Below are 112,318 nucleotides of genomic sequence, written 5' to 3'. Positions count from 1 at the left end.
CGACTTCAAGATGTACCCGAAGCCCGTGCGCGGCACCATCCCGATCTGGTTCGCCGGTTACAGCGAGGCGTCCCTCCGGCGGATCGCCGCCATCGGCGACGGCTGGCACCCGCTGGCGGTCGGTCCCGAGGAGTACGCCGGCTACCTCGCCACCCTCCGCGCGTACGTCGAGGAGGCCGGCCGGGACGTGAGCGAGATCACCCTGACGGCACGGCCGTTGCGCAAGGCGCCCTACAACGCCGAGACCATCGAGGCCTACGGGGACCTCGGTGTCACCCACTTCGTCTGCGACACCTCGTTCGAGCACGCCACGCTCGACTCCGCGATGGAGGAGCTCCAGGCCCTCGCCGAGGCGGTCCTGCCGACCGCCCACCGCCTCCCCTGACGCCCGAGCGAAAGCGACATCGATCATGCGTGCCCTGACCTCCAGTGTTCCGCTGGTCATCGGTGACCAGCTCACAGACGCCTCGACCGGGGCGACCTTCGACACCGTCAACCCCGCCGACGGCAGCCGCATCGCGGCCGTCGCCGAGGCCACCGTCGACGACGTCGGCCGTGCCGTCGAGGCCGCGCGCAAGGGTGCCACGGCGTGGCAGCGGCTGCGGCCGTCCCAGCGCGCCCGCCTGATGCTGCGCTTCGCGGCGCTGATCGAGGCGAACAAGGACCGGCTCGCCGAGCTGCAGACCCGGGACATGGGCAAGCCGATCCGCGAGTCCCGCTCGATCGACCTGCCCATCATGATCGAGACCCTGGAGTACTTCGCCGGTCTGGTCACGAAGATCGAGGGGAGGACCACTCCGGCGCCCGGCCGCTTCCTCAACTACACGGTGCGTGAGCCGATCGGCGTGGTGGGGGCCGTCACGCCCTGGAACTTCCCGGCGGTGCAGTCCATCTGGAAGATCGCACCGGCACTGGCGACGGGCAACGCCATCGTCCTGAAGCCGGCCCAGCTGGCGCCCCTGGTGCCGGTGGCCCTGGGCGAACTGGCCCTCGAGGCCGGTATCCCGCCGGGGGTGGTCAATGTGCTACCCGGCCGTGGCACGGTGGCCGGAAACGCCCTCGTCCAGCACCCGGCCGTCGGGAAGATCACCTTCACCGGGTCCACCGAGATCGGCCAGGAGATCGGCCGGATGGCCGCCGAACGGCTCATCACCGCCTCACTGGAGCTCGGCGGGAAGTCGGCGCTGGTCGCCTTCGCCGACGCCTCACCGAAGGCGATCGCCGACGTGGTCTTCCAGGCCATGTACGGCAATCAGGGCGAGACCTGCACCGCTCCCAGCCGGCTGCTGGTCGAGCGGCCGATCCACGACGAGGTCGTCGAACTGGTCAGAGCCCGGGTCGAGTCGGCCAAGGTCGGTGACCCGCTCGACCCGGAGACGGAGATCGGTCCCCTCATCAGCGCCCAGCAGCGCCGCTCGGTCCACTCCTACGTCACCTCCGGGGTCGAGGAGGGCGCGGTCCTGGTGGCGGGGAGCGCGGAACATCCGGGGGACGCTCCCGGCCGGGGCTTCTTCTACCGGCCCGCGTTGTTCGCGGACGTGACGCCGCAGATGCGGATAGCACGCGAGGAGATCTTCGGGCCCGTGCTCGCGGTGCTGCCGTTCGAGGGCGAGGAGCAGGGGCTCGCGATGGCGAACGACACGGTCTACGGCCTCGCCGCCGGGATCTTCACCCGCGACGTCGGACGGGCGCTGCGCTTCGCCGGTTCCCTGGACGCCGGGAACGTGTGGATCAACAGCTGGGGTGTGCTCAACCCGGCCTCGCCCTACCGGGGCTTCCGGGACAGCGGTCACGGCAGCGACCTCGGCCAGAGCGCGATCGAGAGCTTCACGAAGGAGAAGAGCGTATGGGCGCGTCTCGACTAGCGCCGGATTCCGAGGGCGTTCCGACCGTCTCCCGTCTGCGGGAACTGCGGGGCGTACCACGGTGGTCGGCGGCGCCGGACTACTCGATCACGCACGACGCGCTCTTCGCACAGGATCCGGACGCGGTGGCCCTCATCACGGGCGGAGGAGACGCGCCGCCCCGGATCACCTTCGGCGAGGTCCGACGGGCCGCGCTCCGGATCGGCGGGATCCTGCGGGCACACGGCGTTCAGCCGGGCGACCGCGTCGCCCTGTATCTCGACCCCTCGCCGGCCGCCGCGGAGGTGGTCTTCGGAGTGCTGGCCGCGGGCGCCGTACTGCTGCCGATTCCCCGGCTGCTGGCGGGCACTTCCGTGGCGCACCGCCTCGGCGACTCGGCCGCGAAGGTGCTCGTCTCCGACGGGGCGGGGCTCGACCGGCTGCGCGCGACGGGATGCGGGGTCGAGGACCTCGTCGTGCTGACCGTCGACGGCGCCGAGGGCCGGGGAATCGCCGGGCAGAGGGCCGGCGCGGACCTCGACGCCCCCTACCCCGGGGGCCCGTCGCGCCCGGCGCTCCTGCTGTACACCTCCGGGACCAGCGGTCCGCCCAAGGGCGTCGTCCACGGTCATCAGGTGCTGCTCGGCCACGGCGGCGTGGACTGCGCGTTCGAGTTCTTCGAGGCGGGGGACGTCTACTACGGGACGGCGGACTGGGGTTGGATCGGCGGCCTCCTGCTGGGGCTGCTGGTCCCGTGGTCCTTCGGTGTCCCGGTGGTCGCGCACCGGCAGGCGCACTTCGACCCGGATGCGACCCTCGACCTCTTCGCGCGGTGCGGCGTCACCACCGCCTTCCTGCCGCCGTCGGTCCTGCGCCTGCTGCGGGCCAACGACCGGGCGCCGGAACGCAGGCTGCGTGCCGTCGTCACCGGCGGCGAGCCGGCCGGGCGCCCCGAGATGGAGTGGGCCAGGCGGCATCTGGCCCGTGCGGTCAACAAGGCGTACGGGCAGACCGAGGCGAACGCGCTCATCGGTGACTCGGGGGTCCTCGGCTCGGTCGACGACGACACCATGGGCGCTCCGTATCCCGGTCACCGGATCGCGCTGCTCGACGACGCCGGCCAGGAGGTGGGCCACGGCGAGGTCGGTGAGATCGCCGTGGCGCTCCCCGATCCCGTCGCCATGCTGGGCGTGTGGGACGCGGCGTCGGAGCGTCCGCTGCCGCCCGCGGGTCCCTGGCACCGGACGGGCGATCTGGCCCGGCGGGCGCACGGGCGGCGACTGGAGTACCTCGGCCGCGCCGACGACGTCATCAAGAGCCGCGGTTACCGGATCGGACCGTCGGAGATCGAGGACGCCGTCGTCAAGCACGCGCGCGTCGCCGAAGCCGCCGCGGTCGGAGTCCCGGACGACCGGCTCGGCCAGCACGTGAAGGTGTTCCTCCGCCTCGCCGACGGCGAGCCCGGGGAGCCCGCCGAGGTCGGTGACGACTTCCGCGCGGAGCTGTGCGCACTGGTGGCGGCGTCGGTCGGGCCGCATGCCAGACCTCGCGAGTTCGAGGTGGTGCCGGCCCTGCCGAGGTCCGAGACCGGGAAGCTGCTCAGACGCCGGCTCACGTCACCCACGCACCGACACACCACAACCACCGTCAATGAGTCATGAACCAATGGGAGGAACCGTCATGCGCAGGTTCTGGCACGTCGGCATCAACGTCACCGACATGGACCGTTCGATCGACTTCTACCGGCGCATCGGCTTCGAGGTCGTGCAGGACAAGGAGGTCGAGGACGCCAATCTCGCGCGGGCCTTCATGGTCGAGGGCGCCAGCAAGCTGCGCTTCGCGCACCTGCGGCTGAACGACTCGCCCGACGAGGCGCTGCTGGACGTCATCGAGTGGCGCGACGTGCCGTCGGGCGGCCGGGCGACCGCCGACCTCGTCCACCCCGGCCTGTGCCGCTTCTCGATCCTGACCGACGACATCCAGGGCGAGTACGACCGGCTGAGCGCCGAGGGCGTCGAGTTCCTGCACACGCCGCAGACCGTCATGGGTCCAGACGGTGTCAGCGGCTGGAAGCTGCTGTTCGCCCGCGACCCCGACGGCACGCTGTTCCACTTTGTCGAGCTGCTGCGGGATGCCGCTACGGTCGGGTGAAACACCCTGACCGGAAGGTAGGAAGACGTGGCGATCGGCCCTTCCCAGCAGCACGGCGCGGCCCGGGACGACGATGCGGGTGAGCAGGGCGGCGGAGTCCTCGTGCCGGCGGTGTCGCGCACCGTACGTGTGCTGGACACCCTGGCCCAGAACGCCGGCGGAGCCACCCTGACCGAGCTCGCCAACCGCTGCGGGCTCGCCAAGAGCACGGCGTCGAACCTGATCCGGACGATGGTGACCGAGGGCCTGATCAGCTACGACGCCGAAACCCGGCGCTACAACCTCGGGCCGTTGCTGGTGGAGTACGGCATCGCTGCGGTCACCCGCACCACACCGGTCACCGAGGCACGGCCGTACATGGAGGGGCTGGCCGAGCGGACCCGCCTGGCCTGCCTCGCGATCCAGCCGATGCCGGACGGGCACTTCACCGCGATCGCCAAGATGGAGAGCCGCAAGCCCATCAAGACCACGATCGAGATCGGCTCCCGCTTCGGCCGGGACGCGCCGCTGCTCAGGCGGCTGACCGCCGCGTGGCACGACGACACGCAGCCGGTCGAGGTGGACGGTGGCCCGGGGCGCGAGGAGATCCGCGCCCGTGGTTTCGCCGCCGTCTTCGGTGAGTACCGGCCGGAACTCAACGTCGTGGGGTTCCCCGTCTTCGATCGTGACGGGTACCCCTGTCTCCTGATCACCCTGCTCGGCATCGGCGACGATCTCACGCCGCACGACATCGACGAACTGGCGCCGGACCTGGTGACCGCCGCCCGGGCCATCACCGCCCGCAGCGGGGGCCAGGTCCCGGCCGACTACCCCGTCGCCGGTCCGGAGCGGCTCGCCGACTGAACCGTGCTCGACCTCACCTGCCCGGCGCATGGGCGCCGGGCCGTCCGACCCTGCCCTGGTACCGGTCATCCGGTCGTGGGCCGGGTGCCATTCCACCGGAGAGGACCAGCAAACCGTGGAGAACCACACCATCGCCGTCGTGGGAGGGACCGGCCCACAGGGCAAGGGCCTGGCCCTGCGCTTCGCCCGCGCCGGGCACCGGGTCGTCGTCGGATCCCGCTCGGCCGGGCGGGCGGAGGACGCCGCGGCCCTGATCCGGGCCCGCGCCGGCACGACCGTCGACGTACGCGGTCTCGACAACCGCACCGCCGTCGCGGCGGCCGACATCGTCCTGCTCGCCGTGCCGTGGGACGGCCACGGCGAGCTGGTCACGGACCTCGCGCCGGACCTCGACGGGAAGCTGGTGATCAGCTGCGTCAACCCGCTGGGCTTCGACCGGCGCGGCCCGTACGGATTGGCCGTCGAGGAGGGCAGCGCCGCCGAGCAGGCGCAGCGGCTGGTCCCCGACGCGGTCGTCGTGGGCGCCTTCCACCACCTGTCCGCGGTGGCGCTCTGGGAGGAGGACGGGCTCCTCGACCACGAGGACGTCCTGGTCTGCGGTGACGAACGGGCCGCGAAGGACCGGGTGGCCGACCTGGCCGCGACGGTCACCGGACGGCCCGGCATCGACGCCGGCGCCCTCCGCAACGCGCGCCAGCTCGAACCCCTCACCGCGGTGCTCATCGGCATCAACCGCCACTACAAGACACGCTCCGGCGTCGCGATCTCGGGAATCCCCGCGTGATCCTCGAACTGCGCGAGTACGTCGCGCTGCCGGGGCGGGAAGAGGAGCTGCACCGGCGTTTCGCCGAGGAGACCCTCGACCTCTTCGACGAGGTCGGTCTGGATCTGCGGGGGTTCTGGCAGGTCGTCGGCGAGCGGCGGCGGATCGTCTACGCCTGTGCGTTCGACGACGTCGCCGCTGCGGTCGCGCACTGGGAGGCCTTCAGGGCCGATCCGCGGTGGATCGCGCTGAAGGAACGCACCGAAGCGGCGGGGCCGTTGATCGAGGAGATCGTGAGCACCTACCTGGTCGAGCCCGATTACGTGGCTTCCCGCCGTGTGCCTCCGGCGGCTCCCGGCCCCCTCTGATCCCGACCGCGGCCCGTACGACCGGCCGCAGGCAGGGGGGTTGTCGCTCCGAGCAAAGGATGACGCTCATGCACCAGATCGATCTCGCCCACGTGGGGCGCGGCCCGCACGAGGAACTGGTCACCTACATCGCGGACCAGCAGGACTACTACGCCGACGAGGGTGTGCACGTCTCACTGCGGGACGGCTCCCTCTGGGACCCGGAGCGGCTGCGCCGCGGCGCCGTCATCGGGCTCGGACGGACCCTGCTGTCCCGGCTCGTGGGTGGCATCCCCTGGGTCGCGCTCAGTGCCAACACCCGGCACCCCCAGTTCTGGGTCCTGGCCCGCCCCGGCTTGAACTCCCTGGCCGACCTGGCCGGCCGACGGCTGGCGGTGCATCCCCCGCACACCGGACCCGGCTGCTTCACCCGGATCGTCCTGCGGCAGGCCGGCCTGGACCCGGACGGCGACGTCCGCACCGTCGTCCGTGCCCCGGGCGACTACAGCATGGACCTGCGCCGGCTGCGGGACGGCACGATCGACGCCGCCGTGGTCGGCGACACCATCGCTCCGGAGGCGGTGGCCGCCGAGAACCGCTGGCGGGTTCTGGCCTTCTTCGGCGACCACTTCCGGATCCCCACCGTGGGTGTGGCCGTCGACCCCACCCACGTCCCCCCGGACGACCCCGCGGTCCAGGCCGTCGTACGAGCCCAGCGGCGCGCCCTGGAGGTCATCCGGAACGATCCCGACACCACCGTGCGGTACCTCCGGTCCTTCCTCACCGGGCACACCGAGGAGGAAGTCCGGGCGCACCACGAGAAGTTCATCGCCCCGTACTTCGGCACCGACGGGCGGGCCGACGCCGTCGCCGGTGACACCGCCGACGAGACCGCCCTCACCGCGGTCGCCGCCGAGCTCGGTGTCCGGGCGACCATCACCGCGGCCGACTTCTACCGCACCGCATCCGCCAGGCCCTGACTGCGTGTCGCACGGTCCGGTGGGGAGCCGCAGCACCGTATTTTCCGAGCATCGCAGAGAGGCATGCCTGTGAAGGAGTTCCTGGTGGAGGTCACCACCCACATCCCTGACGGGACCGATCCCGCCGAGGTCGACCGCCGCCGCGCCGCGGAGGCCGTCCGGGCCGCGGAGCTCATCGCCGCCGGCCACCTGGTCCGGATCTGGCGCCCGGTGGGAGAGATGCGCAGCATCGCGCTGTGGCGCGCGGCCGACGAGGCCGAGCTGTACGACAAGGTCCTCGACACGCTGCCCCTGTGGCCGTGGATGACCTCGGTCGTCACGGCCCTCCAGCCGCACCCGAACGACCCGGGCCGGCACGCAGGGTCTTGACCGGGACCACCCTCCTGCTTAGTTTGTTCAATATCGTGGACGCAGTTCAGTAAAATGAATCGAGGGTCGATGATCAAGGGCATTCAGCTGCACGCCTGGACGGCCGGACCGAGCATGGTCGAGGTCGCCGAGGTCGCCGCCCGCGCCTTCGAGACGATCTGGGTCACCGACCAGATGCAGTCGCGAGGCGTGAGCGCCGTTCTGGGCGCGATCGCGGCGCGGACCGGGGCCGGCGTCGGCACGGCGGTCACCTTCCCGTTCGGGCGCAACCCCCTGGAACAGGCGTCGACGATGGCCACGCTGGCGGAGTTCATGCCCGCGGGCCGCCAGGTCAGCATGGGGATCGGTACCGGTGGCGGTCTGGTGAGCGCCCTGATGGACCGTTCGAATCCGGTGGGCCGCGTCGCCGAGCTGATCGGGATCTGCCGGGCGCTCTGGGCCGGCGAGACCGTCCGGCTGGGCGACTTCCCGCTCACCTGCAAGGACTTGGGGCTGCGCGACGACGCGCGGGTGTCCCTGGACTGGGTGGAGGACCCCGCGGTGCGGGTGATCGTCGCCGGCGCCGGGCCCCGGATACTGGAGATGGCCGGCGAGCTCGCCGACGGGGTGATGTGCGCGAGCAACTTCCCGGCGCACAGCCTGGCCGCTTTCCGCAGCGGCCAGTTCGACGCGGTGAGCAACCTCGACCGGCTCGAAAGCGGCCGGGAGCGCAGTATCCGCGGCGAGTTCACCCGCATCTACGGCGTGAACATCTCCGTGTCGGCCGACCGCGCCGGTGCCAAGGCCGCGGCGCGCAGGCAGGCCGCGCTGATCGTCACCCAGCAGCCGCACGAGAACCTGCAGCGGGTCGGCTTCGAGCAGTCGGACTACGCGGCGACCCGGGAGGCCGTGAAAGCGGGCGACGGCGTCCACGCCGCCGCGGAACTGCTGCCCCAGGAGATCGCCGACCAGCTGATCATCTCCGGAGCGCCCGGTGACTGCATCGAGGCGCTCACGGAGCTGCTGGAGTACGCCGCCGGCGCCGGCTTCACCGAGGCGTACGTCGGGGCTCCCGTGGGCCCCGACCCGGCGGAGGCCGTCGAGCTGCTGACCTCCCAGGTGCTCCCGGAGGTCCTGTGAGCACCGGCACGCGGCAGGTCCCGGCGCTGTGCCTCATGGAGCGCGACGGCTCCGTGGCGACGGTGACGCTGAACCGCCCGGACGCACGCAACGCGCTCAACGTCCCGCTGCTGCTGCAGCTGGTCGAGGCGCTCGAGGACGCCCGCGAGCGACGCGCGGACGTCCTGGTCCTCCGGGCGGCGGGACCCGCCTTCTGCGCGGGCGCGGACGTACGCGCCGACGACGGGAGCGCGCTCGGACAGCCGGGCCTGCGCCGGCGGCTGATCGAGCAGGTCTGCGACCTCATAGAGGCCTTCCCGGCGTCGGTCGCCGCCGTGCAGGGTCCCGCCGTCGGCGGCGGATGGGCGCTGGCCGCGGCGGCGGTGGTCACCCTGGCGGCGCCGGAGGCGTTCTTCCGCTTCCCCGAGCTCCGCCTGGGCTTCCTCCCCCCGGACGCGACCGCCCGGCGGCTCCGCGAGTCCGCCGGCCCCGCCCTCGCGTTCCGGCTGCTGGCCGCCGACGAACGCCTCACCGCGGACGAGTTGGCCCGGCTGGGACTCGTCGAGGTCGTCGCCGCCCCGGACCTCGACCGCCGCGCGCGCGAGCTCGCCGACCGGTTCGCCGCCGCGCCGGCCGACCTCCTGCACAAGCTCCGGGCGACGCTCACCGGCTGACGTGCCGTGAGGCTGCCGCCGCACCCTCCCATCACGTGACACCCGACGAAAGACAACGATCATGCGTATAAGCCCCTTCATCGACACCGAAGAACAAGCAGCCCTGCGGGCGACCGCCCGCGCGTTCCTCGCACGGCACGCGCCGGAGCGCGACGTGCGCGTCTGGGACGAGGAGGGCTCCTATCCCGAACAGCTCTACCGCGAGATCGCGAAGCTCGGCTGGTACGACATGGCCGCCGACGCGGACGAGCCCGTCGAGGACGTCGCGAGCCTGCTCGTCGCCCTGTGCGAGGAGATGGGCCGCGCCAGTTCCGATCTCGTGGCCCTGCTGAACCTCAACTTCAGCGGGATCCGCGACCTGGTCCGCTGGGGCACGCCGGAGCAGCGGCAGACCTACGTGACGCCGGTGCTCAGCGGCGACGGCCGGTTCTCGATCGCGGTGAGCGAGCCCGACGTCGGGTCGGACGCCGCGAGCGTGTCCACCAGGGCCGAGCGGGTCGACGGCGGCTGGGTGCTCAACGGCCAGAAGACCTACTGCGAGGGCGCGGGACTGCCCGGCACGGTCATGGAGTTGCTCGTCAAGGTGGGCGACGGCGACCGCAAGCGCGACGAGCTGGCGGTCTTCCTGGTGCCCGCCGACCACCCGTCGGTCGAGATCCGCCGCATGCCGGCACTGGGCCGCAACATCAGCGGCATCTACGAGGTGTTCCTGCGCGACGTCCACCTGCCCGACTCCGCACTGCTCGGCCGGCCGGGACAGGGCTGGCAGATCCTCAAGGAGCGCCTGGTACTGGAACGGATCATGATCAGTTCCGGTTTCCTCGGCAGCGTCGGATCGGTGCTGGACATGACCGTCACCTACGCCAACGAGCGCGCCCAGTTCGGCCGCACCATCTCCTCGTACCAGGGCGTCACCCTTCCGCTGGCGGAGATGTCCGTCCGCTGGGACGCCGCCCGATGCGCCGTGCAGCGCTCGGCCGCGCTCTTCGACGCGGGCCACGCCTGCGAAGTGGAGAGCACCATGGCCAAGTTCCTGAGCGGGCAGATCTACGCCGAGGCGTCCGCGCTGGCCATGCAGGTCCAGGGCGCGTACGGGTACGTCCGCGACCACACCCTGCCGATGCACCACTCCGACGGCATCATCGCCCGGGTGGTGGCCGGTCCGCCCGGCGTCCAGCTCAACGTCGTCGCCCGTTCCATGGGTCTGCGAGCCGGCTGATGCGCGACGACATCCACGCGAGGGGGCCGCGATGAGCACCGCACCCGTACGCCGTGCGCTGGCCAGGGCCCACGCCGGCAAGAACATCGACCGCGCCGAGGCCACCGCCCTGCTGGAGGCGCGCGGCGACGACCTCACCCGGCTGTGCGAGGTCGCGGCCTCCGTCCGCTCGGTGGGCCTGGAGGACGCGGGCCGGCCCGGCGTCGTGACGTACAGCAAGAAGGTCTTCGTCCCGCTCACCCGGCTGTGCCGGGACCGGTGCCACTACTGCACGTTCGCCACCACCCCGGGCCGGCTGGAGGAGCCCTACCTCACGCCGGACCAGGTGCTCGACATCGCCCGTGAGGGCGCCCGGCTGGGCTGCAAGGAAGCCCTCTTCACGCTCGGCGACCGCCCCGAGGCCCGCTGGAAGGCGGCCCGGTCCTGGCTCGAGTCGCGCGGCTACGAGGACACCCTGTCCTACGTCCGCGCGATGGCGATCCTCGTGCTGGAGGAGACCGGGCTGATCCCGCACCTCAACCCCGGCGTGATGACCTGGGCGGAGCTGCAGCGGCTCAAGCCCGTGGCCGGATCGATGGGGCTGATGCTCGAGACCACCGCCCGCTCGCTGTGGGCGGAGCCGGGCGGGTGCCACCACGGTTCGCCCGACAAGGAGCCTGCGGTGCGCCTTCGCACCATCGAGGACGCGTCGAGGACCGGCATCCCCTTCACGACGGGGATCCTCGTCGGTATCGGTGAGAGTCCGGCGGACCGCGTCGACTCCCTCCTGGAGATCCGCCGGATCGGCCGGCAGTACGGCGCCGTCCAGGAAGTGATCGTCCAGAACTTCCGGGCCAAACCCGGCACGGCGATGCGAGCCGCCCCGGACGCCGGTCTCGAGGAATACCTCGCCGTGATCGCGGTGGCACGCATCCTGCTCGGCCCGCGGATGCGGGTGCAGGCCCCGCCCAATCTCTCGGACCCCGAGGAGCTGCGCCTCCTGCTGGCGGCCGGCGTGGACGACTGGGGCGGGGTCTCGCCCCTCACGCCGGACCATGTGAACCCGGAACGGCCGTGGCCGCAGCTTGCGCGACTGGCCGAGCTGACCGCCGGGGCCGGGTTCGACCTCCGCGAACGGCTGGCCGTACAGCCGGAGTACGTGCGCGCGGGCAGCCCATGGGCGGACGCCAGGGTGCGACCGCATCTGCGGGCCCTGGCGGACCCGGCCACCGGCCTCGCCGCCGACGTGATCCCCTCCGGCCTGCCCTGGCAGGAGGTGGCCGAAGCGGTGTCCTCGGGCCGCACCGACCTGCACGTCGCGATCGACCAGGAAGGCCGGCGGACGACCGCGCGCGGCGACTTCGAGCACGCCTTCGGCGACTGGCAGGTCCTCGCGGACGAGTTGAAGGACAGGTCCGCGACACCCGGGACCACCGCTCCCGGCCGGCTGGACTCGGACGTGGCCGCCGCCCTGCGCGCGGCCGAACGCGACCCGGCGGCCCTCACCCGGGACCATGCGCTCGCGCTGGCGTACGCCGACGGTCCGGAACTCGACGCGCTGTGCCTGCTCGCCGACCAGGTCCGGCGCGCGGCGGTCGGTGACGTCGTCAGCTACGTGGTCAACCGGAACGTCAATTTCAGCAACGTCTGCTACGTCGGCTGCCGGTTCTGCGCCTTCGCCCAGCGCGCCACCGACGCGGACGCCTACCGCCTCTCGCTCGACGAGGTCGGGGAGCGCGTCGAACAGGCGTGGGCGGTCGGAGCGACGGAGATCTGCATGCAGGGGGGCATCGACCCCGGTCTGCCCAGCACCGTCCATCTCGACCTGGCCCGCGAGGTGAAGCGGCGCTGCCCGGAGATCCACCTCCACGCCTTCTCGCCGATGGAGATCATCAGCGGCGCCTCCCGGATGGGGATCTCCGTCGCCGAGTGGCTGGGCGAAGCACGGGCCGCCGGCCTCGACTCGGTCCCGGGCACGGCCGCCGAGATCCTCGACGACGAGGTCAGATGGGTGCTCACCAAGGGCAAGCTCCCGGCGGGGGAGTGGATCCGGGTCATCAGGACCGCGCACGAACTCGGCATCAGGTCCACCGCGACGATGATGTACGGCCATGTCGACGAGCCGCGCCACTGGGTCGACCACATGCGGACGCTGGTCCGGCTGCAGCGGGAGACCGGCGGATTCACCGAGTTCGTGCCGCTGCCCTTCGTGCACCAGAGCTCGCCCATCTACCTGGCGGGCATCGCCCGCCCGGGTCCGACGCCCCGCGACAACCGTGCCGTCCACGCGCTGGCGCGGCTCCTCATGCACGGCCACATCGACAACATCGCGTGCTCCTGGGTGAAACTCGCACCGGAGCAGTGCGTCGACATGGTGCGCGGCGGCGCCAACGACCTCGGCGGCACGCTGATGGAGGAGACCATCAGCCGGATGGCCGGATCGACCAACGGGTCGATGAAGACCATCGCCGGTATCAAGGAACTCGCGGCTGCGGCGGGCCGGACCACCCGGCAGCGCACCACCACGTACGACGACGTCACCGCCGAACGCGCCCAGGCGGCGCTCGGGTTCGACACCGAGGTGCAGCGTGTCGTGCCACTGAGCGTCGGGTTCCTCCGATGAGGCGGTGGGACTGGATCGTCGTGATCCCCCAGAAGGACCTCCGCCTGGCCAAGAGCCGCCTCGACCTGGACAGCCGGGACCGGCGCAGCGTGGCCCGCGCCCTGGTGCGCGACACCGTGACGGCCGCACGGGCGACCCCCGGCGTCGGCGAGGTGATCGTCGTGCTCGACCGTCCCCAGGACTTCGGCACAGTGGAAGACCTCGACGTGCGCCCCGTCCTGACCGACGGTCCCGGCCTCAACGAGGCGCTCCGGCACGGCGAACGGACGGCGCGGGCCCTGGACCCCCGGTGCGCCGTGGCGTCCCTCCCGGCGGACCTCCCCTTCGTCGAACCCGCGGTCCTCGGGCGTGCTCTGGCCTACGCGCGCGCCCACGACAGGGCGTTCCTCGCCGACGCGGAATGCCGCGGCACCACCTTGCTGACGGCCGGCCCCGGACAGGCCCTGCGGCCGTCGTACGGCGTCGAGTCGCGGGCGGCCCACCGCCGCTCCGGCGCCCACGAACTGACCGGACCCGAACTCGCGTCACTGCGGTTCGACGTCGACCACCTCGTCCATCTGTCGCTCGTCGCACCGCTCGTGAACCACTCCCACCTGTCCGACGCCCTCGGCCGGATCCACCCGGACGCGTACGGGCGCACGCCGATCGCACACACCGTTCCCGGAGGACATCCATGGGCCTGCTGAAGGACCGCACCGCCATCGTCACCGGAGGCGCCCAGGGCATCGGGCTCTCGACGGTCGAGACGTTCCTCCGCGAGGGGGCGCGGGTCGTCATCGCCGACCGCGACGCCGACGCGGCCCGCGGCGCCGCCGAACGCCTCGACGCGGGGGACCGCGTCGTGACGGTGGCGTGCGACGTCACCGTCGCCGCGGACGTGCAGAGCGCGATGGACCTGTGCGTCTCGGCGTTCGGGAGTCTCGACGTGATGGTCAACAACGCGGGCATCACCCGCGACGCGACCATGCGGACCATGACGGAGGAGCAGTTCGAGCAGGTGGTCGCCGTCCACCTCAAGGGCTGCTGGAACGGTACCCGCCTGGCCGCCGCGGTCATGCGCGAACAGCGCTCCGGCGCCGTCGTCAACCTCTCCTCCATCTCCGGCAAGGTCGGTTTCGTCGGCCAGACCAACTACTCGGCGGCCAAGGCCGGCATCGTCGGGCTCACCAAGGCCGCGGCCAAGGAGATGGCCCACCACGGCGTGCGGGTGAACGCCGTCGCCCCGGGTCTGATCCGCTCGCCGATGACCGAGGCGATGCCGGCGCACATCTGGGACGCGAAACTGGCCGAGATACCGATGCGACGTGTCGGCGAGGCGTCGGAGGTGGCGTCGGTGGCACTCTTCCTCGCGTCCGACCTCGCGTCGTACGTCACCGGGACGGTCGTCGAGGTGACCGGCGGCCGGCACATGTGACCGGGCGCGAGGACCGCTCAGAGGTCCCGTTGGTACTCGTACGTGGTGTGCGTGGCCCGGTAGCCAAGCAGGTCGTTGACGCGCCGGATGTAGGGGTTGCCGTCGGCCGTGTCGGTGAGGAGACCGCCGAGGCCCGGGTGGCGCAGGGCGGTGTGCCGGACGGACGCGGCCTTCATCCACAGGGCCAGGCCGTGACCGCGGTGTGCGGGGAGCACGGCGGTGCCGTAGTGCCGCGCGTCGCCCGTGCCGTCGCCGGGGACGGCCAGTTCGGTGAACCCCGCGACCGTCGTGTCCGTCTCGCTGATGGCGACCACGGTGTGCAGGACGTCGCCGCGTCCGGCCACGGCCTCGACCGCGGCCCGCACGCGCTCCAGGTTCCAGGGCACGGCGGCGAAGTCGACTCCGCCGGTGGGCGTGTCGTTCATGGCGTGGCGGGACGCCACGAACGTCTCGGCCAGGTGGCCGGGGACCATGCCCTCCCAGGACGCGAGCCGGTATCCGGGGTGCGGTTCCTCGGCGATCCCGGTCACGGTGGTGAGATCCGCACGGGACAGGGGGAGCGGAAGCCGCGCGGAGGTCAGCGCCAGGACCCTGCGGAAGCCGCGGGCGGCGAGAAGCCGTTCACCGCGGGAGTCCGCTGCGACGTGGCTGATGACGCGCCGTCGGCCGTTCTCGCGGGCGGCGGCCAGTGCAGCGTCCAGCAGGAGCGGCCCGATCTCCTCGTCCGGTTCCCGCGGGTGGACGTGGACGCGGAGATCGGCGAGCTGCTCCTGACCGGCCCGGGTGAACAGGCGGAGGAACGCCGACCCGAGAGGGATTCCGTCCGTGTCGGAGGCCAGCCACACCAGGCGACGGCTGGTGACGGTGACGTCGGGGTCGATCAGCGCGGTGACATGGACGGACATGGCGTCTCCTGAGGTGAGAGGGCTGGGGCGCGCAGGCGTTGCCGCCGGCGGGCGCGGGGCTTCAGCGCGCGGGGCGCGCCGCGTCCCGCAGCCTGCGCCAGGTCCGGCCCACGGACGCCAGGGTGGCGGCACGGGTGTCCGCGGACCCGGCGGGCTCCCAGGTCCGCGCCGCTTCGGCGAGCGCCCGCGGCCTCTCCGGTGCGGCCGGGGGCAGCTCCTGGCGGTACCGGGCCGCCGCGAGCAGATCCTGCGGCGTGATCGCCTCGAGTCGCGCCCGGTAGTGGCCGAGCAGCCCGTCGCCGGCCTCGGCGATCGCGGCCTCCCCCAGAGGGAGCGCGGGCAGCGACAGCCCTTGGGACACCAGGTGTTCCAGGGCGGACCGCAGGTCGCCCAGGTTGATGTCGCGGACCGTCAGCGACAGGTGGGCCGACAGTCCGGCGGCACCCACCGCCCGGTGCGCGAAGCCGCGCGGGATGTAGAGGGCGCTGCCGGGGCCGAGAACGGTGCGGAGCAGCCGGGGGGAGTGCTCGTCGTCGGCGAGCTCCCCGGGTGCCCAGTCCGCGACGGCGGGCGCGCCGTGGACGTACCAGGTCTTGCGTCCGGCGGCCTGCAGGACGAACACGTCGGCGTCGTCGCGGTGCACCGCGAGACCCTGACCGCCGGCCGGGGTGACGAAGAAGAACGCCTCCACCCGCCGGTCGAGTTCGGCCGACAGGCGGGCCACCAGCTCGCCCGTCGCGGGGTGCCACTGGTCGACGCGGCGCAGCAGCAGCGTCGCTCCGTCCCCCAGGAGGGAGAGGACCTTCGCGCGGTCGGCGAAGCCGTCGTAGGTCGTACCGTGCACCCCACGCGACGTGGTGTACGCCTCGGGCGGGACGATCACCTTGTCCGAGCGCACCATCTCCAGGTAGGGGGTGCGCAGCAGGCCGGCGTCGAAGGCGCTGTCCAGCTCCTCCAGACCGAACGGCGAGGGGGAGCTGCCCGGCTCCGGTGTGAAGGCCGCGGGCCGGCGCTGCCACTGCCGTGCGGTGAAGGCCGCGACGTCGCCGACCCACCCGGCCAGCGTGGACGACTCCATGGCGGGGACCGTCGCCGCGGGCGTGTGCGGGCTCATCCCCGGACCTCCGCCTCGAAGCGTACGGAGAGCAGCGAACGCAAGGGTATGTGGGTCTCCCGCTGTGCGTCGCCGATGGTGACGCCGTTCTCCAGGCAGACCTCCAGCAGGCGCTCGGCCAGCGGCACGACCAGGTGCCGGGCCCAGCAGCGCGCGCCGTCGAAACCGAAGGGCATGAATCCCGGCGTCCTCTCGGGATCGCTCACTCCGGACCACCGCTCCGCACGGAACACCAGCGGGTCCGACCAGTACTGCGGATCGCGGTGCATCAGCAGCGGGAACATCGCGATGTCGTCCCCGGGACCGATGGCGGGGTGCAGTGCGGTGTAGGCCTCCCCGCCGGTGCGGAACAGCATCCAGGCGGGCGGCAGGAGCCGCAGCGTCTCCCACAGGACCGGGGTGAGACTGCCCCGCGTGTACGTCGGCGTGCGGTTCATGAGCCACAGGGCGTTCGCGGCGAGCGCGGCCACACCGTCGCACAGGGTGGCCGAGGCGCGGCGGTACAGCGCGATGGCCTGCTTGCGGTCCCGGGTGCTCGACGCACCCCGGATCTGCTGGGCCAGCGCCGTGCCGCCGGAGTCGGCGCCCGGCCAGACCGCGACGGCCTGGTCGACGAGCTTGGACAGCGAGTCGGAACGTGTGACACCGCGCTTGGACAGCAGCGAGACCGGCAGCGCGTCCGACGCGTAGAGCCACCGGCGCAGGTAGGAGGTGGCGACGTCGGGCCAGGCGCCCGCCAGCAGGTGCGGCGGCGGGGGAGGGGTCCGGACACTCGCCGCGACGTCCTGCCCCAGGGCACGGATCGTTCCCGTCGCACTCTCGTGGTGGATGTCCGCGCCCGCGGCGGGCTTGAACACCGACCGCTCGGAGGCGAGTACGGGGCGCGCCGCGACGACGGCGGACATCAGATCGGGGTCCGAAACGCCCACCGTGGTCTCGTCGACCCGGAAGACCTTTTCTGTTCTCGCGAGCAGTTCCTGAATCTGCGGGGCGTACACGACCTGCCGGTCGCATGCCGCCGCAGGCGCGAGTTCTTCCATGAGGAATCCGCTTCCTTAGGGATGGCGAAGAGAATGCGTTCCCCACGAAGAGCAGAGAACTCGGTGGCCGGCCGGGGGGAATTCCGGGGGCGGTCGTGGCCGCCGCGCACCACCGTCGGCACACAGGGTGTGCCGGACATGGGGCCGCCGGTGGCGGACCAAAGGTGTGACCTGGTCCGCCGCCGGCGTGATGGATCAGATGACGTGGTACGGCCACGCGTTGCGGACCAGCTTGTCGGCCGGCTTCAGCTTCTTCACCATCGCCTGGATCATCTTCATGATTACTTCCTTTCATGGTGCACGGGCACTGCCAAGCGGCCGTGTCGGCACCGGTGTTGACCATCGGTATCCGGATTCGGTGACCGAGCGGCCACATTCAATCCCACGTGCCGGGCCCGCCATCGGCGTCCTGATGTTTCCCTGACGTGCCGGGGCGCCTTCTTGATTCGTTCGCAGCGGCCATAGCACGCGCCGGAGAGGCGGTGTTCAGCGCGGCACCACCCAGCCCGGCACCCAGGTCCCGGCCGCGTCGTGGCCGGCCGCCGCGGCGGCCAAGTGGGCGCGGAGGACGGCCAGCGCCGGGTGGGGGTTGTCGCGGTGCCAGAGGAGCGAGTGCGGGTAGACGGGCGTCGGGTCGGTCACCGGGATGCGGCGCAGGCCCTGGCCGGCGGGCCAGGCGGTGGGGGTGTCCGCCGGCGGCACCTGGGGGAGGGTGTGCCTGCCCATGAAGGTGGCCAGGGCCGGGGTGTCGGCGATGGTGTCGAGCAGCGCGTCCGAACCGAAGTTGGGGCCGGTCGCCTCGATGGCCAGGCCGAACTCGGCGACCAGGTCGTCGTAGTAGGCGGCCCACTCGGTGCCGGGGACGATGCCGGGCATCCAGATGCGGTGCCCCGCGAGCTGAGCGATCGTCACCGACCGTGCGCCCGCCAGCGCGTGGGCGGGGCCCGTCAGGAGTTCGAGCGGCTCGTCGAGCACCCGGACGGACTCGATGTCCTCGGGAAGGGGCCGGCCGGGCGCACCGACGGCGCGGAAGGACGCGTCGATCTCGCCGGACCGGATGGCGGCGACGGCCGTCTCGATGTCGAACAGCATCACCACGTCGAGATCGATCTCGGGCTGCGCGCGGTGGAAGCCGCGCATCAGGCCCGACGCCGCTCCGCGCGAGGCGATGATGTCGACGCGCAGCGGGCGGCGGCCGGTGCGCACGGACGCGACCGCGCGCTCGGCGACGCGTAGCAGTTCCCGCGCATGGGGCAGGAACGCCTGCCCGTCGATGGTGAGTCCGACGCCGCGCGCGGTGCGGGTGAACAGCCGTACGCCGAGGGTGCGTTCCAGCGCGGCGATCCGCTTGGAGACGGCCTGCTGGGTGATCCCCAGCTCGGCGGCGGCCTCCTGGAACTGTCCCGCGTCGGCGGCGGCGACGAAGGTCCGGACGGTGTCGAGGTCCATGCCCACACACTAGGGTCACAACCAATGGTTGTGGCCGCAGGCTCTGCGGTTGTTTGATCCCCGGGTGCGGCGCTCGCTTTGATGTCACCGATCGCGGACGGGTGGTGCGGGCGAGTGGCGAGGGGTGTCGGTGTCGGACATGAGGAGCGGACACCGGCTGGGGAACCGGTTCGGGTGGCTGTGGGGAGCGTACGGAACCAGTGCGCTCGGCACCTGGCTCGCCTTCGGCGCGTTCCCGCTCATCGCCATCCAGGTGCTGCACGCCGGACCGGCCGAGGTCGCCGCACTCGCCTCCGCGGGAGCCGCGGTGGGCGCGGCCGTGGCGGTGCCGCTCGGCCCGTGGGTGGAGTTCCGGCGCAAGCGGCCGGTGCTGATCGCGATGGACCTGGTGCGGTGTGCGGCGCTCCTGACCATCCCCGCCGCGTACGCGCTCGGCGTGCTCACCTTCCTCCAGCTCCTGCTGGTCTCGATCGTCGTCGCAGCGGGCGACATCACCTTCCGCGCGGCCTCGGGGGCGTTCCTGAAGACGCTGGTGCCCGCCGAGCACCTGCTCGTCGCCAACGCCCGGTTCGAGTCCACGGCCTGGACGACGACGATCGTCGGACCCCCGCTGGGCGGCGCCGCGATCGGCCTGCTCGGTCCGGTGGTGACGGTGGTGGCCGATGCCGTCAGCTACCTGCTCTCGGCCCTGGGTATCCGCGCCACGGGCGGGCACGAACCGCGGCCCGGGCGGCAGGACGCCCCGCGCATGCGGGCGAGCGACCTGCTCGACGGCTGGCGGTACATCCTCGCCGACGCCACGCTGCGTCCGCTGTTCTTCAACACCGCCCTGTTCAACGGCCTGGTCATGGCCGCCGAGCCCCTGCTGGCCGTCCTGATGCTCGGCCGGCTCGGGTTCGCGCCGTGGCAGTACGGCCTAGCCTTCGCCGCGCCCTCGATCGGCGGGCTGATCGGCTCGCGGCTGGCCCGCCCGCTGGTCACCCGGTTCGGACAGCACCAGGTCCTGGTCGCGGCCGGGACGCTGCGCGCGATCTGGCCCGTCGGCCTGGCCTTCCTGGGGCCGGGCACCGGAGGGCTGCTGCTGGTGATCGGCGTCGAGCTCGGGCTCATCTTCTGCTGCGGGGTCTTCAACCCCGTCTACGCCACCTATCGCCTCGAACGCACCACGACCCACCGGATCTCCCGCACGCTGTCCGCCTGGGCGGTGACGACCAAGGCCTCGACCGCGCTGCTGACCGGCCTCTGGGGCGTACTGGGCGGCCTGCTCGGCCCGCGTACCGCCATCGGCCTGGCCGGTGTGCTCCTGCTGGCGACCCCCCTGCTGCTCCCGCGTCGCGCGGCGGTTCGGCTCCCCGAGCGTGAGCCGGCACCGGGCCGCCCCTGACCTGCCTCCGCCACCTTCCCTGGAAGGGGGCGGAGGCAGGGCGCGGCGACCCGCACAGCCGGCGTGCCGCCGACCGGCTCGGAGGCGGGACCGGCGACGTCGGCGCCGGCATCAGGCCCGACCGGCTGGACGAGGACGCGGTGCGCCCGGTCGCGGGGGCACTGCGCGCGCTGCGCGACGCGCTGCGGCACCTGGCGGCGGAGGCCACCGGGGATCCGCGCCCCCCGGCCACCGCGCCGGGACTGGCGCGCGAGGAGGCGGTCAGCACCCTGAACGCCCTCGCGCTGGTCCGGCCCGAGCTCGTCCGGCCCGCCGGCGGTCAACCGTCACGCGCCTACCGGGGCCCCGGAACGGCCGCCGATCTTGCCGTGCGGCTCATCGCCCACCAGGCCGTCGAACTCTTCACCGGCCCCGACCGCGACCGCCTGCGCCCCTGTGTGGCACCGAACTGCCTGCTCTTCTTCGTCAAGAACCACGGCCGCCGCGAATGGTGCTCGCCGGCGTGCGGCAACCGCGTGCGCGTCGCCCGCCACTACCAGCGCCACCACCCGGCCCCGCAGAGCTGAGCAAGCGCCGATCGCCTCGTGGCGCGGGCAGGCGCCGGACTGCCCCGGAAGCCCGGACACTATGCTGAGCCCGTGGCTTTGGTGTTCGGTCGGGACGCCGTGCTGGAGCAGGCGTGGGGGGCACTCGTCCAGGGTGATCCGGTGCTGCTCGCAGGGCCGGCCGGGATAGGCAAGAGCGCGCTCTGGCGCGAACTGGTCGACCGGGCAAGGAAAGCGGGCTGGCTGGTCCTGGGGTGCGCACCGGCGGAGTCGGAGTCCTCCCTGGCGCTGGCGGCCCTGGCCGATCTGTTGCGGCCACTGGCCGACCACGTGACCGGCCTGCCGGGCCCGCAGCGGGCCGCGGCCGAGGCGGCGCTGCTCACCGCGAACGTCGGCACCGCCGTGGACGAGCGGGCGCTGGCCGCGGCCACGCGGTCCCTGCTGGACACCGCCGCGGCATCGGACCGCCGGGTCCTGGTGGCCGTGGACGACGCGCCGTGGCTGGACCCGCCCAGCGAACGGGCGTTGACGTACGCACTGCGTCGCGTACCGGGGCCGGCGATGCTGGTCAGCGCCAGGATTGGGCCCGCCGCGACCGGGACACCGCTGGATCTGGACCGCCTGCCCGCCCGTCTGCGCCGGATCGAGGTGGAGCCGCTCGGTGCCGGGGCGCTGCACCACATCCTGCGGGACCGGCTGGACGTGACGCTCAGCCGCCCGCTGCTCGCACGGATCGCCCGCGACTCCGGAGGCAACCCGCTCCTGGCGATGGAACTGGCCCGTGCGGTACTGCGGCTGCCCCGGTTGCCCTCTCCTGGTGAGGACCTTCCGTTCCCGGCCACGATGACCCGGGTGCTGGCCGACACGGTGAGTGCGCTGCCGTCGACGAGCCGCGACGCGATCCGCCTGGCGGCCCTGCTGTCCGTGGCGCGTCTGCGCGATCTTCAGGCGGCAGGAGTCGACCTGGGCGTCCTCGACGCGGCCGAGGACGCCCGGCTGCTGACCGTCACGGAGAGCGCGGTGCAGTTCAGCCACCCGCTCTATGCCGCGGCGGTCCGCGCCGGCATGCCGGCCGGACTGCGCCGCCGACTGCAGCACCGGCTGGCCGACGTCGTCGCCGATCCGGACGAGCGGGCCCGCCAACTCGCGCAGTGCGCGGTGGCACCGGACGCCGCGGTCGCGGCCGAACTCGAGGCGGCGGCCGGACGGCAGCGGCACCGGGGTGCCCCGCAGATCGCCGCCGGCCTCTACGAACGGGCGGCACGGCTGACGCCGTCGGAGCTCACAGCGGACCAGGGCCGCCGCCGGCTGGCGGCAGCCCGTTGTCTTTACGACAGCGGCGACTACCCGGCGGCCGCGGCGGCCGCGGACCAGGTCGCCGACGGGTGCGGCGGCGACCGGCGGGCCGAGGCGTTACTGCTGCGCGCCGAGGTCGCCTGGAGCGCCGACGAACCGCTCGCCGTCGCCGCCGGGACCGGCGAGCAGGCGCTCGCCGCGGCCTCGGACGCCTCTCCGCTGACCGGTCGTATCCACGCCTACCTGAGCATGTTCCACGACTCTCCCGAACGGGCCCGGCGCCATGCCGAGGCCGCCTGCAAGCTGCTCGCCGACGCCTCGCCCGAGGACGCCGGACTGCTGTCGGGGTCCTTGCTGCAACTGTTCTTCAACGAGGTGCGCGGCGGTCGTCCGCCCCGGCTGGAACTGCTGGACCGCGCCCTGGCGCTGGAGGGGGACCGCCCGTCCTGGCTGGGCGGCACCATCCCGGCGATCTGGTGGCGGTCCGTCGACGAACACGACCTGGCCAGAACCCGGTTGCGGGACATGCTCGACCAGGCGGTGGCACTCGGCGACGAACCCTCGCAGCACGAGTTGCTGTGCCACCTGGGCGAGACCGAACTGGTGGCCGGCCGCTACGACGCCGCCGCCCGCACGATCAGCGCCGCCCGGGATCTGGGCGAACAACTGGGCACCGGGCTTGTGGGCGAGACCCTGCTGACCGGGCAACTGCACGCGCACAGGGGCGACGTGGAGCGCGCCCGGAAGATCGCCGAGGCGGGGCTTCGCCGCGCCGAGGCCGTCGACGACCCGTGGGCCCGCCGGATCCACCTCGGTCTGACCGCCTACACCGCCCTGGTCGACGGCCGTACGGGGGACGCCGCGCTGGCCTACGGATCGCTGGCCGCCGAGGCGGACGCCACGGGGCTGGCCGAACCGCTGTCGCAGCGGTTCGAGCCGGACTGGATCGAGGCATGTGCCGCCGTCGGCGATCTGGACACCGCCCGCCGTGTCCTCGACCGGCTCGTCGAACGGCATGAGCGCCTGCCCAGGCCGTGGACGACGCTCGGTCTCGCCCGCAGCGGAGCGCTGCTGGCGGCGGCCGCGGGCGAGGACACCGCCGAGGCGGTCGGCCGGCTGGAGGCGGCCAGAGCCGCGGTTCCCCCAGGGGTGATTCCACTGGACCGCGCCCGCTGCCTGCTGGTGGCGGGCGTCGTCCATCGCCGGGCCCGCCGCAGACGCGCCGCGCGGACCGTACTGGACGCCGCGGCCGCCGAGTTCGCCGCGCTCGGTGCGGCGGCGTTCGAGCGCCGCGCCAGGAGCGAACTCGCCCGGATCGGCGGCCGGCCCCCGGCCGCACAGGAGTTGACCGCAACCGAGGAACGGGTGGCCGGGCTCGCCGCGCGCGGCCGGACCAACCGGGCCATCGCGGACGCCCTGTTCATCAGCCCGAAGACCGTCGAGGCGAACCTCGCCCGGGTCTACCAGAAGCTGGGGATCTCCAGCCGGGCCGAGCTCGGCGCCGCGATGGCCCGGCGGGGCAAGGCCGAACCGTAGGGAAACACCCGATTCGAGGATGCCGCGGCAGGCCTAGCGTCGTTGGTGTGACCAGGCGACTCTTCGCGGTGGAGCGCTACGACGACTCCGGGGGCGGATCCACGTGGCGACCACCCGTCCCGGTCGCCGCGACGGTGCGCCTGGTCGCCGCGGTGCACCTGCCCGCCGACGAGGTCGTGCTGGTGTTCGTCGAGGGGCCCGACGCCGACGTCGTCGCCGAGGCACTGGCCGAGGTCGGGTGGCCGGCGCACCGCGTCAATTTGGCAGTCCGGCTTTACCCGTGGGGGGATCAGAAGTGAAGCGCACAACCCTGACAGTGTTCTTGATGGTGTCCCTGGCCCTGACGGCCTCGGCCTGCGGCTCTTCGCCGGCGCCGTCCAGCGGCAGCGAGTCCGCCGCCCGGGGCTCCGGCGGCGGCCCGTCCGCCGGCGCCACGACCGGCTCCGGCGGCGACGGGCAGAGCGCCGCGGTCGACGCCTGCACCCTGCTCACGCCCGAGGAGGTCGCACCGGTCATCGGCAAGAACGACGGCGGACGGCCCACCTCAGGAGTGGGCGACAGCGTGTGCGGCTGGGAGAACCCGGAGACCTACCACTCGATCACCGTCAGCGTCGGCGGCCCCGGTACGGCCGCCTCCGGCGGGATCAAGGACGAACCCGGCGTCACCAGCGAGGCGGGCCCCGAGGGGATCCGCTTCCTCAGCGGCGGCATCGCGCGTTTCGCCGCGGGCGATCGCGACTGCCAGGTCCAGGTCGTCAGCGGCGCCGGGGGCGACGACGACAAGGTGACCGCCGTCAAGCTGGTCGGTCTGCTGCGCGACCGGATCTGAGAGAGGACGACGGCTGTGCCTCGGCTCTACGGGGGAGCACATCGTGATGACTGACACGACGACACCGCGCGGGTTCGTGGGCGGAACCGGCGGCACGGTACGGCGCCGGCGCAAAGCCCTCACGACCGTCGCCGCGCTGGCCGTGATGGGCGCGGGCCTGCTGGTCGCCCGGACGGCACTCGTCCCCTGGGCCTACCCGCTGCCCGGGCAGCCCCGGCTGACCGGCTACTGGCAGGGGAGCGTCGCCTATGCGGACAAGGACGTCAGACGGGTGCTGCTGCAGATCCGCCACGACGAGAACTGCTCCATGGCCTGCGACATGACCGGCGGCATCAAGGTGTGCGGATCCGGCAAGGAGACCCACGGCGGACTCGCGGGCGACGTGCACAACTGGCGCGGCAGCCGGTTCACTCTCGACCCCTACCTCCCGAGGGACAAGGGCGATGTGAACATCGAGACGCTGGACGGTGAGTGGGACGGCGAGGTGATCCGGATGCGGGCGAGGACCGAGTTCATCGACGCTTCAGGCACCTGGGGTTCCTCCCAACAGCCCCCGGACCCACCGGCCTTCGAGATGCGGCACATCGACGAGGCGGCTTTCGAGGCCGGTTGCGCCGCGGGGTGACGTTCCGACGTGGGGTGTCCGGTCGCCGCGCGGCCCCGTGCGGCGGCCCGGCCACCTACGGCGTCGTCACGACGTCCACCTTTCCGCTGGCGACGTCGTACACGAGCCCGGACACCCGTACGCCCGCCAGGCCCGGTTGGGCACGCAGCGTGTCGACGTCCAGGGCGACGGCTCGGCGCGGATCGGTGACGGCCTGCGCGGCCAGGTGGTCCTTGTCGACGTCGAAGTAGTCGGAGAGCATGTCGACTTCGCCGTCCAGGCGCGTGATCCCGCAGTCGGTGTGCTGGAGGACGACGAACTCCCATCCCGGGCCGAGGTCACCTCCTGCGGCCTGAGTGACCTTGCGGAGCATCGCCAGTTCCCGCAGCGTCGCCGGTGTGACGCGGCCACCGACGTTGCGGATGGTGGCGACCTCGCCCTGCTCCACGCCGAGCACCGTGGTCGGCTCGACCCGCGGATCCACGCATCCGATCACGATCGTCTTGAGCGAGGGCATCATCCGCAGGCCCGGGGTGTACCGGTTCGGAGCGTAGTCCGCGTTGCGGCTGGTCAGCATCTCGACTACATCCATGGTCCTGGTCCGTCCCTTGAGGTAGTCAGTGAACGAGCGGAGGGATCGCAGTCCCCGGATCCTCGCGTCCCACCGTTCACGCTAGCCCCGAGTGGTTTGATTCGCAAACCGTGGAGCGACCGCGAAAAGCCGCGAAGATCCTGATGGCTACGCCTCGGGCCCGGCCATCGACCAGCCCGGTGCGTTGTGCGTCCAGTGCAGTCCCCGGCCGTCGATGGCCTCCCCGCAGGTGCTGCAGACGGTGGCCGGCCGGACCTGATGGCCGTGGTGCTCCACGATCATGGGCGGCTCCGCGACGGCCCAGCGGTCACCCCACGCAAGGAGGGCGATGAGCAGGGGGAAGAGCTCCTTGCCGGCCTCGGTGAGGTGGTACTCGAACCGGGTGGCCTGGTACTCGTGCTTCTCGAGGATGCCGTCGGCCACGAGCGACTTCAGCCGCGCGGCGAGCCGGTCGCGCGGGGCGCCGGTGTTGCGGGCGATCTGACTGAACCGCCGGTTGCCGAACATGATCTCGCGGGCGATCAGCAACGACCAGCGGTCGCCGACCAGTTCCAGCGTGGATGCGACTGCGCAAGGCCTTCCGGGGACCACTGGGTATTCGGGCATGTTTGAGTATACCACGTCACGGTTTGTGAACCAAACCGTTCCCTGCTGCTGCACGTACCCGCGGGGGCAGGCGTAGGTGGGCCGCCGGGCCGGGTCCGTCCCTGCTGCGGCGGCTCGGACCCGCTCTCGGGCTGCACGCACCAGACCTCTTCGTGATCGCGGGCGCCGTCGTGCCCGGCGATCTGGCACCTGTTGACCCCACCGCTGGATCGTGGGTTCCCGGACTCGTCCGGGAGGCCCCTCCCGCGTTCGAGCGGTATCCGGATGGTCCCGGCGCTGTGCTCATGCGCCTGGCGCACAACCGCAACCTCGGATGGGCGGCCGTGGCCAAGATCTTCCTGGTGGTCACGGGCCGTCACTGGTCCGCCGCCACCTGGGGAACGGTCGGCAGCGGCATCACCCCCGTGACCCCTGAACTCGTCGCCGACTTCGGCGCCGTTCTCGATGTGCCTTCAGAGGATCTGGTGGCGGTGGCCGGCATCGGGCTGCCGGACCCGCCCCCGACGGCGGAGCCGAGCGTCTCCGGCGTGGCGGAGCTGATCTGGGACCTGCGGGACCTCACCGCCCGTCAACTCCGCGAGGCCGGCGACTTCGCGGACTCGCTGCGTCGCCGACTGCCGCACCTGATAACGGCGGCCCGAAGTGGTGGGAGGTCGCCGACCGACACTGTTACGGTTTGAGAAACAAACCATACGGAAGGACGGCCATGACCGCTCGAGTCACGCCCTATCTCACCTTCGGCGGCAACGCGCGCGAGGCGATGGAGTTCTACCGGTCGGTCTTCGGCGGCACGTTGGACATCGCCACGTTCGCCGACCTCCACCGGGCCGAGTCCGCGGCCCAGGAGCGGCTGATCGCCCACTCGATGCTGAAGGGGACGGCGGGCGTCGTCCTCATGGGGTCGGACACCCCGACTCCGGAGGAGCACCGGCCCGGCGGTTCCTTCTCGGTGGCGCTCGGAGGGGACGAGGCGGACCTCACCGAGTACTGGGCCGCGCTTTCCGGGGGAGGGACGGTCACGGTGCCGTTCGCCACCTCCGCGTGGGGCTCCCTGCACGGGCAGTGCGTCGACCGTTTCGGCACCGCCTGGCAGCTCAACGTGACGGGGAGACCGGCCGCTTGATCCCTGGAGGGGCGCCCAGGTTCGTCGTCGCGCACGAGCCGTTGGGCGCCCTTCGTCATGTCCCGCGGACGGTACGACGGCCGAAGGGCCGGGGTACGCGCTCCGCGGAGCTCGAACGCGAGTGGCTCAATGCCGCGCCACGTGCGCCGCATTGAGCCACTCCGCAGGGAATTCAGACGCTCGGCGCCCCCATTCTCAGTGTGCGGAGGAGCGGGTACGTCCTCCCGGGCGGGGCAGCGCCTGGACAATGCCCGCGGCGAGGCCGAGCGCGGCGAAGACCCACCAGATGTTCCGGAAGTTGCCGACATCAGGGCCCAGTTCGGAAGTCCCCAGGAGCGCGACGAAGATGCTGACGCCCAGAACGGCGCCGAGTTGCCGGAAACTGGAATTGATCGCGGAGCCGATGGCGAACTGCGCCGGAGGGAGTTTCGCGACGGCCGCGCCGGACTGCACCGGCAGCGTCAGGCCGATGCCCACGCCCGTGAGGAGGGTCCACGGCAGCCAGTGAGTGACCCAGTGCGGTGAGGCGTCCACGAAAAGGGCGAAACCGAGGCAGCCGAGGGCCCAGGTGACGGCGCCCGCGAGCAGCACGCGGCGGTGGCCGACCACGGTGGCGAGTTTGGTCGTGGAACGCGCGATGACAGTGACGACAATGGGACCCGCGGAACTCGCGAGGGCGGCACGCAGGACGGAGTAATGCCATTCCGTCTGGAGAAATATCAAGTTGGCCAGCAGCAGACCGAAGAAGGCCGTGGAAAACAGAAGCGTTGCGACGTTGATGTCCCGGAACTGACGCTCCTTGAAAAGAGTGAGGTCCATCACCGGCCGTGCGGCCTTCGATGTGCGCCACAGGAAGACGGGAAGCGCGAGGGCCGCACCGGCGAAACCGACCACGACCCAGGTGTCGGACCAGCCGCGAGAGGGGCCCTCGATGAGGGAGAAGCTGAGGAGCGCGGGAATCACGGCGACAAGGAGCGCACCCAGGGGGTCCGGCACACCCGAGGCCTGCGGGTCCCGGGACTCGTGGAGCAGACGCCTGCCGAAGGCCACGATCACCGCGGCGATCGGGACGTTGACCAGGAAGATCCAGCGCCAGGATGCGTACTCGGTGAGGAGCGCGCCGAGGGTGGGGCCGACCGCCGCGGCGGCCGCCGCCATCGCACCCCACACGCCGATCGCCACATGCCGGCGGGCCACGGGGAACTCATGAAGGACGAGCGCCAGGGACGACGGCACGACGAGCGCCGCGAAGACCGCCTGCAGCGCACGGGCGGTGATCAGCACCCCCGCGCTCGGCGCGAGTCCGCACAGGGCGCTCATCAGCGCGAATCCGGCGATGCCCACGATGAATATGTTCTTGCGCCCGTACCGGTCGGCCACTCGCCCCGCCGGGATGAGCATGGCCGCGAACACCAGGCTGTAGGCGTTGAGGACCCATGCCAGGTGGCCTGCCGTGGTGTGGAAACTGTGGCTGATGGTCTCGAAGGCGATGTTCACAATCGTGGTGTCCAAGAAGACCACGAATGCGCCGAGGCTTCCCAGGGCCAGTACCCACCGAGCCCTTCGATTGTCGGCGGACGCCTCTGCGCGAGGGTCTCCGTCAGGCCTGATCGAACTCTCCTCAACAGGCGCTCGCTCTGCATTGATCATCGTTCACCACTCCTGGTGTGTTGTGAAGTTGCTGCGTGCTCAGGTAACGTAACAATCTACGGTTTGAAAGTCCAACCATGAATATGGCTGCCCCGATGGGCAACCGGCCACGCTCCACTCCGTACTGAAAGCACGTTGGGGACGCCGGTCGTTTCGCACCCGATCCCGGGGGCGCAGCGGCCGATTGATCCGTATACGCTTTTCGCCGCTCCCTTGGAAGGGCCCGAGGAATTGAACACACCGGACAACCGGCCGACGCTGATGGTCGTTCACGCGCACCCGGACGACGAAGCGAGTCAGACGGGCGGCACCCTCGCGCGGTACGCGGCCGAGGGAATACGAACCGTTCTCGTCACCTGCACCGACGGCGGGCAGGGCGACGACATCCACGGTCGCGAACCGGGCCACCGCGACCACCGGGCGAAGGAGGTGGCCGCACGCCGGTCCCGCGAGCTGGCGATGTCCAGGACCGCGCTGGGCATCGACGAGGTGGTGCAACTGGGCCACCCGGACTCCGGCATGCACGGGTCCGTGCACGACATCGACCCTCGCGCGTTCAGCAGACTCGAGGGCGAGCCGATCGTCCGGCGGCTCGAAGCGCTGATGAACGAGTACCGGCCGGATGTGATCGTGACCTATCCGCCCAACGGGCTCTCCCGCCACCCGGATCACATCCGCACGCACGAACTGACCGTCGCCGCGGCCGGGCGTGTCCGGGAGGCGGGTGGATTCCCGCCGCGCGACAGCGGGACCGCTTCCCACCGACGCATCCCGAAGCTGTACTACATCGCCCTTTCCCACTCCCGTCTCAAGGCGGTGCGCGCCCGCGCGGAGGCGGCGTTCGGAACCGGTGTCTGGACGCCGCCCCTGGAGATCGGCGTCGCCGACGACACTGTCACCACGACGGTGGATGTCTCCGGTTTCTGGGATCAGAAACTGCGTGCCCTGGCGGCCCACGCCGGCCAGGCCGATGCCGCCGCCCTGTTGCGGGTGTTGAGCGTCAGCGGACACGAGAATCCCGTCGAGGAGTACATCCGGGTGGACCCGCCCTGGAAGGGCGGCGAGAGGGAGGGCGACCTGTTCGAGGGCATCGCCGGCGACCGCTGACACGGAACGCGACAGTGCGGCCCGGCCACTCGGCCGAGCCGGGCCGCTTGCGCGATCGCGTCGGTCCCGGCGGACAGCGCGGTGCCGGCCCGGCTGTACAGCACGGGGTTGATCCGGACCGCGGCGGCCTTCACGGGCGTCATGGTGGGGGTTCCTCGTCGGCAGGGGGTGGGGAGGCGTCGTCGGTGGAGGCGCGACGGCGGCGGGACCGCGGCGGGAGGCATTGACGCGGCATCGGGCGGACCCGCTGCCGCGTTCGTTGGCCCGCGCCGCGACCCGCCCGGGCGGCATGGTTTGAATGTCGAACCACGCAAAGCATACACTTGGTGGTTTGAAATCCAAACCTCAACGGGATGCGCCGGCCGTCGCTTTGGACGCGATCGACGACCGGTGGTGCCTGCACATCGTGCGTGCCGTCGCCTTCGGCGCCTCGCGCTGCACCGGCATCCTGCGCGCCGTCGGAGCGCCCAGGGACGTCCTGTCCTCACGGCTCCGGAAACGCACGGCGTCCGGGACGCCGTGCCCCGGGTCGACTTCCTCCATGACGCCTGCGGCGAGGAGTTCGTCGCCGAGGTCCGATGCCAGGCGTGCGGCGAGCCGGTCGGGTCGGGGCGGTTCTCCGTCCATCCCGCGTCCCCGGGATGCTGACGGCTCGCAGGCCGTCGGCCCGAAGGGCTGCCGTTCTCAGGCCGAACGGTCGTCGTAGAGGGCCCGGTTCCGGGTGACGAAGGTTTCGACGTCGAGCGGGTCGTCGCCGCCGATCTCCTTGACCAGGTCGTTCATTCCGGCGAAGACCCCGTTGCGGTAGTCGATCGCGACAGCGAGGAGGTGCTGGATGAGGTGGGGCGAGGCGTCGCGCTTCTCCAGGACGGCGGTGAACTCCTCCAGGTCGATCGGGACATAGGTGACCTCGCGGCCCAGCGCGCGTGTCATCGCCTCGGCGATCTCGTAGTGGTTGAGCTCGACGGCGCCGAAGAGCGGATAGACCTTGCCGGCGTGCGGGGCGGGGTTCTCGAGGATCGCCGCGATCACCTTCGCCTGGTCGACGGCGGCGATCGGGGCATGCCGCCCGTCCGCGAAGGGGAGTCGCAGTTCACCGGTCCCGTTCCACATGTTGATCAGCCATTCGGCGAAGAACGTGGGACGCAGGTGGGTGACCGCGGCTGTGGAACGGTCCAGCAGGCGTTCGGCGACCCAGTGCTGTCGTGCGGCGTTGCTGGCGGCCTCGCGGCGGGCGGAGATCTGGGACATGTTCACGATCGCCTCCACACCGTTCTCCTCCGCGGCCTGGGCCAGGTTCGCCGTGGCGTCCATGAGGCCGGGGAGGATCGGGTAGGTGAAGTAGGCGGCGTTGATCCCCTCGGTCGCCCGGGCCAGGGAGTCGAGGTCGAGGACATCCCCGACCACGACCTCCGCACCGAGCTCGGCCAGCCGCTCGGAGCGCTCGTCGAGGCGCCGGACCAGCGCGCGGACACGGAGGCCGCGCTGCCGCAGCAACTCGGTGGTGTGCCTGCCGGTCTGGCCGGTCGCGCCGATCACCAGAAGGTTGCGGGTCGTCATCATGCGCGCCTTTCCTCGATGTGCTCCCCTTTCCGGGTTCGGGGAGGGGAGGGATGGTGTACGGATCCGTCGGGTGGGAGGGGGTTGCCGAGCGTGACCGTGCGCGCCCGACCGGGCGTCGCCGTCGCTCCGCACGCGGTCATGAAGGTGTCGGGTGGCCGCCATTGGTCAGGGTGAACAGCTCGAAGAACAGCCGCGCGGTGTCGGCATCGCCTTCGACGACGAGGTCGCCGGAGGCGATCGCGTCATCGACGCGGACCCGGCCCCTCGCGAGGGCGTACAGCGTGGTCTTCTCGCAGACCAGGCGCATGCCCGGTCGCACCGGCGCGGGTCCGGTCTCGGCCCGGACCTGCTCGCCGTCGCCCTGCAGCCACAGCGTCTCATCGCCCACGACCAGCTCGGTGAGCGTGGTGAAGCCCGCCGCCTCCCCGGGGGCGGTCAGCCGCATGGCCACCAGGCTCCATGCGGCGCGGTCGGTGTATCCGGCCGGGGGAGGCCCGAGTCCTCCGCCCCAGGAGGCCAGGGAGGCCAGGAGCGGCATGAGGGCTTCGCCCCGCGCACCGAGTTCGTAGGCGGCGGCGTGCCCCGGGCCGCGCAGCGTCGTGCGACGCACCACGTCGTGGGCGCCGAGATGCTTCAGGCGGGCGGCGAGAAGGCTGGTTCCCATGCCCGGCAAGGCGTCGAGCAGATCGCTGTAGCGGCGAGGGCCCAGGGTGAGCTCCCGCACGATGAGCAGCGTCCACCTCTCACCGAGCACGTCGAGCGCACGGGCGATGTGGCAGATCTGTTCGTAGGAGCGACTCATGACACCTCCTGGGCGAGCAGCGGGGCGGAGAGTCCGACCCTCCCCAGCGGGTCCTCGACGACTCGCTGGACCTCCACCCAGGGTGTGCCGACGTCGCCGACGTGCCCACCCGCGAGTCGGGGGACGCAGCCGATCGCGCCGACGGCCCTGGTGCGGGCCTCACTGCCGTCGGCGGCTCCGTCCACCAGGTAGAAGTGGCGGACAGCGCTCCCCGCGGCAGAGTGGAAATGCACTCCCACCATCCACATGCTTCCCCTGTCCATGACCGTTCCCTTCCACGTGCGGGCGGGCGTCCAGACTCAAGATCAAGAAATACTTCACAAACCTTGAGTCGATGCTACTGGTTTTAGAACCAATCCGCGGGCGCACATCTTCCCGGGCGGGATACGGGGGGGATACGGGCGGGAACGGCAGCGGCGCCCGGCATCAGAACCGGGCGTCGTCATCGAGGGGGACTCCGAAGGACCTCGCGGTCCATGCGGGCACGCCGGGGCCGGTGCGAGGCCACGGGGCACGGGGTATGCGCGGCGGGGCCGATCGCCCGCCGCGCTGTGGTCAGGGGCGGGCGACGGCGTTCGAAACGGTGGCGTCCTGCAGGAGGCCGGCCTGACGCCACTCCGCAGGGGAGACACCGTAGACCGAGCGGAAGGTGCGGCTGAAGTGCGCGTGGCTCGCGAAGCCCCAGCGGTGCGCGATGGCCGCCACGGTCTGCCCCGCGAATTGGGGGCGCACGAGGTCCCTGCGGCAGGCCTCGAGCCTGAGGCGCTGGATCCACCGCCCGACGGTCATGGGCTCGCCCTGGAAGAGCTGGTACAGGTAGCGAACGGAGATGTGGTGCGTGGCCGCGACCGAGGCCGGGGAGAGCGAGGGGTCGTTCAGGTGGGAGCGGATGTAGGTGCGCAGACGCAGCAACAGGTCCGCCTCGACCGCGGGCGTGGCCGATTCCCTGATGTCGCCCTCCAGCGCGACCAGCGCCGTCAGTACGTCGACGATCCCCTGCTTGAGGAACTCCTTCGGAGCCCGCGCGCAGATGCAGTGGTCCGTCACCGTGACGAGTCCGTTCACGTACGACGCGAGGATCCCGCTGATGCCCTGGCCGGGCGAGTAGGCGCGGCCGGTGGCCAGGCGCAGTGCCGAGTCGGGGAGATCCAGCATCTCGCGCGGCACCGTGGCGACGTGCTGCCGTACCGGGCCGGCGAAGTCCAGGACGTAGGGCCTGCGGGCGTCGAGGATGACGAGCTCGCCGGCGGCGACCCGGACCTCCCGGCCGTCCTGAGCGGCGAGGCCGGTACCGGCCCGTTGCAGGCTCACGACCAGCGATTCGTCGCCGTCCGCGGCGATGAGCGGCGCGGTCCGCGTCATCCGCTGCGGGCTCGCCTCCAGGGAGCCGGCCTGGACGCCGGCGACACACGCCCGCCGTATCGCGCCATGGACCATGGCCTTCCCGCGCGTGCGGACCTCCATGCGGATGAACGCCTTGCCCACGGCGTCGGTCCAGTACTCGGTCCGCTCGTCGGGCGGTTGGATGTCCGCGCAGAATGCTTGGATCACGATGCCCTCGCACGTTGCCAGGAGTCACTGCGTCCCCGGAACCCACGCGACGCGTCCATGCGTCGCACGGACCGGGAACCCCTTACCCTGCCACCGTAAAGTCCGGCCGCGGTCACCGACGGCTTGCGGGGCGGGACTACGGGACACCCGCAGATACGCGGGAGGGGAACTGCGGGAAACCCCCGGGGCCCCTTCCGGCAGGACGTGTGATCCGCCCGGGGCGGACGGCCGTGACCGCTCCGTCCACCCGCGCGACGCCGGCCTCGGGGGCGCGGAGGTGAACGGAGCGGCCGGTCACACCGCTGAGCAGCGCAACGTGCTCCCGGTAACGGCCCAGTGCCACCGGAGTGTTGGCCGGCCGGAGGGCCTCCGCGTCTCAGACGCCGACGCGAGGGGGCGTGGCGGTTCCGTGGACGTTCTTGGCGTGGGCCGCGTATCGGCGGCGCCCCAGGACCGGGACGAGCAGCCGGACGGGCAGCGGGGCGGTCGCCAGGACGGCCTTGATGACCTCCGGGTCGCCCTCGTACATCGCCATGCCGAAGACGAGCGGCAGGTCCTTCTTCGGCACGGTCGCCATGCCGTGCTCGCCGAGCTCGTGCCATTCCACCGCGGTGAGGTGCCTCTCGGTGAGCGGCAAGATCTCCTTCTCCTCCAGCGCCATGTGCTCCACGAGCACGGTCGCGAGCCGCTCGAACGCCCCGGCGAGCTCCTCCCCGCCCAGAGCGGTGGAGCGCCACCGTTCGAGCAGTCCTGTGACCTCCGTGTGCACGGTGTCGATGGCGTGGTGCTGCGCCTCCATCGTCGGCACGATGGCGGCGGCCTCCGCACCGCCGCGCTCGACGAGCTTGGGCCACAGCAGCAGGTCCTCGCCCTCGTGGTGGGTGTGCAGGATGCGGCAGAGCAGCACCGCGTGGGCGCCGACGACCTCCGCGCGCCCGATGTCGCCCGGCGCGACGGACCAGATGAGGTCGGGAAGCAGCCTGAACTCACGGCGCAGCGCTCTGTGGGCCATGTACATGTCGCGCGTGTCGGCCATGGGTTCATCGACGAGTGGAGCCATTGTCTCTTCCTTGTACTGCCGTCCGCCGTCTCGTGACATGACGTGGCCGGTACCGGCATGAGGCGTGTGGGCATGCGGGGATCGGGACGGAGGCGGCAGCGGTGGGTGAGCCGTGCCGTCCGTCCGCCCGGACCACCCTGCCAGCGCCGCTCACGCGCCCGCATGCGTCAAATGCCCTTGGTCCGTGGCCGCGGCTGGGGTCGTTTGGCGGTGCCGCCCGTGCGCTGTCCGGGGAGGGCCCTACCGGCGTGCCCGGACCCGTCCGCGTTCGGTTGACACACCGGCCGGCCGTACGAGGCGCCGGGCATCACGGCCGGTCGAACGTGGCGGGCACCGGGAGCGAGGACCATCGCGGCAGGGGCCAGGCCACGACGAAGGCCCGGCCGATCACGTCGTCCAAGGGCACGAAGCCGCCGCCCGGTTCTTCGACGTGGGCACGGGAGTCCCTGGACGCGTCGCGGTGGTCGCCCATCACCCACAGGTGGTCCTTCGGGACCGTCACCGTGCCGACCGGGAGATCGTCGCACGGCGTGGCGCCGGGGTAGATGTAGGGCTCGTCCAGGGCCTGCCCGTTGACCTCGACGGGCTTGCCGCTCTCGCAGGTCACGGTGTCGCCGCCGACCGCGATCACGCGCTTGATCAGGTCCTGCTCGTCGGTCGAGGGCATCAGACCGACGAAGGCGAGGACTCTGGTGACCACGTTCTGGGTGGCACCGCCCTCCCGCGCGGGCTGGTCGTCCAGCCAGCCGCCCGGATCCCGGAAGACGACGACCTGGCCACGCTGCGGCTTCGCTCCGAACCACGGGGTCAACTTGTCCACCAGGACCCGGTCGCCGACCTGCAGGGTGTTCTGCATCGAGCCCGAGGGGATGGAGAAGGCCTGGACGAAGAACGTCTTGATGCCCAGGGCCATGACCAGCGCCACCACGACGAGGATCGGCAACTCCTGCCACCAGGGCCGCTGCTTGCGGACCTTGCGGGGCCGCTTCGGGTCCGCTGCCACCGGGGCGGTGTCGCCGGTCGCCGCGGTGCCGGTGCCGGTGCGGTCGTCTTCCCCGACGGTCATGGGTGCTCCTTCGTGGTGCCTGTGCGTGGTGATCTCGCCTTGCGACCGGTCAGTCTGCCGCGCGGAGGTGGGCGGGGGCCATGCGGGAGTGGTCGCGGACGGGGAAGGCGAGGGCGGCGCTGACGAGGGCGATGCCGGTGAGGCCGCCGAGGAGGATGCCTTCGTGGATGGTGAGGCGGGCGAGTTCGCGGCATCTTGGTCAAGAAGTACCGGGAGCGTAGTGCGAGATGCGGAAAACCGATCACTGCCCACATGAACACTGTGATCGGGTCATGTAACACTTTCCCGTACGGAACGCGGTGAGGAGGCGTCGCTCCCGACCCCGCCGGACGCCGAGCGTCCGGGATCGGCATCGCCCGACTGAAGCAGCCAGCAAGGACCATCCGATGCAGCCCTCGGTGTACACGACCGACGCAGGCAGCCCGCAGGGGCTGGTGGGCCGCGATGAGGATGTGGAGCGGGTCGAGCGCCTTCTCGGCTCGGTCGACGCCGGCCGCGCGGTGGTGCTGTCGGGCGAGCCCGGGGTGGGCAAGACGGCGCTGCTCAACGTGCTCGCCCAGCGGGCGCTGACCGCCGGTGCCAGGGTGCTGCGCGCGGGAGGCACGGCGCCCGAGAGCGACGTCGCGTACTCGGGGCTCAACCAGCTGCTCTTCCCTCTCTGGGAGGAGAATCCAGGGACCTTGGAAGGTGTGCACCGGGAGGCACTGCGGGTGGCGCTGGGCTTCGGCAGCGGAACGCCGCCCGAGCCGTTCCTGGTCTCCAACGCCACCTTGGTGCTGCTCCGCGGTGCGGCCGCCCAGACGCCGATTCTGCTGATCGTCGACGACCTCCAGTGGGTGGACCCGGCCAGCGCGGCCGTGCTGCACTTCGTGGCACGCCGGCTCTCGGGCAGCCGCGTCACGTGCCTGGCGGCCACCCACCGGGGAGTGCGTGGCCTTCCCGGGGGCGACGGACGGGTCGAACACGAGGTCCGGCCCTTGGACGAGGAGGCGTCGCGGCTCCTGGCCGGCATCCGCCATCCGGATCTCGCCGGACCGGCCCTGGACTGCGTCATCGCCGCCGCGCAGGGCAATCCGCTGGCGCTGGTGGAACTCCCCACCGCGTTGAGCGGACCGCAGCGTGCCGGGGTGGAGCGCCTGCCCGACCCGCTGCCGCTCAGTCGTCGCCTCCGCGAGGCCTTCGGCCCGCGCGTGGCGGCGCTGCCCGCGGCCACCCGTCGTCTGCTGCTGGTGTCCGCACTGGAGGAGACGGGGGACGTCGCCGTTCTGCAAGCCGCCGCACGACGGCTCTGTTCCGAGACCGGCCTGGCGGAGCTCGAGGCCGCCGAGCGCCACGGGCTCGTGCACACCGACCAGTTGGGCCATCGCCTGGGATTCCGGCACCCCATGATCCGAACCGCGGTTCTCGAGGCGTCCACGGCCACCGAGCGCCGTGCCGTGCACCGCGAACTCGCCGAAGTGCTGCGCGGATGGCCCGACCGGCGCGCGTACCACCTGGGGGAGGCGTGCGTGGAACTGAACGAGGGCGTCGCCGCTCTGCTGGAGGACAGCGCTCAGCGCCTCGTGCGGCGGGGCGACGCCACGGCGGCGATCCGGGCCCTGACCAAGGCCGCGCACCTGACTCCCGGCATGGCCGACCGTGCGCGCCGGCTCTCCGCGGCCGCCTACGTACGGGCTGACGCATCGGGGGAGTTGGGCACGGCATCCCGGCTCCTGGACGATGCCAGGCGAGTCGGCACCGACGAGCGCGCGGTCCTCTACTCGGCCGCCGTCGCGGTCCACCGGCTGCTCAATGGCGACGGGGACATCGACACCGCCCACCAGATGCTCTTCAAGGCGATCGACAGCCTCGATCGTTCCCACGGTGCCTGCGATCCCGCCCTGGACGAGGCGCTCTACCTGCTCCTGCTGCTGTGCTGCCTGGGCGGCCGCCGGGAACTGTGGGTCCCGATGCGGAGGATCCTGGACCGGCTGGGGTCCGACGTGCATCCCCTGCTGGCGGTGTACGTCGCCACCCAAGGCGACCCCGCGCGCACCGCCATGGCCGCGTTGCCCGACCTGGAGGAGCTCATCGCCGGGTTGCCCCAGGAGACCGCTCCTTCGCGCATCACCCGGATCGGCGCGGTCAGCATCGCCGCCGACCGGTTCGCCGACGTGCGTGACGCCGTCTCGCGCATCTCCCCCCAAGGACGCAAGCAGATCGTCGTCCTTCCCCTCCTGTGCACGGACGCGTTTCTGACGGGCCGGTGGGACGAGGCGCTGGAACTGGCCGACCGAGGACTGCGGCTGTGCGCGGAGCTGTCCTTCGAAGCCGTCTCCTGGTACTTCCACTACTACAGGGCCGCGGTCGCGGCGGCGCGCGGTGACCACGGCACCGCCGGAGAGGCGGCGGATGTGATGGCCGCGTGGGGGACGTCGCGTGGCGCGCTCCATCCGGTGACCCTGGCGGAACACGTCCGCGTGCTGATCCGGCAGGCCGAGGGTGACTTCGAACGCGCCTACGCGCACGCGGCGGCCATCAGTCCACCCGGTCAACTGGCCCCGTACACCCCTGTGGCACTGCACGTGGTGATGGATCTGGTGGAGGCGGCGGTCCGCACCAACCGGCGGACCGAGGCGGCCGCCCATGTGGACGCCGTCCGGAGCGCGGGGATCACGGCGCTCTCCCCGCGAAGGGCCATGCTCGTCGACGCCTCGGCCGCCATCGCCGCCGAAGAGGACGAGACCGCGATCGAGTTGTTCGGGCGGGCGCTGTCGTACCCCGGCGTCCAGCAGTGGCCCTTCGACCTGGCACGCGTCACCCTGGCCCACGGCGAACGCCTTCGCAAGGCGCGGCTGACCACCGAGGCCAGGGCCTCGCTGCGCGCGGCCCTGGCGACCTTCGAGGAACTCGGGGCCCGGCCATGGGCGGACCGGGCGAGCCGCACGCTGCAGGCGAGCGGAGGGACGAGCAAGCGGGCCGAGGGACCGGAGCCCGTCATGCTCACCGCGCAGGAGCAGGAGATCGCCCACCTTGCCGCCTCCGGCCTGACCAACAAGCAGATCGCCGAGCGGCTCTACCTCTCCCCCCGCACTGTGGGGGGCCACCTGGGCCGGATCTTCCCCAAACTCGGGATCACCTCCCGCGCGGCACTGCGCGACGCCCTGCTGAGCCTGGGCCGGCGATAGCCGCGAGCGGCAGCCGCCTTCCCGCCGCGGCGGGCGGGACTGCATGAATGGGCAAGGGACCGTGCGTCACGGAGCAAGGGGCTGAAGCAGTCCCGCACCTACGGTCGACAGTGGCCCGCCCTCAAGGGGCCCCTGGGATGACCGTGAAGGAGTGACGCCGATGACGTACATGGACGAGTTCGAGGAGGAGGAGCGGGGCGACAGGCAGCCGGGTCACCATCTGGCGTTGGCAGGGATCCTGGGGGCCCTGGCCGTCTGCGCGGTGAGCGCGGTGTGCGCGATCCTGCCGTTGCACCATCCGAGTTTCGCGTGCGGCCTCGCGCCGCTGGTCACCGCCGGAGCGGTGGCCATCGTGCTGGCGCGTCTGAAGAACAGGTACCGCTCCACGGCGACGCGGGCGCGTGCGGTGTCCGACACCGTCCGGCGGGTCCTGCTGCGGCCGCTCCCCAAGCGCATCGGCGCCCTGGGAATCGCCTCCGTCTACCGTCCGTGCGGTGGCCGGGGCGAGGTCGGTGGCGACCTGTACGCGGTCGCGCGGACGGGCGGTGCGACACGCCTGATCATCGGGGACGTGTGCGGCAAGGGGCTGCCCACGTTCGAGGACGTCGCGGCCGTGCTCGGGGCCTTCCGGGAATGGGCCCCGCGCGCCGCCACCTTGACCGAGTTGTCAGGGCGTCTGGAGGAGAGCTTCCTGCGTCACCTCGCCGAGACCGAGGACGGGGCCCGCGACACGGACGAGCGCTTCGTGACCGCTCTCCTCCTGGAAGTACCGGACGGCGAGCGGCACGTCCGCATGGTCAATCGCGGACATCCGCCGCCGGTAAGGGCACACCGGGGTTCCGTCGCCCTCGTCTCGTGCTGCTCCTCGCCCCCGCTGGGCCTGCACGGTCTGCAGGACCTGGGTGCCGACGAGGACTGCTTCGAACTGGCCGCAGGGGACGCGCTCCTGCTCTACACCGACGGGCTGATCGAGGCCCGCGACGCCTCCGGGCACTGCTATCCGCTGCTGGAGCGCGCGCCGGCGTGGAACTGGATCCGGCAGGACACGGCCCGTCACCAATCCCTGCCGGACGCCCTCTCGGAGATCCTCCAGGATCTCGTCGCTCACGCCGGAGCGCTCCCGGAGGACGATCTCGCGATGGTCGCACTGACGCGGGTCCCCGATGCCGCCGCGCTTCCCCGGCCGGCCGGGCAGGCCGGCCGCGAAAGCGACGGGCAACTGCAGACGGACTGACCGACCACCGACCCGGTGGGAGAACGGACCGGCGTCCCGCGGTGAACCGCACCGCGGGGCGCCGCCCTGCTGCCGTCGTCATGGCCACCGGCTCGTCGCCAAGAAGCGCGAGATGTCCAGTGCGCATTCCGTGACCTGCCGGGCGAGGTCCTCCACACGGTCGGAGGTCAACCTCTGCGTCGGCCCCCCCAGGGTCACCGCGGCCGTCACGCTGCCATCCGTGGCATAGACGGGGGCGGCCACGGCGTTCAGGCCCAACTCCTGCTCCTCGCGGGCGAATGTCCAGCCCCTGAGCCGGATCTCGTGCAGTTGCCGGTGCAGGGCCTCCGGTTCGACGACGGTTCTGCGGGTGAAGGCGGTCGGCCCGTCGTCCAGTACGAGCTCGAGGGCATGCGGCTCATAGGCCATGAAGACCATGCCCGCGGCACTGCCGCACAGAGGCTTCACCTGGCCGACGTAGCCGTGGGGAGTGAGCGGGTGCAGGGAGTTCGCCCACACCACCGTCACCTGGTCGCGGTGTTGCCGGATCTGGAGGCCGCAGCACTCGCCGGTCCTGTCGCGGAGCGCCGCCACCGCGGGCCGGGCCGCTGTCATGAGGTCCGAGGCCACGTCCGCCGACGCCGACCACCGGATCACCCGCAGACCGACACTGTAGAAAACCCCCTCGTGCTGGAGCACGTTCTCCTCGACCAGGGCGTGCAGGATTCCCGTCAACGTCGATGACGGCATGCCGGTCATGCGGACGATTTCCGAAGCGTGCAAGCACGGGGTGTCGACGGAGAAGCAATCCATGATGCGGGACGACTTCTGGAGGACTTGTGCAGCGGAATTCACGTCATCTCTCTGCGGGCTTGCCATGTTCTCGGCCTCCGTGTGTCGTGTCACCGGGATCGAAGTGCCGCTCCCGGCGGACGGGCCATGCCTTCATGGTGCCCGCAAATATTCCGCGTCTACCCTGCGGAAAGCCCGACGGCCTTGTTTCCTTTGGTGTTCTTCGGATTCCTTTCCCGGGGACTGCGCGCAGGAGCAAGAAGCCGTGCACCGTGAGGCAAGGAACCCGGAAATGCCCGCACCTACGGTTGAGACACATGTGCCCGGAACGGCCGCAAAGGAGCGACGCCGATGACGGACGGGAAAAAGGGGGAAGGCTTGGTGACGCGGCTGGTACCGGACGAGTTGTGGGTCCTTTTCCGGCAGGTGGTGCCGCCGACCGAGGTGGTGCGCTCGCAGGGCGGCGGCCGGCGGCGGGCGGGTGACCGTGAGGTCCTGGCCGCCATCATCTTCGTGGCCACGGCCGGGTGCACCTGGCGGCAGCTCCCGCCGGTGTTCGGCCCCGCCTGGCCCACGGTCTACCGGCGTTTCACCCAGTGGAGCCGGGACCAGGTCTGGTCCCGGCTCCACGAATTCGTCCGTCGCGAACCCGGTGCCCGATGCGAACTGGACTGGCCCTGCTTCGCGATCACATCTGTCGGCGTCCGGGCGGCGGAAGAGGGTCCGTCCGGTCGGGAGCCGGTGGGCGGTCCGGAGTAGAAGTCCTACGCGTCCGGGTCCCAGTCCACGAGCCGGTCGAAGACACGTCGGTCGCCGTCCAGCTTCAGGGAGTCCAGGGGGACACGGCCGTACAGGGCCATCACCAGCTCATGGGCCGTGCCCCGCGCGGAGGCGTCGGCCGTGTCCGGGCCCTCGCCGGCAGCGGGGATGCGGGCGATCCGTGCGCCGTCGGCGGACAGCCGGACGCGCCAGGAACGCCCCTCGGTGGCGTGGTACTCGACGACGGCGGGCTCGTGCGGCCAGGCGGCCGTCGTCGAGCAGCAGGTGAACAGGAACTCGTCGACACCGTCGAGCGCGATCTCGTCCGGCAGGGGCTGCGGTGCCCCCACAGTGAGTTGGGCATCGTAGGTGTGCACCGCGAACTGCTGGAGCTGGTGCCGGGCGACGGCACCGCAGGTCTGCGGCGACTGCGACGCACCCCACCACGTCCAGCAACCGCGATCCGGGCCGGCCTCGCGCAGTGCGTCCAGCAACTCCTGCGTCGACGCGGCCAGCCAGGCCACCTGTGCCTCGCGCTCCCGGGGCACGGCCGGTGCACCCTCCGGTGCGGACTTGCCCGGGGCGTCGGGCCCCGCGGCGATGGTGGCGGCCCAGGCGCGGCGCCCGTCGCCCATGTGCTGCACCAGATCGAACAGCGTCCACTCGGGGCAGGTCGGCACCTGCACGTCGAGGCTGGGCACGGAGGCGACCGCGACGCGAAAGGCGGTCGATCGTTCGTCGATCAGCCGCAGCAGATCGGGGAACTCCAGAGTCTTGTCCACCGGGGCTGTCTATCACTGCGGTCCGGCGACCGGACAGCGATTTTTCGCAGTCCCGCGCACCTCCGGATGATGCTATGGTGCTGAAAGAGGGGTCATTTTGTCCTGCTATCGGCTAATACCCTCCTTGCGTCCCCAGGGGTGGTTCGGCCGGGCATGTCCTCAGAGGGAAGCGGAACATGCAGCAGACTCAGAGCATTCCGGAAACGTATCTCGGCGTCGGTTACACGAGGGACAAGGCCGGCCTTCCCCTGGAGGCGGTACGTGTTTCCGTCCCGCGGCCGACGGGCGACGAGGTCCTGATCCGCGTCGCCGCCTCGTCGCTGAACCCGCTGGAATACAAGCTGGCCGATCTCAACTTCATGGGGCGCACACCACCTGTTGCTCTCGGTCTCGATCTCGCCGGCGTGGTGGCCGCCGTGGGCCGGGACGTGAGCGGCGTGAGCGTCGGTGACGCGGTGGCCGCCATGGCCGACCTGAACGGTGACGGCGGCTGGAGCGCCACGGGCGGGAGTGGAGGCGAGGGCGGCTATGCCGTCAGTCGCCGATTCCTCACCGCCCGCAAGCCGCCGTCCTTGAGCTTTCGCGATGCGGCGGCGCTGCCGATGGCCTTCCTGTCCGCCTTCGCGGGTCTGTACCCGGCCGTCCAGGGCGGGGACACGGTCTACGTGCCCGGAGGTGGGGGCGGCGTCGGGCATCTCGCCGTGCAGATGGCGTCGCGCGCTCTGGGTGCCGGACTGGTCATCAGCAGCGGCAGCACGCCGCAATCGATCGCACTGGCCCGGGACTCCGGCGCCCAGCACGTCTTCGACTACAAGCGCGAGGACATCCCGGCGAAGATCGCCGGGCTGACGAGCGGCCGGGGCGTCGATGTGGTCTTCGACGCCACCTACAGCGAGCAGGGCTTCGTGGAGACCGCGAAGACCGTGCGGCGAGGCGGGAGTTGGATCGTGCTCGGCGTCGGTCCCGGCAGGACGACCCGCCTGGTCGAGACGCACAGCCCGGTGGACGCCATCCTGGCCGAGCGCGGCGCCGAGCACGTCAACGTCAACTTGCTGCGCTACTTCTCGGAACCCGCCACGCTCGACAGCGAGGCCCAGGCGTTCCTCCAGCGCGGGATGGCCCTGGCGATGGAATGGGCGGCGCGGGGACTTGTCGTCCCGCACATCAGCCAGACCGTCGACAGCACGGTGGAGGCGATCAGCGCGGCCCTGCAGTCGCTCAAGTCGGGCCACGGCGCGGTGGGCAAGGTGGCGGTGATCGTGGATCACGGCCTGACCAGGGAGAAGTGACGGGTCGTCAGGAGGGTGGGGAGCGTCGGGCCGGCTGCCGAGGTGCCGCTCAGGGCCGGCGGCGCGCGAGGATGATTCCCCCCAGCCGGCTCTCGGCAGAGGTGAGCGTCCTGTGCGTCTCGACGGCGAAACCGGCCTCTTCGAGCCAGCCCATCATGCGGGCGTGCTGCCGGCGATGGACGTAGACCTTCATCGGATGACCGCCGTAGCCCTCGGTCTTCAGCCGTGACTCGTCACCGACGTGGAAGCTGAGCAGCAGCGGCCCGCCGGGCCGGAGCACCCGGCGGAAATGGGCGAGAACCGCGCCGATCTCGTCGTCGGGGATGTGGATCAGCGAGTACCAGGCGATCAGGCCGGCCACCGAGCCGTCGGCCAGGGCGAGGTCCGTCATGGAGCCCGGATCGAACCGCACACCGGGGTGATCACGCCGGGCCACGTCGAGCATTCCCGGGGAAAGGTCGATGCCGAAGACATCCACGTCCAGTTGCCGCAGATGGCCCGTGATCCTGCCCGTGCCGCACCCCACGTCCGCGACGGGTCCCGCGCCCCTCGTACGCACCAGGTCGGCGAACAGGGCCAGGACCGCGCGCTCCTCGGGCGATTCGTCCAGGAGGTGCCGTGTCAGGTCGGCGTAGCTGTCGGCGACCGTGTCGTACGACGTCCGTGTGTCCGCCAGCCAGTCGTCCGGGTTCAGTCCGTTTCCCACCGGCCGCAGGGTACCCCGCCGGTCGACCTCTCGTACGGGAACGCGAAGGCCCCCTCCGGACGGGGAGGGGGGCCTTGTGCTGCGGGCGTGCCTCCTGTGGGGCTGCTGTCGGCTCAGATCGTCGGCGTCTCGTCGATGGTCTCCTGGTGCGGCTCCAGGACGAACCGCCAGCCGGCGCTGGGCTCCATGAACCGCACGCGGGTCGGGTAGATGTCCAGGGCGCGGCGGTCGCGGTTCTGGCCGCCTGTGCTCTTCCGTCCGCGGGTCGGCTCTTCGTACAGGTCGATCTTGACGTCCGGCACCGCGACGACTTCCTCGTTCCAGCGCTGGACGATGCCCGCGCCGAACGCCTCCCTCGCGGCGTTGTAGAGCGACTCCAGGGACGCCTGGTTCCCTTCGGGGACGAAGAGGGCGAGGTTCAGGAGGACGCCGGCGCTCCGGAGCACCTCGATTTCCTCACCGGCCTTGTCGGCGACCCATATTCCACGTTCCTCGGCATTGTCCGGAAGAACGTGGATCTCCTGACCGAAGACCGTCCTCGCGGTGAAGGAACCACCCTCGAAACTCTTCCCCGGCTTCGTGAGCGAAGCGGGGGCGTAGCATGCGAGGGTGAGATCGTCCATCTCCGCCGAGACGAAGATCTCCGCCCCGAGGCCCAATTCCGAGACCTCCTCGGTCGTGAGACGTCGGGCCATAACCTTCTCGGTGTTCACGTTGCAACCTTTCTTTGTATGCCACGAACAGATGGAAGAGTCGCTGCTCGTGACTCGGCCACGGCGCACCGGCCGGTCCGGCGGTGACCCAGGGTCGAGTGGTGTGAGGGGCGGAGCGCGTCGCTCGGCGCCGCTGCCCCGGACAAGATCCCAGACGCGGACCCGGGCAGCAACTCCGCATAGGGAAAGGCCGCGTGGGCCGCATTGTGTCGGGGCACCGCGCCGGATTCCCCGTACAAAACGCCGCGCGAGTCCCCGAAGGGCTTTCCCGGCGGGGAGTTCGATGTCAGGACTGCCGCCGGAACCGACCTTCCTCGCACGGCCCGCGGGCGAAGGCGTGTCCACGGCCGCCTCCACCGAAGTCCACGGCCGTGAGCATGCGACCACCGAGTGCGTGTCGTCGGCGCAGGGTCGTCGACGGGACCGGCAGACGACATCGAGGTGGTGGTCACGCAGGGAAGCCTAGAACACCCGTCCGACAATGCCCGGTGCCCGGCGCCGGGGGTACGTCGCCGCGCCCTACGCACGCGCGGGGGTGTGCTCCGGGCATCCGATGCCGGGAGCACACCCCCGCGGGGAGGCGCGTGTCGCGCGGTGTCCTGCCCGGTCAGGGGATCCGTACGGTCACGGACGTGCCGGGCTTGAGGGTGAGGTGCTTGCGGAAGCCGCCCGCGCGCAGTTCGGTCGTCGTCCCGCCGGTGCTGCGCACGGTCGCCTGGGTCACCTTCCCGTTGCGCCAGGACAGGTCGACCTCGAAGCCGCCGCGTGCGCCGACCCCGCGCACCGAACCCTTGGCGGCCCAGGCGTGGGGAAGCGCGGGGAGCAGTTCGATGACGCCCGGCCGGGAGTAGAGGATCATCTCCAGCGCCGCGGTGGCGCCGCCCAGGTTCGCGTCGATCTGGAAGATCGTGTAGCTGCCCTGGCTGTACATGTCGAACCAGTTGGCCGCGGTGCCGTTGCCGTTGGAGATCGACGGCCGCAGGACCGTCAGGTAGAGCTGGTAGGCCTTCTCCGCGTCCTTCAGCCGGGACCAGCACAGCGAGCGCCACGCGCACGCCCAGCCGAAGCTGTCCATTCCGCGGGCGGTGAGCAGCGCACGGACGCCTTCGAGGAGCGCGGGCGGGCTGGTGTCGGCGGCGATCCGGTCGCCCGGGTAGAAGCCGATCAGCGGGGACAGGTGCCGGTGGGTGACCTCGCCGAGGTTGTCCGGGCTCATCCATTCCTCGAGCCAGCCGGACTTCGGGCTGACCCGGGGCAGGTACAGCTTGGCCTGCATCGCGCTCAGCTCGGCGGCGAGCCCGGTGTCCCGCTGGAGCACCCGCGAGGCGGTGGTGAACTCCTCGAAGAGCTCCCACGCCAGTTCCTGCCCGTACGTGTTGCCCTTCCCGTCCGGGCCGTGCTCCGGCGACCAGGCGGTGTCGTCGATCAGGACGTCGTGCGACGTTCCGTCCGGGTCGGTGACGGTGGTGCCGATCAGGCGCGCCTGCCAGAACTCCGCCGCCCCCTTGAGGACGGGGTAGATCAGCTCCAGGTACGCGCGGTCCTGGCTGTACTCGTAGTGCCGCCACAGCGAGTTGCACAGCCAGGCGTTGCCTGAGGGGTGCCAGACCCAGCCGCTGCCGCCGTGGATGTTGGTGGAGAACGCGACCGCCCAGCCGGCGATCTTCCCGGTGCTGTTGCGGAACCGGTTGCGGTCGTTGTTGTACAGCCGCTCGGTGACGTCGGTCCAGACCGGCAGTTGGGACACGCAGTACCGGGCGAGGGCGTACGCGTTCTCGCCCAGGCCGGCCGGGTCGGCGAGCCAGTAGTTCATCTGGACGTTGATGTCGGTGTGGTAGTCGGCGTACCAGTCCGGGTTGTTGTTGTGCACCCAGATGCCCTGCAGGTTCATCGGCAGCCAGTCACGGGAGCCGGTGATGGTCAGGTAGCGGCCGTACTGGACATAGGCGGCCTCGAGCTCCGGGTCCGGTGTGGAGGTGTCGGTGTACCGCACGGCGATGCGGGACCAGGAGTCCAGGGACCGCTGCAGCGCCGACGACTCACCCAGGTCGATCGAGAACCGGTCGTAGAGCCGGTGGTAGTCGGACACATGGGTCTGCAGCAGCCGGCTGCCGGACACCTTCGCCGCCGCGGCGACCTTGGCACGGGCCACGGCGAGGGGATCGGTGGCCGGCTCGCGGAAGTCCTTCGCGGCGTCGGGGGAGTAGTCGGTGCCGCCGCACACCACGATCAGCAGCTCACGGCAGCCGGCGAAGGTGAGCTTGTCGCCGTCCACACCGACCCGGCCCGTGGCACTGACCGCGGTGACCGCCGCGGCGTAGCGCAGGCCGTTCTTGAGCTTCCCGCTGAAGGAGAGCTGCCCGTTGCCGCCCGCGGTGGTCTCGTCGTGCGTGCCGGCCAGCGAGATCGTCCCGGTGTGCGGGCCGCCGGTGAGCCGGACGACGACGACGTCGTCGGGGTGGCTGGCGTAGACCTCGCGCCGGTGCAGGTTGCCTTCGTGCTCATACGTCGCCGAGACCACGCCATTGCTCAGGTCGAGCCGGCGACGGTATGTGCTCACCGCGTCGCCGGAGTGGCCGGGCAGCGCGATCCGGAGCTTGGCCAGCAGGCCGAAGCTGCCGAAGTCGTCAGGACCGTAGGGGAGCTGGCCGTCGTCGGTGAGGGTGTCGTTGGTGCCGCCGGTCCAGAACGCGCCGTCGGTCAGGTAGAGGAAGTCGTCCGCCGGGTCGCAACCGACCAGCGCGCCCATTCGGCCGTTGCCGACCGGAAGGGCCTCTTGGATGATGCGTGCCTCGTTGGCGGGCGTGCGGTACCAGATCGTCGTTGCCTTGCCCTCCGGGACGATGTCCACGCTGGACGGGCGGACGGGTTCGGCGTGCGCGGCGAACGGAGGGAGGCCGCCCGACAGGGCGAGACCTCCGCCGGTGACCGTGGCGAGGCGGAGGAAGTCGCGGCGGGAGGAAGCGGACACGGCAAGCGTTCCTTTCCCAGGGTTGCAGGAGCCCACAAGAAGTATTCATAAATAATCAACTTGTCTCGGCCACGTCAACGGCTGGTGCCGAATTAACCCGACCTTTCTCGTGGTCATGGTTGAGGTTGTGCCTATTTAGTCCGCAATTTGCCCACGATCAGGGCGGGTTCGGGTCATCGGTGGTCCGAGTAGATCGGATGTCTGTCGCCGCATGCGCGGGGCGGTGCCCGCAGGCCGACCGCAACCCGGTGGCGTCCGGGCGGGGAGTCGGCAAGGCTTGCGCGCATGGTTTCGGTAGTGCAGAACGTGGCGATCGACTGTGCGGACGCCTATGAACTGGCCCGGTTCTGGAGTGCGGTGACCGGCCGCCCGCTGCATCCGGAGAGCGGGCCGGGTGACCGGGAGACCCAAGTGCTGTCGGCGGAGGGCCCGGTGCTGCACTTCAACCAGGTGCCCGAGTCCAGGACGACCAAGAACCGGATCCATCTGTGCCTGCGCCCGGAGACCTCGCGCGAGCAGGAGGTGGAACGGCTCCTGGAGCTCGGTGCTTCCTTCGTCGCCGATCACCGCAATCCCGACGGCTCCGGCTGGGCGGTCCTCGCCGACCCTGAAGGCAACGAGTTCTGCGTCCTCCGCAGCGACTCCGACCGGGCCGCGACGGTTTCCTGAAGCCACCTCGGGTGCCCTACCCGGGGCCGGTGCACAGGCCCGAGGTCAGTGCCGCGCGGGCCCACTCCTCCCAGGTGTCGGGGGACCAGCCGCGGTCGCGCACGAAGACCAGGTACAGCTCGGGGCTGAGCAGCCCGTACAGCAGGTCGGCGGCGCGCACGACGTCGACGTCGGGGCGGACGTCGGGCTTGGGGATCAGCGCCTTCGCCGCGGCGAGCTGGACGGTGTAGCGCGGGTCCGGGTCGGCGGCCCACTCCGCGGCGATCTGCGGGTCGGTGGCCGCGGCGGCGGCGATCAGCGGCATGATCGGGCCGACCCGGCCGAGAATCTCCCGCACTCCCCTTACGTGGGCGCGCAGTTGGCCGGCCGCGGTGGGCTCGGCGCACGCGGCGCGGAACCAGGGGCGGTCCATTGTGGCGATTGGTTCGGCGTCGCCGGCGATGGACGTGTCGACAACGTCCTTGAACAGCGCGCGCTTGGTGCGGAACACGAAGTAGACGGTCTGGACGGCCACCCCGGCGCGGTCGGCGACCTCCTGAAGGCTCGTCGCCCCGTAGCCCTGGGCGACGAACAGCTCCCGCGCGGCCGCGACGATCTTCTCGCGGGTGCGCCGCGAGCGCTCGGCCCGCTTGTCGGGTGGCTTGACGGCCCGTTTGTCGGACCCCTTGACCGCGTCCATGCCGGAAGTCTATCTCTAGAGTCAGTCACTAGAGTTGGACTCTAGATTCTTGGAGGGCAGTGATGAGGGAGACTCGCACGGCTGCGGAGCTCGACCAAGAGGCAGCTGTTCGCGGCGCGTTGGAGGACTGGTACCGGGACGGCAAGCCGCCGTGGGACAGCGGCGTCACCCCGCCCGAGCTGGTCGCCCTGGTGGAGGGGGCCCACGCGCTGACGCCCGGTCGCGTCCTCGAACTCGGCTGCGGCACCGGGACCAACGCGGTCTACCTGGCCCGGCGCGGCTGGCGGGTGGAAGCCGTCGACCTGGTCGACCGCGCGGTCCGGCAGGCCCGGGAGAAGGCCGATGCGGCGGGGGTGGACATCACGGTCCTGTGCGGGGACGCCACCCGGCTGGACGAGGTGGGGGTGCCCGGCCCGTACGACCTCTTCTTCGATCTGAGCTGCTACTGCGGCATTCCGCCGCACCGACGCGACGCCTACGCGGCCGGTCTGACGACGCGCTCCGCCCCGGGAGCGCGGCTGCTCATGTTCGGGTACGGACCCGACGGCCCCGAGGATGTGATCTCCGGCGTCACCGCGGACGAACTCCGCGCCAGGTTCGCCGGGTGGGAGCTGGCCGACGTGACACCGGGCACGAACCCGTTCCCGACCTTCTGGTTCACGCTGCTCCGCGTCGCCGACCCGGCCTGATCCGCCGCCTCCTGGCGCGCCGTCAGTGGAGTCGGTCGCCGGGGAAGGAACGGACCGGGTGGAGGGTGAAGGTGAACACTCCGGCCTTCACACCGGGGTCCTCGGCCATGATGCTGCGGGCGGTGTCGGGATCGGCGTCGAGGATGCCGATGCCGCGGACCTCGCTGTCGTCCGTGACGGGACACACGATGTTGAGGAGGCCGTCGGCGCGCAAGGCGAAGTTGCGGCGGGCGTGCTCCCAGATCACCGGGCCGGCCTCGGCCGTCCCGTACGCGGGCCCGGCTTCGAGGATCACCGCGGTGTACTCCTTCGAGCCGGCCATCCCGGCGCGCATGTCGTCGTCGCTGACGTGCTGGACCATGCCGTACTCCCCTCCGCGGCCGATTGCGGCCGGGTCGGTGCGGTCGAACCGGACGACGCCCCCGTACCTGTCGGTTGTGCGGCACGGCGCAGCACGGCGTCGAGGACAGTGTGACGGAGGCGGTGGGCCGCACGACGGGAGAAGGCAGGAACCGCCGTTCGCTCGCGGAGGAGACGGGGCCGCGACCTAGCGGGGAGCCGGCGTCAGTCCCGTGCACTGCCGCAACTGCTCGTGGCGGGTAGTGATGAGTTCTGCCGCCGCGCCCGTCTGCGGGACCGGCACGCCGTGCCCGTCCACGAGCGCGGGAGCGAAGGCGGCCGCGGTGACCGCGCCGTGCGTCACGGTCAGGGTCGTCACGCCGGTCTCGTCGGAGTGCGGGTACGGAGAGGAGCCGTACCAGAGGAAGTTGCCGAAGCCGTAGGCGACGTAGGTCGGACCGAGCATGCCGGAGCCGAGCATGACGTGGGCGTGGGTGCCGACCACGGCCGTGGCGCCCGCGGCGGACAACTCGGCGGCGATGGACCGCTGCTCGGAGCCGGGACAGCTCTGCCCTTCCGTGCCCCAGTGCAGGTAGACCACGATGACATCGGCCCGCGCCCGCGCGGCGCGGACCGCGCTCACGAGCCGCGGCCGGTCCAGGGCCGAGGCGATTCCCGGTCTACCCGGACCCGCGCGGAACCGGTCGTTCGTGAGGTCCTGGACCTGACTCGCGGCGAGCACGGCGAGGCGGACGCCGTTGACCTCGGTGACGTAGGGCCGGTACGCCTCGGTGTCGTCGGCGCCGATGCCCACGACCGGTATCGGTGAGTCCTGTGCGGCGGCAAGGGTGTCGCTCAGGCCTTGGGGGCCGTAGTCGACCGCGTGGTTGTTGGCCATCGTGACCGCGTCGACGCCCGAGCGGCGCAAGGCGTCCAGGGCCCGCGGCGGGGTCCGGAAGTGGTACAGCTTCGGCTCCGGTGTCCCGCGCGTGGTGATCGCCGACTCCAGGTTGACCATGGAGAAGTCGGCGGCCGACAGCACGGGGGACAGCGGGCCGAGGGCGGGGTCGACCCCCAGCCGTCCCGCGGTGCGCTGGGTGAAGTGCACATCACCGGCGAAGGCGAGGGTGACCGTGCCGGCGGGCTCGCGGTGACGGGCGGAGGCCGTGGTGGACGGCTCGACGAGCGTCGACGCCTTGACGCGTGCCGGGGCGGCGTCGTCGGCGGGAGTGCCGCCGCGCCCCGACGTCAGGTACGCGGTCGCCGCGGCGGCCACGACGACCGCGGCGGCGCCCAGCGCGGCGTTCCGGCGGCGGCGGCGCTGCCGGGTGCGGAGGGCGGCATGGCGCGAGCGCGGTTCATGCATCGGACAACTGTACGATCGATTCGTTCATGACGTTCCAGGGGTCCCGGGACATTTCGTTCCTTGGGCACGCCCGGTCGGGCACATGGGCGGCCGACACCCAGGCTGAGTGCCGCATGCGATCGGCGTGAGCGCACGCGATCACGGAACGGCAACGACTTCGGGGCCGCGCCGCGCACCCGGGGTACCGGCCTCGTTCAGTGCCGTCGCCTGCCGCCGGCCGGGCGGGGGCCGAGGCGCTGTCCGCTCACGGCCTCGTACGTCGCGGCCAGGGCCTTTCCGGACCGCTCGGGATGGCGCTGGGCGATGCCGATGAACAGGCAGTCGATGACGGTCAGCTGGGCGATCCGGCTGGCCATGGCGCCCGACCGGAACGTGGTCTCGCGCGCCGCCGTGGTCAGCACGTGGTCGGAGACCTCGGTGATCGGCGAGCGGGGGAAGTTGGTGAGGGACACCGTGGTGGCCCCGTGCCGCCGGGCCACCCGCAGCGCCTCGACGGTATCGGCCGTCGCGCCGGTGTGCGAGAGCCCGAAGGCCACGTCCCCGGGGCCGAGCACCGCCGCTGAGGTCAGCATGATCTGCGTGTCGCTCCAGGCGAAGCCGACCCGTCCGATCCGGTGCAGCTTCTGCTGGAAGTCGGCGGCCACGAAGGCGCTCGCACCCACTCCGTACACGTCGACGCGCCCCGCGCGCGCCATCGCGTCGACCACGTCGCCGAGGACCGCCACGTCCAGCTGCGCGCCGGTCTCCTCCACCGCCCGGGCGTCGGCGAAGGCGACCTTGCCGACGATGCCGGCGAGGTCGTCGGCGGACGTGATGTCGCTGCCCGGGTGGCTCCCGCCGTGTGTCCCGGCGCGGCCGGCCTCGGCGGCCATCGCGATCCGCAGCGCGGGGTAGCCGTCGAGGCCGATCGCCTTGCAGAACCGGATCACCGTGGTCTCGCTGGTGCCCGCCGCCGCGGCCGCCTCGGAGATGCTCCGCCGGGCCGTGAGCGCGGGGCTGTCCAGCACCGCCCGGGCGACCCGCTGCTCCGCCCGGGCGAGGCCGGGCAGGAGCGAGCGGATGCGCACCAGGAGGCTGGAGTCCCGCAGGTCGTCGGCCGTGCTCTCGGATACCACGCGGGAAACGTACTGAGGGAGCTCTCCGCGGGTCAACGCGCGGCCAACGGCTCCACGGCGGTGGTCAGTGCCGCCCGTCCGCCGGCAGTGCCTGCCAGCCGGCCGAGGTCAGCGGGGCGCCGGGCCTGTCGCCGTTCAGCAGCACGTGCGAGCCGTCGGTGACCCGCAGCCCGCTGAGGTTCACACCGCGCCCCTCGTAGACCGAGTCGGTGGTGTAGCGCCAGCGCAGTTCGAGACCGGACGCGGCGTCCGGGAGCTCGGCGTGCACCCGCCACCAGGCGCGTACGTCCTGGCCCGACAGCGCGGTGACGCCGTCGACGGGGGCGCCGGGACCGGTGACGTGGAGCGTCACGGGGAGCCAGGTGTCGCCGCCGTCGGAGCTGGCCTCGAGGCGGACGAGGTCCGTGGACTCGGTGTTGACGAAGGTCCTGAAGTCGACGTCGACCGTCCCGGAGGCGTCGAGCGGACCGGTGGTCAGCGTGCTGGTGGCGCCGCCGCCCTGCCCGGAGAACCACGAGCGGCCGCCGCCCGGCGCCTCGACCGGCATCGCCTGGGCGAGGGCCTGCGCGATACCGCGCCGGGCGGGGTTGGTGGAGGGGGTGTTGCGCGTCGCGTGCACCCGGTTGGTCAGCAGGACGGCGAACGACCGCGACTCGGGGTCGATCACCAGCGAGGTCCCGGTGAAGCCGGTGTGGCCCAGCGTGCGCGGACCGGACAGCCCGCCCATGTACCAGATCTGGTCCAGCTCGAAGCCGAGACCGTGGGAGTCGCCGGGGAAGGCCTGGTTGAAGTTCTCCTCCAGCAGTGAGACACCCTCACGGCTGAGGATCCGGTGGTTCCGGTAGGTCCCGCCGTTGAGGATGGCCTGGGCCAGCACGGCGAGGTCGTCGACGGTCGAGAAGACGCCCGCGTGCCCGGCGACGCCGCCCATGGCCCAGGCGTTCTCGTCGTGCACCTGACCGTGCACCAGACCCCGCGCGGGGCTGGTCTCGTACTCGGTCGCGGCGATCCGGGACAGCTTCGAGGCCGGCGGGTTGTAACCGGTGTCGGTCATGCGCAGCGGTCCCGTGATGCCCTCGTGGACGAGGGTGTCGAGGTTCCGCCCCGTCACCTTCTGCAGCACCAGCTGCATGGTGAGCATGTTGAGGTCGGAGTAGGTGTAGGTGGTTCCCGCCGGGTTCACCGGCGTGGTGTCCATGATCGCCTTCACCCGCGACGGGATGTCGGGGTAGCCCTGCCACAGCGCCGGCTCGGGGTCGGGCGCGAGGCCGGAGGTGTGGGTGAGCAGCTGCCTGATGGTGATGGCGCCCTTGCCGTTCACCGCGAACTCGGGCAGGTACTCGGCGACCGGGGCGTCGAGCCGGATGCTCCCGGCCTCCAGCTGCTGGACGGCGACCAGGGAGGTGAACAGCTTCGACAGCGACGCCAGATCGTAGATGGTGTCGGTGCGGGCGGGTATCCACTGGTCCTCGGGCAGCTCGGTCTGCGGGGCCGAGTAGCGCATGGCGTACCCGGTGGCGCCGCGCTCGACGACCTTGCCGTCATGGACCATCAGGCTCGTGGCACCCGGGAAGAGATAACCGGCCCCGCTCGCCGGGTCGGTCCATGCGGCGACCTGCTGATCGAAGGCGGAGATCGGGGCCGGCAGGAGCCCCGCGGCCCGGGGGGAAGCCGGTCGCAGCACGGTGCTCGCGGGCGCGAACCCGGAGTACGGCTGGTCGAAGCGGCCGCCGCCGTGGGTCCCGGCCGTGACGGCCGCGTCGGCCGGCAGGGCGAAGGCGGTCACCAGGGCTGATGCCGCGGTGAGTGCGATGACTGGAATCCGCATGGGTACCTCGTCGGTGAGGGGATGGGTTCGCTGTGCGGCGCGCCTCCGGTGCACCGGCATGGGGACCGGCCCGGAGGTTGAAACTTAGTTACTAACTCGGAGCGATGTTCGTAAGTTAGTAACCAAATGAAGGGTGGTCAACATGCTTGCCACCGCTTCCTGCCGCAACGCGTCCAGGGCTCGCACGAGGGCCGGGGATCCTCGGCGGGACCAATCGGGGCGAGTCGGATGTGTGGTCACCGGACGCCGAACGCCTTCCGCAGGAGGGCGCCGAACTCGCCGGGGTGCGTGGTCAGGCCGATGTGGCCGCCGGGGAAGTGCACTACCTGCGAGCCCAGTCGCCCGGCCAGGGCGGTGGTCGCGCGGTACGGAAGCTCGCCGTGCGAGTCCCGGCCACCGGCGAGCACGAGCCGGTCCGACAGTGCCGCCAGGTGGTGGACATCGGGGGCGTAGGACATGAAGACGGGCATGACACGCCCCACGAAGTACGGCAGGTCGGCCATGGTCCGCTCGGCCCGGGCGGCCGCTTGCGGCGTGAGCTCGATCCCGGCCTTCGGCTCGGCGGTGTCGTCGTCCCTCCTCGGCCCCGCGGCGAACACGGCCATCGCCGGGACGAGCCCTTGCTCGCGGCGGTCCGGGATGCCCGGTGCGCATTGTCATTAAATCGGCTCAATGAGTGGCATTGTCGGTGTGCACCGGCGTGCTGCGGCAGCGTTCCGATGCATCCCTGTATCCGTTGACGGTCACAGGAGGCGACGGAAGGCTGGGGACGATGTTCGGGCGAAGGAAATTGCTCCTGGCCGGTGCCTTGGGCGGCGCGGCCGTGCTTCCACGGGATGTTCCGGGAGCCCGCGCGAACGCGTCGCGGGCCCACGAGGCGGCACTGTGCCCGGACATCCCGCTGACCCACACCCCCCGGCTGACGAGGTACGTCGACCCGCTCCCCGTGCCGTTGACCGCCGTCCCGGATCCTTCCGCCTATCCGGGCGCCGACTACTACGAGATCACGATGCGGCAGAGCTCGTGGAGCTTCCACCGGGACCTCCGGCCGGCCACGGTGTGGGGCTACTGGGCCAACAACCCGCACGATCCGCACCGGCCGACCGGCATGGGCTATCTCGGGCCGACCATCGGCGTGACCACGGACCAGCCGACGGTCGTCAAGTACCGCAACGAGCTCCCGACCACCCACCTGTTCCAGTTCGTGATCGACGCCATTCGCAGCGGGTGCTCCGAGCTCACCCCGACCCCTCCGCCTCCCTACAAGGCCACGTTGCCCTTCCCCCCGAATGTCAACGTGTGGAACGTGGTGCACCAGCACGGCGGTTTCACGGCGCCCCAGTCCGACGGCATGCCGATGCAGTCGTTCAGTTCGGACGGCATCCATGCGGCGGACTACACCACTTTGGACCCGGGTCGGGTCAAACCCAACGAGGCGATCTCCGCCTACACCAATCACGACCGTTCGTGCATGCTCTGGTACCACGATCACGGCATGGGAATGACGAGCCTCAACGTCTACGCGGGACTTGCCGGTCTCTGGCTCATTCGCGACCCCGCCGACGAGCGGCTCGGGCTGCCGCGAGGCGAATTCGAGGTCCCCCTCATCCTGCAGGACCGGACGTTCCACGCGGACGGCTCGCTCGCCTACACCATGACCCTGCGCGAAGGCGAGGACACCCCGGTCGTCAACGGGAAGGCGTACCCCTACCTGGCCGTCGAGCCGCGGCGCTACCGACTGCGCCTTCTCAACGCCTCGAACGAGCGCTTCTGGCGGCTGAGGTTCGAGACCGATCCCAAGGACGCGCTGCCGCAGGCCACACTCCCGTTCTGGCTGATCGGCACCGACGGCGGGTTCCGTGCTCCGTTGCAGATGCTGAACTTCCTCATCTCACCGGCCGAACGGTACGACCTGATCGTCGACTTCGGTCAGGTGCCCCCGGGCACGAACGTCAGGTTGACGAACTACCACGCGCCCGTCCACTACCCCGGAATGCCCGGCCTGGGACCGGTCATCCGGGAGATCATGGAGTTCCAGGTCACCAAGCCACTGTCCGGGGGCGCGGACAGGACGAGGCCGCCCAAGGAACTCCGGCTGCCGAAGGTCCCGCTCGTCAGCCCGAAACCGCGCACCCGCAGGCGGCAATGGGTCACGTACCAGCACAAGCTCTTCAGGACGATGACGTTCAACGCGCTGCCGTTCGAGGCGCCGTCGGAGGACTTCATCACGGAGGGATCGTCCGAGATCTGGGAGTACATCAATCCCAACCACGACGCCCACCCGATGCATGTCCACCTCGTCAACTTCCAGGTGCTGAACAGGCAGCCCATCGACGCGGTCGCCTACCAGGCGGACTACGAGAAATGGATCGACGGCGGCCGCCGACCGGAGGACCTGCCGGTGCTGGAGGACTACTTCACCGGCCCGCCGATTCCGCCGGACCCGGACGAAGCACGGTCCAGGAAGGACACGTTCAAGTCCTATCCGGAGACGGTGACCAGGATCCTCATCGACGAGTTCACCCCGCCGACGGCCACGATCGCGTCGATTCCGGGCAGCGGCGCCGAACTTCCGGCGACGTACATCCACCACTGCCACATTCTCGAGCACGAGGACGACGACCTGATGCGCCCCTGGACGATCGTCCGCGAGGGCCACGACGGGCACGGCCATGACGGCCACGGCGGGCACGGCCACGGGCACTGAGGCTGCGGACGCGGCGGCACCGGTCGCCCACCGGGCCCGTACGGGTACCCCGGCCCCGACGGAGGCGGTCAGGACCGTGGCACCCGCTGATCGACGTGGGGTCAGACCGTGCTGACGACCTCGTCGTAGGCCAGTCGCGGGCCGCGGGCGAACCAGGCGTCCTCACCAGGGTTGCCGATGTTGACAACGGCCAGGACCGAGTGGTTCCCGTCGGGGAAGAACTCCTTGGTGACCGCGTCCGCGTCGAAGCCCGTCATCGGGCCGGCGGCGAGGCCGGCGGCGCGCACGCCGATGATGAAGTAGCCGACCTGGAGCGCCGCGTTGAGGGCGGCGGAGTGCTCCCGGACCGGGCGCTCGGCGAAGAACATGTCCTTGGCCTGCGGGAAGTGCGGGAAGACCACGGGCAGCTTCTCGTGGAACTCGTTGTCGGCGGCGAGGACGGCGACCAGCGGCGCGGTCTCCGTCTTCTTCTTGTTGCCTTCCGCCATGTGCTGCACCAGGCGGTCCCGGGCGTCCTCGGAGCGGACCAGAACCACGCGCAGGGGCTGCTGGTTCATGGAGGTGGGTCCGTACTTCACCAGATCGTAGATGTCCTGGACCTGCTCGTCGGTGACGGGCGTGTCGGTGAACGTATTGGCGGTACGGGCCTCGCGGAAGAGCAGGTCCTGGGCCGCGGGGTCGAGCGCGAGCGTCATGGCGGGTCCTTCTGTCGGTTCTGGCGGTTGGGGGGCTGCGCGGGGTCCCGAACGGTGCCGGCCGGTCCTGGCCGGCCAGAACGGGGCTCCCGCGCCGAGCAGGTACACCGCGGTGGCGGTGGCTCCGGCCAGTCCCCACAGGAGGTGCCGGGACACGACGCGCGCCGGCAACCCGCTGAGGACGGCGCAGAGGCCGACCGTGGGCAGGTGGAACGCGGCCCGGACACGGCTGGTGTGCGTGCCGGGCGCGCCAGGGGCCGCACCGGGCCGCCGTGAGCGGTGGCCCCGACGGCGACGAAGGTCACCGTGGCCCCGGTGAGCAGGGCCATCGCCTCCGTGGCGGTCGGCGCACCCCGTGCGGAAGTGGTGACCGCGCCGGCGGTCCACAGCGCCAGGGCGTACCCGTGGGGAGCGGCGCCGGCTGCCACGACGCCTTGGACAAAGCCGCGGTGTCCGCGCGAAGTCGTCATGGTCGCTCACTCCCGGAACTGGTCGGGGCGGCCGCCGCGGGCGGCGGCCTTCCCGGTTCACCAGCATCGGAAGATTCGCGGGCGCGAGCATCACCCATTCAAGGGATCCTCGCGGCCACGTGGGTCAGGGACGGTCGCTGCCGTCGTGCTCCATGACCAGCCGGGTCAACTCGACCCGTGTGTTGATGCCCAGCTTGGTGAAAACGTGTTTCAGGTGAGTGTTGACGGTGTGGACGGACAGGTACAGGCGGTCGGCCACGGCACGGTTGGTCAGCCCGTCCGCGACGAGGTGCACCACCTTCAACTCCGAGTCGGTCAGGGCGTCCCACCCCGTGGTGTCGGCCGTCCGCCGCGCCACGGGGAAGGCACGGACACCGACGTCGCGGAGCCGGTGCCGGATCCGCTCGTGGTCGTGGGCGGCTCCGACCGCGGAGAGCAGCCGTGCGGCCTCCTCCAGCGGCGCCACCGCGGAATCGCCCTGGCCGTGCGCGATCAGGTGGGCACCCAGGTCCTCGCACGCCGCCGCGAACACGGCCTGCCTGGGGCCTTCCCGGTAGGCGTTCACCGCGGTCAGCAGGTCGGCGCCCTCGTCGTGCAGCAGGCCGTCGATGTGGTGCCGTACCGCGTGGACGATGCCCGGGCCGCTGTCCGTCAGGGAGCGCACCACCGCGGCCACCGCCTCGGCCGTCGTGCGGTCACCACCCTGCAGGGCGGTGCGGGCGATGAACGGCCACTGCCCCGGCGGGACCGACAGCAGCCACGCGGTCCGGTCGCCCTGGGGGACGGCGGCGAGTGCCCCGGCCGCTTCGGCGGTCCGTCCCTCCGCCTCGAAGAGGCGGGCCCGGGCAAGGGCCGTCCACGTCGCGTACGACGTCGCGCCGGGCGCGTCGGCCGGCGCGGCCCGCACATGCGCCCGGGCCCGGGCGAGGTCACCGCGTGCCGTCTCGATGCACGCCAGCACGGCGTGGGCGAGCGGAAGGGCCCGGATGATCTCCAGCTCGCCGGCGACGGACAGACACGCCTCTGCCTCGGCCGCCGCGTCGTCCAGCGCGCCCCTCTCCAGCAGCACGACGGACCGGCAGGCGTGCCAGTAGGGGAGCGACCAGCCCGGGCCGCGCTCCTCGGCGTGCCGGCGCCCCTCCCGGAGCACCTGTTCGGCGTCCTCCAGCCGGTCGCCCGAGGTGAGGACGATGCTGAGCCACAGGGCGGGGATGCGCGGCGGCCGCAGCCGCAGGCCGTCGGTGGACGTGGACATGGACGCGGTGCGGCGGGTGGCGTCCTCCGCCAGTCCGAGGGCCTGGGACAGGTGCCCGCGGTAGAAGGCCGTCTGGGACCTGAACACCAGCGCGCTGACGACGATCGCGGGGTCGTCGCTGCGGTGGGCCGCCTCGACCAGCCCCGTGTCCGTGGCCTCGGCGGCCTCGATCTCGCCGCGGTAGATGTGGCCGGTCGCCTTGGCCTTCAGGAGACGGACGTACAGGTCGTCGGGAAGGCCGGGCATGTCCAGTGCCCGCTGGAGGTGCCTCATGGCCGCGGCGTCGTCGCCCGCCGCCTGGTGGACCTCGCCGCCGACGAGTCGCAGAGCGGCTTCCTGCGCCGGTTCCAGACCGTCGGCGATCGTGGCTTCGACCAGTTCGATCGCCTCGTGCACGCGGCGGGTCCATCCGAGGAGCTCGGCCGCCTCGGTGAGCAGTTCGACCCGGCGGGAGTCCGAGGAGGGCAGCAGGGCGGCGGCCTCGCGCGCCAGGTCCGCGGCGGCGGCGGGGGCCGTGCGCGCCAGTTCCCGCACCGCCGAGCGCAGCGTGCCGAGCGAACGGTCGTCCAGCGATCCTCCCGCGAGCATCATGTGCCAGACGACCTCGGCCTGGTGTGCGCCCGCGTCCCGGAGGATGCCCACCGCCTCCTGGTGCAGGGCGGAGCGCACCGGCAGGGAGAGGTCGTCATGGACGGCCTGCCGGATGAGGTCGTGCCGGAAGGCGAAGCGACGCCCCACCGGCGTCAGGAGTTCCGCGGTGCGGGCGCTGTCGACGGCGGACAGCAGGGCGCCCACCGGTTTGCCCAGGATCCTGGCCACGGTGACGAGGTCGAATTCACGGCCGAGCACCGAACCGACCTGCAGCAGCCGCACCGCGTCGCCGGGCAGCCGGTCCAGTCTCGCCTCGACACTGCGGCGGAAGCCCGCCGGTATCTGCCGGCTCACGGGGGTCGCCATGCCGTCCTGGACCGTGATCGCGTCGGCGTCGCGCAGCGATCTCAGCAGTTCGGTCGCCAGGAAGGGATTGCCGGCGCTGCCGTGCAGCAGGTGCAGCAGCGCGGCGGTGGGAGGCGCTCCGAGGGCATCGGCCGCGATCTGCCGCAGAGCGGCCGCGGTCAACGGTGCCAGGGTGATCACCTTGGCGTCCGCGTCGTGCAGGGCGTCGACGAGGCGTGCGACCTCGCCCCTTCCGGAGCCGGGCCGGGCGGCGACGACCCACAGGATCGGCGCGTCGCTGAGCCGGTCCGGCAGCGTCCGCAGGGCGAACAGGGTGGCGGGGTCGGCCCACTGCGCGTCGTCGACGAGCACGGCGACCGGTGCACGGCGGGCCTGTGTCTGCAGGGTGTTCGCGATCCCGTCCAGCAGCCACAGGCGCTGGTCGTCGGTCTCCGGGACCGGCCCGCGCGATCCGGCGCCGTGCACCGCGGCATCGAGTGCGGCCAAGGGCGCGTACCGGTCGAACTCGTCGGCCCGCACCCACAGCACCCGCACACCGCGGCCGCGCGCCAGGTTGCCCGACCAGGACAGCAACTCCGTCTTGCCCGTCCCGGGCGCGCCCTCGATCAGTACGGACGCGCTCGCCCCGTGCAGCACCGCCTCCACGCTCGCCCTGAGCACCGCGAGCTGCCCGTCCCGGCCCCGGAGGTGCACATGGGTCATGGTCGTCCGGCCTGCGTGTGGGGGGTGCGCATGCCCGCAAGGATGCCGCAACGCCCCATTCACCTCAACGTCGATCCCTTTGCCGGGGGCGAATTCACCCGGGTGATTTCGCCCCCCGGGATCTCCCTTTCACCCTGTCGGCATCCAGGCTCCGAAGCGTCCCAACCGCGTGTCTCGGAGAGGAGCACGACGTGCGTACAGGCAAGCAGTATCTGGCGGCACTCGACGACGGCCGGAAGGTGTGGGTCGGCGACGAACTCGTCGACAACGTGGCCACGCACCCGGCGACCAGGGCCTACGCCCGGCGGATCGCGGAGTTCTACGACCTGCACCACCGCCCGGACCTGGAGGAGGTCATGACGTTCGTCGACGAGGACGGCGTCCGGCGGTCCATGACGTGGTTCCAGCACCGCAGCAAGGACGAGCTCAAGCGCAAGCGCCGCTACATGGAGACGGTGCTGCACGAGCTCGGCGGCGGCGCGACCCCGCGCACGCCCGACGTCAACAACTACGTCCTGCTGACCTACGTCGACGACCCGGAGCCGTGGAGCAGTCAGTCGGTGGGCACCGGCGGCCGCGACCTGACCGAGGGGATCCTGGACTTCTGGAACCTCGTGCGGGACGGCGACCTCAACGCAACCCCCGCGTTCGTGGATCCGCAGACCGACCGCTCCCGTGATTCGGCCCAGGCGGAATCGCCGGCGCTGCAGGTAGTGGCGACCTCGGACGAGGGCATCACGGTGCGCGGCGTGAAGGCGATCAGCACCGGTGCGGCCTTCGGCGACTGGATCCACATCGGCGTGTTCTACCGGCCCGGCATCCTGCCGGAGCAGATCATCTTCGGTGCCGTCCCGCCGAACGCGCCGGGCGTCACCATCATCTGCCGGGAGAGCAACGTCCGCGACGGCCAGGACGTCGAGCACCCGCTCGCCTCGCAGGGCGACGAACTGGACAGCGTCATCCTCTTCGAGGACGTGCTCATCCCCTGGGACAGGGTGTTCCACATCGGCAACCCCCAGCACGCCTCCCTCTACCCGCAGCGGGTCTTCGACTGGCTGCACTACCAGGCCCTGGTGCGTCAGATGGTGCGCGCCGAGCTCATGCTGGGCCTGACCCTGCTGATCACCGAGCACATCGGCACCTACCAGCTGCCGCCCGTGCAGACGCGGATCTCGCAGTTCGCCGGGTTCCACCAGACGCTGAAGGCGCACGTGATCGCCTGCGAGGAGGAGGGGTTCTCCACTCCGGGCGGCCTCTACAAGCCGAACGTCCTGATGTTCGACTACGGCCGGGCGTACTACCTGGAGAACATCGCCCGCATGGTCAACGAGGTCGTCGACCTGGCCGGCCGGGCGTCGCTGATCTTCCCCACCGAAGGACAGTGGCAGCGTCCCGAACTGCGGCCGTGGCTGGAGGCACTGCAGACCGGGCCGGTCGGCAGGCCGCACGACCGGCTGAGGATCAGCCGGGTGATCCGCGACCTGTTCCTGTCCGACTGGGGCGACCGCATCAGTGTCTTCGAGAACTTCAACGGCACGCCCCTGCTGGCGATCCGGACGCTCACGATGAAGCGCGCGGAGCTCTCCCCGACCGGTCCGGCCGCCGACCTCGCGCGGATGGTGTGCGGCATCGAGAGCGGTGAGGACGCGCAGGACACCGCGTACACGGCCCAGGCGGCCTACGCCCGGCGGCAGGACGCTTCGTAGCGGGTGCCGGTCGCGGGCCCGGGCTGCAGCACACCGCACTCCCGGGCCCGGGCCACCGCACCACTGCGGCTGTGCGCGTCGAGCTTTTTGAAGACCGCTCTGACCTGGGTCTTCACCGTGTTCCGGGAAACGTGGAGCTCATCGGCGATCTCCCTGAGCGTCAGCGGGCCGCACAGCGCGCGCAGGATGCGACGTTCGCCGGGCGACAGATCCCGGACCTGCGGCGGTGGTTCCGCCCGACCCACCGGAACGACGCGAAGCGTGCCCAGGCGCGCGAGGAGCCCGTTCAGCGCCGGTGCCCCGGCGACGCCGTCGAATGCGCCCGGGAGGACGGCGTCGTCCCCGGCGCCCCGGGGCAGCGCCGCCCGGAAGGCCCGGGCCAGGGCCCGCTGATGCGGTTCACCGCCGAAGGCGCACGCGGCCATGGCCTCCTCACCGCGGGCCAGCGACTCGCCGGCCTCCTGGGCCCTGGCGTCCTCCAGGAGAAGACCGGCGCGGCACAGGTGGGCCGGCACCGCCACGAAATGACCCGTCAGGTCCGCGGAACGAGCCGTGCGCAGTGCCTCGTCGGCCAGTTCGGCGGCCTGCCCGCGCTCCCCGGTGAGATAGGCGCACAGGGCCAGGGATCCCAGGGCGCGCACGAGAACGAGGGCGTGCCGGGCGGCGTGCGCATCACCGACCGCCTCCCGCAGGCGGTCCTCCGCCTCCTCCCAACGGCCCTGCCACATCAGGGCGGTTCCGCCGGCGACACAGGCCAGCGCCCGCCAGGGGGTGAACGGTTCGGGGCGCACGACGGCCGTTCCGCCGGGCGGGCCCGCGGTGCCTGACTCCCCTCGCAGACAGCGGACGAGCGCGTGCGCGACCGTCGTCGCCTCGGTCACGGAGCTCCCCTCCCCGACGGTGTCCGCGCCGCAGGGGCGGGCCCGCGCCAGTTCCAGCCAGCGCGCCGCGGCGCCCACCTCGCCCTGCGACAGCTCCGTCATCGTCGCGACGACGCACAGGCGCGCGTCGGCGCGGACCACACGGGCGGGCAGCAGATCGAGCCACCCCGCGACCTCCGGCGCCCGTCCCGCGGCGATCGTCTCCTCCCATGCGTCGAGGACGCCCGCTACCACCGCCGCGGAATCGCCGCAGCGCGCGAAGTGCCGTACCGCGGAGGTCGTCTGTCCCGCCGCGCGGTACCAGTCGGCGGCCGCGCGGTGCAGCGCGGCGGTCCCCTCCGGGTGCTCGGCCTCCAGGACCTCGCTCAGCAGGGCGCGCAGCGCACGGTGGCACCGGTACGCGCCCGGCGCGGTGCCCGTGGGCACCAGGAACCGCACGGTGCGCGCCAGTTCGCGCAGCAGGACGCCCGCACGGTCGGTGCCCGCGACGGCGCGGCAGGCGTCGGGACGCAGTTCGTCGAGCACGCTGGTGCGCAGCAGGAAGGCACGCTGCTCGGTGGTCAGCCGGTCCAGGACCTCGGTGGTGAGGTAGTCGGCGGCGGCGTGGGCCGCACGATCGACGGCGCCCCGGCCGGGGCTTGGCTCGTCTGCGGACGACTCGAAGGCGTGCTCCGGCGTCCCGCCGGCGCTCGCCATGACGAACAGGCCCGCTGCCCATCCCTCGGCAAGGTCGTACAGCCCGCGGCGCCTCTCCTCGTCCATGGGCCGCCCGCCCGACCGGGCCGTCAGCAGCGTGTCGGCCTCGTCGGGTGCGAAGCGCAGGTCGGCCGGGCCGAGTTCGCCGATCAGGCCCCGTGCCCGCAGGCCCGGGACGGGCGCGCCGGGCACGTACCTGGTGGCCGGCACGACCCGGAGGCCGTCGGGCAGCCCCGTCAACAGGTCTCCCAGGCTGCGCAGCGCGGCGTCGGTGAGCCGCTCCACCCCGTCCAGGACAAGTGTGAGCCGCCGTCCGCCGGCGAGTCCCGCCAGAGTCCGGGGCAGCAGATCCTCGGCCCAGACGTCGCGGGTCCAGGCCCCGGCGGGCGGGGGTACCGGCAGCCCCGGCCGAAACGGCCGCAGCGCCGCCAGGATCCCCGTCCACAGTCGGGCCGGGGTGTTGTCGTAGGCGTCGAGGCCGAACCAGGCGACGTGGGAGCCACGGGCCCGCAGCGCCCGCGCCCACTCGGCGAGCAGCACGCTCTTCCCCGCCCCGGGCGGCGCCGAGACGACCACGACGGGTTCGGCGAAGGCATCCAGGCGGCTCAGCAGCCGGGGACGCGGCACGAACCACGGGGGCCGTACCGGCGGATGGAGCTTGTGGTCGGGGATGGTGCTCACGGTGCCTCCCGTCGTGCCGGGCAGGATGGGCCCCCGATGCCCGGCGGGCACGACGGATGCACCGGGCACCGGGGGGACTCGGGGGAGTTCGCGGCGGTGCGCGAAGAACGCGTGGAAGGCGTGGAACGCGGAGGACCGCTACCTCATGAGGCCGAACCCGCCGGCGAAGTACAGCAGCGGACGGGCCTCGCCCTTGTGCTCGAAGTGCCGTGCGTCGCCGACGAATATGGTGTGGTCGCCGCCGGGCAGGGCCTGCGAGACGTCGCAGACGACCGTCGCGATGGCGTCCCTGAGCACGGGCACGCCGTGGTCCTCGTCGATCGCCACGCCGGCGAACCGGTCGGGTACCCGGGCCGAGAAGCAGCGAGCCAGCTGTTCACCGTCCTCTCCCAGGACGTTGACGGCGAAGCGCCCGTGCTCGGCGATGGCGGTGCGGGTGAACAGGTGGTTGCCGATGCAGACGATGAGTTGCAGCGGGTCCAGCGACAGCGCGGCGACGGCGCTCGCCGTCATGCCGACCGGCGTGTCTCCGGTCCGCGTCGTGATGACGCTGACCCCGGTGGCGAGGCGGCCCATCGTGGACCGGAACGCGAGCGTCATGTCGAGGGTGTCAGGCATGGTGACCTCCGTATGAGTGGAGTGAGTTCTTGCCCGCGACGTCGTCGGACCGCCAGGGCGTTCGCCGGGTGTTCGGCGAACGCCCTGGGCCTGCAGCAGGTCTCACGCGGCCGGGGACGACACGTGCCAGGAGTACGGGCGGGCGACGTCCTCAGAGGTGCCGTGAGCCGGAGGCCGGCCCCACGGGCTCGAGGACGAAGGTGTGCCGCAGAAGGGTGTAGGGCTCCTGGGTGCTGGTGCCGTACGGTCCGGTGCCGGCGCCGTGGCGGGCGTACTCGGAGACGAGCGACTGCTTGACGCCGAAGACCGGGTCCTGGTCGAGATAGGCGTCGTCGGAGGGGAACAGCATGGTGGTCACCTTCTGGAACCCCGCGGCGGTGATCCGCAGGTGCAGATGCGCGGGCCGCATGACGGACCGTCCGGTGGCGCGCATCAGTTCGCCCACGGTGCCGTCGTCGGGGATGGGGTACGAGGAGGGGCGCACGGAGCGGAAGCGGAAACCGCCGTCGCCACCGGTGCGGAGCAGGGCCCTCATGGCCGGGTCCGACAGACCCGGGACGTCCACGTCGTAGTGGCCGTCCGCGTCGCTGTGCCAGACATCGACCTGGGCGTCGCCGACCGGCGCTCCCTGACCGTCGGTCACCGACCCCTCGAAGAAGAAGGGCGTGCCCGGCAGCCCCTCGGAGATGTCGGCCCCGTCGGGCAGCGCGGGACGGTCGTCGCGGAAGAAGGGCCCGAGGACGCTGTTCTGCGTCGACCCGGCCGCGCGCCGGTTGCCGAGCGCGTCGACCAGCATCGTCACCCCCAGCACGTCGGAGAGGAGGATGAACTCCTGCCGCGCGGGCGTGCACAGCTGTCCGGTGCGCGTCAGGAAGTCCACGCCGTGCGCCCACTCGTCCTCGGTGAGACCGGTCTCGCGCACGAAGTCGTGGGCGTGCCTGACCAGCGCGCCGAGGATCTCCGCGAGGCGTGCGTCCTTCGCGCCCCGCAGGGTCGAGAGGACCGCTTCGGTGATGGTGTCGTCCGTGAGGTCACGCATGACGGGCTCCCGTTGCGTTGTCGGGGTGGGGGGAGTGCGGTGAACGGGCCTGCGGCGGCTCGCCCGCCCAGGCCCGCCGAAGGAGGCCGCGCACGGCCTCGTGGTCCACCGGCCGTGGATTCCAGTAGCCGTCGCGGACGATCAGGTCGGCGGCGCTCGCGATGCCCGACTCGGGCATGCCGAGGTCCCTGAGCGCGCGCGGGGCGCCGAGCCGGCCGGCGAAGGCGAAGACCGCGGCGGCGGGGTCGGGGCCGGGCAGCGCCCGGCCGATCCGCTCCATGGCCGGTGCGGCCGCGGGCGCGTTGTACGCGACGACGTGCGGCAGCACCACGGCGTGGGTCTCTGCGTGGGGCAGATCGAAGGTGCCGCCCAGGACGTGGCACACCTTGTGGTGCAGGGCCATGCCGACCGTGCCGAGGCAGGTGCCGGCCAGCCAGGCGCCGTACAGGGCCGTACCGCGCGCCCCGGGATCGGCGGGACGGCGCACGACCTCCGGCAGTGCCGTCGCCAGGGCGTCCAGGGCCTCACCCGCGGTGAGGAAGGCGAGCGGGTCGCGATCCTGGGCGTACAGCGCCTCCACGGCATGGGCCATGGCGTTGAGCCCGCTCACCGCCGCGACGTGGGGCGGCAGGGTGAGGGTGAGGTCGACGTCGTAGACGACGGTTCTCAGCAGCACCTCGGGCAGCCGCCGGGTGGTCTTGGCGCCGCCCTGGGTCTCTCCCAGGATGGGCGTCATCTCGGAGCCCGCGTAGGTCGTGGGCAGCGCGATGTGCGCGTGCCCGGTGCGCAGCGCGATGGCCTTTCCGAGGCCGATGGCCGAGCCGCCACCGACCGCGACGACACAGTCCGCGCCGGCCGCCCGGACGGCGTCGACGGCCTTCTCGGTGACCGCGACGGGCGTGTGCGGCGCCGCCTGGTCGAAGACGCCCACGGCGAGCGGCCCGAGGAGCTCCCGCACCTCATGTGCCTGACCGGTCTGTCCGGGGGTGCTCAGCACCAGCGCCCGGTCGCACCCCAGGGCCCGGACTTCCTCGGCAATACCGTTTCGCGTCCCGGTGCCGAATACCACTTTCGTGACCTGGCCCCGATGTACAAATGCTCTCATCGTCGCCCCCTAGAGGATTTTCAACAGCGACTGGAGTGTCGCCAGACCGCGGGGGTCGCGTCAATGAATCTTTCGAATGGAATTTCCTGCGAGGCGACGATTACCTTGTATGCGCGACCCTCGGCCGATGGCCGGCGCGCCTCGCACGGCCCGATATCCCTCATACGGGTGACGTGCCTTCCGGGAGCCCCACGGCCCGTGTGCCACGGCGGTTCCCCATGGCGGAGGCGGCACCAGGACGAGTCCTGCGGGCGTCGTCCGCCTCGGCGTCCCGGGCGGGGCGGACCCGACAATGCGCTCGGCAATTCACTTTTCCCCGGACACCGTACCGGCGGGCGGTGACCGTGGCCGTATTCGCGCCGAGCCACCCGAAATCGCGGCACCCGGCGGCCGGGTCGGCAGCGCTTTCCAGCGGGAAATGCTGTGCCGTCATGCCGGACCCGGACCGTCTTTTCGGACGTAGCGTATTTCGTCCGGACAGGAACCGGTCGTCTGGGCGGGACGCCGGACGAGGCCGTCCGGACCGCGCGCCCGGCGCCGTGCCCGCATGGCACATCACTCCCCTACGCACCATGCTTTAACCGGGGGGTTCAGTGCTCACCATGTCAGACGCGGACGGGAAGGTCGTTGTCCGATGGCGAAGCTACTTTTCGTGATGACCGGGACGGCGTACTGGACGCTGAGGGACGGCACCAGGCACGCGACCGGCTACTGGGCCGAGGAGTTCGCGGCTCCGTACAAGGCTCTCACCGAGGCAGGCCATGAGATCGTCGTCGCCACCCCCCGCGGTGTCGTCCCGACGGTGGACATGATGAGCCTGCGCCCCGAGATGGCCGGAAGCGCCCAGATCGCCCTGGACCTGGAGGCGACCATCCGCTCCGCGGAAGTGATGCGGCGGCCGATCCACCTGGCGGACGCGCGTCTGGAGGATTACGACGCCGTCTACCTTCCCGGTGGCCACGGGCCCATGGAGGACCTGTCCGTCGACGCCGACGTCGGGCGTCTGCTGCCGGCGGCCCTGGCCTCCGGAAAGCCCCTGGCCATCGTCTGCCACGCCCCCGCGGCCATGCTGGCGACCAGGATCCACGGTGAATCGCCGTTCGCCGGCTACCGGGTCACCGCGTTCACGAACGAGGAGGAGGAAGCGGTCGGACTCGCCAGCAGGGCCCGGTGGACCGTGGAGACCGAGCTCATCGCGATGGGCGTCGACTTCACCAAGGGCGAAATGTGGAAGCCCTACACGGTGGTGGACCGGAACCTCTTCACCGGCCAGAATCCCGCCTCGGCCGCGGTTCTGGCCGAACGGCTGCTCAAGGTTCTCTAGCCGTGGTCGTCCGTCACGGGTCCCGCGTCGTCGTCCACCATGGGGCCAAATGAGTGAATTGCCTGCCTTGTCCCATGGTCATACGGTGGGTTCATGGCTATCGCAACGACGAGTCCCATGACGGGCGAGGTTCTCGAGAGGTTCGACGAACTGACGCCCGAGCAACTGGAGGACAAGCTCGCCCGGGCGGCGGCCGCGGCCGCGACGTACCGGTTGACGAGCGTCGACGAGCGGGCGGGGTGGCTGCAGCACGCCGCCGAACGTCTGGAGAAGGAGGTCGAGAGCGTCAGCCAGATGATCACCACGGAAATGGGCAAGACCTTCCGTGCGGCGGAGGAGGAAGTGGTCAAGTGCGTGCACGGGCTGCGCTTCTACGCCGGCGAGGGGCCCGCTTTCCTGCGTGACCTGGACCGCGACGCGGAGCGCGTGGGCGCGAAGCAGACGTTCGTGACGTACCAGCCGATCGGCGTGGTGCTCGCGGTGATGCCGTGGAACCTGCCCCTGTGGCAGGCCATGCGGTTCGCCGCGCCGGCCCTGATGGCGGGGAACGTGGGCCTGCTCAAGCACGCCTCGAACGTGCCGCGGTGCGCCCTGTACCTGGAGGAGCTCTTCCGGGACGCGGGCTTCCCGGACGACGTGTTCCAGACCCTGCTGATCTCCTCGGGCCGGGTGGAACAGGTGCTGCGCGACCCGCGCGTGGCGGCCGCGACGCTGACGGGCAGCGAGCCGGCGGGTCGGTCGGTCGCCGCCATCGCCGGCGACGAGATCAAGAAGGTGGTTCTCGAACTGGGCGGTTCCGACCCGTTCATCGTGATGCCGTCGACGGACCTGGGCCGTGCCACCGATGTCGCGGTCAAGGCGCGGTGCCTCAACAACGGGCAGTCGTGCATCAACGGCAAGCGGTTCTTCGTCCACCAGGACATCGCCGACGAGTTCATGGCGATGTTCGTGGCGAAGATGGGCGCGCTGGTGGTGGGCGATCCGATGGACGCGGACACCGACGTCGGTCCGCTGGCCACCGAGTCCGGCCGGCGCGACGTGGAGTCGTACGTCGACGACGCCGTCGGCAAGGGCGCGACGGCGCTGCTGGGCGGCGAACGCCCGGACCGTCCCGGCTGGTTCTACCCGCCGACCGTGCTGACCGGTGTCACTCCGGAGATGCGGATGTACCACGAGGAGGTCTTCGGCCCCGTGGCACAGGTGTGGGCGGTCCCCTCCCTGGAGGAGGCCCTGCGGGAGGCCAACGGGCACCCCTACGGCCTGGGTTCGAACCTGTGGAGCGAGGACGAGGCCGAACGCGAGCTCTTCGTCCGCGACGTGCAGTCGGGCATGGCCTTCATCAACGGCAACACGACCAGCTACCCCGAGATCCCCTTCGGCGGCGTGAAACGCAGCGGCTACGGGCGCGAGTTGTCCGACCTCGGCATGCGGGAGTTCATGAACGCCAAGACCGTCTGGATCGGCCGGGACGCCTGAATCCCTCCCGGTCAGGGCGCCGCCGACGGAGCGAAGGGAGTCGCGACGATGAGCACAGCGAGCCGGACGTCCGCGTCCGGGCAGGCAGGACCGGTGGTCGCGGTGCTCGGTACGGGCACCATGGGGGACGCCATGGCCCGCAACATCGCGGCGGCGGGGCTGGGTCTGCGCGCGTGGAACCGGGCCCGCGACGCCGCCGAACCGCTGGCCGACGTCGGCGCCGCGGTGTGCGACACACCGGCCGAGGCCTGCCGCGGCGCGGACGTCGTGCTGACCGCGCTGGCGAACGAGACAGTGGTCGCCGACGTGATGGACCGGGCCCGCGACGGGCTGGACGGCCACCCGGTGTGGGTGCAGACCTGCACGGTCTCCCCGGACGGCGGCCGCCGTCTCGCGGAACAGGCCGACCGCCTGGACGTCGACTACGTCGAGGCCCCCCTCCTCGGCACCAAGGAACCGGCCGTGGCCGGGACCCTGACCGTCCTGGCCGCCTCCCCGCGGAAGGAGGCGCGGGACGAGGTGCGACCGGTCCTGGACGCGGTGGGTTCACGCACCGTGTGGCTCGACGAGGTCGGTCAGCCGAGCAGCCTGAAACTCGCCTACAACGCCTGGGTCCTGACCACCGTCGAGGGCATCGCGGAGTCCCTCACCCTCGCCGACACGCTCGGGGTCGACCCCCACCTGGTCATCGACGTCATCGAAGGAAGCGGCCTGAACAGCACGTACGTGCAGAGCAAGGGCCCGAAGATGCTCGACGACGACCTCGACACCCCCTCGTTCCCCCTCGAAGCAGCGGCCAAGGACGCCGGCCTGATCACCGACACCGCCCGCGCCGCCGGTCTGCGCCTGGGCATCGCGGAGGTCGTACGCGAACGCCTCGACCTGGCGGCCGACGACGGACTCGGCCGCGCGGACGTCGCGGCGACCTACCGCACGTCCCGCCGGGCGACGTCCTGACCTGGGAGGAACGATGACCCGTGCGGGCCTGGCCGCGGCGCGCTCGAGCACGGCGCAACTCGCGGAGATCGTGCCCCGCGTCGCCGACGAACAGTGGGACCTGCCGTCGGCGTGCGCGGGCTGGCGCGTCATCGACGTCATGGCCCACCTCGCGGCCCTTGCCACGGAGGCGGTGGATCCGCCGCCTCCGGACCCCTCGTCGCCCAGCAACCGCGAGCGCTACCACGACCTGCGGGTCGACGAACGCCGCTCCTGGAGCCACGCCGAAGTCCTCGACGAGTGGCGGCGCAGCACCCCGCGGCAGCTGGACCTCCTGGAAGCGGCGCAGGAACCCCCCGGGGGCACGGAACCGGTCGACGTCCCGGGGCTCGGCACCTATCCGCGCCATCTGCTGGCGAACACCATGGCGTTCAACGTCTTCTGCCACCTGCGCAACGACATGCTCGCCCCGGACGGCCCGCTCCCCTTCACGCTGCCGGAACCGACGGACAGCCTCGTCGCACCCGCTGTCGAGTTCATGCTCGCCGGGCTTCCGCAGATGCAGGGGCCCGAGCTCACCTCGACGGTCGGCCGCCCCCTCGTCCTCGACCTGACCGGACCGGGCGCGACCACCGTCACCGTCCTCCCCGCGGCCGGGCCGGACGCGCGACTGACCGTCGCACCCGGCGCGGACGGCAGCACCCGGATCACCAGCACGGCGCTCGACTTCATCGCGTGGGCCACCACCCGCGAACCCTGGCGCGACTACTGCCGCATCACGGGGGACACGTCCGCCGCGACCCCGTTCCTCGACCGCCTGAACATCATCTGAAGCCGGCGCGGTGGAACCGGCCTCGTCATCAGGGGGCGACCGTTGCGGCTTTTCCGTAGTTCTCACCGCGTTTTCCTGCGGGCATTCCGCAGGGTTCGGCCGTCGCCCCGTCACCCCCCGGCATGCCGAAATTATTCGGCGTGGCACTCTGCTGAACCATGCAGTGGCACCAAGTGCCGCGCCATGCGGCGCTCGCACCGAGGATGTGGCTCTTCAGGTTCGCGGGGACATCGTGATCAAGGCATTCTGCACCGACATCCTTCCGCCCGGCGAGAGGGCGGAGTACTGGACGGACGTCGTCCACCGATCGCTCACCCGGCTGGAGGTCAGGCCCCGCGACGGCGCCGTGGTGCGCGGTTCACTCCGGCGGATCTCCATCGGCGACATCCATGTCGGCCATGTCGAGGCGAGCCCCCAGCGCATGGCGCGGACCAGGGGGATGATCGCCAACGACCCCAGCGGCGTGCTCATCGTGAGCCTGCAGGAGGCGGGCAGCAGTGTCGTGGTCCAGGACGGACGGGAAACACCGATAGCCGCCGGAGAGTTGGTCCTGCTCGACGCGCGACGCCCGTACGTCCAGGATTTCCCCGGTGATGTGCGCCAGGACGTCGCCGCCGTCCCCCGCGGGATGCTGGACGTCCCCGACTCGTTTCTCCTGCTCGCCACCGGCCGGGCATGCTCCACCGCGAGTTACATCGGCGGGATCCTCGCCTCGTACATGAGCAGGCTTGCCGCGGCGGCCGAGGTGGGCGCCTGCCCGCCCGGTCCGAAGAGGTACCTGGAGCGGGGGATGGCCGACGTCCTGAACGCGCTGGTCGTGCAGCAGGTGCGACGGGGCAGCGGTGCCACGCCGACCGTGGAGGAGACGCTGCTGCGGCAGGTCCGCGAGTACGTCAGGGCGCACCTGGACGGGACGGAACTCTCCCCGGCGACGATCGCGGCCGCGCACCACATCTCCGTGCGCTATCTGCACATGCTGTTCCGGGGCGAGGACATGACCGTCGGCCGGTGGATCCAGCACCTGCGGCTGGAGGCCTGCCGCGACGATCTCTCGCGTCCTGATCTGGCCGGGGTGACGGTGGCGGCGATCGCGCACCGGCGGGGTTTCGCCAGTCCCGCCCACTTCAGCCGGATCTTCCGTGCCGCCTACGGCATGACGCCGGGCGAGTGGCGCCGCAGGGCCGTCCGCACGCACCTTCCGGGGTGACGGTCACGACCGGCGGGGGAGTGCCGCTCTGCCTCGCTCTCCCTGGCGGGCCAGCGCGATCAACGCGAGATCGTCGGCCGGCAGTGCGCCGCAATGGGCGACGATGTCGTCGAGGATCTGCCCCAGGACGCCGCGCAGGCAGTCCTGGCTGCACCTGAGCCGGTCGTTCCATGTCCAGGTGGCGGCCCGTTCCAGCAACGGGAAGCAGACCCCGGAGCAGTCACGGGCCTCGATGAGACCGTCGGTGTACAGCAACAGCGTGTCATCAGGGCCGAGTTCGAAGACGCTCTCATGGGCGCGGACGTCACACAGCGAGCTCAGCCCGAGCGGAGGGCAGGGATGCCCCGGCAGCAGGGCCACCTCTCCCGGGCGGGCCCGCACCAGCGGCGGATGTCCGTAGTTGACCATGCGCGCCGGCGACTCGCTGTCCGGCACCTCCAGGATCAGTGCGGTCACGAAGCGTTCGTCCGCGTCGTCGTGCGCGTCGGCCAGGTGCCGGAGGAAGCTCTCCTCCAGGCGGGTGGACAGTTCGGTCAGGGAGCGGGCCTGCGGCGCCCACTCACGGAAGGCCCCGAGGACGGCGATGACGTCCAGGAACGACGGCAGCCCGCGCCCGCGCACATCGCCGATGATGACCCGGGTGGCCGCATCGGCCCTGGCGACCGCGTACAGGTCGCCGCCGACCCGGGCCTGACCGCCGGAGGCACGGTAGACCGAGGCGAGAGCCAGGCCACCGATGCGCGACGGGAGCGGCCGCAGCAGCACGCCCTGCACGGCATCGGAGACGGCACGGGCATCCGCCACCCGCCGGCGGTACCGCCGGTGCAGCCAGCCGCATGCCACCGCGGCCTCCGAGGCGGGGATCAGCCGCAGTGCGTAGGAAGCGGGACCCGGGTGGCAGCCCGACGGAACGGCCGCGCACACCGCGAGGATCCCCAGCAGCGCCCCCGCGATCCCCACGCGGCGCACCCAGGACCTCTGCACCGACCTGTCCGCGAACTCTCCCGGCTCGGTCATGGCTGCCCTCCCGCTGTGCATGGCGTCCCACGCGGCCGGGAGGGGGCGGCTCATCGTGGTCGCGGGTCTCCCGCACATCGGGCGTCCAGTGGTGGTCGATGCCTGACCGTAGGCGAGGCCGCGGCGGGGGGATTGCCCGGCAGCGCACGACACCTTGACCGACCACGCAACGCCCGTAGGGCCACGGCCGCCCAGCTGCCCCGCCGGGCCGTCATCCCGCGGCAGGTGCAGGCCCGGCTACCACCAGACGACGACGTACCCGGGGCCGCCCTCGACGCCCGGGCCTCCCGCGGCTCCGCCGTCGCCGCCCACGCCCGCGTTCTGCGGGGGTGCCCATGAGCCGGTCACCAGTGCGGGGGGAGCGACGATGCCGTCCGCCGCGGGGCTGCCCCCTGCGCCCGTGAGCAGGCCGGGGGCGCCCTGGCGGGTGAGGCCGTCGGTGCCGGTGGACTCGCAGGCGCCGACTCCGCCCGCACCGGGGGAGGCGGGATCGGCGCCGCCGACGCCACCCCAGGCGACAGCCAGTGCCGTGTCGGAGGTCGCGGTCATGTAGGTGAGCCCGGCGTTGTCGCCGGGAGCCCCGGTGGCGCCCCCGGCGCCGCCCCCGGCGACGACGACCAAGTGGGCCTCGCCGGGCCGCACGTGGACGGCACACCGGGCGAATCCGCCGGCGCCGCCGCCCTGGCCCCGGCCGCCGTCGGCACTGCCGCCGGCGCCGCCCCCGCCCGCGCCCCACACCTGGATGAAGATCGTGCTGACACCGCTGGGCGGAACGAAGCTCCCGCTGGTGGTGAACTCCTGGAGCCCGTGCGCAGCGTCGGGCCCGGTGGGATCGGCGAGACCCCGGCCGGGGCGGCCCGGGCCCTGTTCCGTGGTTCCCGCGTACGCCGTACCCGTCACGGCGCCGGACACCAACGCGACACTCACGGCGATCGTCCACACGCGCACACAGCCTCGGTGCCGCCGCGGCGACACCCGGGGCCCGGCTTTTCGGTACACCACGCCACCTCCAGGAGAGGGCTCTCGACCAGCGGCCTGTGCCGTCTCCTCCCGAGGCGCGGGAGATGCCGAGGACGGCAGTGAGCCCACCACAAGAGTCGCCCCGAGTGTGATCACGTGCACATTCTGTAGCCGACCGGGGGACACCCGGCCCGGTTCAGTCGGCCGCGTTGTAGCGCTGGAGGTGGTCGGCCAGCTGCTGCACGTCGGTGTCGTCCCAGTCGGCGAACCGCCCCGCGAAGGCGTTCCGGCGTCGCTCGTTCGCCTCCGCCAGCAGCCGGAAGCCCTGCTCGGACGGCTGGAGTATCTGCCCGCGCTGATCGTGCGGGTCGGATCCGCGCACGATGAGCCCGGCGCGCTCCAGCACCGCGATCTGGCGGCTGACGGTGGACTTGTCGAGCAGGAAGTGCGAGGCCAGATCCGTGCCGCGGCAGCCGCCGCGCTCCTTCATGAAGTCGAGCATGCCGTAGGCCACCAGGGACAGCTCGGGGTGGATCTGCGCGGCGCGCGTCCGGGCGCGGCGGGCGAACGCGGTGAGTTCGCGCTGGATCGTGTCGATGGCTGTGTCACGGGCCGGCATCTGGACCTCCTTCATTTAGATGTACTATACAAGGAAGAAGGTTGTATTTGCCAATCACATTGAGAGGTGCCTTCCCCATGACCGCATCCCCGGCCGCCGCCACGGGAGGGACCCACGCGCACGCGGCCCCCCGACTGCGCCACAGCGTGGGGCACATCGTTCTCCACCTGGTGACCCCGCTGCTGATGTGCCTGGGCATGGGCCTTGCCTACCTGGGTGCCTTCCACGCCCCCGAGCCGCACGGGATGAAGGTGGCCGTCGTCGGGAACGGGCCGCGCGCGCAACTCCTCGCGCAGACGCTCAAGGACAAGGCCGGCGACGCACTGGACGTCAGGACCGTCCCCACACGCGCCGCCGCGGTGCACCAGCTGATGGACCGCGACCTGGCCGGCGCCTACCTCCCGTCCACGGAGCACCCGCGCCTGCTGGTCGCCAAGGCCAACTCCGACACGACCGCCACGGCCGCCGAGACCGTGTTCCGCCTGGTGGCCGACAAGAAGGGGACCGCGCTGGACGTCACCGACGTCGCGCCCACCTCGCAGGGCGACCCCACCGGACAGGGGCTCTTCTTCGTCCTGGTCACCATCAGCATCGGCTCGTACGCCAGCGTCGCCGCCATCGGCGCGGCCGGCGCCGCGCTGGGGCTGTGGACCCGGGCCGCCATCGGCCTGGCGACCTCACTGGTGGTGAGCGTCATCGGCACCGTCCTCGCGGGACCGCTGTTCCACATCGTCGACCACGACCTCGCCGGCGTGTGGGCCATGGCGTGGCTCTACTCGGCGGGCATCGTCGCCATCGGCGTCGGCCTGCACACCTTCCTCAAGCGGTGGACCACCCTGACGATGATGACGCTCTTCGTCATGCTCAACTTCACCACCTCGGGCGGCATCTTCCGCCCCGAGCTCCAGAACGGCTTCTTCGGCGCGCTGCACGCCTTCTGGAACGGCGCGGGCTTCGTCGAGGGCGTCCGCGGCCTGCTCTACTTCCCCTCCGGCGCGGGCCTGGCCGGCCGCGTCACCTCACTGGTCCTGTGGCTCGCCGCGGGCCTCGTGGCGCTCGCCGCGGCGGACACCGCCGAACGACGCGCCCGCCGGGCCGGAGCGCCGCCCGCGCCCCTGCCGGCGGCTGAACGCGAGGCCGAGGAGGAGATCGGCGAGGCCGTCGCCGTCTGACGCGGACGCCGGTCGGCCTCGCCCACCCCTCAGAGCCAGTCGTTGCGGCGGAACGAGCGGTACGTGAGGGTGCAGGCGATGACGATGACCGCCAGTACGAGGGGATAGCCGAAGGTCCACCGGAGTTCGGGCATGTGGTCGAAGTTCATGCCGTAGATGCCGACGATCATGGTGGGCACGGCGATGATCGCGGCCCATGCGCTGATCCGGCGCAGGTCGGTGCTCTGCTGGATGCCGAGTTGGGCGAGATTGGCGGACAGCACGCTGTCGAGCAGCTCGACGAAGCCGGTGATGCGCTCCGATGCCTGGTCGAGATGGTCGCCCACGTCCCGCAGGTACGCGCGGATCTCCGGGTCGAATCCCGGCACCTTCCCCTCGGCCAGGCCGCGCAGCGGCAGGGCGAGCGGCACCACCGCGCGCCGGAGTTCCAGCATCTCCCGCTTGAGCTGGTAGATGCGCCCCGCGTCGTCGGTGCGTTCCGGTGAGAAGACGTCGGCCTCGACCTGTTCGACGTCCGCCTCGACCGCGCGGATCACGTCCAGGTACTCGTCGACGACGGTGTCCGCGATGGCGTGCACGACGGCGGCCGGGCCGTGGGCGAGCAACTCCGGCCGGCCTTCGAGCTGTCGGCGTACGACGCGGAGGTCCGGGGAGTCGCCGTGCCGGACGACCACGGCGAAGTCCGGGCCCGCGAAGATCATGATCTGTCCGGTCGAGACGACCTCACTGGTCGGCGTGAGCCGGTCGTGCTCGACGTACACGGCGGTCTTCAGGACGAGGAACAGGGTGTCGCCGTAGCGTTCGAGCTTCGGGCGCTGATGGGGGTGGACCGCGTCCTCCACGGCGAGCGGATGCAGGTCGAACGCGTCGGCCACGACCTGGAGCTGGTCGACGCTGGGTTCCCGCAGGCCGATCCACACGAAGCCGCCGGTGCTCCGGTGGCACGCGCCCATGGCCTCGGTGAGCGGCAGGAGCCCAGGACGGCGCTCGCCGTCCTGGTAGAGGGCGCAGTCGACCACGGGGACCGGGCGGCCGTCGGGGCGCGGTGCCGGGACCGGCGCTGTCATGACATCTCCTCTCGGGCCGCTCGGGGCGGATGCGCCTTCCATCATGACCACGCCGCCGCCCGTCCGGCGTCAGGGCGGCGTCAGGGCGGCGTCAGGGTTCCGCGCGCACCGGGATCGGGGTCTGACCTGCGGGCATAGCCTCATTGCTGCGCTCGGGCCGTCGGCCCGGGTGGCGTACCGCCCTCGTTCCCCAGGAGGAACACCATGTGTCTGCGTGTGTACGGAGAAGACCCCGAGCCTGCCGAAGCGGACCCGGCCGGGTCTCCCCACGTGCCTGACCGGTCGGGTTCCGCAGGCTGCACGCCCCGCTACTCCTACGCCGACGCGGACGTCGACCAGGTCGGCCAGGAGTCCGCCGTCGCTGCCGCCGCCGTCGACGAGCGGGCCGCGGCACCCGCTCCGCGGCTGTACTTGACGCTGCCTCGCACGGCGCGGACCGTTCCCGTGCGATCCCGTTCGCGGGCCTGACGAGGGCTGATCTTCGGGGCGATCGGCCTCCCCGCGCAGGCTGGCATCCGGGCCGAGGGCTTACCGACCGGGCCGGGAACACGCGGTGAGCAAGCGCGGAGCCCACTCGGGGTTGTGACGGCCTGAGGGGCTCCGCGGTGCGCACCGGCAGCGACGATGACACCGATGCGCTCCGTCCACTGAAGTCGACCGGTGGCGGTGTGCCCGGGTGACGCGGCGGCCGGGTGTCGGCTTTCACTCCAACGGCGGCGCGCCCCTCACGCGGGAGAGGTTCGGGCTCCGGGATACGCCTTTGGGGCGGCCCCAGCGGGGCCGCCCCAAAGGCGTCGTTGTCCCGGCGGTCAGTGCCGGCCGATGTCCTTGATCTTCTCGTTGGCCTCACGCGCGTCGCCCACGGCCTGCTCGGCACGGCCCTCGGCGGTCAGCCGTTCATTGCCCACGGCCTCGCCGGCGGTCTTCTTGACCTTGCCGACGGTCTGCTCGGTCTTGGCCCTGGCCTTCTCGTTGTCGGCCATGGTGCTCACCTTCCCTGGCATTGACGTCGTGTGCTGTTGGTTCGTCTGACCGTTGAACGGGGCGGCAAACGTGGGGAGTTCACACGGGAACCGGGCAATCGGCGCGCACGCGCGTGCCCCGCATCCCGTGAAAGTAACGTGATCTTTGTGTGCTTGCCGGGCCGGGTCAAGGGCAGGCGGCGGTCAGGAGGTTGATAACGATGGTTCCCCTGATTCTGGTTCTTCTTCTGGCCCTGGTGCTGTTCGGTGCGGGCTTCGCCCTGAAGGCGCTGTGGTGGATCGCGCTGATCGTTCTCGTTCTGTGGCTGCTCGGCTTCGTCGCGCGGTCTTCCGGGAGCGGTGGCCGCAAGGGCCGCTGGTACCGCTGGTAGCAGCGTCCGACACCAGCCATGGGGGCCCGGCCGATCCCGGCCGGGCCCCCGCCCGTGTCCGTGCGGCAGAGCTCAGGCTGTTCCGGCCCCCGTTCGGCGGGAAGCAGAGCCAGGGATCACCTGTGGGGTGCTTTCGGTCGACCTGTTCGACGACGCGACGCGTCCGTGTGCCTGAGCGCCTGACCCCACCGGCGTAACAGGGCGGCGCCGGAAGCGTGCCTGCGCCCGGGAACACGCACGGTGGGGAGAATCGGGAGGGGACCCACGCAGGCGCCGCGCCCTGGGCTCCGAGGGCGGCCCTCGCACCGACCCGGTCTTGTGTGATCGTCAACCTGTTCGAAGGGATTCCATGACCGCCTACGGATACTTCCTGTCCTCGGAGGAGTTCACCCCCGCGGAACTGCTCGAGCAGGCGCGCATGGCCGAGCAGGCCGGTTTCGAGGCGCTGGCCGTCTCCGACCACTTCCACCCGTGGAACGACGAACAGGGCCAGAGCCCGTTCGTCTGGTCCGTGATCGGGGCGTTGTCCCAGGTGACGTCGCTGCCGATCACCACTTTGGTCACCTGCCCCACCGTCCGCGTCCACCCGGCGATCAACGCCCAGGCCGCCGCCACAGCGGCCGTGCTGACCAACGGCCGGTTCCGTTTCGGTCTGGGAAGCGGGGAAGCCCTCAACGAGCACATCTTCGGCGACGCCTGGCCCGAGGCGGCGGAGCGCCTGCAGATGCTCGAGGAGGCCGTGCAGGTCATCAGGAAACTGTCCACCGGGGAGCGCGTCACCCACCACGGAACGCACTACACCGTGCAGAACGCCCGCCTCTACACCGTTCCCGAAGAGCCCGTTCCGCTGTACGTCTCCGGCTTCGGGCCGGAGGCCGCGGCGCTGGCGGGCCGTATCGGGGACGGTTTCGTGACGATGAAGCCCGACGCGACCCTGGTGGAGCAGTTCCGGCGGGCCGGCGGAGGGAGCAAGCCGGTCATCGGCGGACTGAAGGTCTGCTGGGACACCGACCGGGCGCGTGCGGTGAAGACCGCGCACCGGCTGTGGCCCAGTGAGCAGCTGCCGGGCGAGCTGGCCCAGATCCTGCCCACCCCGGAGCACTTCGAGCAGGCGGCCACCCTGGTCACCGAGGAGATGGTCGCCGACGCCGTCGTCTGCGGCGACGCCACCGACGAGCACGTCGCGGCCGTCAGGACGTACTCCGAGGCCGGTTTCGACGAGGTCTACGTCAACCAGATCGGCCCCGACCAGAAGCAGTTCTTCGACTTCTACCGCGCCGAGGTCCTTCCCCGGCTGCGTGAGGGCATGCCCGCCGCCTGATCCCGCGAGCGGCTCGCGAGGCTCCCACCGAGCGGATTGCGACGGGTGCCCGCAGGATGGAGCGAAGTCGGCACGCGGGCTCCTCCGGGGCGCGGGCCGACGTACAGCCCGGTCCGGAGGGCGCCATGGGTGCCGTCGGGTCCGCGGCCCGCCTCACGACGTATTCGAGGACCACGCGATGGCTGCAACGACCTTTGCCCTCACGTCCGTGCTGGAGGACGCCCGGCGGGCCCATTCCGCTGTCATCGAGCGATTCGTGGCGGATCTCGCGGTCACACCGGAGGGCGCGCACCGGCAGGTGCTGGAGGACCACGTGGCCTACGTCCAGGCCTGCATGGCACTGATGGACGGCTGCCTCCAGCGGTTGCGGGGGCGCCGCGTGCGGCCGGACCTGCTCGGGCCCGCCCGCCGGATCGCTCAGGACGCCGCGCTGGTCGGACGCATGCCCGTGGCCATGGCGTCGCGGATGGGGGCGGCGGCACTGCGCGGGCGCGGACGAGGGCCCGCGGACGGGAAACGGCTGCTGAGGAACGTGGCCGACGAGTACGGCATCACCGCGCGCGCTCTGGCCAGCAGCCAGGCGGGGGAGACCGTCGCCTCCCAGACCGAGGACGACGTCGCCCTCGACCTGTTCTCCTCCCTGCGCCGCGAGGACCAGCAGGTCCTGAAGGTCCTGGGGAACGGTCTGACCGAATACGCCGCGACCCTTGCCCGCAGCGCGGGCCAGGGAACTGCGTTCGGGGGCGTTCTCGGCGCGGTCGCCCACACGGCCGTCGCCGCCTGGGACGGCGCGAGGAGGGACTGGGTGGGCGCGGGCATCGCCGGTGTGCGTCAGGCGGCCGGCAAGGCGCAGGGGGCCGCGAGCAGGGAAGGGTCGCTGCCCATCGCCCGCTATGGCCGGATGACCGGCGGGGAGATCGCCGGAAGGCTGCACGGTCTGTCGTCCACGGAACTGGCGTGGGTCGAAGGATACGAGCGCGCGCACGCCAGGCGCCCGGAGGTCCTGCGGGCCGTCGACACGGCGCGGGCCGCCTCCTCCCCGTCCTGATCGGACGGCCGCGGACGGGCACGGACGGGCAGGGGGGGCGGGAAGGAGACCGGGCATGGCCGAGCAGGAACAAGGAGTTCCCTCCATGCTTCCCGGCCTGGTGTCCGCCAGCCACACGATGGCCTTCCGGGAGATTCCGGCAGAGGTCGAGCGGTACGCCACCGCGGCGGGACTGGACGAAGTGGCGATCTTCATGGCCGATCTGCAGGACACGGTGTTGCGCCGGATGACCGGCTTCGGGCCGGACGCCCGTCAGGGCGCCGACGAGCAGTTCCCCGTCGAGGGCACGACGGCCGGCCGCACCTTCCAGTACGGGCGGCCCGCCTCGCACCCCGTGGCCGGATCCACCCGGCGCCAGTGGTGGCTGCCTCTCCTGCACGGGACGGACCGTCTGGGCGTCCTCAGGGTCACCACCGGCGACAGCAGCGGGCAGAGCCGGCAGGACCTCGAACTGCTGGCATCGGTGGTGGCCCTGCTGCTGGTCGGCAAGAGCGCGACGAGCGACGCCTACGCGCGACTGGTGCGCACCGAAGCGATGAGCGTCGCGGCGGAGATGCAGTGGCACCTGCTGCCCCCGCGGACGTACGCGGACGCGCACGTCGTCATCGGTGGCCTGCTCGAACCGGCCTACCAGGTCGGCGGGGACGTCTTCGACTACGCGCTGGCCGGCAACATGGCGCATCTGGCGGTCTTCGACTCGATGGGCCATGACACCTCGGCCGGGGTGGCCGCCAGCCTGGCCCTGGCGGCGTGCCGGAACCACCGGCGCCAGAACACGGGCCTCGTCGAGACGACCGTCGAGATCGAGAAGGCCCTGATCCACGAGTTCGAGCGGATCCGCTACGTCACCGCCGTCCTGGCCGACCTGGACCTGGACACCGGGCTGTTCACCTGGGTGAACCGCGGTCACCTGCCACCGCTGGTCATCCGCGGGAACCGCTGGTCCAGCCATCTGCAGTGCCCGCCCGCGCATCCGATGGGCACCGACCTCGGCCTGGTGCCGGTGCTCTGCCGCGAGCAGCTCGAACCCGGCGACCGCGTCGTGCTCTACACCGACGGCATCACCGAGGCGCGCAATCCCGGCGGGGTGGAGTTCGGCGTCGACGGTTTCGTGGACTTCCTCATCCGCCACCACGCCGACCAGCTCCCCGTACCCGAGACCCTGCGGCGCCTCATGCGCAGCATCCTGGAGCACCACAACGGTCGCCTCGCCGACGACGCGACCGTGCTGATCGCCGAATGGCTCGGCCCCGACCCGTGACCACGCAGGGCCGGAGGCCTGCGGGGCCTGATTCGTGGGGCACGATCCGGGTCGATGCCGGGTCGATGCCGAGTCGTTCAGCGGCCTGGCATCGCGCCGGGCGGGGGGTCGCGGTGCGGGCGGGGCACGGCATTTGTGTCCCCATGTCGACAACCCTGGTTGTCGCCCCGTGCCGCGGGCGCCTACAGTGTGGCGCATGCCTGGCATTCACTTCTCCTTGCGGATGAGTGAGGAGGAGATCGCCGCGCTCACCGCAGGGGCGGTCGACGGCCTCGTCCGCGAACTCGTCGGTCGCGCGTTCCAGCGCCTGCCCGGGGGCGAACAGGCGCCCGCGCAGTCGGAAGCCCTGGCGCACCTGCACATGCTGGTCCATCTCCGGCAGGCCATCGAGCGCCTGGAGGAGACCGCCGCGCACGAGGCGGCCGACGCCGGAGCCGGTTACCCGCAGATCGGCAGGGCCTCCAACATGACCCGGCAGGGCGCCCGTCGCCGATGGCCGGGACTGATCACCCAGGACCCCGCCCCCCACGCCTCCCCGCCCCCCGGAGCTCTCGATGATGATCGCCCCCGTCCGTCCCTTCGACGTGCTGCTGGTCGAGGACGACGCCGCTGACGCCATGCTCATCGAGGACGCCCTCACCGCGTGCGGCACGCGCAACCTCACCCAGATGGAGGACGGCGTCGCCGCCCTGGACTACCTGCGCGACGCGGCCAACCCGCGCCCCGACCTGATCGTGCTGGACCTCAACATGCCCCGTATGAACGGCCGCGAGCTGCTGGCCGTCATCAAGCGCGACGAGGACCTGCGGACCATCCCGGTGGTGGTCCTGACCACCTCCTCGGCGCCGGACGACGTCAGCGGCGCCTACCGGGAGCACGCGAACGCGTACGTCACCAAGCCCGTCAACCTCGACGACTTCGAACGCGCCGTGCAGAGCATCGACGCCTTCTACCTCGACACCGTCACCAGGCTCCCCCGGCAGTAGCGCCGACGAGGGCATCTCGCGCGTGGGAAAAGAAGGGGAATGCCGCGCTTTGAAGGGGGTAGGCGGGTAAAGCGCTGGGAGCGCGGCTCACCGGCGGAACGTCACAGACGAGGAGGATTGCTGAGATGCGGAGCGCAGTGGCCGACAACGCAGTCAGCACGACGCAGGACTTCGATGCCGTCGACGGGCTGCCCGAGGTGTCCGGCACGATGACGGCCCCCGAGGTCCGGCAGGTCTCCAAGGTGATGTTCGCCCGCCTGCAGACTCTGGAAGAGGGCACCGCCGACTACCAGTACGTCCGCAACACGCTGATCGAGATGAACACGGCGCTGGTGCACTTCGCGGCCCGCCGCTTCTCCCAGCGCGCGGATCAGATGGAGGACATCCTGCAGGTCGGCACGATCGGCCTGATCAAGGCGGTCGACCGGTTCGACCCCGACTACGGGGTGGAGTTCGTGACCTTCGCGCTCCCGACGATCCTGGGGGAGATGAAGCGGTTCTTCCGCGACACTAGCTGGTCGGTCCACGTGCCGCGGCGGCTGCAGGAGCTGCGCCTGGACCTGGCCAAGGCCACCGACCTCCTGGCGGTCGAGCTGGACCGGGCGCCGACGGTGGCCGAACTCGCGGCCCGGCTGGAGATCGGCGAGGACGAGGTCGTGGAGGCGATGACGGCCGCCAACGCCTACTCCGCAGCCTCCCTGGACGCGCCGGCCACAGAGGAGGGCGACCAGGGAACCGCGTGGGCGGAACGGCTCGGCTACGACGACGGTGCCTTCGGCAAGGTGGAGGAGATCGAGTCGGTCAAGCCGCTGATCCGGCAGCTGTCGGAACGGGAACGGCTGATCCTCTCGCTCCGCTTCGGGCAGGACATGACCCAGGCGCAGATCGGCGCCGAGCTGGGGGTCTCCCAGATGCAGGTTTCCCGTCTCCTGACCAGGATCCTGGCCCGTCTGCGCACCCAGGCTCTCCAGTAGCGGACGCCTCCCTCAGACCGGCATCGCGCGTCACCGCGGCAGGGCCGCGTGGACGGCGTCCGGCATGGTGCGGGTGATCTCGTCGCCGAGCCGCTCGAACTCCTTGCGGAGGAAGGGGTCGGCGAGCCGTGCCGCGCCGTGGAAGCGGATCGTGGCGTCGTAGGTGATCCGGGTGCCGGTCTCCGTGGGCTCGAAGGTGAGGTCGTCGGTGGAGGTGGCGGTCCTGTTGGTGCCGACGAACGTGAGGCGGCCGGCCTCGCGGCGTTCGAGCCGGTAGTCGAGCTGAGTGCGGCGACCGCGGAACAGCGAGACGTTGTGCCAGGTGGCGCCCTCGGCCGGTTCCCCCCGGCCGCGTGTCCGGGTGCATTCCCGGGTGCCGGGGTCCCAGTCGACGGCGTGCGCGAAATCCGCGAGATAGTCGACCACGTCGGTCAGTTTCCGGGACACGGTGAAGGAGCGGCGGATCTGGACCATGGCGCTCTCCTGAGCTCGAGAAGGCGTTGCTGCGCTCGTGCCCGCACGTGCGGGGTGGCATGCCGTCCGTCCGGCCTCCACGTCGGCACGGCTCGCCGTATGAGGTGGGGCGCAGCCTCCGGATGCATCGGGACACATGCGTACCTAGCATGACAGAGAGGCGTGTGAGGCCTGCGGACGAGGCCGAAGTGCCGGCGTTCGTCAGGCTCGGCGGGGACATGGCCCGGATGACCGGGGCACCTCCCGTCCGCACGGAGCGCACGCACGATGCGGAAGGCGCGGATACGGCCGTGCGTACCGGCCCCCGGTCCCGCGGCGATGCGCGGCCGCAGGTCGTCCCGCAGGCAACCCGGTCGCACTTCACGATCTTGGCCGGCACCGCGGCTCCGCGCCGGGCTCATGACAAGGAGAAGCCCGAAGATGAGCGACTTGAGCGGGCGCAGCGCCCTCGTCACCGGTTCGACCTCCGGGATCGGTGAGGCCATCGCCGCCGCACTCGCGGCGACGGGAGCCGATGTCGTCGTCAACGGGCGCAGCCCGGAGCGAGTGGCCCAAGTGGCCGAGGGGTTGGGGGTCCGGGGCATCGCCGCCGACGTCGGTGACGCGAGCGGGGTCGCAGCCCTCGTGGAGCAACTGCCGGACGTCGACATCCTGGTCAACAGCGCGGGGGTGTTCCGTACCCAGCCGGTGTTCGAGATCCCCGACGACGAGTGGCTCCGGTTCTACGAGGTCAACGTGCTCTCGGGGGTACGCCTGACGCGGCACTACACACCGCGCATGGTCTCCCGCGGTTGGGGGCGGGTCGTCTTCGTGAGCAGTGAGGCCGGAATTCAGACGCCGACGGAAATGGTCCACTACGGGGTCACGAAATCCGCGCAGTTGGCGCTGTCACGGGGAACGGCGCAGGAGGTCGCCGGCACGGGAGTCACCGTCAACTGCGTGCTGCCGGGACCGACCCTCACCAAGGGCGTGGAATCCATGCTGTCGCGGCTGTACCCGGACCTGGCCGACGACGAGCGTGAACGCCGCTACGTGGCCTCGGGACGCGCCGCGACCTCGCTCCTCAAACGGCTGATACGGCCGGAGGAAGTGGCCAGCCTGGTCGCGTACGTGGCGTCCGACCAGGCGTCGGCGACGACCGGAGCGGCACTGAGCGTCGACGGCGGCTTGACGCCCACGATCTTTCCCTGACCCCCTGCGGCCGAGGCGGGCTCCCGCGGTTCGCCCGGCGGGAGCGAAGTGCGGCCATTCCGAAGGGACATGCCATGAAACTCGATCAGATCCTCCCGGCGCGCATCGGATTCGGCAGTGCGCCGCTCGGGAACATGTTCCGGGCTGTTCCGGACGAGGAGGCCGCGGCGACGGTCGACGCCGCCTGGGAGGACGGCACGCGCTACTTCGACACCGCGCCCTTCTACGGCTCCGGCCTGGCCGAGATACGCCTCGGTGACGCGCTTTCCAGGCGTCCGCGCGACGAGTACGTGCTGAGCACCAAGGTGGGACGTGTCATCCTCGACGAGACGGAGGACCCCGCCGCACGGGACCTGGGCGAGAAGGGCAACCTCTTCGAGTACGGCCGTCCGAACAAGATGGTCCACGAGTGGACGGCCGACGCCACCGAGCGCTCGATCGAGGGCAGCCTGAAGCGGTTGCAGACCGACCGCCTGGACATCGTCTGGGTGCACGACATCGCCCAGGACTTCCACGGTGACGTATGGCTGCAGAAGTTCGAGGAGGCCCGCACGGGCGCCTTCCGGGTGCTGACCCGGCTGCGTGACGAGGGCGTCATCAAGGCCTGGGGGCTGGGCGTCAACCGCACCGAGCCCATCGAACTCACCCTCGCGCTCGAGGAGCCGCAGCCGGACGGGTTCCTGCTGGCCGGCCGGTACTCGCTGCTCGACCACGCGCACGCGCTGCAGCGGCTGCTGCCCATGGCCGAGGAGCAGGGCGTGGGCATGGTCGTCGGCGGCCCCTACAGCTCCGGAATCCTCGCCGGCGGCACCCACTTCGAGTACGTGGACGCGCCGCCCGGGATCGTGGAGAAGGTCCGGCGGCTCAAGCGGCTCACCGACGCGCACGGCGTGAGCGTCAAGGCCGCGGCGCTGCACTTCTCGCTCGCCCACCCCGTCTCCGCCGCGGTGATCCCCGGCGCGACCACGCCCCGTCACACCGTCGAGGACCGCGCCGCGTTCCACCAGGACGTTCCCGCGGGCTTCTGGTCCGCCCTGCGCGGTTCCGGGCTGGTCAGCCCCCTGGCGCCGCTGCCGGGCGGGGCGTAACCGGCGCGGTCCGCGCAGTCGGCGCAGTCCGTCAACTCCACTCCGACCAGAGCCCGGAGGTACGTCATGGCCTCGACCTCGGTGAGCCGGATCGTCCCGGCCTCCCCGGACCGTGTATGGCAACTGGTCGGCGGCTTCGGCTCGTTGCCCGACTGGCTGCCCTACATCGCCAGCAGCGCGCTGGAAGAGGGCGGCCGCACCCGGCGGCTGGCCAACCCCAACGGCGACGCCATCGTCGAGCGGCTCATCGCGTTCAACGAGGAAGAGCGCCACTACAGCTACGCCATCCTTCAGGCACCGTTCCCGGTCGTGGACTACCTGTCCACCCTGCGCGTGTACGCGGTCAGTGGCAACGACAACGTCGCCGAAGTCCAGTGGTCGGGTCGCTTCGTCGCCAAGGGAGCGAGCGACGACGAGGTGGTGGCCCTGTTCACCGGCATCTACAGCGACGGCCTGGACGCCCTGGAGCAGGCACTCGGCTGAGGACTGCAGGACTGACTGCCCCCGGAGGCCGGTCAGTCGCGGGAACCGGTCCTGTCGTGATACCTGAGCTCGAGCCAGCGGGTACGGGTGCTCCAGGAGCCCAGGTCGGGGGCGTCGGCCAGGACGTCGTGCCAGGGCCGGGCACCGGAGGGGTCCGCGTCGTCCCGCACGGCCGGCGGACTGCCGGGGCGTCCGGCCCAGAGCCGCACTCCCGACCGCGCCTCCGGTTCGGGGACCGGAAGCCACTCGCCCACCGAGAACATGCCGGCGAGCTGGTGCACGGCGATGAAGCTGGGCAGGCCGCTCTCGGGGTCCCCGGGGTCCGGGCGATCGGTGAGGGCGTGCCACAGGAGCAACATGTTGGGCAGCTGGACACCGGGCTGGAAGTGGTAGACGAGCCGTTCCAGCTTGATCGAGCCGATGCGGGGCAGCCGCACCCGGGCGAGCGGGACGACCTCGCGCTTGCCGCCGGTCCAGGTCAGCCGCTGGTTCCGGCCCCTGTAGCCCGGCTCGCTGAAGACCGTGACATGGAGATGTTCCCTGCGATCGGCGCGGCGGTTGTGCAGCAGGCCCGCCCCGGCGACGGCGCCGCCCAAGGTGGCCAGGCCCGCGAGGAGTATTCCGGTCTTGCGTTTCATCGGCACGCGCCACCTTGCTTCCGACGGGTCGGGACGGACCGTTCATCATGCGCCGCCGAGCGTCCGCTGATCCACCGTCAGGCAGGGGGCGGTGGCGGACCTCCACGGGGTCCCCACATGTCGCCGTGCCGCGTCGCCGTCCCCGGTCTGATGTCGGCTACGTCAGCGCGGAGTGAGCCCCGCGCAGCGCGTCAGCGAGGGCTCGCGCCTGGTCGGGCGTGATGCCCAGGGCCAGCGGAATGCGGCGCGGGCTGTGGGGGGACGAGCACACGGGCACCGGGCTGTCCTCGCCGACGAGCCACTTCTCCTCGGAGACGCGGGGCTCGTCCAGAGCCGCGGCCAGCGCGCCGGCGACGTCGGCGGAGAACCCGCAGCGCGTCAGGGCCCGCTCCACGATGTCGACCGCATCGGCGGGGACGTCCGCGTCACCCAGCATCGGCAGCAGGAGGAGAAGGCGCTGGGCCGGGTCCGACAGCCCCTCGCCACCCTCCGGCGCGGCCGCGGCCAGCGCGGTGAGTTCGGCCCAGGACAGGCCGGGCCCGGCCTGGTCGACGCCGTACTGTCCGAGAAACCCGAGCCGCCCCCAACCGGGGTGACCGACGAAGAACTCGACGTTCCCCTCGTCCTCGAAGTTGGCGTACACGACGTAGGCCGTGTGACCGCCGGCGAAGGGCATCCGCAGGACCGGCCACGGCTGTTCGTGGTCGCTGAGGCGTTCCACGATCTGCTCGTAGGCGGACTCGTCCACGCCGTACCGAGCGGCATCCTCGCACGGATCGCCGATCGTCAGCCGCAGGTGTGCGAGCCAGAAGGCGGGCTGCCGCGCGAGGTCCTCGCCCGCGACGAGTTCGCGGTCTTCGTAGTACGCGGGTATGCGCACAGCAGTCGTCACGGCCTGAGCGTAGCGGGCGGGCCACGGCCCAGGAGGCGGGGACCGCCGCGCGGTTCAGGGGCTGCCGGCAGGCGGCGCGCCCGGTGGCGGACGCGCCGGTGAAGGCGCCGGCGATGCCGAACCGGACGACCGTGCGGGCCCCCCGTCCTCCGGGGCGCCCGCGCGGTTCGCCGCTCCTGACGTGTCAGGTGGGTCAGGAGCGGGCGACGGCCGTGCGCGTGTCGCCCTGGGCCTGGGCGAGACGCTCGGCGGCCTCCTCGGCGGTGAAGCCGGCGAGGAGCATGACGATGGCGGTCTTGGCGTGGCCGCCCGCCGCGTCGAGGGCCTGGGCGGCGGTGTCCGCGTCGGCGCCGGTGGCCTGGGACACCATGCGGCGGGCGCGGTCCACGAGCTTGTCGTTGGTGGCCCGCACGTCGACCATCAGGTTCCCGTAGACCTTGCCCAGACGCACCATCGAGGCGGTCGAGAGCATGTTGCAGACCATCTTCTCCGCGGTGCCCCCCTTGAGGCGGGTCGAGCCGGTGAGGATCTCGGGTCCGGTGGGCACCTCGATCGGGATGTCGGCGTAGCGGCTGACGAGGGCGTCGCGGTTGCAGGCCACCGACACCGTGACGGCGCCGGCGGCCGCGGCGTGCTGCAGACCGCCGACGACGTAGGGGGTGCGGCCGCTCGCGGCGAGGCCGACGACCGTGTCCCGCTCGTTCACGCCGATCTCGTCGAGGTCCGTGACCGCTCGCCCGGGCTCGTCCTCGGCGCCCTCGACCGCGACGATGAAGGCGCCCGGCCCGCCGGAGAGCAGACCCACCACCTGCTCGGGCGAGGTGCCGAAGGTGGGCGGGCACTCGACGGCGTCGAGCAGGCCGATGCGGCCGCTGGTGCCGGCGCCGATGTAGATCAGCCGGCCGCCCCGGCGCAGCGACTCGGTGATCGCCTCGACGGCGTCACCGATCTGCGGGAGCGCGTCGCGAACCGTGAGGGCGACGGTCTGGTCCTCGGCGTTCATGACAGAGAGCAGTTCGGAGACCGGCATGCGGTCCAGTTCGGCGGTCCGGTCGTTGCGGGTCTCGGTGCCGAGAGTGCCGAGTGTGGTGAGGTCCACGGCGCGGTCGTCCTTTCAGGGGTGGTGCTCAGGGGTGGTGCTCGGGGGATGGCCCGCGGTCAGTCGGCGGCCGGGGTGCGGCGCGGCGGCTGAGGGCGTTTGCGGCGCTGGACAGCCCCGTAGGTCTTCTGCAGGGCGGCGGTCGTGGCGTCGTAGGAACGCTGGGCCACGCCGACGAACAGGCAGTCGATGAGCGCGAGTTGGGCGATACGGCTGACGGTCGCGCCGGACCGGAAGGGGGTCTCCCGGGCGCAGGTCGTCAGCACGAGGTCCGCGCTCTCCGCCAGGGTGGAGCGCGCGACGTTGGTGAGGGCGATGGTGGTGGCGCCGCGTTCGGCGGCGGCCTGGAGGGGTTCGACGGTGTCCTCGGTCTCCCCGGAGTGGGAGATGGCCAGGGCCACGTCCCCGGGGCCGAGCAGGGCCGTCGCGGTGAGGGCCGAGTGCCGGTCGGTCCAGATGAAGGCCATGTGGCCGATGCGGTGCAGCTTCTGGTGCAGGTCCTGGCCGACGAAGGCGCTGGCGCCGATGCCGAAGATGTCGATGCGCCGGGCGCCCGCGACGGCGTCGACCGCGCGGCCCAGGGCCTCGATGTCGAGCTCGGCCCCGGAGTCCTCCAGGGCGCGGACCTCGTTGTAGACGATCTTGCTGACGATCTGGTCGAGCGTGTCGGTGGCGCTGATGTCGGTGCCTGGGGCCGGACGCTCGCCGCCGAGCGCGTGCTCGCGGGCGGCGGCCGCGGCCAGCGCCAGGCGCAACTGCGGGTAGTTGGTGATCCCTATCGCACGGCAGAACCGCATCACCGTGGCGACCGAGGTGTCGGCCCGCTCGCCCAGGGCGCTGATGGACAGCTCGGACGCCTGGCCGGGGTCGGCCAGGACGGCGTCGGCCACCCGGCGTTCCGAAGGAGCCAGGGACGGCAGCGCCGCGCGGATACGCGCCAAGGTGCCGCCGGCGGCGTCGTCCGCCGACTGTGCCGGTGTGCGGGGTGGTTCCTGGCGGGCCATGGGCCGGGTCCCTCCTGGTGGGGTGGGCGACACATTAACCACCCATCTGGGGTGCGTCAAAAATTTACGAATCGCATTACGTGAAGTTACTTATTGACATACGCAGGTCGGCCTTCCGATACTCGCTGCACCGCGATCCGCGCCGGTCACCCGGCCTTCCGGCTGTCCCGTGACTGCCCGACGCGTCGGATCCCTGCAGACACGAAGGCGTGCCGAATGACAGCAGCAGTGGCGGTGGACCTGGGCAAGACCGGCTGCCGTGCCGTGCTGTGGATGGGCGGCGCCGGCCCCGCCCACGACGTCCACGAGGTGCCCGGAGCCCCCGGGCTCGCCGCCGACAACGGCGTGGCCGCGGCCCGTGCCGCGGTCCGCGCAGCCGTCCTTCCGTTGCTCCCGCTCCTCCAGGGCGAGCACGGCGGCCGGCTGGACGCGGTCTGCGTGGGCGCGGCCGGGGCGGCGACCGCCCCGGAGGCGGCCCGTGCCCTGGCCGGACTGCTCCTGGAGGACCTGCCCGCCGATGAGGTGGCCGTCACCAGCGACGCCGTCACCGCTCACGCGGGCGCCCTCGGCGGCCGCCCCGGTGTGGTGCTGGCCATCGGCACCGGCTCCGTCGCCATCGGCATCGGGGACGACGGCTCGTACGCCCGCGTCGACGGCTGGGGACCCTGGCTCGGTGACGAGGGCAGCGGGTCCTGGATCGGCGCCGCGGGCCTGCGGGCCGCGCTCCGCGCCCACGACGGTCGCGGACCTCGCACCGCGCTGCTCGCCGCCGCCGTCGAGCGCTTCGGCGACCCCGACCGGTTGCCCTCGGCCCTGGGCCGGGACGGCAACCCCGCACGTACCGCGGCGTCCTTCGCCCCGCAAGTGGCCCGCGCCGCCGCCGCGGGCGACGACGCCGCCACCACGATCGTCCGTGACGCAGCCGCCGCCCTCGGCGAGGCCGCGCTCACGGCCGCCCGCCGCATCGCCGGCGGCGACGCCCTCCCGGTCACCATCACCGGCGGACTGACCGGTCTCGGCGAACCGCTCACCGGGCCGCTCACCGCGGCACTCACCGGTTCCTCGCGCCCCCTGCACCTGCGCCCCCCGCTCGGGGACCCGCTGGACGGCGCACGCCTGCTGGCGCTCGACGCCTCGGCACCGCACGAACCCCACGTCGTCCGCCTGCGGCGGACGACGGCCTTCCCCACTGTCCCCACCCCGCCGGTGACCTCGCCGGCCGTAATTCAGGAGTGAGCGTGCGCCAACTCGACCTCGTGGTGGTCGTCGTCTATCTGATCGCGATCGCCGTGATCGGACTGCGGAAGGCCGGACGACAGAAAACGGCGAAGGACTACTTCGTCGGCGAAGGCCACATGCCGTGGTGGACCGTCTCGTTCTCCGTCGTGGCGACCGAGACCAGCGTGCTCACCGTGATCAGCGTGCCCGGCGGCGCCTACAGCGGCCAGGGCTTCGGCAACGTCGAACTCGCCCTCGGCTACGTGATCGGCCGTGTGATCGTGGCCACCGTGCTGATCCCCTTGTACAAGCGCGGCGGATTCGTCAGCGCCTACCAGTACCTGGGCAGCAGATTCGGGCTGAAACTGCAGGGCCTGGCCTCGGTGACGTTCGTCTTCACCCGGCTCCTGGCCGAGGGCGTCCGGCTGTTCGCCTCGGCGATCCCGATCAAGCTGCTGCTCGACGAGTTCGGTGTGCACGCCGACTACCGCGTCATCATCATCGTGCTCACCGTCATCACCGTGATCTACACCTACCTCGGCGGCATCAAGGCGGTCATCTGGACCGACGCCATCCAGATGGGCCTGTACCTGGGCGGTGCGATCCTCGCCATCGCCGTGCTCTCCGGCCACGTCGGCGGCGCCGGCTTCTCCGACGCCCTGCACTCGGGCCACTTCAAGCTCTTCGACACCAACTTCGACTTCGCGCACATCCTCACCAGCCCGTTCGCCCTGCCGACCGCGATCATCGGCGGCGCGATCTTCGCAATGGCCAGCCACGGCTCCGACCAGCTGATCGTCCAGCGCATCCTGACCACCCGCACGCTGCGTGACGGCCAGAAGGCCATGATCGCCTCCGGCATCTTCGTCACCATCCAGTTCGCGGCCTTCTCGCTGGTCGGCGCGCTGCTGTGGTCGTACAACAAGGGCAAGGGCTTCGCGGACCTGGGTCTGGCCAGCTCCGACAACCTCTACCCGAACTTCATCCTGCACGGCCTGCCCGTGGTGATCTCGGGCCTGCTGGTGGCCGGCATCCTCGGCGCCGCGATGGGCTCGCTGTCCTCCGCGCTGAACTCCATGTCGAACTCGACGGTGTCCGACATCATCCACAGCTTCTTCCGCACCTCGCCCTCCGAGGAGTCCCTGCTCAAGCTCGCCCGGGTGATGACCCTGGTGTGGGCGGTGCTCATGGCCGTCTTCGCCTGCGCCTTCAGCGCGAACACGGGCAACGTCTACCTGACCGGTCTGACCATCGCGGGCTACACCTACGGCGCGCTGCTCGGCGCGTTCCTGCTCGGACGGCTCATCCGGCGCGCCAACGAGATCGACTCCATCGTCGCGTTCCTGGTGACGGTGGGTGTGATGACGTACATCGTGCGCGGTGTGAAGATCGACGTCACCGTGGCCGGCGCCACCGTGCCGACGGCGATCGCCGCGCAGTGGCTGGTGCCGATCGGCGTGGTGGTCACCCTGGTCGTCGGCGGTGTGATGAGTCTGTTCCACCGGGCCCCGGAGACCAACGCGCTCCCCGCGGCCGACGCCGAGCCGGGTTCCGGCCCGGACCGCGTCGCGGCGGCCGCCGGCCGGGAGTGACGACGCCCCACCCGTGAAGTGCGGGGCCGCCCACCAGGGCGGCCCCGCGCACCCCCCGTTCAGCACCAGCAAAAGGACAAAGGGAGAAGCCATGCCGAACCGGCCCGGCCCGCGGCACCCGCGTCAGGAGGCACCGTGCGTGTGATCGGCCTCATGTCAGGTACCTCCTACGACGCCATCGAGGCGGCCGCCGCCGACCTCACCCTGGACGGCGACACCCTGCTCCTGCGGCCGCTCGGCCACCTCTCGGTGTCCTACACCGACGACCTGCGGGACCTGATCTCCGCCACGCTGCCCCCGGCGGCCACGACGACGCAGGACATCTGCGCCCTCGACACCGGCATCGGCCAGGCCTTCGCCGGCGCCGCCGGACGGGCCCTTCGCGAACTGTGCGACGGCGCCGCCGACCTCGTGGTCTCGCACGGCCAGACCATGCACCACTGGGTCGAGGACGGCGCCGTCCGCGGCACGCTCCAGCTCGGCCAGCCCGCCTGGATCGCCGAGGCCACGGGCCTGCCCGTCGTCTCCGACCTGCGCAGCCGGGACGTCGCCGCGGGCGGCCAGGGCGCCCCGCTGGTCGGCATGACCGACGCCCTGCTGCTGCGCGCCCTGCCGGGCACGCCCGCGGCGCTGAACCTCGGCGGCATCGCCAATGTCACCGTCGTCGCCCCCGGTGCCGAGCCGCTGGCCTTCGACACCGGCCCCGCCAACGCCCTGCTGGACGCCGCGGTGCGGCACTTCACCGACGGCGCGGCCGCGTACGACGAGGACGGGCGCAGGGCCGCGGCCGGCCGGACCGTCCCCGAACTGCTCGCGCTGCTCCTGGACGACCCCTACTACCGCAGGCCCGCCCCGAAGAGCACCGGCAAGGAGCTCTTCCACCTGCCCTACCTGCAGCGGGCCCTGGACGCGCTGCCCGCGCCCGGCCCGGGCCCGGACGACGTCCTGGCCACCCTGACCCGGCTCACCGCCGTCACCGTGGCCGACGCCTGCCGCGCCCACGGCGTCACCGAGCTCGTCGTCTCGGGCGGCGGCGTCCGCAACCCGGTGCTGATGGCCATGATCGCCGAGGAGCTCCCGGGCGTACCGCTGCGCCCCAGCGACGACCTGGGGCTGCCCTCGGACGCCAAGGAGGCGCTGGCCTTCGCGGTACTGGGCCTCCTCACCGTCAACGGCCTGCCCGGCGCGCTGCCCTCGGGCACCGGTGCCCGCCGTGCCACGCTGCTCGGCAGCATCACCCCCGGGCTGACGCCGTTGCGCCTGCCCGAACCCGCCGAGCAGGCGCCCCGCCTGCTGCGTATCACCGGCCCCGCCGGCTGACCGCCCCGCCGCGCACCCACCGCGTCCGTCCCAGCACCCCAGGACCCGAGGACCGAGACCCATGAGCCGCTCCGCCGCCACATCCCGCACCGCGTCGCCCACCGGGGACCGGGCCCCCGACCTGGCCGGGCTCCTGGCCTCGTGCGTGAGCGACCCGGCCAGGGTCAGCACCGAGGTCCCCCGCAGGGTCGCGGCCGCCCACGACGCGTCGCCGTACCTGTTCACCCCGCAGGCCGTCGTCCGGGCGGCGTCCGCCGCCGAGGTGGGCGCCCTGATGGCCGGGGCGCGCGCGGCGGGCCTGCCGCTGACCCTGCGTTCGGGCGGCACCAGCCTGGCGGGGCAGGCGGGCGGCGACGGGATCCTGGTGGACGTCCGCAGCCACTGGCGGACCGCGGAAGTGCTGGACGAGGGGCAGCGCATCCGGCTGCAACCCGGACTGACGGTGCGTCAGGCCAATGCGCGGCTCGCCCGCCACGGGCGCCGGCTCGGACCCGACCCGGCCAGCGAGAGCGCGTGCACCATCGGCGGACTCGTCGCCAACAACTCCAGCGGCATGAACTGCGGTACGCAGGACAACGCCTACCGCACCATGGAGTCGCTGCAGTTCGTGCTGCCCTCCGGCACCGTCGTCGACACCGCGGCCCCCGACGCGGACGAGGCGCTGCGCGCCCGCGAGCCCGAACTCCACGCCGGACTGCTCCGGCTGCGCGACCGGGTCCGCGACTCGGCCGGATCCCGCGCCACCATCGAGCGGCTGTTCGCGATGAAGAACACCATGGGCTACGGCCTCAACTCGTTCCTGGACCACTCCGGCCCGGCCGACATCCTCGCCCACCTCATGATCGGCAGCGAGGGCACCCTCGGGTTCGTCGGCGAGGCCGTCTTCCGTACCGTCCCCCTCCTGCCGCACACCGCCACCGGCCTCCTCGTGCTGCCCGGCCTGGCCGAGGCCACCGACACCCTGCCCGCCCTGCTGGCCGCCGGCGCCCGCACCGCGGAACTGCTCGACGCCGCGTCGCTGCGCGTGGCCCAGCAGTCCCCGGACCCGGTGGACGAACTGCGCGGACTGCGCGTGGAACACCACGCCGCCCTGCTGGTCGAGTTCGCCGAGGACAGCGCCGAACTGCTGGAGGAACGGGTCGCGGCCGCGCAGCCGGTCCTGGACCGCCTGCCCGCCGTCACCGGGACCGCGCTCGTCCGCGACGCGCGGGTCCGGGCCCGGCTCTGGCACCTGCGCAAGGGCCTCTACACCGCCGTCGCCGGCGCGCGCCGCCCCGGTACCACGGCGCTGCTGGAGGACATCGCGGTGCCCATGGAGCGGCTGACCGGCACCTGCGAGGGCCTGATCGGCCTGTTCGACCGGCACGGCTACCAGGACGCGGTGATCTTCGGCCACGCCCGCGACGGCAACCTGCACTTCATGCTCACCCAGGACTTCGACTCGTCCCCGGAGATCGAGCGCTACGCCCGGTTCACCGACGCCATGGTCGACCTGGTCCTGGACGCCGGCGGCACCCTCAAGGCCGAGCACGGCACCGGCCGCGCCATGGCGCCCTTCGTCCGGCGCCAGTACGGCGACGAACTGTACGACGTCATGCGCGAGCTCAAGAAGCTGTGCGACCCGCACAACGTGCTCAACCCGGGCGTGCTGCTGGAGGACGACGAGGCCGCGCACCTGCGCAACCTCAAGAGCGTCCCGCAGGTCGACCCGGCCGTGGACGCCTGCGTGGAGTGCGGCTACTGCGAGCCCGTCTGCCCCACCGCCGACGCGACCACGACGCCGCGCCAACGCATCGCGCTGAGCCGGGAGATCGCGCTCGCCACCGCCGCCGGTGACGAGGAACGCCGTCGCGCCCTGGAGGCCGACTACGCCTACGCCGCCGTCGACAGCTGCGCCGCCGACAGCCTCTGCGTCACCGCCTGTCCCGTGACCATCGACACCGGCGCGGTCATGAAGCGCCTGCGCGCCGAACGCCACAGCCCCGCGGCGCAGAAGGCCGGGGACGCCACAGCCCGGCACTGGGGAACCGCGGTCAAGGGCGTACGGGCGGCGCTGAACACCGCGCACGTGCTGCCGGCCCCGGCCCTGCGCGCCGCCACCGGCGCGATCCGGCGACTCGGCGCGGGGGAACTTGTCCCCACCTGGGCCGACGACATCCCGCGCGGCGGACCGGCCCGCCCCGCGGCGCGGCGCCCCGAGGACGCCCGAGCGGTGTTCTTCGCCGCCTGCATCGGCAGCGTCTTCGCCCCGGAAGGGGCCTCCGACGGATCGCCCGGCTCGGCCGCCGCCTTCCTGCGGCTGTGCGAGCGCGCGGGCGTCGCCGTGACCGTCCCCGACGGGCTGGCCGATCTGTGCTGCGGCACCCCCTGGCAGTCCAAGGGCTACACCGACGGGCACCGCACCATGGCAGCCCGCACCCTGGACGTGCTCTGGGAGGCCAGCGACCACGGCCGGCTGCCGGTGGTCAGCGACGCCTCCTCCTGCACGCACGGCCTGGAGCAACTGCCCGGCGTCCTGCCGGAGTCGGACCGCGCCCGCTTCGCCGCGCTGCGCTTCGTGGACAGCGTGGCCTTTACCGCCGAGCACCTGCTCCCCGCGCTGCCCGAGGCCCGGCGCCTGGGTACTCTCGCCCTGCACCCGACCTGCTCCACCGCGCACCTGGGCATCGACGGCGCCCTGCGCACCGTCGCGGCGGCCGTGAGCGAAGAGGTCACCGTGCCGGACAACTGGGGCTGCTGCGCCTTCGCGGGCGACCGCGGCCTGCTCCACCCGGAGATCACCGCGTCGGCGACCGCCGCCCAGGCCGCCGAGATCACCGCGGGCACGTACGACGCGTACGCCTCCTGCAACCGCACCTGCGAGATGGGCATGAGCCGGGCGACCGGCCGCCCGTACCGGCACGTGCTGGAGCTCCTCGACGAGGCCACCGCCTGAGGCAGGCCCCCGCACCTGCCGGTACGGGCGGCCGACCTCGTGTGACGACCGGTCAGGCGCGGTGCGGGCGGGTCGGGTTGCCGCGCGGGGCGAGGGTGGCGTTGGGGAGCTCGGGGGCCGGGAGGCGCTCCCCGGGGTAGCCCTCGACGGCGCCGAAACGGCCGCTCTCGCTCTGCCACGCCTCACGGGCCCGGACGATGTCGTCGTGGGAGCGGCCGATGAAGTTCCACCACATCACGATCTGCTCTCCGAACGGCGTCCCGCCGAGCAGGACCGTCCGGGCCGGGGTGTCACCGGTGTTGGTGAGCGTCAGCGTGGCGTTCCCGGTCTCCAGGTAACCGAGTTCGGCGGGGCGCAGCACCGTCCCTTCCATCCGCACCTCGCCGCTGTCCACGAGCAGGCCGTGCTCGAACGCGGGGTCGATGGCGAGGGTGACGGTCGCGTGCGGCCGGAGCGTGAGTTCGGCGCCGAGCAGCGGGGTGTGGGTGGGGACGGGCGAGGTGTCGCCGGCCAGGGAGCCGAGGAAGACCCTTGCCTCGCCGCCGTCGAGGGCGACGGGACGGGGGACGTGGTGCTGGAAGGCGCTGGGCGCGTTCCGGTCGGCCTCGGGCAGCGCCACCCACAGCTGGACGCCGTGCAGGACGGTCGTGTCCGGGGTGGAGACCTCGGAGTGGCAGATCCCGTGTCCGCCGGTCATCAGGTTGAGCTCGCCCGGGCGCACGTACGCCAGCGTGCCCAGGCTGTCGCGGTGCTCGATCTCGCCGGTGAAGAGCCAGCTCACCGTCTGCAGTCCGGTGTGGGGGTGCGGCGCCACGTCCATCCCGCCGCTGTCGGCGACGTTGTCGGGGCCGTAGTGGTCGGCGAAGCACCAGGCGCCGATCAGGGACCGCGCCCGCTGCGGGAGGGTGCGGCGGACGGTCATCGCTCGCGGGCCGCCGAGGGGCACGTCCCTGGGGGTGAAGACGTCCACCGGCGACGTGCGCCGCCCGTTCCCCTCCGCGCCGGATTCACCGTGCGGCGCGGTGGGGTCGACCTCGGTGGTGCTCATCGTGTGACGCCCCTCTCAGCGTTATGTTCCACGTTCAACTATCATCCTCGATCGTAGGGGACAACGCACCCGGCATGCCGAAGGAGCCCAGGTGAGCGAGGTGACGCAGGCCACCACGAGCCGGCGGATATTCATCGACAAGCAGACACCGCAGTCCTACCGCGCCATGCGCGACGCCGCGGAGACGATCCGGGGCGCGGCGGCGGACGCCGGGCTCGACCGCGTACTCGTGGAACTGATCAATCTGCGCGTCTCCCAGATCAACGCCTGCGCCTACTGCCTGAACGTCCACACCAGGGCCGCACTGCGCGCCGGCGAGGACCCGCAGCGGCTGGGAGTGCTGCCCGCGTGGCGGGACACGGAGCTCTTCACCCCGCGGGAGCGGGCCGCGCTCGCGCTGGCCGAGGCGACCACCAGCCCCGCGGACACCGCCGTCGCGGACGAGGCCTACGCCGGGGCCCGCGAGGTGCTGACCGACGACGAGATCTCCGCGGTGATCTGGGTGGCCATCACCATCAACGCGTTCAACCGCGTGTCCATCATGAGCAAGCACCCGGTACGGCCGCTGCCCGGGCAGTGAGCCCGGCCCCGGCCCCGGATTGGACTGGCGCGTCCTGAAACCGGGACGGAGAATGACGCCATGACCCCACGACTCACGGCCAAGGGGGCCGCCACCCGGCAGCGGATCATCGAGGGCGCGGCCACGGTGATCCGTGAGCGGGGCCCGGGCGAGACGACCCTGGACGACATCCGCGGCCGCACCGCGACGAGCAAGAGCCAGCTCTTCCACTACTTCCCCGGCGGCCGCGAGGAGTTGCTGCTCGCGGTGGCGTCCCACGAGGCGGCACGGGTGCTGTCCGACCAGCAGCCGTACCTGGGCGAGCTCACCTCGTGGCAGGCGTGGGAGCGGTGGCGCGAGGCCGTCATCGACCGCTACCGCGAGCAGGGGCCGCGCTGCCCGCTGGGCGTGCTCACCTCCGAGCTGAGCCGTACCACCCCCGGCGCCCAGGCCGTGACCCGGGAGCTGCTCGCGTCCTGGGAGTCCGACATCACCGCCGGCATCCGGAGCATGCAGGAGCAGGGCGAGATCCCGGCATCCCTGGACGCGAGCAGGGCCGGCGCGGCCCTGCTCGCGGGCATCCAGGGAGGGGTGTCCATCCTCATGGCGACCGGCTCGCTCACGCACCTCAAGGCCGCGCTCGACATGGGCATCGCCCAGCTCCGCGCGGAGCCGTCGGCGCCGGCTGTCCCGTGCGGGGCGTGAGCGCGAAAGCGAACTGTCCGGTCCGGTGGCGACCGGACCGGGCAGTCCTCACAGCCGTGCTCTAGGGGGCCGGATAGTCCGTGACGTACACCGGCGAACCGATTCTTGTCGTGTCCGCAGGGTCGCCCACGCCGTTGACGACGTGGTCGAGGGTTCCGGCGGCGAGGTTGACGGTCATGATGTGGTGCAGCCTGACCCCCGGCGTCTGCGGGACCTCGAAGCCGTTCTCGGTGTGGATCGCCGGGTTGTTCTGGTTGAAGACGTAGGCGCCGCCGCCGTACAGGTGGTGCGACTTCACGTCGTCGTCGACCTTGTAGGCCGCCCAGCCCTCGGTCTGGCCGTTCATCCAGTCGGCCTGCGTCGGCGGGTCGTACGGCAACTCGTTCTGGTACAGGATCGTCGTGCCGTCGTCGCCGTTCCACACGGTGTTGTACTGCTGGAAGTGCTCGACGAACAGGCCCGTCGCGGTCACGCGGTCACCGTTGATGACGACGCCGTTGCGACCGATGTTGGTGTTCCAGCGTTCGGTGTCGGTCAGCCCCTCCACCCCGTGGTCGGCCCGCCACACCCAGGTGTGATCGATGATCACGTCGTCGCTGTTGACCTGGAGCGCGACGTCGGCCTTGCCGACGTGCGGTCCGCCGACGCGGAAGTACACGTCGGACAGGGTCGTCGGGTCGTCCGCCGAGCTCTTGTGGTTGTTGCCGGGCTTCTTGCCCACCTGCAGCAGGACGGGCGATTCCTTCGGGCCCGCGTCGATCGTGACACCGGCGATGACGGTTCCGGGAACGTCGGAGACCTCGACCGGCGTCGCGCCGTTGACGGCGGTGAGGGTCGCGTGTCCGATGCCGAGGACCACCGTGTCGGCCCGTTTGATCCTGATGGTCGACGCGATGTCGTACACGCCGGGTGTGAGCAGCAGGTTCTTGCCCTGTGACAGCGCCTTGTTCATGTCGTGCACCGAGTCCGACGGGGTCGCGACGAAGAAGTCGCCGATCGGTATGGTGCGGCCCGGTGTGATGCCGTCGGCCCACGAGACGCCCCGGCTGTTCTTTTGGGCGGAGGGCACGCGGACGTTGTACGTGCCGTCCGTGCCGACGAACAGGTACGGCTTCTCGCGGCTCACCGGCGTGGTGTCGAGCGTGGTGTAGGGCGGGTTCGGGAAGCCGGTTTCCGCCGGAGCGCCGACGACCCCCGAGAAGACCTGGTTCCACACGCCGTTGGACCAGCCGGCGACCTCGCTGTTGCGGGTGAGCCACTGCTGCTGCGATCCGCTGGTGACGGAGGGCAGCTTGGAATCGGCGATGAAGCCGCCGCTCGCGTACTGCGGTCCGGCGCTGCAGTAGTCCATCAGCGAGAGGTTGCCGCCGCTGATGTCCAGACGGCGCATGGACACGGCCTGGGAGACGGCCCAGAAGTCGGCCGATGCCTGGCAGCCGCCCTGGCCGGTCGCGTTGATCCTGATCGACAGATTGGAAAGGGTCCGCCAGAAGTTGACCAGAGCAAGGCAGTTGCTCGTCCCGCCACCCTCCAGGCAGCGGTTGTAGACCTCGACCTTGCCGTTGATGACGACATCGGAGGGTGAGGCACCCAGGCCGGCGATCTCGGTGTAGTAGCCGACCTTGACCTGGAGCGGGTGCTGCGCGGTGCCGTACGTGCCGGGCTTGAAGAGGTATGCGTGACGCGTCGTGCCCATCTCGTTGTCGACCTGGGCGGCGTTGGCGGCGTCGAGGGTCGCCTGGATCTCGCTGACCGGCATGCTCGGATCGAAGACGGTGACGTTGGCTCCGAGGCCTGTCGTGCCGGGGGCCGGCGCGTCGGCGACGGCGGCCGGTCCGGTCGTCACGACGCAGGCGGCCAGTATGGCCCCGAGCGCGAGAACCCGGCCGAACAGACGGCGGGTGGGGCGGTGGGAGGGGTGACCCGAAGTGCCACGAGGCAGGGTCGGCATAAGGTGTTTCCTTTCCGCTGGGCGCGGGGCTGGGCGGGTGGCAAGGTGAGTGGCCGGCATGCGGGCGGTGGTACGCGGGGCGTGCTTCCCGGGCTCCGAGAGCGCTCTCTCGGTGGGGACGACTCACCAAGGGTCATCTGTCTGCCTCCTCGGGGGCGCCGATCGGACATCGCGGGCGGCTGAGGTGCCGGGATTGCCCACAGCGCGGCAAGCCATGCGTTGCGTGAAGTTCTACTGTGTGAACCTGTCAATCCGCTACATTTGCGCAGCCCAAGATTCCTGCGGTCCGCGGGCGTCGGCCCGGCCCGGCGGGGCGCGCGAGCCGCCGGTTCAGTGCCACCCTCGTGACATGGAAGGTGTCTCGATCCGCCCGGCCCGGCCGGAGGAACTCCCGTCGCTCGACGCGTTGGTGCTGCGCTCGAAGTCGCACTGGACCGGTGGCCGCGCGGCGGACGTCCCCGCCGTGACGCCGAAGCTCACGGCAGCGGACATCACGTCCCGGCACGCCACCGTCGCCGAGAAGGACGGTGTCCCCGTGGGCTTCTACACCCTCAACGAGCACGCCGACTACCTCGGGATCGGGCTGTTCTTCGTCGACCGCCCGTTCATCGGCGCCGGTGTCGGGCGCCTGCTCTGGGACGACCTGGTCCGGCGCGCCGTCACGCTCGGCGCGCGGCTGCTCGGCGTCGGCGCGGAGCCGCGTGCCGAGGGTTTCTACCAGCGGATGGGCATGGTCACCCGGCACGACGTCGAGCACAACGGCGAGCGCTTGATCTGGATGACGGGCGTTGTCGCCGCGGTGCCGAAGTGACGGTCGCGCCGGTCCGCGACGCGATGGGTCCGGCTCGGGCCGCCGCGCACGGGCAGGCGGCTACCGTGCCACGCGGTGGCGGAGGTGGACGACCCCCGAATTGAACGTGCGGGTCTCGACGAGTTCGAGGTCCACCCGGCGCTCGTGCCGGGGAAAGAACGGAATGCCTTCGCCGACCAGTACGGAGCAGACCCTGGTCCGGCATTCGTCGATCAGGCCCAACTCGGCGGCCTCGGCGGCGAGAGTCGCGCCGCCGATCGCGATGGCCCCGCCCTTCCGCTCGGCGCGCGAGCGCCCGATCTCCCGGCCAGGCCGCCGGAAGCCGGGCGGGCATGGCCCTGCACCGCCGACAACGTGTGGAGAACACCACCTTGGGGAGTGGCTTCCATAGCGCGACCGCCGGGAGGCGACCGCCTCAGCCGGACCGCGTTCCGGTCCTCATCGGTCGCTGTCCGCGATCCGGCTCATGAGCGCGGCCGCCTTCAGCAGGGTCTTGCGCTCATTGGCCCGCACCAGTGTTCTCAGCGCCTCCTCCAGCCAGGCCTCACGCGCGGCCGGAATGGTCTCGATGAGTCGTCGCCCCTCGGCGGTCGCGGAGATGAGCGTCCTGCGCCGGTCCGCGGGGTCCTCGCTGGAGGTGACGAGCCCGCCGGCGCGCAGCGCGGAGACGGTCTCGGCCATCGACTGGCGCCGTACGTGTTCCGCCGCCGCCAGCGCTTTGACCATGATCGGACCCTCGTCGACGATGCGCGACAAGGTGGTGAGCTGCGACCAGGACCACCGCGCCTCGCCGAGCGCCGATTCGGCGCGGAGCCGGGCCCGCAGGCGCGTCATCGCCTTCACCAGTTCCGCGGCGGTCTTGGCTTCCGATGTCGATGAGCTGCCCACCGGTCCAGGGTAGCCGGTGGGCAGGCCGCCTGCCTGTGTGGTGCTAGGAGCCCAGCTGCGTGATGTCCCGCGAGTGCAGCACGTGGGGACCGGCGCCCTCGAGCCGGACGGTGGCGAGCATCGCGCGCCCGAGGTGTTCGGTGCTCGTCACGTACCGGGGCGTCACGCGACGCAGCAGCGGATAGAGCCACGAGGTGAGCCGGTAGAACAGCCGGTACGCCCTCGTTCCCGAGGTCTCGCCGTGCACGGGCTGGATCCATCCGGGGCGGAAGGCGTAGGCGCGCATGTCCATGGCCAGCAGGGCGTTCTCCGTCCGGCCCTTGACCCGGGCCCAGGAAGTGCGCCCCTGTTCGGTGCTGTCGGTGCCTTCCCCCGACACGTACACGAAGGTCACCCGCGGATTGCCGGCGGCGACGACCTCGGCGGCCGCCAAGGTATAGGTGTACGTGATGGTCTCGTACTCCGCCGCGCTGCGCCCCGCCGAGGAGACCCCCAGGCAGTAGAAGCACGCATCGGCCCCCGCCAGCTCCGCCGCGATCGCGGTGAGGTCGCTGAAGTCGGCATGGATCACTGCGCGCAGCTTGCCGGCGTTCCGGCCGAGGGGACGGCGGACGACAGCGACGACCTCCGTGACGCCGGGGTCCTCCAGGCAGGCGCGGAGCACTCCCTGGCCGACCATGCCCGACGCCCCGAACAGAATCACCTTCACGCGGACACTCCTTCCCGGGATATTATACAAGTGTATAAGAGTCGGTCGACGGGAGGACAAGGCACTGAGCGGCCGGATCGACCCCCGCATCACCAGGACGACCCGGGCCTTCGAGCAGGCCGTCGTGGAACTCGCCTCCGCGCGTCCGGTGTCCCGGATCGGCGTCGCCGAACTCGCCGAGCGCGCCGGAGTCACCCGGGCGACCTTCTACAACCGGTACAGCACGCCGCTCGAGGTGCTGATCCATGTCCTCGACGCCGATCTGGACCGCGGCCACCGCCTGGAGGACGAGAGGGCGCGGAGCGGACACTCGGCCGCTGAACTGCTCCGGCTGACCGTCGCGGAGGTGGGGGACCACGTCGAGCGGTTCCGGGCGGTCTACAGCCTCTCCCTCGGGGACCCGGCGGACAGCGGCGTCTACGCGGGGCTGGTGCGCCACTTCAGCGAGTACGCCTTGGCCTTCATGGCGCACTGCGACCGCTCAGTGCTCCCCGATGCCAACCCCCAGGTGATCGCCCAGTTCGTGGCCCACGGTTTCGCGGGCGCCATCAAGGCGTGGCTCGACGATCCCGCGATCACCAAGGACGACATGGTCGACGCCGCCGTGGCAGCGGCTCCCGCGTGGTGGGCGCCCGGCTGCCTGCCCCGCATCCCCTGACCCTGACCGTGACGGACGGGCCTCGCGTCGTATCGTGCACCGCGACGCGATGAGTTCGGCCCCGGCCGGCGGTCCTCCGTTCGCAGGGGGATCGGCGTCCGACCGATCATGACGAGCCACGGGCCGACAGGAGACCTTCGAACGATGACCGACGAGGACGTGATCGTGGACCAGGGGAGGGGCGGCGCCGGGCTGTGGCCCCTGGTCGAGGCGGAGCGGGCGGCGCTGGCGGCCGATCTGGCCGGGCTGGACGACGAGGGGTGGGCGACGCCCTCCCTGTGCGAGGGGCTGACGGTGCGCGAGGTACTGGCGCACATCACCGCGTCGGCGCGGCTCTCGCCCGTGCGGTGGATGGCCGGGGTGATCCGCTGCCGCTTCGACTTCGACCGGATGGTCGCCATGCGGCTCGCCGAGCAGCTGGGCGCGACACCGGCCGGGACGCTGGAGCGGTTCCGGCGGGCGGTGCCGAGCAGGACCAAGCCGCCGGTGCCCGTCGTGGCCCTGCTCGGCGAGGTGATCGTGCACGGGGAGGACATCCGGCGCCCCTTGGGGCTGCGCCGCGATCACCCGATCGGGACGCTCACCCACGTCGCCGCGCACTACCAGGGCTCGGACATGGTGGTGCTCGCCAAGGGCCGGATCGGTGGTCTGCGGCTCGTCGCGGACGACGGGCCCTTCACCAGTGGTTCCGGGGCGCTGGTGTCCGGCCCGACGATCTCCCTCGTGATGGCCATGACCGGGCGTGCGGCGTACTGCGACGACCTGACGGGCGACGGGGTCGCGGTCCTGCGCGAGCGCTGCGCGGGGGCCTGACCGGTCCCGCCGCGGGCGCGCGGCCCGCGGCGGGAGCGGGAACTCAGCTGTGCGAGACCGTGAGGCCGTAGAAGGCGACGCGTGCGCCCTTGGTGGTGCTGTCCGAGGACGACTGGTTGTACGAGCCGGCCTTGAAGTACTGCTTGTACGGGTCGAAGGACGACGGGATCGCGTAGTGCGTGGTGCTCCCGTTGACCGTCAGGTCGATGGTGTGGCCGCCGGAGACACCGATGGTGTACGTCCACGTCTTGCCGACGGACACATGGCCGACGGTGTGCAGCGTCTGGCCGCCGGAGGGCGAGTTCTCCGTGCCCAGCACGATCTCGCCGCTGGAGCGGTAGTAGAGCTCCAGCAGCGGCTTGGTGGACGAGCCGCCCGAGCCGAGGTGGATCTGCCCGACGCAGACGTTGGAGGTCACCGAGACCACGCGCAGTGTCGCGTTCATGCGGTGGGTGCCGCTGAGGGACCAGTCCGCGGCGCTGCCGCTGCGGTTCATCTCGCGCAGCTCGGAGCGGGCGTAGTTGGAGTTGGGCGTGGTGACGCCCTTCTCCGGCGCCCAGAAGGTCATCGCGCCGTCGCGGGTGTCGGTGTAGAAGTACGAGTCCTGGTAGCCGTTGGCGCCTTGGAGCCGGGACGAGGAGATGGTGGTCGGCGAGCCCGGGGAGCCGACCGGCTCCTGGAGCTGCCAGACCGAGAGGTCGAAGTTGCCGCCGGGGGCGACCTTGGGGTCGGCGGCGAAGGCGGGGCCGCTGCCGATGACGACGGTCGCGACGGCCAGGGAGGCGAGGAGCGTACGCACACGCATGGGGGGACCTCCTGCGAGATCGGGGCGTTCACTTATATGAACCATGTATGTGGACGTGAACGCCGGGTTACGTCGAGACGGTAGGGCTGTGGCGTGCCCGCGTCAAGGTCTGTACCAATTGCCGCCCCGCCAGGGCACGGCGGCCGTAAGCTGGTGGCCATCATGCCCGCGGTCGAAGTCGTCCAGCTCCTGGTCTCGCCCGTGCACCGGTACATGGGGCGGCCGTCCGACGGGCCGTCCCCGGCGCACGACGGCGAACTCGTGGCGCGCGCCGAGGTACGGGCGAACCTCGGCCTCGTGGGGGACCGCTACTACGCGAGGCCCGCACACCGCGACGCCGCGGTCACACTCATGGCCGCGGAGAACCTCCCCGTGGACATCGACCCGGACGTCGACCTCCGCCAGGCGCGCCGCAACGTGCTGCTGCGCGGAGTCGACATCGACGCACTCGTCGGCGAGACCGTCTCGCTCGACACCGGCGCCGGACCGGTCCTGCTGGCCGTACGGCGCCCCGCCCGGCCGTGCGCGTGGATGGACGCCGTCATCGGTCCCGGCGCGCAACGCGCGCTGCGCGGCAAGGGCGGTGTGCGCTGCACACCGCTGACGGACGGGGTACTCACCGTCGGGCCCGCCGAGTTCGAGGTCGTACCGCCGTCCCCACCGGGGTGACCGCCGGTGCGCGCCGGTCTGCCGGGACAATCGCAGGACCGCGGGCACGGGTGCCGCGGACGCCGCTGAAGAGGGAGGAAACGCCGTGCCGCCGACGTCGAGGCCGCTGCGCAAGCTGGGCTTCCTGACCATCGGGCTGTTCGACGAGGCCGACCCTCGCCGCGGCCACCAGTCCACGCTGGAGATCATCGGACTGGGGGAGCGGCTGGGCTTCGACAGCGCCTGGGTGCGCCACCGCCACCTGCAGTACGGCATCTCCTCTCCCGTCGCCGTGCTGGCGGCCGCCTCGCAGCGGACCAGCCGCATCGAACTCGGCACCGCCGTCATCCCGCTCGGCTGGGAGAACCCGCTGCGGCTGGCCGAGGACCTGGCCACGGTGGACCTGCTGTCCGGCGGCCGCCTCAACCCGGGCGTCAGCGTGGGCCCGCCGATGCACTACGACGAGGTCAAGCACGCGCTCTACCCCGACACCGCCGACCAGGAGGACTTCGGCCACACCCGCGTGGAGCGCCTGCTGGACTTCGTCCGCGGCAAGCCGGCCACCGACTTCAGCGGTGTCGAGGGCATCGAGGTGTTCTCCGACCGCGTCCAGCCGTACTCCCCGGGGCTGGGGCGGCGCATGTGGTACGGCGGGGGGAGCCTGCGGTCGGCGCAGTGGGCCGGTGAGCACGGCATGAACTTCCTGACCAGCAGCGTGGTGAAGGCCGAGGAGCCGGGGGCGTCGGTAGACTTCGCGGCGGTGCAGCTCTCGCACATCCGCGCCTTCCGGGACCGTCACCCCGACGGCGAAAGTGCCCGCGTCTCGCAGGGGCTCGTCGTCGTGCCCACCGACAGCGCGACGGCGGAACAGCGCGCCAAGTACGCCGCCTACGCCGCGGCCCGTCTGCCGCGCACGGCCGCGCCGCAGGGGCCCGCGCGCCTGATGTTCGCCCCGGACCTCGTGGGGACGTCCGACGAGATCGCCGAGCGGCTGACGGCGCACGCGGCCTTCCGTGAGGTGGACGAGGTGGCGTTCGCCCTGCCGTTCAGCTTCGAGCACGAGGACTACGTCCAGATCCTCACCGACATCGCCACCCGGCTCGGGCCGGCGCTGGGTTGGTGCTCCGCCGCATGACTCCGCCCTCATGACTCCGCCCGTGGGCGGCCCGGTCGATAGGGGCCGTCCACGGGCGGAAGGGAGTGGTGGTGCTCAGCAGTAGAGGTTGTTGCCCGGGCTGACCCCGAGGATCCCCGTGAACTGCTGGTACGCGCTCACCCGGCTCTGGACCTGCGCCGGGTTGCGCCCGTCGCACTCCAGCGAGCCGTTGATGGAGCGGATCGTCTGGCCGAAGCCCGCCTGGTTCACCATCGCGTTGTGCGGCGTCATGGTGCCGGGGCCGCTCTGCGTGTTCCAGTACCACAGGCCGGTCTTCCAGGCGACGGCCGAATCCTGCTCGACGCGCCAGGGGTTGCCCAGCAGGTCGATGCCCAGGGCGTCACCGGCGGCCTTGTAGTTGAAGTTCCAGCTGAGCTGGATCGGGCCGCGGCCGTAGTAGGCGGACTGGCCGGCCGGACAGCCGTAGGGCTGGCCCCAGTCGCAGTAGTGCGAGTAGTTGGCGGTGTTCTGCTCCACCACGTAGACCAGGCCGCCGGTCTCGTGGTTGACGTTGGCGAGGAAGGCCGCGGCCTCCTGCTTCTTCACCGTGTCACTGCCGCTGTTGGCGAAGCCGGGGTACGCCGACAGGGCCGCGACCAGGCCGCTGTAGGTGTAGAAGCCGTTCCTGTTCGGGAACATCTGGTTGAACTGGCCCTCGCTGACCACGAATCCGGACGGGTTGCCCGGGTTGCCGCCGCCGCCCGCCGGGGCGTTCCACTTCTGGTTGGCCCCGCCGGTGCAGGTCCAGATCTGCAGCCGGGTGCCGTTGGCGGAGTTGTTCTCGCGCACGTCCAGGCACTTGTTGGCCGCGGGGTTCACGATGTCGTGGGCCGCGGTGACCACCCACTGCTGGTTGGCGCCGCCGGAGCAGTCCCACAGCTGGACCGCCGCGCCGTCGGCGGTGCTGCGGTCCACGACGTCCAGGCACTTCCCGAGCGCCCGCAGGGTGCCGTCGCCGGAGTTCGACCAGCGCTGCGCGTTGGTGCCGTTGCAGTCGTAGAGCTGTACGGCGGTGCCGTTGGCGCTGTTGGCGCCCGCCACGTCGACACACTTGCCGGCCAGTCCGGAGATCTGGCCGTCGGCCGCGTGCGCGGGGGGCGCGGCCACGAACAGCGCGGAGAGGATCGCGGTGACAACGGCCGTGACCAGGGAACGTCCCACGGCGGCCCGCCGGAAGGAGGGGCGTCTGGCAAGTCTGGTGGACAACGACATCGGGGCATCGCTCCTTACACGGCTCGCGGCCGTGGCGGTGGGGGAGGGAGCTGTGGAGGAGGGGGGGCGGGCCGCCGCCCGGCGCGGGCGCCGCGCCCACACGGGGTGAAGACGCAAGCGTGTTTGGGGGGCCCCGCACACCCCCCGCACGC

At 71.7% G+C, this 112,318-nt stretch carries 104 protein-coding genes and 4 pseudogenes (1 of these 108 cut by a window edge); 61 read left to right on the top strand and 47 right to left on the bottom strand.

Going from position 1 to position 112,318, the window contains the following annotated elements; translation table 11 throughout:
- From ACFYXS_RS26700 to fabG, 15 genes and pseudogenes are all read left to right on the top strand, one after another.
- A protein-coding gene (locus tag ACFYXS_RS26700; protein ID WP_389252518.1) for a TIGR03619 family F420-dependent LLM class oxidoreductase crosses the window boundary here: on the top strand, positions 1-385 show its 3' end. Its footprint begins 503 nt before the window's first position; the window shows 385 of its 888 coding nt (coding positions 504-888); the start codon falls outside the window, past its left edge; its stop codon occupies positions 383-385.
- A 25-nt stretch (positions 386-410) separates the two neighbouring features.
- Positions 411-1,865: an aldehyde dehydrogenase family protein gene (locus ACFYXS_RS26695; RefSeq protein WP_389252516.1), complete on the top strand. Its 1,455-nt coding sequence runs from the start codon at positions 411-413 to the stop codon at positions 1,863-1,865.
- Complete coding sequence (locus ACFYXS_RS26690; RefSeq protein ID WP_389252514.1) at positions 1,847-3,505, top strand: AMP-binding protein; 1,659 nt, start codon at positions 1,847-1,849, stop codon at positions 3,503-3,505. The genes ACFYXS_RS26695 and ACFYXS_RS26690 overlap by 19 nt, the downstream gene beginning before the upstream one ends.
- 19 nt (positions 3,506-3,524) lie before the next feature.
- Positions 3,525-3,995 carry a VOC family protein gene (locus tag ACFYXS_RS26685; RefSeq protein WP_389252512.1) on the top strand — a complete coding sequence of 157 codons (471 nt, stop codon included), beginning with the start codon at positions 3,525-3,527 and terminating at the stop codon, positions 3,993-3,995.
- Between the two features lie 27 nt (positions 3,996-4,022).
- Entirely contained in the window at positions 4,023-4,838 is an 816-nt protein-coding gene (locus tag ACFYXS_RS26680) for an IclR family transcriptional regulator (RefSeq protein WP_389252509.1), read from the top strand.
- 28 nt (positions 4,839-4,866) lie between these two features.
- Positions 4,867-5,622, top strand: coding sequence for an NADPH-dependent F420 reductase (gene npdG, locus ACFYXS_RS26675; RefSeq protein ID WP_389252507.1), 756 nt, complete (start codon positions 4,867-4,869; stop codon positions 5,620-5,622).
- A complete protein-coding gene (locus tag ACFYXS_RS26670; RefSeq protein WP_389252505.1) occupies positions 5,619-5,969 on the top strand; it encodes an NIPSNAP family protein in 351 nt (116 codons plus the stop codon). The genes npdG and ACFYXS_RS26670 overlap by 4 nt, the downstream gene beginning before the upstream one ends.
- A 68-nt stretch (positions 5,970-6,037) precedes the next feature.
- Entirely contained in the window at positions 6,038-6,928 is an 891-nt protein-coding gene (locus ACFYXS_RS26665; RefSeq protein ID WP_389252503.1) for an ABC transporter substrate-binding protein, read from the top strand.
- 69 nt (positions 6,929-6,997) lie between these two features.
- Positions 6,998-7,297, top strand: coding sequence for a muconolactone Delta-isomerase family protein (locus tag ACFYXS_RS26660; protein ID WP_389252920.1), 300 nt, complete (start codon positions 6,998-7,000; stop codon positions 7,295-7,297).
- 69 nt (positions 7,298-7,366) lie between these two features.
- Positions 7,367-8,416, top strand: a complete 1,050-nt coding sequence (locus tag ACFYXS_RS26655) for an LLM class flavin-dependent oxidoreductase (protein ID WP_389252501.1) — start codon at positions 7,367-7,369, stop codon at positions 8,414-8,416.
- Positions 8,413-9,069 carry an enoyl-CoA hydratase/isomerase family protein gene (locus tag ACFYXS_RS26650; protein WP_389252499.1) on the top strand — a complete coding sequence of 219 codons (657 nt, stop codon included), beginning with the start codon at positions 8,413-8,415 and terminating at the stop codon, positions 9,067-9,069. Before ACFYXS_RS26655 ends, ACFYXS_RS26650 begins: the two co-directional genes overlap by 4 nt.
- Positions 9,070-9,130: 61 nt before the next feature.
- Positions 9,131-10,288 (top strand): acyl-CoA dehydrogenase family protein, encoded by a 1,158-nt coding sequence (locus ACFYXS_RS26645; protein WP_389252497.1) that lies wholly within the window; start codon positions 9,131-9,133, stop codon positions 10,286-10,288.
- Positions 10,289-10,301: 13 nt separating this feature from the next.
- Positions 10,302-12,890: pseudogene (locus ACFYXS_RS26640) on the top strand (bifunctional FO biosynthesis protein CofGH); the annotation flags it as partial.
- Positions 12,887-13,576 (top strand): 2-phospho-L-lactate guanylyltransferase, encoded by a 690-nt coding sequence (gene cofC / locus ACFYXS_RS26635; RefSeq protein WP_389252495.1) that lies wholly within the window; start codon positions 12,887-12,889, stop codon positions 13,574-13,576. The pseudogene ACFYXS_RS26640 and the gene cofC, both read left to right, overlap by 4 nt.
- On the top strand, positions 13,564-14,304 hold the full coding sequence (fabG, locus tag ACFYXS_RS26630; RefSeq protein WP_389252493.1) for a 3-oxoacyl-ACP reductase FabG: 741 nt from the start codon (positions 13,564-13,566) through the stop codon (positions 14,302-14,304). The genes cofC and fabG overlap by 13 nt, the downstream gene beginning before the upstream one ends.
- A gap of 17 nt (positions 14,305-14,321) precedes the next feature.
- Here fabG and ACFYXS_RS26625 read toward each other — a convergent pair whose 3' ends face one another.
- From ACFYXS_RS26625 to ACFYXS_RS26615, 3 genes are all read right to left on the bottom strand, one after another.
- Positions 14,322-15,209 (bottom strand): GNAT family N-acetyltransferase, encoded by an 888-nt coding sequence (locus ACFYXS_RS26625; RefSeq protein ID WP_389252491.1) that lies wholly within the window; start codon positions 15,207-15,209, stop codon positions 14,322-14,324.
- A 61-nt stretch (positions 15,210-15,270) separates the two neighbouring features.
- Positions 15,271-16,323, bottom strand: coding sequence for a JmjC domain-containing protein (locus ACFYXS_RS26620; protein ID WP_389252489.1), 1,053 nt, complete (start codon positions 16,321-16,323; stop codon positions 15,271-15,273).
- Positions 16,320-17,363 (bottom strand): cytochrome P450, encoded by a 1,044-nt coding sequence (locus ACFYXS_RS26615; RefSeq protein WP_389252486.1) that lies wholly within the window; start codon positions 17,361-17,363, stop codon positions 16,320-16,322. The genes ACFYXS_RS26620 and ACFYXS_RS26615 overlap by 4 nt, the downstream gene beginning before the upstream one ends.
- 166 nt (positions 17,364-17,529) lie before the next feature.
- On the opposite strand from ACFYXS_RS26615, the gene ACFYXS_RS26610 reads away from it, so the two are divergent.
- Positions 17,530-17,787, top strand: coding sequence for a hypothetical protein (locus ACFYXS_RS26610; protein WP_389252484.1), 258 nt, complete (start codon positions 17,530-17,532; stop codon positions 17,785-17,787).
- Positions 17,788-17,849: 62 nt separating this feature from the next.
- Here the strand turns inward: ACFYXS_RS26610 and ACFYXS_RS26605 are convergent, their stop codons facing one another.
- Positions 17,850-18,812, bottom strand: coding sequence for a LysR family transcriptional regulator (locus tag ACFYXS_RS26605; RefSeq protein WP_389252482.1), 963 nt, complete (start codon positions 18,810-18,812; stop codon positions 17,850-17,852).
- 139 nt (positions 18,813-18,951) lie between these two features.
- On the opposite strand from ACFYXS_RS26605, the gene ACFYXS_RS26600 reads away from it, so the two are divergent.
- From ACFYXS_RS26600 to ACFYXS_RS26575, 6 genes are all read left to right on the top strand, one after another.
- Positions 18,952-20,196, top strand: coding sequence for an MFS transporter (locus tag ACFYXS_RS26600; protein ID WP_389252480.1), 1,245 nt, complete (start codon positions 18,952-18,954; stop codon positions 20,194-20,196).
- The gene (locus ACFYXS_RS26595; RefSeq protein WP_389252918.1) at positions 20,193-20,762 is read left to right on the top strand and encodes a CGNR zinc finger domain-containing protein; all 570 of its coding nucleotides are present in this window, start codon (positions 20,193-20,195) and stop codon (positions 20,760-20,762) included. Before ACFYXS_RS26600 ends, ACFYXS_RS26595 begins: the two co-directional genes overlap by 4 nt.
- A 72-nt stretch (positions 20,763-20,834) precedes the next feature.
- Positions 20,835-23,573 (top strand): AAA family ATPase, encoded by a 2,739-nt coding sequence (locus ACFYXS_RS26590; RefSeq protein WP_389252478.1) that lies wholly within the window; start codon positions 20,835-20,837, stop codon positions 23,571-23,573.
- Between the two features lie 47 nt (positions 23,574-23,620).
- Positions 23,621-23,872, top strand: coding sequence for a hypothetical protein (locus tag ACFYXS_RS26585; protein ID WP_389252476.1), 252 nt, complete (start codon positions 23,621-23,623; stop codon positions 23,870-23,872).
- A 26-nt stretch (positions 23,873-23,898) separates the two neighbouring features.
- Positions 23,899-24,402 carry a hypothetical protein gene (locus ACFYXS_RS26580; protein ID WP_389252474.1) on the top strand — a complete coding sequence of 168 codons (504 nt, stop codon included), beginning with the start codon at positions 23,899-23,901 and terminating at the stop codon, positions 24,400-24,402.
- A gap of 46 nt (positions 24,403-24,448) precedes the next feature.
- Entirely contained in the window at positions 24,449-25,027 is a 579-nt protein-coding gene (locus ACFYXS_RS26575) for a hypothetical protein (protein ID WP_389252472.1), read from the top strand.
- A 55-nt stretch (positions 25,028-25,082) separates the two neighbouring features.
- Here the strand turns inward: ACFYXS_RS26575 and ACFYXS_RS26570 are convergent, their stop codons facing one another.
- The gene (locus ACFYXS_RS26570) at positions 25,083-25,598 is read right to left on the bottom strand and encodes a carbonic anhydrase (RefSeq protein ID WP_389252470.1); all 516 of its coding nucleotides are present in this window, start codon (positions 25,596-25,598) and stop codon (positions 25,083-25,085) included.
- Positions 25,599-25,745: 147 nt separating this feature from the next.
- Positions 25,746-26,204 carry a winged helix-turn-helix transcriptional regulator gene (locus ACFYXS_RS26565; RefSeq protein ID WP_389252468.1) on the bottom strand — a complete coding sequence of 153 codons (459 nt, stop codon included), beginning with the start codon at positions 26,202-26,204 and terminating at the stop codon, positions 25,746-25,748.
- Between the two features lie 284 nt (positions 26,205-26,488).
- Between ACFYXS_RS26565 and ACFYXS_RS26560 the strand changes: the two genes are divergently transcribed.
- Positions 26,489-26,884: a hypothetical protein gene (locus ACFYXS_RS26560; protein WP_389252466.1), complete on the top strand. Its 396-nt coding sequence runs from the start codon at positions 26,489-26,491 to the stop codon at positions 26,882-26,884.
- A gap of 26 nt (positions 26,885-26,910) precedes the next feature.
- Positions 26,911-27,327 (top strand): VOC family protein, encoded by a 417-nt coding sequence (locus tag ACFYXS_RS26555; protein WP_389252464.1) that lies wholly within the window; start codon positions 26,911-26,913, stop codon positions 27,325-27,327.
- 195 nt (positions 27,328-27,522) lie between these two features.
- Here the strand turns inward: ACFYXS_RS26555 and ACFYXS_RS26550 are convergent, their stop codons facing one another.
- Positions 27,523-28,977, bottom strand: coding sequence for an MFS transporter (locus ACFYXS_RS26550; RefSeq protein ID WP_389252462.1), 1,455 nt, complete (start codon positions 28,975-28,977; stop codon positions 27,523-27,525).
- Positions 28,978-29,112: 135 nt separating this feature from the next.
- On the opposite strand from ACFYXS_RS26550, the gene ACFYXS_RS26545 reads away from it, so the two are divergent.
- Complete coding sequence (locus tag ACFYXS_RS26545) at positions 29,113-30,084, top strand: PIG-L deacetylase family protein (RefSeq protein ID WP_389252460.1); 972 nt, start codon at positions 29,113-29,115, stop codon at positions 30,082-30,084.
- A 684-nt stretch (positions 30,085-30,768) separates the two neighbouring features.
- Here the strand turns inward: ACFYXS_RS26545 and ACFYXS_RS26540 are convergent.
- From ACFYXS_RS26540 to lepB, 6 genes are all read right to left on the bottom strand, one after another.
- Positions 30,769-31,647 (bottom strand): NAD(P)H-binding protein, encoded by an 879-nt coding sequence (locus ACFYXS_RS26540; protein ID WP_389252457.1) that lies wholly within the window; start codon positions 31,645-31,647, stop codon positions 30,769-30,771.
- Between the two features lie 136 nt (positions 31,648-31,783).
- Positions 31,784-32,449 carry a winged helix-turn-helix transcriptional regulator gene (locus ACFYXS_RS26535; protein WP_389252455.1) on the bottom strand — a complete coding sequence of 222 codons (666 nt, stop codon included), beginning with the start codon at positions 32,447-32,449 and terminating at the stop codon, positions 31,784-31,786.
- Positions 32,446-32,712: a hypothetical protein gene (locus ACFYXS_RS26530; RefSeq protein ID WP_389252453.1), complete on the bottom strand. Its 267-nt coding sequence runs from the start codon at positions 32,710-32,712 to the stop codon at positions 32,446-32,448. The genes ACFYXS_RS26535 and ACFYXS_RS26530 overlap by 4 nt, the downstream gene beginning before the upstream one ends.
- Positions 32,713-33,004: 292 nt before the next feature.
- The gene (locus ACFYXS_RS26525; RefSeq protein WP_389252450.1) at positions 33,005-34,000 is read right to left on the bottom strand and encodes a helix-turn-helix domain-containing protein; all 996 of its coding nucleotides are present in this window, start codon (positions 33,998-34,000) and stop codon (positions 33,005-33,007) included.
- A 376-nt stretch (positions 34,001-34,376) separates the two neighbouring features.
- On the bottom strand, positions 34,377-35,060 hold the full coding sequence (locus ACFYXS_RS26520; protein ID WP_389252448.1) for a hemerythrin domain-containing protein: 684 nt from the start codon (positions 35,058-35,060) through the stop codon (positions 34,377-34,379).
- 307 nt (positions 35,061-35,367) lie between these two features.
- Complete coding sequence (gene lepB / locus ACFYXS_RS26515; RefSeq protein WP_389252446.1) at positions 35,368-36,126, bottom strand: signal peptidase I; 759 nt, start codon at positions 36,124-36,126, stop codon at positions 35,368-35,370.
- Positions 36,127-36,512: 386 nt separating this feature from the next.
- On the opposite strand from lepB, the gene ACFYXS_RS26510 reads away from it, so the two are divergent.
- Together ACFYXS_RS26510 and ACFYXS_RS26505 are read left to right on the top strand one after the other, a co-directional pair.
- Positions 36,513-39,293 (top strand): ATP-binding protein, encoded by a 2,781-nt coding sequence (locus tag ACFYXS_RS26510; RefSeq protein ID WP_389252444.1) that lies wholly within the window; start codon positions 36,513-36,515, stop codon positions 39,291-39,293.
- 160 nt (positions 39,294-39,453) lie between these two features.
- On the top strand, positions 39,454-40,527 hold the full coding sequence (locus ACFYXS_RS26505) for a PP2C family protein-serine/threonine phosphatase (protein ID WP_389252442.1): 1,074 nt from the start codon (positions 39,454-39,456) through the stop codon (positions 40,525-40,527).
- A gap of 78 nt (positions 40,528-40,605) precedes the next feature.
- Here the strand turns inward: ACFYXS_RS26505 and ACFYXS_RS26500 are convergent, their stop codons facing one another.
- Positions 40,606-41,385: an IclR family transcriptional regulator gene (locus ACFYXS_RS26500; RefSeq protein ID WP_389252440.1), complete on the bottom strand. Its 780-nt coding sequence runs from the start codon at positions 41,383-41,385 to the stop codon at positions 40,606-40,608.
- Positions 41,386-41,649: 264 nt separating this feature from the next.
- On the opposite strand from ACFYXS_RS26500, the pseudogene ACFYXS_RS26495 reads away from it, so the two are divergent.
- A pseudogene (locus ACFYXS_RS26495) lies at positions 41,650-42,039 on the top strand (transposase); the annotation flags it as partial.
- Positions 42,040-42,062: 23 nt separating this feature from the next.
- Here ACFYXS_RS26495 and ACFYXS_RS26490 read toward each other — a convergent pair.
- Positions 42,063-42,839: a maleylpyruvate isomerase family mycothiol-dependent enzyme gene (locus tag ACFYXS_RS26490; RefSeq protein WP_389252437.1), complete on the bottom strand. Its 777-nt coding sequence runs from the start codon at positions 42,837-42,839 to the stop codon at positions 42,063-42,065.
- A 176-nt stretch (positions 42,840-43,015) separates the two neighbouring features.
- Here ACFYXS_RS26490 and ACFYXS_RS26485 point away from each other — a divergent pair, with 176 nt between their 5' ends.
- Complete coding sequence (locus tag ACFYXS_RS26485) at positions 43,016-44,128, top strand: zinc-binding alcohol dehydrogenase family protein (protein WP_389252435.1); 1,113 nt, start codon at positions 43,016-43,018, stop codon at positions 44,126-44,128.
- A 49-nt stretch (positions 44,129-44,177) separates the two neighbouring features.
- Here the strand turns inward: ACFYXS_RS26485 and ACFYXS_RS26480 are convergent, their stop codons facing one another.
- The 3 genes from ACFYXS_RS26480 to ACFYXS_RS26470 form a co-directional block, all read right to left on the bottom strand.
- Positions 44,178-44,822, bottom strand: coding sequence for a class I SAM-dependent DNA methyltransferase (locus ACFYXS_RS26480; RefSeq protein WP_389252916.1), 645 nt, complete (start codon positions 44,820-44,822; stop codon positions 44,178-44,180).
- 125 nt (positions 44,823-44,947) lie between these two features.
- Positions 44,948-45,547, bottom strand: coding sequence for a hypothetical protein (locus tag ACFYXS_RS26475; protein ID WP_389252433.1), 600 nt, complete (start codon positions 45,545-45,547; stop codon positions 44,948-44,950).
- Positions 45,548-46,154: 607 nt separating this feature from the next.
- On the bottom strand, positions 46,155-48,518 hold the full coding sequence (locus ACFYXS_RS26470) for a glycoside hydrolase N-terminal domain-containing protein (RefSeq protein WP_389252431.1): 2,364 nt from the start codon (positions 48,516-48,518) through the stop codon (positions 46,155-46,157).
- Positions 48,519-48,803: 285 nt separating this feature from the next.
- On the opposite strand from ACFYXS_RS26470, the gene ACFYXS_RS26465 reads away from it, so the two are divergent.
- Positions 48,804-49,187: a VOC family protein gene (locus ACFYXS_RS26465; RefSeq protein WP_389252429.1), complete on the top strand. Its 384-nt coding sequence runs from the start codon at positions 48,804-48,806 to the stop codon at positions 49,185-49,187.
- A 16-nt stretch (positions 49,188-49,203) separates the two neighbouring features.
- Here the strand turns inward: ACFYXS_RS26465 and ACFYXS_RS26460 are convergent, their stop codons facing one another.
- Complete coding sequence (locus tag ACFYXS_RS26460; protein WP_389252427.1) at positions 49,204-49,866, bottom strand: TetR/AcrR family transcriptional regulator; 663 nt, start codon at positions 49,864-49,866, stop codon at positions 49,204-49,206.
- Between the two features lie 62 nt (positions 49,867-49,928).
- Between ACFYXS_RS26460 and ACFYXS_RS26455 the strand changes: the two genes are divergently transcribed.
- A complete protein-coding gene (locus ACFYXS_RS26455; RefSeq protein ID WP_389252425.1) occupies positions 49,929-50,555 on the top strand; it encodes a class I SAM-dependent methyltransferase in 627 nt (208 codons plus the stop codon).
- 22 nt (positions 50,556-50,577) lie between these two features.
- Here ACFYXS_RS26455 and ACFYXS_RS26450 read toward each other — a convergent pair whose 3' ends face one another.
- From ACFYXS_RS26450 to ACFYXS_RS26430, 5 genes and pseudogenes are all read right to left on the bottom strand, one after another.
- Positions 50,578-50,916, bottom strand: a complete 339-nt coding sequence (locus ACFYXS_RS26450; RefSeq protein ID WP_389252423.1) for a hypothetical protein — start codon at positions 50,914-50,916, stop codon at positions 50,578-50,580.
- Between the two features lie 186 nt (positions 50,917-51,102).
- On the bottom strand, positions 51,103-52,260 hold the full coding sequence (locus ACFYXS_RS26445; protein WP_389252421.1) for a CapA family protein: 1,158 nt from the start codon (positions 52,258-52,260) through the stop codon (positions 51,103-51,105).
- Positions 52,261-52,454: 194 nt separating this feature from the next.
- Positions 52,455-53,375, bottom strand: coding sequence for a MurR/RpiR family transcriptional regulator (locus ACFYXS_RS26440; protein WP_389252419.1), 921 nt, complete (start codon positions 53,373-53,375; stop codon positions 52,455-52,457).
- A 64-nt stretch (positions 53,376-53,439) separates the two neighbouring features.
- A complete protein-coding gene (locus ACFYXS_RS26435; RefSeq protein WP_389252417.1) occupies positions 53,440-55,203 on the bottom strand; it encodes a serine hydrolase in 1,764 nt (587 codons plus the stop codon).
- Between the two features lie 236 nt (positions 55,204-55,439).
- A pseudogene (locus ACFYXS_RS26430) lies at positions 55,440-55,832 on the bottom strand (alpha/beta hydrolase); the annotation flags it as partial.
- A 194-nt stretch (positions 55,833-56,026) separates the two neighbouring features.
- Here ACFYXS_RS26430 and ACFYXS_RS26425 point away from each other — a divergent pair.
- Positions 56,027-57,910 (top strand): multicopper oxidase family protein, encoded by a 1,884-nt coding sequence (locus ACFYXS_RS26425; protein WP_389252415.1) that lies wholly within the window; start codon positions 56,027-56,029, stop codon positions 57,908-57,910.
- Between the two features lie 101 nt (positions 57,911-58,011).
- Here ACFYXS_RS26425 and ACFYXS_RS26420 read toward each other — a convergent pair whose 3' ends face one another.
- A complete protein-coding gene (locus ACFYXS_RS26420) occupies positions 58,012-58,605 on the bottom strand; it encodes a malonic semialdehyde reductase (protein ID WP_389252413.1) in 594 nt (197 codons plus the stop codon).
- Positions 58,606-59,199: 594 nt separating this feature from the next.
- Positions 59,200-61,989 carry an ATP-binding protein gene (locus tag ACFYXS_RS26415; RefSeq protein ID WP_389252410.1) on the bottom strand — a complete coding sequence of 930 codons (2,790 nt, stop codon included), beginning with the start codon at positions 61,987-61,989 and terminating at the stop codon, positions 59,200-59,202.
- Positions 61,990-62,180: 191 nt separating this feature from the next.
- Here ACFYXS_RS26415 and ACFYXS_RS26410 point away from each other — a divergent pair, with 191 nt between their 5' ends.
- Positions 62,181-63,695, top strand: coding sequence for a 4-hydroxyphenylacetate 3-hydroxylase family protein (locus ACFYXS_RS26410; RefSeq protein WP_389252408.1), 1,515 nt, complete (start codon positions 62,181-62,183; stop codon positions 63,693-63,695).
- On the opposite strand, the gene ACFYXS_RS26405 is transcribed toward ACFYXS_RS26410, so the two are convergent.
- The 4 genes from ACFYXS_RS26405 to ACFYXS_RS26390 form a co-directional block, all read right to left on the bottom strand.
- Positions 63,668-65,953, bottom strand: a complete 2,286-nt coding sequence (locus tag ACFYXS_RS26405) for a LuxR C-terminal-related transcriptional regulator (RefSeq protein WP_389252406.1) — start codon at positions 65,951-65,953, stop codon at positions 63,668-63,670. The two genes, ACFYXS_RS26410 and ACFYXS_RS26405, sit on opposite strands and share 28 nt — an antisense overlap.
- A 138-nt stretch (positions 65,954-66,091) precedes the next feature.
- Positions 66,092-66,571: a flavin reductase family protein gene (locus ACFYXS_RS26400; RefSeq protein WP_389252404.1), complete on the bottom strand. Its 480-nt coding sequence runs from the start codon at positions 66,569-66,571 to the stop codon at positions 66,092-66,094.
- A 151-nt stretch (positions 66,572-66,722) separates the two neighbouring features.
- Positions 66,723-67,610, bottom strand: coding sequence for a dioxygenase (locus ACFYXS_RS26395; protein WP_389252402.1), 888 nt, complete (start codon positions 67,608-67,610; stop codon positions 66,723-66,725).
- Positions 67,603-68,715, bottom strand: coding sequence for a maleylacetate reductase (locus ACFYXS_RS26390; RefSeq protein WP_389252400.1), 1,113 nt, complete (start codon positions 68,713-68,715; stop codon positions 67,603-67,605). Before ACFYXS_RS26390 ends, ACFYXS_RS26395 begins: the two co-directional genes overlap by 8 nt.
- Positions 68,716-69,349: 634 nt before the next feature.
- Here ACFYXS_RS26390 and ACFYXS_RS26385 point away from each other — a divergent pair.
- The 5 genes from ACFYXS_RS26385 to ACFYXS_RS26365 all read left to right on the top strand — a co-directional run bounded on the left by ACFYXS_RS26385 (position 69,350) and on the right by ACFYXS_RS26365 (position 74,490).
- The gene (locus ACFYXS_RS26385) at positions 69,350-70,039 is read left to right on the top strand and encodes a type 1 glutamine amidotransferase domain-containing protein (RefSeq protein ID WP_389252398.1); all 690 of its coding nucleotides are present in this window, start codon (positions 69,350-69,352) and stop codon (positions 70,037-70,039) included.
- 93 nt (positions 70,040-70,132) lie between these two features.
- Positions 70,133-71,515, top strand: coding sequence for an NADP-dependent succinic semialdehyde dehydrogenase (locus ACFYXS_RS26380; RefSeq protein WP_389252396.1), 1,383 nt, complete (start codon positions 70,133-70,135; stop codon positions 71,513-71,515).
- Positions 71,516-71,563: 48 nt separating this feature from the next.
- Complete coding sequence (locus ACFYXS_RS26375) at positions 71,564-72,472, top strand: NAD(P)-dependent oxidoreductase (RefSeq protein ID WP_389252394.1); 909 nt, start codon at positions 71,564-71,566, stop codon at positions 72,470-72,472.
- Positions 72,473-72,485: 13 nt separating this feature from the next.
- On the top strand, positions 72,486-73,283 hold the full coding sequence (locus ACFYXS_RS26370) for a maleylpyruvate isomerase family mycothiol-dependent enzyme (RefSeq protein WP_389252392.1): 798 nt from the start codon (positions 72,486-72,488) through the stop codon (positions 73,281-73,283).
- A 232-nt stretch (positions 73,284-73,515) separates the two neighbouring features.
- Positions 73,516-74,490, top strand: a complete 975-nt coding sequence (locus ACFYXS_RS26365; RefSeq protein ID WP_389252390.1) for a helix-turn-helix domain-containing protein — start codon at positions 73,516-73,518, stop codon at positions 74,488-74,490.
- Between the two features lie 3 nt (positions 74,491-74,493).
- Here ACFYXS_RS26365 and ACFYXS_RS26360 read toward each other — a convergent pair whose 3' ends face one another.
- The 3 genes from ACFYXS_RS26360 to ACFYXS_RS26350 all read right to left on the bottom strand — a co-directional run bounded on the left by ACFYXS_RS26360 (position 74,494) and on the right by ACFYXS_RS26350 (position 77,101).
- Positions 74,494-75,507 carry a PP2C family protein-serine/threonine phosphatase gene (locus ACFYXS_RS26360; RefSeq protein ID WP_389252388.1) on the bottom strand — a complete coding sequence of 338 codons (1,014 nt, stop codon included), beginning with the start codon at positions 75,505-75,507 and terminating at the stop codon, positions 74,494-74,496.
- 237 nt (positions 75,508-75,744) lie between these two features.
- Positions 75,745-76,434, bottom strand: a complete 690-nt coding sequence (locus ACFYXS_RS26355) for a hypothetical protein (protein WP_389252386.1) — start codon at positions 76,432-76,434, stop codon at positions 75,745-75,747.
- 229 nt (positions 76,435-76,663) lie between these two features.
- Positions 76,664-77,101: a MarR family winged helix-turn-helix transcriptional regulator gene (locus tag ACFYXS_RS26350; RefSeq protein WP_389252383.1), complete on the bottom strand. Its 438-nt coding sequence runs from the start codon at positions 77,099-77,101 to the stop codon at positions 76,664-76,666.
- A gap of 62 nt (positions 77,102-77,163) precedes the next feature.
- Here ACFYXS_RS26350 and ACFYXS_RS26345 point away from each other — a divergent pair, with 62 nt between their 5' ends.
- Positions 77,164-78,258: a hypothetical protein gene (locus ACFYXS_RS26345; RefSeq protein WP_389252381.1), complete on the top strand. Its 1,095-nt coding sequence runs from the start codon at positions 77,164-77,166 to the stop codon at positions 78,256-78,258.
- Positions 78,259-78,287: 29 nt separating this feature from the next.
- Here the strand turns inward: ACFYXS_RS26345 and ACFYXS_RS26340 are convergent, their stop codons facing one another.
- Positions 78,288-79,325: a magnesium and cobalt transport protein CorA gene (locus tag ACFYXS_RS26340; RefSeq protein ID WP_389252379.1), complete on the bottom strand. Its 1,038-nt coding sequence runs from the start codon at positions 79,323-79,325 to the stop codon at positions 78,288-78,290.
- 270 nt (positions 79,326-79,595) lie between these two features.
- On the opposite strand from ACFYXS_RS26340, the gene ACFYXS_RS26335 reads away from it, so the two are divergent.
- Complete coding sequence (locus tag ACFYXS_RS26335; RefSeq protein WP_389252377.1) at positions 79,596-79,793, top strand: hypothetical protein; 198 nt, start codon at positions 79,596-79,598, stop codon at positions 79,791-79,793.
- Between the two features lie 341 nt (positions 79,794-80,134).
- On the opposite strand, the gene ACFYXS_RS26330 is transcribed toward ACFYXS_RS26335, so the two are convergent.
- Positions 80,135-80,308: a CsbD family protein gene (locus tag ACFYXS_RS26330; protein WP_389252375.1), complete on the bottom strand. Its 174-nt coding sequence runs from the start codon at positions 80,306-80,308 to the stop codon at positions 80,135-80,137.
- A gap of 200 nt (positions 80,309-80,508) precedes the next feature.
- Between ACFYXS_RS26330 and ACFYXS_RS26325 the strand changes: the two genes are divergently transcribed.
- The 7 genes from ACFYXS_RS26325 (at position 80,509) to ACFYXS_RS26295 (ending at position 86,269) form a co-directional block, all read left to right on the top strand.
- Complete coding sequence (locus ACFYXS_RS26325) at positions 80,509-80,679, top strand: hydrophobic protein (protein ID WP_389252373.1); 171 nt, start codon at positions 80,509-80,511, stop codon at positions 80,677-80,679.
- A gap of 349 nt (positions 80,680-81,028) precedes the next feature.
- Positions 81,029-82,000 carry a TIGR03557 family F420-dependent LLM class oxidoreductase gene (locus ACFYXS_RS26320; RefSeq protein WP_389252371.1) on the top strand — a complete coding sequence of 324 codons (972 nt, stop codon included), beginning with the start codon at positions 81,029-81,031 and terminating at the stop codon, positions 81,998-82,000.
- 178 nt (positions 82,001-82,178) lie between these two features.
- The gene (locus ACFYXS_RS26315; protein WP_389252369.1) at positions 82,179-83,048 is read left to right on the top strand and encodes a hypothetical protein; all 870 of its coding nucleotides are present in this window, start codon (positions 82,179-82,181) and stop codon (positions 83,046-83,048) included.
- Between the two features lie 55 nt (positions 83,049-83,103).
- Positions 83,104-84,309, top strand: coding sequence for a PP2C family protein-serine/threonine phosphatase (locus tag ACFYXS_RS26310; RefSeq protein WP_389252367.1), 1,206 nt, complete (start codon positions 83,104-83,106; stop codon positions 84,307-84,309).
- 196 nt (positions 84,310-84,505) lie between these two features.
- A complete protein-coding gene (locus ACFYXS_RS26305; RefSeq protein WP_389252365.1) occupies positions 84,506-84,922 on the top strand; it encodes a hypothetical protein in 417 nt (138 codons plus the stop codon).
- A complete protein-coding gene (locus ACFYXS_RS26300) occupies positions 84,864-85,295 on the top strand; it encodes a response regulator (protein ID WP_389252363.1) in 432 nt (143 codons plus the stop codon). The genes ACFYXS_RS26305 and ACFYXS_RS26300 overlap by 59 nt, the downstream gene beginning before the upstream one ends.
- Positions 85,296-85,420: 125 nt before the next feature.
- Positions 85,421-86,269, top strand: a complete 849-nt coding sequence (locus tag ACFYXS_RS26295; RefSeq protein WP_389252361.1) for an RNA polymerase sigma factor SigF — start codon at positions 85,421-85,423, stop codon at positions 86,267-86,269.
- A 30-nt stretch (positions 86,270-86,299) separates the two neighbouring features.
- On the opposite strand, the gene ACFYXS_RS26290 is transcribed toward ACFYXS_RS26295, so the two are convergent.
- Positions 86,300-86,743, bottom strand: a complete 444-nt coding sequence (locus tag ACFYXS_RS26290) for an SRPBCC family protein (protein WP_389252359.1) — start codon at positions 86,741-86,743, stop codon at positions 86,300-86,302.
- A gap of 420 nt (positions 86,744-87,163) precedes the next feature.
- On the opposite strand from ACFYXS_RS26290, the gene ACFYXS_RS26285 reads away from it, so the two are divergent.
- From ACFYXS_RS26285 to ACFYXS_RS26275, 3 genes are all read left to right on the top strand, one after another.
- Positions 87,164-87,934 (top strand): SDR family NAD(P)-dependent oxidoreductase, encoded by a 771-nt coding sequence (locus ACFYXS_RS26285; RefSeq protein ID WP_389252357.1) that lies wholly within the window; start codon positions 87,164-87,166, stop codon positions 87,932-87,934.
- A gap of 74 nt (positions 87,935-88,008) precedes the next feature.
- Positions 88,009-89,022, top strand: coding sequence for an aldo/keto reductase (locus ACFYXS_RS26280; RefSeq protein ID WP_389252355.1), 1,014 nt, complete (start codon positions 88,009-88,011; stop codon positions 89,020-89,022).
- Positions 89,023-89,088: 66 nt separating this feature from the next.
- On the top strand, positions 89,089-89,505 hold the full coding sequence (locus ACFYXS_RS26275) for an SRPBCC family protein (protein ID WP_389252353.1): 417 nt from the start codon (positions 89,089-89,091) through the stop codon (positions 89,503-89,505).
- Between the two features lie 32 nt (positions 89,506-89,537).
- On the opposite strand, the gene ACFYXS_RS26270 is transcribed toward ACFYXS_RS26275, so the two are convergent.
- The 4 genes from ACFYXS_RS26270 to ACFYXS_RS26255 all read right to left on the bottom strand — a co-directional run bounded on the left by ACFYXS_RS26270 (position 89,538) and on the right by ACFYXS_RS26255 (position 93,138).
- Positions 89,538-90,143: a hypothetical protein gene (locus ACFYXS_RS26270; RefSeq protein WP_389252351.1), complete on the bottom strand. Its 606-nt coding sequence runs from the start codon at positions 90,141-90,143 to the stop codon at positions 89,538-89,540.
- Between the two features lie 157 nt (positions 90,144-90,300).
- Positions 90,301-91,035: a hypothetical protein gene (locus ACFYXS_RS26265; protein ID WP_389252349.1), complete on the bottom strand. Its 735-nt coding sequence runs from the start codon at positions 91,033-91,035 to the stop codon at positions 90,301-90,303.
- Positions 91,036-91,228: 193 nt separating this feature from the next.
- A complete protein-coding gene (murQ, locus tag ACFYXS_RS26260) occupies positions 91,229-92,134 on the bottom strand; it encodes an N-acetylmuramic acid 6-phosphate etherase (RefSeq protein WP_389252347.1) in 906 nt (301 codons plus the stop codon).
- Positions 92,135-92,193: 59 nt separating this feature from the next.
- Positions 92,194-93,138, bottom strand: coding sequence for a MurR/RpiR family transcriptional regulator (locus tag ACFYXS_RS26255; protein ID WP_389252345.1), 945 nt, complete (start codon positions 93,136-93,138; stop codon positions 92,194-92,196).
- A gap of 216 nt (positions 93,139-93,354) precedes the next feature.
- Between ACFYXS_RS26255 and ACFYXS_RS26250 the strand changes: the two genes are divergently transcribed.
- The 4 genes from ACFYXS_RS26250 (at position 93,355) to ACFYXS_RS26235 (ending at position 100,203) form a co-directional block, all read left to right on the top strand.
- Positions 93,355-94,374: an N-acetylglucosamine kinase gene (locus ACFYXS_RS26250; protein WP_389252343.1), complete on the top strand. Its 1,020-nt coding sequence runs from the start codon at positions 93,355-93,357 to the stop codon at positions 94,372-94,374.
- Between the two features lie 2 nt (positions 94,375-94,376).
- Positions 94,377-95,948, top strand: coding sequence for a sodium:solute symporter (locus ACFYXS_RS26245; RefSeq protein WP_389252341.1), 1,572 nt, complete (start codon positions 94,377-94,379; stop codon positions 95,946-95,948).
- Between the two features lie 135 nt (positions 95,949-96,083).
- Positions 96,084-97,268: an anhydro-N-acetylmuramic acid kinase gene (locus tag ACFYXS_RS26240; protein WP_389252339.1), complete on the top strand. Its 1,185-nt coding sequence runs from the start codon at positions 96,084-96,086 to the stop codon at positions 97,266-97,268.
- A gap of 61 nt (positions 97,269-97,329) precedes the next feature.
- A complete protein-coding gene (locus ACFYXS_RS26235) occupies positions 97,330-100,203 on the top strand; it encodes an FAD-binding and (Fe-S)-binding domain-containing protein (protein WP_389252337.1) in 2,874 nt (957 codons plus the stop codon).
- A 52-nt stretch (positions 100,204-100,255) separates the two neighbouring features.
- On the opposite strand, the gene ACFYXS_RS26230 is transcribed toward ACFYXS_RS26235, so the two are convergent.
- Positions 100,256-101,251, bottom strand: coding sequence for a pirin family protein (locus ACFYXS_RS26230; protein WP_389252335.1), 996 nt, complete (start codon positions 101,249-101,251; stop codon positions 100,256-100,258).
- Between the two features lie 91 nt (positions 101,252-101,342).
- Here ACFYXS_RS26230 and ACFYXS_RS26225 point away from each other — a divergent pair, with 91 nt between their 5' ends.
- Together ACFYXS_RS26225 and ACFYXS_RS26220 are read left to right on the top strand one after the other, a co-directional pair.
- Positions 101,343-101,831, top strand: a complete 489-nt coding sequence (locus ACFYXS_RS26225) for a carboxymuconolactone decarboxylase family protein (protein ID WP_389252333.1) — start codon at positions 101,343-101,345, stop codon at positions 101,829-101,831.
- A 60-nt stretch (positions 101,832-101,891) separates the two neighbouring features.
- Complete coding sequence (locus ACFYXS_RS26220) at positions 101,892-102,515, top strand: TetR/AcrR family transcriptional regulator (protein ID WP_389252331.1); 624 nt, start codon at positions 101,892-101,894, stop codon at positions 102,513-102,515.
- Positions 102,516-102,576: 61 nt separating this feature from the next.
- Here the strand turns inward: ACFYXS_RS26220 and ACFYXS_RS26215 are convergent, their stop codons facing one another.
- Positions 102,577-104,466: a hypothetical protein gene (locus ACFYXS_RS26215; RefSeq protein ID WP_389252329.1), complete on the bottom strand. Its 1,890-nt coding sequence runs from the start codon at positions 104,464-104,466 to the stop codon at positions 102,577-102,579.
- Between the two features lie 349 nt (positions 104,467-104,815).
- Between ACFYXS_RS26215 and ACFYXS_RS26210 the strand changes: the two genes are divergently transcribed.
- Complete coding sequence (locus tag ACFYXS_RS26210; RefSeq protein WP_389252327.1) at positions 104,816-105,277, top strand: GNAT family N-acetyltransferase; 462 nt, start codon at positions 104,816-104,818, stop codon at positions 105,275-105,277.
- Between the two features lie 60 nt (positions 105,278-105,337).
- Here the strand turns inward: ACFYXS_RS26210 and ACFYXS_RS26205 are convergent.
- The 3 genes and pseudogenes from ACFYXS_RS26205 to ACFYXS_RS26195 all read right to left on the bottom strand — a co-directional run.
- A pseudogene (locus ACFYXS_RS26205) lies at positions 105,338-105,671 on the bottom strand (dihydrofolate reductase family protein); the annotation flags it as partial.
- Positions 105,672-105,715: 44 nt separating this feature from the next.
- Positions 105,716-106,165, bottom strand: coding sequence for a MarR family winged helix-turn-helix transcriptional regulator (locus ACFYXS_RS26200; RefSeq protein ID WP_389252325.1), 450 nt, complete (start codon positions 106,163-106,165; stop codon positions 105,716-105,718).
- Between the two features lie 43 nt (positions 106,166-106,208).
- The gene (locus tag ACFYXS_RS26195) at positions 106,209-106,874 is read right to left on the bottom strand and encodes an NAD(P)H-binding protein (protein ID WP_389252323.1); all 666 of its coding nucleotides are present in this window, start codon (positions 106,872-106,874) and stop codon (positions 106,209-106,211) included.
- On the opposite strand from ACFYXS_RS26195, the gene ACFYXS_RS26190 reads away from it, so the two are divergent.
- Together ACFYXS_RS26190 and ACFYXS_RS26185 are read left to right on the top strand one after the other, a co-directional pair.
- Entirely contained in the window at positions 106,843-107,532 is a 690-nt protein-coding gene (locus ACFYXS_RS26190) for a TetR/AcrR family transcriptional regulator (protein WP_389252321.1), read from the top strand. The two genes, ACFYXS_RS26195 and ACFYXS_RS26190, sit on opposite strands and share 32 nt — an antisense overlap.
- A 144-nt stretch (positions 107,533-107,676) precedes the next feature.
- Positions 107,677-108,345: a maleylpyruvate isomerase family mycothiol-dependent enzyme gene (locus ACFYXS_RS26185; RefSeq protein WP_389252319.1), complete on the top strand. Its 669-nt coding sequence runs from the start codon at positions 107,677-107,679 to the stop codon at positions 108,343-108,345.
- Between the two features lie 43 nt (positions 108,346-108,388).
- Here the strand turns inward: ACFYXS_RS26185 and ACFYXS_RS26180 are convergent, their stop codons facing one another.
- Entirely contained in the window at positions 108,389-109,150 is a 762-nt protein-coding gene (locus tag ACFYXS_RS26180; protein ID WP_389252317.1) for a polysaccharide lyase family 7 protein, read from the bottom strand.
- Between the two features lie 162 nt (positions 109,151-109,312).
- Between ACFYXS_RS26180 and ACFYXS_RS26175 the strand changes: the two genes are divergently transcribed.
- Entirely contained in the window at positions 109,313-109,819 is a 507-nt protein-coding gene (locus tag ACFYXS_RS26175; RefSeq protein ID WP_389252315.1) for a molybdenum cofactor biosysynthesis protein, read from the top strand.
- Positions 109,820-109,904: 85 nt separating this feature from the next.
- Entirely contained in the window at positions 109,905-110,933 is a 1,029-nt protein-coding gene (locus tag ACFYXS_RS26170; protein WP_389252313.1) for an LLM class flavin-dependent oxidoreductase, read from the top strand.
- A gap of 75 nt (positions 110,934-111,008) precedes the next feature.
- Here ACFYXS_RS26170 and ACFYXS_RS26165 read toward each other — a convergent pair whose 3' ends face one another.
- On the bottom strand, positions 111,009-112,166 hold the full coding sequence (locus tag ACFYXS_RS26165; RefSeq protein WP_389252311.1) for a lectin: 1,158 nt from the start codon (positions 112,164-112,166) through the stop codon (positions 111,009-111,011).
- Between the last annotated feature and the right edge of the window lie 152 nt (positions 112,167-112,318).

Origin of the sequence: Streptomyces sp. NPDC002574, assembly GCF_042889545.1 — a bacterium.
GTDB lineage: Bacteria > Actinomycetota > Actinomycetes > Streptomycetales > Streptomycetaceae > Actinacidiphila.
Note: the sequence above shows the minus strand (reverse complement) of the source record. Positions and strands in the feature narration are given on the sequence as shown.

Coding starts and splice junctions, on each gene's coding strand:
- ACFYXS_RS26565 (WP_389252468.1), bottom strand. CDS start 26,204: ATGCCCGAATACCCAGTGGTCCCCGGAAGGCCTTGCGCAGTCGCATCC.
- ACFYXS_RS26255 (WP_389252345.1), bottom strand. CDS start 93,138: ATGGCCCGCCAGGAACCACCCCGCACACCGGCACAGTCGGCGGACGAC.
- ACFYXS_RS26535 (WP_389252455.1), bottom strand. CDS start 32,449: ATGAGTCGCTCCTACGAACAGATCTGCCACATCGCCCGTGCGCTCGAC.
- ACFYXS_RS26385 (WP_389252398.1), top strand. CDS start 69,350: ATGGCGAAGCTACTTTTCGTGATGACCGGGACGGCGTACTGGACGCTG.
- ACFYXS_RS26420 (WP_389252413.1), bottom strand. CDS start 58,605: ATGACGCTCGCGCTCGACCCCGCGGCCCAGGACCTGCTCTTCCGCGAG.
- cofC (WP_389252495.1), top strand. CDS start 12,887: ATGAGGCGGTGGGACTGGATCGTCGTGATCCCCCAGAAGGACCTCCGC.
- ACFYXS_RS26665 (WP_389252503.1), top strand. CDS start 6,038: ATGCACCAGATCGATCTCGCCCACGTGGGGCGCGGCCCGCACGAGGAA.
- ACFYXS_RS26465 (WP_389252429.1), top strand. CDS start 48,804: ATGGTTTCGGTAGTGCAGAACGTGGCGATCGACTGTGCGGACGCCTAT.
- ACFYXS_RS26305 (WP_389252365.1), top strand. CDS start 84,506: ATGCCTGGCATTCACTTCTCCTTGCGGATGAGTGAGGAGGAGATCGCC.
- ACFYXS_RS26235 (WP_389252337.1), top strand. CDS start 97,330: ATGAGCCGCTCCGCCGCCACATCCCGCACCGCGTCGCCCACCGGGGAC.
- ACFYXS_RS26250 (WP_389252343.1), top strand. CDS start 93,355: ATGACAGCAGCAGTGGCGGTGGACCTGGGCAAGACCGGCTGCCGTGCC.
- ACFYXS_RS26695 (WP_389252516.1), top strand. CDS start 411: ATGCGTGCCCTGACCTCCAGTGTTCCGCTGGTCATCGGTGACCAGCTC.
- ACFYXS_RS26685 (WP_389252512.1), top strand. CDS start 3,525: ATGCGCAGGTTCTGGCACGTCGGCATCAACGTCACCGACATGGACCGT.
- ACFYXS_RS26275 (WP_389252353.1), top strand. CDS start 89,089: ATGGCCTCGACCTCGGTGAGCCGGATCGTCCCGGCCTCCCCGGACCGT.
- ACFYXS_RS26625 (WP_389252491.1), bottom strand. CDS start 15,209: ATGTCCGTCCATGTCACCGCGCTGATCGACCCCGACGTCACCGTCACC.
- ACFYXS_RS26320 (WP_389252371.1), top strand. CDS start 81,029: ATGACCGCCTACGGATACTTCCTGTCCTCGGAGGAGTTCACCCCCGCG.
- ACFYXS_RS26390 (WP_389252400.1), bottom strand. CDS start 68,715: ATGAGAGCATTTGTACATCGGGGCCAGGTCACGAAAGTGGTATTCGGC.
- ACFYXS_RS26580 (WP_389252474.1), top strand. CDS start 23,899: ATGGTGTCCCTGGCCCTGACGGCCTCGGCCTGCGGCTCTTCGCCGGCG.
- ACFYXS_RS26500 (WP_389252440.1), bottom strand. CDS start 41,385: ATGGCAAGCCCGCAGAGAGATGACGTGAATTCCGCTGCACAAGTCCTC.
- ACFYXS_RS26415 (WP_389252410.1), bottom strand. CDS start 61,989: ATGACCCATGTGCACCTCCGGGGCCGGGACGGGCAGCTCGCGGTGCTC.
- ACFYXS_RS26615 (WP_389252486.1), bottom strand. CDS start 17,363: ATGGAAGAACTCGCGCCTGCGGCGGCATGCGACCGGCAGGTCGTGTAC.
- ACFYXS_RS26655 (WP_389252501.1), top strand. CDS start 7,367: ATGATCAAGGGCATTCAGCTGCACGCCTGGACGGCCGGACCGAGCATG.
- ACFYXS_RS26175 (WP_389252315.1), top strand. CDS start 109,313: ATGCCCGCGGTCGAAGTCGTCCAGCTCCTGGTCTCGCCCGTGCACCGG.
- ACFYXS_RS26395 (WP_389252402.1), bottom strand. CDS start 67,610: ATGCGTGACCTCACGGACGACACCATCACCGAAGCGGTCCTCTCGACC.
- ACFYXS_RS26190 (WP_389252321.1), top strand. CDS start 106,843: ATGCCCGACGCCCCGAACAGAATCACCTTCACGCGGACACTCCTTCCC.
- ACFYXS_RS26340 (WP_389252379.1), bottom strand. CDS start 79,325: ATGACAGCGCCGGTCCCGGCACCGCGCCCCGACGGCCGCCCGGTCCCC.
- ACFYXS_RS26380 (WP_389252396.1), top strand. CDS start 70,133: ATGGCTATCGCAACGACGAGTCCCATGACGGGCGAGGTTCTCGAGAGG.
- ACFYXS_RS26540 (WP_389252457.1), bottom strand. CDS start 31,647: ATGATGACGACCCGCAACCTTCTGGTGATCGGCGCGACCGGCCAGACC.
- ACFYXS_RS26575 (WP_389252472.1), top strand. CDS start 24,449: ATGACTGACACGACGACACCGCGCGGGTTCGTGGGCGGAACCGGCGGC.
- ACFYXS_RS26370 (WP_389252392.1), top strand. CDS start 72,486: ATGACCCGTGCGGGCCTGGCCGCGGCGCGCTCGAGCACGGCGCAACTC.
- ACFYXS_RS26400 (WP_389252404.1), bottom strand. CDS start 66,571: ATGCCTGACACCCTCGACATGACGCTCGCGTTCCGGTCCACGATGGGC.
- ACFYXS_RS26485 (WP_389252435.1), top strand. CDS start 43,016: ATGCAGCAGACTCAGAGCATTCCGGAAACGTATCTCGGCGTCGGTTAC.
- ACFYXS_RS26325 (WP_389252373.1), top strand. CDS start 80,509: ATGGTTCCCCTGATTCTGGTTCTTCTTCTGGCCCTGGTGCTGTTCGGT.
- ACFYXS_RS26210 (WP_389252327.1), top strand. CDS start 104,816: ATGGAAGGTGTCTCGATCCGCCCGGCCCGGCCGGAGGAACTCCCGTCG.
- ACFYXS_RS26230 (WP_389252335.1), bottom strand. CDS start 101,251: ATGAGCACCACCGAGGTCGACCCCACCGCGCCGCACGGTGAATCCGGC.
- fabG (WP_389252493.1), top strand. CDS start 13,564: ATGGGCCTGCTGAAGGACCGCACCGCCATCGTCACCGGAGGCGCCCAG.
- ACFYXS_RS26605 (WP_389252482.1), bottom strand. CDS start 18,812: ATGGACCTCGACACCGTCCGGACCTTCGTCGCCGCCGCCGACGCGGGA.
- ACFYXS_RS26360 (WP_389252388.1), bottom strand. CDS start 75,507: ATGACCGAGCCGGGAGAGTTCGCGGACAGGTCGGTGCAGAGGTCCTGG.
- ACFYXS_RS26350 (WP_389252383.1), bottom strand. CDS start 77,101: ATGAAGGAGGTCCAGATGCCGGCCCGTGACACAGCCATCGACACGATC.
- ACFYXS_RS26550 (WP_389252462.1), bottom strand. CDS start 28,977: ATGATCAATGCAGAGCGAGCGCCTGTTGAGGAGAGTTCGATCAGGCCT.
- ACFYXS_RS26690 (WP_389252514.1), top strand. CDS start 1,847: ATGGGCGCGTCTCGACTAGCGCCGGATTCCGAGGGCGTTCCGACCGTC.
- ACFYXS_RS26510 (WP_389252444.1), top strand. CDS start 36,513: ATGCAGCCCTCGGTGTACACGACCGACGCAGGCAGCCCGCAGGGGCTG.
- ACFYXS_RS26530 (WP_389252453.1), bottom strand. CDS start 32,712: ATGGACAGGGGAAGCATGTGGATGGTGGGAGTGCATTTCCACTCTGCC.
- ACFYXS_RS26185 (WP_389252319.1), top strand. CDS start 107,677: ATGACCGACGAGGACGTGATCGTGGACCAGGGGAGGGGCGGCGCCGGG.
- ACFYXS_RS26505 (WP_389252442.1), top strand. CDS start 39,454: ATGACGTACATGGACGAGTTCGAGGAGGAGGAGCGGGGCGACAGGCAG.
- ACFYXS_RS26270 (WP_389252351.1), bottom strand. CDS start 90,143: ATGAAACGCAAGACCGGAATACTCCTCGCGGGCCTGGCCACCTTGGGC.
- ACFYXS_RS26295 (WP_389252361.1), top strand. CDS start 85,421: ATGCGGAGCGCAGTGGCCGACAACGCAGTCAGCACGACGCAGGACTTC.
- ACFYXS_RS26460 (WP_389252427.1), bottom strand. CDS start 49,866: ATGGACGCGGTCAAGGGGTCCGACAAACGGGCCGTCAAGCCACCCGAC.
- ACFYXS_RS26345 (WP_389252381.1), top strand. CDS start 77,164: ATGACCGCATCCCCGGCCGCCGCCACGGGAGGGACCCACGCGCACGCG.
- ACFYXS_RS26600 (WP_389252480.1), top strand. CDS start 18,952: ATGAGGAGCGGACACCGGCTGGGGAACCGGTTCGGGTGGCTGTGGGGA.
- ACFYXS_RS26180 (WP_389252317.1), bottom strand. CDS start 109,150: ATGCGTGTGCGTACGCTCCTCGCCTCCCTGGCCGTCGCGACCGTCGTC.
- ACFYXS_RS26285 (WP_389252357.1), top strand. CDS start 87,164: ATGAGCGACTTGAGCGGGCGCAGCGCCCTCGTCACCGGTTCGACCTCC.
- ACFYXS_RS26520 (WP_389252448.1), bottom strand. CDS start 35,060: ATGGCTCCACTCGTCGATGAACCCATGGCCGACACGCGCGACATGTAC.
- ACFYXS_RS26620 (WP_389252489.1), bottom strand. CDS start 16,323: ATGAGCCCGCACACGCCCGCGGCGACGGTCCCCGCCATGGAGTCGTCC.
- ACFYXS_RS26455 (WP_389252425.1), top strand. CDS start 49,929: ATGAGGGAGACTCGCACGGCTGCGGAGCTCGACCAAGAGGCAGCTGTT.
- ACFYXS_RS26435 (WP_389252417.1), bottom strand. CDS start 55,203: ATGCGGATTCCAGTCATCGCACTCACCGCGGCATCAGCCCTGGTGACC.
- ACFYXS_RS26280 (WP_389252355.1), top strand. CDS start 88,009: ATGAAACTCGATCAGATCCTCCCGGCGCGCATCGGATTCGGCAGTGCG.
- ACFYXS_RS26555 (WP_389252464.1), top strand. CDS start 26,911: ATGACCGCTCGAGTCACGCCCTATCTCACCTTCGGCGGCAACGCGCGC.
- ACFYXS_RS26310 (WP_389252367.1), top strand. CDS start 83,104: ATGGCCGAGCAGGAACAAGGAGTTCCCTCCATGCTTCCCGGCCTGGTG.
- ACFYXS_RS26560 (WP_389252466.1), top strand. CDS start 26,489: ATGCGCCTGGCGCACAACCGCAACCTCGGATGGGCGGCCGTGGCCAAG.
- ACFYXS_RS26220 (WP_389252331.1), top strand. CDS start 101,892: ATGACCCCACGACTCACGGCCAAGGGGGCCGCCACCCGGCAGCGGATC.
- lepB (WP_389252446.1), bottom strand. CDS start 36,126: ATGACCGTCGGGGAAGACGACCGCACCGGCACCGGCACCGCGGCGACC.
- ACFYXS_RS26315 (WP_389252369.1), top strand. CDS start 82,179: ATGGCTGCAACGACCTTTGCCCTCACGTCCGTGCTGGAGGACGCCCGG.
- ACFYXS_RS26375 (WP_389252394.1), top strand. CDS start 71,564: ATGAGCACAGCGAGCCGGACGTCCGCGTCCGGGCAGGCAGGACCGGTG.
- npdG (WP_389252507.1), top strand. CDS start 4,867: ATGGGCGCCGGGCCGTCCGACCCTGCCCTGGTACCGGTCATCCGGTCG.
- ACFYXS_RS26645 (WP_389252497.1), top strand. CDS start 9,131: ATGCGTATAAGCCCCTTCATCGACACCGAAGAACAAGCAGCCCTGCGG.
- ACFYXS_RS26290 (WP_389252359.1), bottom strand. CDS start 86,743: ATGGTCCAGATCCGCCGCTCCTTCACCGTGTCCCGGAAACTGACCGAC.
- ACFYXS_RS26330 (WP_389252375.1), bottom strand. CDS start 80,308: ATGGCCGACAACGAGAAGGCCAGGGCCAAGACCGAGCAGACCGTCGGC.
- ACFYXS_RS26445 (WP_389252421.1), bottom strand. CDS start 52,260: ATGCATGAACCGCGCTCGCGCCATGCCGCCCTCCGCACCCGGCAGCGC.
- ACFYXS_RS26215 (WP_389252329.1), bottom strand. CDS start 104,466: ATGCCGACCCTGCCTCGTGGCACTTCGGGTCACCCCTCCCACCGCCCC.
- ACFYXS_RS26450 (WP_389252423.1), bottom strand. CDS start 50,916: ATGGTCCAGCACGTCAGCGACGACGACATGCGCGCCGGGATGGCCGGC.
- ACFYXS_RS26300 (WP_389252363.1), top strand. CDS start 84,864: ATGATGATCGCCCCCGTCCGTCCCTTCGACGTGCTGCTGGTCGAGGAC.
- ACFYXS_RS26570 (WP_389252470.1), bottom strand. CDS start 25,598: ATGGATGTAGTCGAGATGCTGACCAGCCGCAACGCGGACTACGCTCCG.
- ACFYXS_RS26165 (WP_389252311.1), bottom strand. CDS start 112,166: ATGTCGTTGTCCACCAGACTTGCCAGACGCCCCTCCTTCCGGCGGGCC.